Origin of the sequence: Agromyces flavus (genome assembly GCF_900104685.1) — a bacterium.
Lineage (GTDB): Bacteria > Actinomycetota > Actinomycetes > Actinomycetales > Microbacteriaceae > Agromyces > Agromyces flavus.
Genome location: NZ_LT629755.1, coordinates 2,609,707 through 2,724,634, shown reverse-complemented (window position 1 = coordinate 2,724,634; position 114,928 = coordinate 2,609,707). Strand labels below are relative to the sequence as shown.

Here is a 114,928-nt window from a genome sequence, read left to right as displayed (position 1 = left end):
AGCACCGCGAGGACCGCGCGCAGTATGCACGAGACGTCGAACGACTCGACGATCTCGCGCGGGCCGGATGGCGCGTCATCCGCTTCAATGCCACCCACACCGGCCCGCGCCGGATCCTCGCGATCGCACGCGTTCGCGAGGCGCTCCTCGCCGCCGGCTGGGCGGGCCACTGAGTTGACGCGAACGGCTGCTCCCTGGTCTGAGAACAGCGATTCGCGGCACCTCCGCGCGTGCGGGCGACGCGGCCGACCGAGGGCTCTCCGGGTGAAGTGACGCGAGGTGCGTTCTTGGCGCGCGGGAAGAGCCGTTTGCGTCGTCTCGGTGCGTGGGGGCTCGCGTCGGAGACCGGCCCCCGGCGAGGTGACGCGAAGTGCGGTCTGGCCGCGCGGGAGCCGTCGTTTGCGTCATCTCGGCGCGTAGCGGGCTCGAGTCGGAGACCGCGCCCCGGCGAGGTGACGGGAAATGCGGTTTTGACGCGCGGGAAGAGCCGTTCGCGTCATCTCGGCGCGGAGGTGACCGGCTGGGCGACCGGGCCTCCCGCGAGGTGACGCGAAGTGCGGTCTGGGCGCGCGTGAAACAGCGGATCGCGTCATCTCGACGCGACGGGCAAGCGGGCGGGCGGGCCGCCTACGGCAGCAGGCGCGTCGGGCCGCGGAAGAGGTAGGTCGTCTCGCGGATCGAGTGCTCGTGCAGCATGAGCATGAGCACGCGCGCGAGGCCCATGCCGAACCCGCCGTGGGGCGGCACGCCGTAGCGGAAGAAGTCGAGGTAGAAGTCGAGCTCCTCGGGCTCGAGGCCCTTCTCCTTCGCCTGCTCGATCAGCACGTCGACGCGGTGCTCGCGCTGCGCGCCGGTGGAGATCTCGACCCCGTTGAAGATGAGGTCGTACGAGTTCGTCAGGCCCGCGTCATCCGCGTGGCGCATGTGGTAGAACGGCCGGATGCTCGACGCGTAGTCGGTGAGGAACACGAACTCGTGGCCGAGCTCCTCCCTGACGTACTGCGAGATCTGCCGCTCGCCCTCGGGGTCCATGTCGGCGTCGGTGCGCGGCACGACGTAGCCGCGCGACGCGACGATCTCCTTCGCCTCGGCGAGCGGGATGCGCGGGAACGGCGTGCTCGGCACCGTGATCTCGACGCCGAACAGCTCCTGAATCTCTGCGCCGTGCCGATCCTTGACGGCCGTGAAGGCCGCGACGAGGACCTCCTCGTGCATCGTCATGACGTCCTCGTGCGAGTCGACCCAGCTCATCTCGGCGTCGATCGAGGTGAACTCGGTCGCGTGGCGCGACGTGAAGGACGGGTCGGCGCGGAACGCCGGGCCGACCTCGAAGACACGGCCGAACCCGGCCGGCTGCGCCATCTGCTTGAAGAACTGCGGGCTCTGCGAGAGGTACGCGGTGCCCTCGAAGTAACCGAGCTCGAACAGCTCGGCGCGCGACTCGGATGCCGACGCCATGAGCTTCGGCGTCTGGATCTCGATCCAGCCGCGCTCGACCCAGTACGTCCGCAGCGCGTGCAGGAACGTGGTCTGGATGCGGAAGATGAGATTCTGCCTGGGGTGGCGCAGGTCGAGGAAGCGCCAGTCCTGCCGCTTGTCGAGGCTCGAGTCGGCCGCGATCGGCGTCTCGAGCGCCTCCGACACGACGTCGAGCGAGCCGATCTTGACCTCGAGCCCACCGAGCTTGACGCGCTCGTCGTGCTTGAGGTCGCCGGACACGCTGATGAACGTGCCGTGCCCGAGCGCCGAGATCTGCTCGGTCAGCGCGAGCGCCTCGGCGGCGCCGACGCTGACGCCCTCGGGGTCGAGCTCGCGCACGGCGGGATTCACGAGCTGCACCGCACCCGACTCGTCGCGGAGGATGATGAACTGCACCTTCTTCTGATCGCGGACGGTCTCGACCCATCCGGCGACGGTGACGGGGCCGTCGGGAAGTGCGGCGAGGTCCTTGACGAGGGTGCGCGTGTTCACGACGGATCATCCTACCGGGCGGGTATACGGTGCCCGCGCGGCATCCGATTCAGGAGAACGTGCGCGAATCAGGACTCGATCGGCGATTCCGTCCTGAGCAGCCTCCGTCTTCCTGAAACGAGCGGGCGGGGCGGATGGCGCGGGCGCTCGGCGCTTTCAAAGGGAACTGCTTCGTAGACTGGAGGGCGTGCCGGCCGAGCAGATCCATCTCGTGCGCCACGGCGAGGTCTTCAACCCCCAGGGCGTGCTCTACGGTCGTCTCCCCGGATACGGCCTGAGCGATCTCGGCCGTGCCATGGCCGAGGCCGCCGCGGTCGACCTCGTGATGCGCAAGCGCCACGTCGCCTCGCTCATCTCGTCGCCCCTGCAGCGCACCCAGCAGTCGGCCGAGCCGATCGCGAAGGCCTTCTCGCTCGAGCCGGCGCTCGACGACCGCATCATCGAGCCGACGAACCGGTTCGAGGGCAAGCGGATGGCGGGACCCGACTCCGCGTTGCGCGACGTGCGCAACTGGGTCTTCCTCGTGAACCCGTGGGAGCCGAGCTGGGGCGAGCCGTTCGGCAAGATCGCCGACCGGATGCTTCACGCCATGCACGACGCCGCAGACGCGGTCGACGACGGCGACGTGGTGATGGTCAGCCACCAACTGCCGATCTGGATGGCGCACCGCCGCGTCGCCGGCAAGTCGCTCGCGCATGATCCGCGGCGGCGTCGCTGCGCGCTCTCGAGCATCACGACGTTCGAGCGGCGCGGTCGCCGCTTCGTCGAGGTCGGCTACCGCGACCCGGCCGCCGGGCTGCAGGAGCAGGCGACCGACGTGGGGGCGGTGTGATGGGCGCGCGCAGGTTCGCCGGGTTGGTCGCGCTCGCCGCGGCATCCGTGCTCGTGCTGGCGGGGTGCTCGAGCGACCCGCTCGCCGAGCAGTACCGCGCGGGCAGCAACAAGGGCTACATCGCCGGCGACGGCACGATCGCCGAGTTCCCGGCTGACGAGCGCGGCGAGCCGATCGCGTTCGAGGGCGAGACCATCGAGGGCGACACCCTCGACTCCGCCGACCTGGCCGGCGAGGTCACGGTCGTCAACTTCTGGTACGCGGGCTGCGCGCCGTGCCGCGCCGAGGCGCCGATGCTGCAGCAGGTCTTCGAGGAGGTCGATGGTGACGGCGCCGCGTTCGTCGGGGTGAACGTCCGCGACCAGGCCGCCACCGCGGCATCCTTCGAGGAGAACTACGGCATCACCTACCCGTCGATCGTCGACGCGAACGATGGCGCCGTGCAGTACGCCTTCGCCGGCGACGTGCCGCCGGCAGCCGTGCCGACGACGCTCGTGCTCGACGCCGAGGGACGCGTCGCCGCGCGTATCCTCGGCCAGCTGAAGGACGCGTCGATCCTCGAGACCATCGTGCGCGACGTCATCGCCGAGCAGGCGTAGGCGGGCACCCCGGCGCATGGACCTCAACGAGATCATCGTCAGCGGGCAGCTGCTCGCGGCCGTGCCCATCGCGATCGCCGCGGGCCTCGTGTCGTTCCTGTCGCCGTGCGTGCTCCCGCTCGTGCCCGGGTACCTCGGCTACCTCGGTGGCTTCGCCGACGCGAGCGCCGAGGAGACCGAGCAGCGTCGAGCGCGCCGCCGGCTGCTGCTGGGCGTGCTCCTCTTCATCGCGGGCTTCTCGCTCGTGTTCCTCATCTTCACGACGACGTTCGGCGCGCTCGGCGCCTGGCTCGCACGCTATGCCGACGTCATCATCCGCGTGGCCGGCGTGCTGCTCATCGGGCTGGGTCTGGTCTTCATCGGCCAGTTCACGTTCCTGCAGCGCACCTTCAAGCCGTCGTGGCGACCGGCGACCGGGCTCGCGGGCGCACCCCTGCTCGGGGTCGTCTTCGGGCTGGGGTGGACGCCCTGCATCGGCCCGACGCTCGCGGTCGTGCTCACGCTGAGTGCCGACGCCGGGTCGGCCGGCCGCGGCGCGCTGCTCGGCCTGGCGTACTGCATCGGCCTCGGCATCCCGTTCGTGCTCGTCGCGCTCGGGTTCGGCTGGGCGGCGAACGCGCTCGCGTTCGTGCGCCGGCACATCCGCGCGGTGAACCTCATCGGCGGCGGGTTGCTCATCGTCATCGGCCTGCTCATGGTGTCGGGTCTGTGGACCATCTGGATGTACGAGTTGCAGGCGGTGATCAGTGGCTTCGTCCCCGCGATCTGAGACGCGACCCGGGCGCGGGCGAGCGGATGGCGCATCCGCGCGCGGCACGGGCGTCGACCCGCTTCGCCCCGCCGACTACGACGACGGCACGTCCGACGCGGCCGCCGCGACCGACGTGGGGACCGAGGGCGCGGTCGCCGGCGCCGGCGGTTCCGCGGGTCCCCTCACCGCGCCCAAGCTCGGCCCCGTCGGGTGGCTGCGCTTCGTGTGGCGCCAGCTCACGAGCATGCGCACCGCGTTGCTGCTCCTGCTGCTGCTCGCCATCGCCGCCGTGCCCGGCTCGCTCGTGCCGCAGCGGTCGAGCGACCCGAACGGCGTCGTGCAGTACTTCGCCGACAACCCCGACCTCGCGCCGGTGCTCGACGGATTCCAGATGTTCGACGTGTACACGTCGGTCTGGTTCTCGGCGATCTACCTGCTGCTGTTCGTGTCGCTCATCGGCTGCATCATCCCGCGCACGAAGCACCACTTCGAGGCGCTGCGGGCGCGCCCGCCGAGGACGCCGGCGCGGCTCTCGCGGCTCTCCGCGTACACCGAGCGGCCGCTGGCCGACGACGAGACCGCCGAGGATGCGATCGCACGAGCTGCGGCCGCACTGAAGAAGGCGGGCTACCGGGTCGAGCGCTTCGACCTTCGCGGCGCGGCATCCGTCTCGGCCGAGCGCGGCTACCTGCGCGAGACCGGCAACCTCGTCTTCCACACCGCCCTCGTCGGGGTGCTCGTGACGGTGGCGATCGGCGGCGGGTTCGGCTTCTCGGGCCAGCGCGTCATCGTCGAGGGCCAGTCGTTCGTGAACACCCTCGCGGCGTACGACTCGTTCAACCCGGGCCGCTTCTTCGACGACAGCCGCCTCACGCCGTACCGGCTGACGCTCGACGAGCTGGACGCGGTCTACGAGACCGAGAACCGCGATGCGCTCGGCCAGCCCATCGACTTCACGGCGCGCGTCACGATCGACGGCGAAGGCGGCTCGGCCGAGCGCGAGGTCAAGGTCAACGAGCCGCTGTACGAGTACGGCACCGACGTCTACCTGCTCGGCAACGGCTACGCGCCCACCATCACGGTGCGCGACCCCGACGGGAACGTCGTGTTCACCGACTCGATCCCGTTCCTCCCGCAGGACGCGAACCTGACCTCGATCGGCGTCGTGAAGGTGCCCGACGGGCTCGACGAGCAGCTCGGCATGGTCGGCTTCTTCTACCCGACGCAGACCACCCTGCCGTCGGGCGCGTACACCTCGAGTTACCCCGACCTCGTGTACCCCGTGCTCACGCTCAACGTCTACTCGGGCGACCTCGGCCTCGACGAGGGGACGCCGCGCTCGGTGTACCAGCTCGACACGACCGGCATGGAGCAGCTCACGGGCGGCGACACCGGCGTCGACTCGGTCGAGCTCATGCCGGGCGAGACCACCGAGCTGCCGAACGGGCTCGGCACGGTCGAGTTCGAGACCGCGACCCCGGACGCCGCGTCCGACGACTTCTCGCAGAGCGTGCCGCGCTTCGCCTCGTTCGACGTGCACCACGACCCGTCGCAGGGCTGGGTGCTCGTGTTCGCGGTGCTCATCATCGGCGGGCTGCTGCTGTCGCTCTTCGTGCCGCGTCGGCGCATGTGGGTGAAGGCCGTGCAGCGAGCCGATGGCACGACCGTGCTCGAGTACGCGGGCCTCGCGCGCGGCGACGATCCGGGCCTCGAGCGCGCGGTCGACGAGTTCGCCGACCAGCACGCGAAACCCTCGGCGACCGGGCCGGAAACTTCTTCGACGTAAGGTAGAACGGTGACGCTCGACGAGATCTCCATCATCGCGGTCTACTCGGCCATGGCCGTGTACGCGATCGCGTTCATCGCGTACTCGATCGACCTCGCGAAGCGCTCGGCCGCGTCGGTGGCGGTGACGGATGCCGCGTCCGCGGGCACCACGACCGAGCCCGCGTCCGAGCGGGTCGAGGTCCTCGCCGCGGCGGGCGCAGGCACGAGCGCACCCGCGTCGTCGACCGCGGTCCGATCGGGTCCGCGCGGCCGATCCGCCAAGGCCGGCGCCGCGACATCCGGCCCGGTCGCCTACGGGCGATCGCCCGTGCTGCGCGTCGCGGTCGCGATGACCGTCATCGCGTGGCTGCTGCACCTCTCGGCGACCGTGCTGCGCGGCATCGCCGCCGAACGCGTGCCGTGGGCGAACATGTACGAGTTCGCGCTGACGGGCACGCTCGTCATCACGACGGTCTTCCTGCTCGTGCTCGTGGTCGTCAAGACCGACCTGCGCTTCCTCGGCACCTTCGTGACCGGGCTCGTGCTCGTGCTGCTCGGCATCGCGACCGTCAACTTCTACGTGAGCGTCGTTCCGCTGCCGCCGGCGCTGCAGTCGGTGTGGCTCGTCATCCACGTCTTCGTGGCGACCTCGGCCGTCGGATTCTTCGCGCTCGGGTTCGCGCTCTCGGTCGTGCAGCTCATGCAGGCCCGCCGCGAGGCGGTCGCCGCCACGGCCGATGCGGTGAAGAAGTCGTTCCTCGCGACGCTGCCCGACTCGGTGTCACTCGAGAACCTCGCCTATCGCGTGAACATCGTGGGCTTCATCCTCTGGACCTTCACGCTCATGGCCGGCGCGATCTGGGCCGAGAAGGCCTGGGGCCGATACTGGGGCTGGGACACCAAGGAGGTGTGGACCTTCATCATCTGGGTGGTCTACGCCGGGTACATCCACGCGCGCGCGACGCGCGGCTGGCGCGGATCGCGTTCCGCCTGGCTCGCGATCATCGGCTTCTCGGCGGTGCTGTTCAACTTCACCGTCGTGAACCTGTTCTTCAAGGGACTGCACGCCTACTCGGGACTCTGATCCGACGCTCCGCCGAGCAGGTGGTACTCGACCTCCCAGCCGACGTGGCGCACACTTGATGCATGTGGAGGTTCCTGAGGGCGATCAAGGACGGCGAGCATCGCGTCGCGCCGACGACGTGGGCTGCCGCCGTCGCCGCCGTCGTCTACACGGTCGCACCGATCGACCTGATTCCCGAACTCGTGCTCGGCCCGCTGGGGATCGCCGACGATCTCGGCCTGTGGGGCATCTTCGCCCTGCTGTTCGTGCGCGAACAGCGGCGATGGGACGCCCGCCGTGCGTCGGGAGCCGACCTCTGATCCGAGACTGACGCCGACTCACGGCGCCGTGCGGTTGCGATCGACGCGTCCGGCAGGCACGATCGCTGCATGGGGCGGGCCCTGCTCGAACGCGACGCGGAACTCGACGCGCTGCGATCCGCGGCGCGTGCTGCCGCCGCGTCGCAGGGACGCGTGGTCCTCCTCCACGGCGAGGCGGGGATCGGCAAGTCCACGCTGGTGCGCGCGCTGCGCGCCGACCCGCCCGACGGCGTGCGCGTACTCCTCGGCTCATGCGACGCGATGTCGACGCCCAGACCGCTCGGGCCGCTTCGCGACCTCACGTCGGCGGTGGGACCCCGGCTCGCGGACGCCCTCCGTTCGGGCGACCGGGAGGAGGTGTTCGACGCCCTCCGCGACGAACTGTCGACCAGGCCGGCGACCGTGCTCGTCGTCGAGGATGCGCAGTGGGCCGACGAGGCGACGCTCGATGCGCTCCGCTTCCTCGCCCGCCGGATCGACGGCATTCCCGCGGCCCTCGTGCTCACGTATCGCGACGAGCTCGACCGCGACCATCCGCTGAGCCGACTGCTCGGCGACCTGGGGCACGGTGATCGGGTCGACCGCATCGCGCCGCGGCGCCTGTCGGCCGCTGCGGTCGGCGAACTCACCGCGGGCAGCGGCCTCGACGTCGACCGCGTCCTCACGCTCACGGCGGGCAACCCGTACTTCGTCAGCGAGATCGTCGCGTCGGCCGACGAGGTCCGCGTGCCGCCGACCGTCGTCGACGCCGTGACCGGTCGTCTCCGGCGGCTGGATGCGTCGACGCAGGAGCACGTCGAGCAGCTGGCGGTCGTGCCGTCGGCCGTCGACACCGACCTGCTGGTCCGGCTAGTGCCGGACGGCGCCGGTGCGCTGCGCGCGGCCGAGGAGGGCGGCCTCCTCGTGGTCCAGCCCGACGGCGTCCGGTTCCGGCACGAGCTCACGCGTCGTGCCGTGGTCGACGGACTGCCCGCGTCGCGCCGCATCGAACTGGACCGCCGGGTGCTGGCCGCCCTCCTCGAGCTCGGCGGCGCCGATCCGGCGAGGGTCGTGCACCATGCCCTCGCCGCCGGGGACATCGACGCGATCGTCGAATGGGCGCCGCGCGCGGCCCGCGACGCGGCCGCATCCGGAGCGCACCGACAGGCTGCGGCGCACTACCGAGCCGCGCGCGTCCACGCCGACCGGTATCCGCCCGATGAACGCGCCGACCTGCTCGAGGAATACGCGATCGAGGCGTACACCATCGGCGCGGCCCTCGAGGCCGTCGATGCCGGGCAGGAGGCGGTCGAGCTGCGCCGCCGCCTCGGCGACCCCAAGCGGCTCGGGGCGGCCTTGCGGTGGCTGTCGCGGTTCCAGTGGTTCGGCGGACGGCGCGCCGACGCCGAAGCTGCGGCTCAGGAGGCATCCGCGGTGCTCGTCGACGTCGACGACCCCACCCTGTATGCGATGGCCCTGAGCAACGAATCCCAGCTCGCCCTGCTCGCCCACCACACGCCGCGGGCGCTCGAGCTCTCGGCGCTCGCGATCGACATCGCGCGCGAGACGGGCGATCCCGGCGTGCTCTCGCACGCGCTCAACAACCATGGCACCGCGCTGATGTTCCTCGCCGACGACGCGGGCTTGGAGGAACTGGTCGAGGCCGCCGAGGTCGCGCTCGCGGTCGACGACATCGAGGACGCGGCGCGGGCGTCGGTCAACCTGGTGTGGGGACTGCTCGACCAGTACCGGCTGGACCTCGCGGAGCACTATCTCGATCGCGCGCTCGAGATCTCGGAGCGCGCGGAGTTCATCGGCTTCGTCACCTACCAGCAGATGGAACAGGCGCGCCTCGAGCTCGCCCGCGCCCGCTGGGATGACGCGTTGCAGACGCTCGACCGCGAGATCGAGGCCCCGCACGCCCGCTGCGTCGCCCTCACGGTGGCCGGGACGGTCGGGATCCGACGTGGCGACGGCGACGGCGAGCAGCTGCTCGAGGAGGCCTGGCGGCTCGCGGTCCGGCTGGGCGAGCTGCAGCGGCGCGGCCCCGTGGCGGCGGCCCGAGCCGAGGCCGCACTGCTGCGCGGGGATCGAGCGTCGGCGCGCGCGATCGCGCGTCCGGAGTTCGAGGAGGCGGATCAGCTCGACGCGAGGTCGCTGCGGGCCGAGCTCGCCTACCTGCTGCGACGAGCGGGCGACGAGGTCGAGATCGCCGACGACGATGCGCATCCCTTCGCGGTGCAGGCCAGGGGCGACTGGCGGCTCGCCGCGGAACTGTGGCGCGCCGCGGGAGCTCCCTACCATGAGGCCGCCGCCCTCGCCGAGAGCCCCGACGACGACGACCTCGTCGCCGCGCTCGCCATCCTCGACCGGATCGAGGCGGCTCCGCTGGCCCGGAACGTCCGCGCAGTGCTGCGCGAGCGCGGAGTCCGCAGCATCCCGCGCGGACCCTCGACGCTGACCCGCGGCAACCCGGCAGGTCTCACGGCACGTCAGGTCGAGGTGCTCCGCCTCGTGGCCGACGGGCTCACGAACGCCGAGATCGCCGACCGCCTGGTGCTGTCGGTCCGCACGGTCGACACGCATGTCGCGGCCGTGCTCGCGAAGCTCGGCGCGGCGACCCGAGGCGAGGCGGCGCGACTCGCGCCCGAGGTGCTCGAACAGGCCGGCTGACCCGCCGGCGGCCTCAGTGCCCGTACGCCGGTATTCAGCGACCGTCCGACTCGATCTCGGTAGTCGGCCGTCGTGATCTCAGTAGTCGTCCCCGACGAATCCCCCTGCCCCTCCGCCGTAGAACAGAGATGTGCCCGATCAGGGTGCAGATCGAGACGGAGAGAGGAGGGGCGAAATGCTCGCAACGATGATCGCGCTGGGACTGCTCGCGGCGACGGCGGTCGCCGGCGCATCCGTGCAGTTCCGCCGCGACGGCTACCGCCGGACGCCGACCCTTCCCCGCTGACCTCGGGCGCCTCGGCGCTCCCACTCGCAGCACCCGCACCCATATCCACCCATCGACGGAAGACGTCATCATGAACACCGCCATCATCACCACCCCGGCCGCGACGACCAGCCCGATCCGGCGCTGGACGCTGCCCCGTCGCATCCTCGAGCGGGTCGCCCTCATGCGGTCGCGCCTGCACTCGACCGCGCTCGACGAGCTCGACGCCCACGCCATCCACGAGCTCCAACGGGACGCGGACCGGCTCCGGACGGAGAACTTCCGCACGGTCGCGGTGGGTCGCCTGCTGTGACCCCTGGACAGGGGCCGCGCGCGCGGAATCGCCCACCGACCACGCAAACGCTTGCTCGCGCACGAATCGCCCGCCGATCCACTCGGCGGGCGATTCGTTGCGTACCGGGAGGCGGCGCGTTGTAAACGCTTGCATTAACGATCCCGCTCGCGATAGCGTCGCTCCCAATGTCGGTGGCACGTCGTCGTGCCGGGAATCAGGAGTCAAGGATGACGCAGCGAGCGCGCGCTCGAAGGTGGTTGGCAACAGGACTCACGGGCGCCGTCGCGGCATCCGTCATCGCGATCGTTCCGGTCGCCGGCGCGGCCGTCGCGGCGGACGACACGTTCGCACTCGTCGGCTCGCTGCAGAGCGAGCTCGGCTGCTCGGCGGACTGGCAGCCCGAGTGCGAGGCCACGCACCTGCTGCCCACCGACGGCCCGGGCGTCTACGCCGCCGAGTTCACGGTGCCGGCCGGTTCGTGGGAGTACAAGGTCGCCGCCAACGACACGTGGGCGAACTCGTGGGGCCTGGACGGCGGCGACAAGAACATCCCGCTGACCGTCGCCGGCGACACCGACGTGCGCGTGGTCTTCGACGACGCCCAGAAGCGGGTCGGCCTCGAGCTGCTCGGCACCCGGGGCGCATACGACGAGGCGACGGATGGCGCGCTCGTGAGCGCGCCCGTGCGCCAGCCGGGCAGCGGCGAGAACTTCTACTTCGTCATGACCGACCGCTTCGCGAACGGCGACGCCTCGAACGACCAGGGCGGGCTCGAGGGCGACCGGATGACGACCGGGTTCGACCCGACCGACAAGGGCTTCTACCAGGGCGGCGACATCCAGGGCCTTCGCGACAAGCTCGACTACATCGACGGGCTCGGCACGACCGCGATCTGGCTGACGCCGAGCTTCAAGAACCGTCCCGTGCAGGGCGATGGCGCGAACGCGAGCGCCGGCTACCACGGCTACTGGATCACGGACTTCACGCAGATCGACCCGCACCTCGGCACGAACGCCGAGCTCGAGGCGCTCATCGCCGAGGCGCACGCCAAGGGCATCAAGATCTACTTCGACATCATCACCAACCACACCGCCGACGTGATCGACTACGAGGAGCAGCAGTACTCGTACATCGACCAGGCGACGAGCCCGTACACGGATGCCGCGGGCAACGCGTTCGATCCGGCCGACTACGCCGACGGCGACCCGGCGTTCCCGGCGCTCGACCCGGCGACGAGCTTCCCGTACACGCCCGTCGTCGGCCCCGAGGTCGCCGACCTCAAGGTTCCGGCCTGGCTCAACGACCCGACGCTCTACCACAACCGCGGCGACTCGACCTGGTCGGGCGAGTCGGTCACGTACGGCGACTTCGTCGGACTCGACGACCTCATGACCGAGCACCCGACCGTGGTCGACGGCTTCATCGACGTCTACCAGGGCTGGATCGACCTCGGCATCGACGGCTTCCGCATCGACACGGCCAAGCACGTGAACTTCGAGTTCTGGGAGCAGTGGTCGAGCGAGGTGCTCGCCTACGCGCACGACCAGGGCAAGGACGACTTCTTCATGTTCGGCGAGGTCTACGACGCCGACCCGGTCAAGCTCTCGCCGTACGTCCGCAAGTCCGACATGAACTCGGTGCTCGACTTCACGTTCCAGTCCCAGGCGGTCTCGTACGCGTCGGGCAACTCCGCGAAGAACCTGCAGTCGCTCTTCGCCGGCGACGACTACTACACGACGCCCGACTCGTCGGCGACGGCGCTGCCGACCTTCCTCGGCAACCACGACATGGGACGCGTCGGCTACATGCTCGCGAGCACCGGCGACGTGCTCCAGCGCGACGAGCTCGCGCACGAGCTCATGTACCTCACGCGCGGCCAGCCCGTGGTCTACTACGGCGACGAGCAGGGCTTCGCGGGCCCGGGCGGCGACAAGGACGCGCGGCAGACGCTGTTCGCGAGCCAGACCGCCGAGTACGTGAACCAGAAGCTCGTGACCGGTGAGGACGCCGGCAGCGTCGACCGGTACGACACCGATGCGCCGCTGTACGGGCACATCGCGGCACTCGCCGAGCTGCGCGACGCGCACCCCGCGCTCGACCAGGGCGCCCAGATCGAGCGGTACGTGACGGATGGCGCGGGCGTGTACGCCTTCAGCCGGGTGGACCGCGACGAGAAGGTCGAGTACCTGGTCGCCGTCAACAACGCGACCTCGGCGAAGACCGTCGAGGTGCCGACGCTCACCGCGGGCGGCGTGTTCACGCCGCTGTACGGCACCGACGGACCCGGCGTCACCGCGAACGCGGAGGGCGTGGCATCCGTCAGCGTGCCGGCGCTCGGCACCGTCGTGCTGCAGGCCGACCGCCAGGTGACGGCGCCCGAGGCGGCCGCCGCCATCGCCGTCGACGTGCCGGCCGCGGGCGCCGGCGTGACGGGCGTGACCCCGGTCTCGGCGGATGTCTCGGACTCGACGTGGCAGGAGACGAGTTTCGCGTGGCGCGTCGCCGGCTCCGACGAGTGGCACGCGCTCGGCACCGCCGAGGACACCACGCCCCGGGTCTTCCACGACACCGCCGGTCTCGCGGCGGGCACGCTCGTCGAGTACCGCGCGATCTCGACGGATGCCGCGGGGCAGCGCGCCGCCGCGTCGACCTACGCATCGGTCGGCAACCCCGTGAACCTCGTCGTCGAGGAGGAGCCCGAGCCCGAGATCGGCCTCGTGACCGTGCCGGGCGAGCACAACTCCGAGATGGGCTGCGCGGGCGACTGGACCCCGGGCTGCGAGGCGGCGAAGCTGACCAAGCGCGCCGACGGCATCTACGCCGGCACGTTCCAGATCCCGGCCGGGACCTACCAGTACAAGGTCGCGATCAACGGCGACTGGGCGGTGAACTACGGCGCGAACGGCGTGCCCGACGGGTCGAACGTCTCGTACACGACGGATGGCACCACGCCCGTCACGTTCTACTGGGACCCGCGCACCAAGGTGTTCTCGTCGACCGCCGAGGGCCCGATCGTGACACTGCCCGGCAGCCTCCAGTCCGGGCTCGGCTGCCCCGGCGACTGGGCGCCGGACTGCATGATCACGTTCGCGCAGGACGGCGACAAGGACGGCGTGTACGAGTTCGCGACCGACCAGCTGCCGACCGGCAACTACGAGCTCAAGGTCGCGCACGGCCTGTCGTGGGCCGAGAACTACGGTGACGGTGGCGTGCGCGACGGCGCGAACATCTCGTTCAGCGCCACCGCCGGCAAGCTCGTGACCTTCCGGTACACGCTCGCGACGCACGTGCTCGAGGTGATCGTCGCGGACCCGCCGCTCGCGGGCACGGGCACGCAGCGCGCGTACTGGCTCGACGCCAACACCCTGGCATGGCCGCCGTCGCTGCTCGGCGGGGCCTCGGCCGGCGACCTTTCGTTCGCGATCGAGCACTCCGCCGACGCCGGCCTGGCGGTCGCCGACGGCGTCGTGACGGGCGGCGCCGAGCCGATCGCGCTCGAGCACGACCCCGCCGGCATCGGCGAGGAGCTCGCCGCGGCGTTCCCGCATCTCGCCGGGTACGTGGCCCTGCGGCCGACCGGTCTCGACCGCGACGCGATCGCCGGCCTCCTCACCGAGGAGCTCCAGGTCGCCCAGCGCGACGGTGACACGCTGACCGCCCTCACGGGCGTCCAGCTGCCGGGCGTGCTCGACGACCTCTACGCGGAGGGTGCGGCATCCGCGACGCTCGGCGCCTCGTTCGGCGGCGACCACCCGACGCTCACGGTGTGGGCGCCGACCGCGCAGTCGGTGTCGCTGCAGCTCTGGGATGCCGGTGCCGCCGGCGACCCGCAGGTCCTGCCGGCGACGTTCGACGCGGCATCCGGTGCCTGGTCGGTGACGGACGGCGCGATCGAGCAGGGGAGCGAGTACCGCTGGCTCGTCGAGGTGTTCGCTCCGAGCACGGGCGAGATCGAGGCCAACTCGGTCACCGACCCGTACTCGGCTGCGCTCACCGTGAACTCGGCACGCACCGTGGTCGTCGACCTCGACGACCCGGCGCTCGCGCCCGAGCAGTGGACGTCGACGCCGGCGCCCGTCGTGGAGCGTCCGGTCGACCGCGCGATCTACGAGCTGCACGTGCGCGACTTCTCGATCACGGATGAGACGGTGCCCGAGGCGGAGCGCGGCACGTACCGCGCGTTCACGCGTGACGGTGCGGGCACCGCGCAGCTGCGCGAGCTCGCCGACGCCGGCATCAACACCGTGCACCTGCTGCCCACGTTCGACATCGCGACCATCGAGGAGCAGCGCTCCCTCCAGGCCACGCCCGACTGCGACCTCGCGTCGTACGGTCCGGCCTCCGAGGAGCAGCAGGCGTGCCTCGAGAAGATCCGCGACCTCGACGGCTTCAACTGGGGCTACGACCCGTTCCACTTCCAGGCGCCCGAGGGCTCCTACGCCGTCGACCCTGACGGCGGTGCGCGGGTCGAGGAGTTCCGCGAGATGGTCGGCGCGCTGCACGCCACCGGCCTGCAGGTCGTCCTCGACGAGGTCTACAACCACACGGCGGCGTCCGGCCAGGGACAGAAGTCAGTGCTCGACCGGCTCGTGCCCGGCTACTACCAGCGGCTGAACGCGACCGGCGGCGTCGAGACCTCGACGTGCTGCCAGAACGTGGCGACTGAGCACGCCCTCGCCCAGAAGCTCATGGTCGACTCGGTCGTGCTGTGGGCGAAGGAGTACAAGGTCGACGGCTTCCGCTTCGATCTCATGGGGCACCACTCGCGGGACAACATGGAGGCGGTGCGCGCTGCGCTCGATGAGCTCACGCTCGCCGAGGACGGCGTCGACGGGTCGAAGGTGTACCTGTACGGCGAGGGATGGAACTTCGGCGAGGTCAAGGACAACGCGAGGTTCGTGCAGGCCACCCAGGGCCAGCTCGGCGGCACGGGCATCGGCACGTTCAACGACCGGCTGCGCGACGGCGTGCACGGCGGCAGCCCGGTGGACGGCAAGTCGAAGTTCGAGCAGGGCTTCGGCACGGGGCTTGCGGGTGAGCCGAACGGCCTGCCCACGCGCGACGGGATCCGGAACCTCGGCCAGCAGACCGACCTCGTGAAGCTCGGCCTCGCGGGCAACCTCCGCGACTTCGAGTTCACCGGATACGACGGCGTGACGAAGTCGGGAGCAGAGGTCGACTACAACGGCGCCCCGGCCGGCTATGCCGACCAGCCCGACGAGGTCATCAACTACGTCGACGCGCACGACAACGAGACGCTGTACGACCTCGGCGTGTTCAAGCTGCCGACCGACACGTCGATGGCCGACCGCATCCGCATGAACACGCTGTCGCTCGCGACCGTGACGTTCGCGCAGACGCCGTCGTTCTGGCACGCCGGCACCGAGCTGCTGCGTTCGAAGTCCCTCGACCGCAACAGCTACAACTCGGGCGACTGGTTCAACCGGATCGACTGGACGGGCCAGGAATCAACCTTCGGGTCGGGCCTGCCGCCCAAGGCCGACAACCAGGACCACTGGGAGTTCATGCGTCCGTTGCTGGCCGACCCGGCGCTGAAGCCCGGCGCGTCCGACATCGCCGCGGCCGAGGCATCCGCTCTCGACTTGCTGCGCGTGCGCTCGTCGGTCGACCTGCTGCAGCTGGGCACGGCCGAGCTCATCGAGCAGAAGGTGTCGTTCCCCAACAGCGGCACGGATGCCACGGACGGGCTCATCGTGATGCTCATCGACGACCTCGTCGGCGAGGACGTCGACCCCGAGCTCGAGGGCGCCATGGTGGTGTTCAACGCCTCGCCCGAGGCGATCACCGAGCAGGTCGACGGGCTCGCGGGCCGCGACTTCGCGCTCAACGAGGTGCAGGCGGCGGGTGCCGACGAGGTCGTGAAGGGCACCGGGTGGGATGCCGCGTCCGGCACGCTCACCCTCCCGGCACGCACCGCGGCGGTGCTGGTCGACGAGCAGGAGCCGGCCGGCGTGGCGACGGTCACCCTCGCGGCGCCGAGCAAGGCGATCGCGAAGGCCGGCAGCACCCTCAAGGTGTCGGGCCAGGTTACGGCGCTCGACGGCTCGCGGCCGGTGGGCACGGTGTCGATCGTCGTCGACGGCGAGGTCGTCGCGACCGAGGCGATCTCGTCGTCCGACCAGGGCCGATTCAGCGTCAAGCTGCCGAAGCTGCCGGCCGGACCGCACTGGATCCAGACGGTGTTCGGCGGCGGCGACGGGTTCGCCGGCTCGCAGTCGGTGCCGGCGCTCGTGGTGCTGTGGTGAGGCGCGCCCTGCGGGGCGCCGCCTGAAACAGGTCCGGGCGGAGGGGGTGTGCGCCCCTCCGCCCCGACCGGTTCCACCGGAACATCACACGGGGAACGACACTCCGCAGCCCTCGTAGCTGCTGAAGATGAGGCCACCATACGCCTCGAAGAAGTGGTCGATGCCCTTATTGTCGGTCGCGTGCCAGTCGTTCGGGTTGTTCGCGGCGATGACGCCGTCCTGCCCATTGGCACCCTTGATCATGATGGTGAACGACGCGGGGCCGCCGCCCGCCGTGTAGGCGTCGAAGATGCAGTCCGCCTGTTCCTGCGTGATGAAGCCGCTCTCGATGTCGCCGGCGAGGGCGTCCGTGATGTTGAGCGTGAACCAAACTTGCGAATGGGATGCGCCGGCGTTGCCCTTGTCCGAGCGGCTCGCGTTGTAACACTCGTGCGCGTACGCGGCAGCGCCGGTGCCGAGCACGCCGATGGCGGCGAGCGCGACGCCCGCGCCGATGTTGGTCAGGGTCCGTGAGAACATGTGGTCTCCTCTGTCAGGTGTGAGCGTGCGGGGATTCGACCACGCACGATCTCCACGGTCGCGTCTTCGTCGGCGCGAGACATCCGTGCACTCCCTGATTAGCGGAGAGTCCTCCCCGTTCCGGTACACCCAGTGCTGGGGGTTGACACCGGTAGAGGCGGTGTCGCATCCTCGGCCAGCGCTCCTTGCGAGGCGCATCCACGCCGGATGCGGTTTCCGGCTGGGTCATGTGAGCGCGGCCTCACATGAGGGTGATTCGACCCCGGGTGCCTGCCGGGTCCCGTTGGTGTGGGCTCATGTGAGCGCGGCCTCACCTGAGGGTGATTCGACCCCCGGTGCCTGGCCCGTTCGTGTCGGGACAAGTCAACGCGGCCTCACATGAGGCAGCGTTGACACGAGCCAGCTGGAAGCTGTCGCGCAGCCGGCGAGCCGGCGAAGGCGCTCAGCGATGGCGCTATGGAGTTTCGGGCCGCGTCGCGAGCGCCGGAGCGCCGGCGGCGTCGGTGAGACGGGCGTGGCAGCGCTCGAGCCGCGCGATCCACCACGCGGTGCGCTCCTGGTCGGCGGCGAACCGGTCGAGCAGGGCCGGGTCGGGCACGACGCGACGCACGTCGATGCCGCCGTCGCTCGGCGTCAGCGGGTCGCGCGTGACATCCGCGCCCAGCAGCGATGCGGTGCCCAGCCCGCAGTCGTAATCGAGCTCGGGCACGGATGCCGCGAGGTGGGCGCCCATCGCGAGGCCCACGCTCGTGTCGAGCGCGCTCGAGACCACCACCGGCAGGCCCGCGCGCCTCACGATCTCGAGGGCGCGGCGGATTCCGCCGAGCGGCGCCGCCTTGATCACGAGCAGGTCGGCGGCGCCCGCCTCGGCAACCGCGAGCGGGTCGTCGGCGCGCCGCACGCTCTCGTCGGCCGCGATCGGAATGCCCATGTACTTGGTGCGCGCGCGGATCTCGGTGAGCTCGTCGACCGTCGCGCACGGCTGCTCGACGTACTCGAGGTCGAACGGCGCGAGCGCGTGGATGGCGTGCTCGGCCTCGTCGATGTTCCATCCGGCGTTCGCATCGACCCGGATGCGCCCCTCGGGCCCCATCGCCTCGCGCACGGCGCGGACGCGGGCGACATCCTGCGCCAGGGTCTGGTCGGATGCGGCGACCTTCACCTTCGCGGTGCGGCAGCCCGGGAAGCGCTCGAGCACCGACCGGACGGCGTCGGGGTCGACGGACGGCACCGTCGCGTTCACGAGCACGCGGTCGCGGACGGCGGGCGGCGGGACCCGCCATCCGAAGTCGATCGCGGCGGCGAGCCAGGTCGCGGCCTCGTCGTCGGGGTACTCGGCGAACGGCGCGAACTCGGTCCACCCCTGCGGGCCCTCGAACAGCACGGCCTCGCGCACGTCGATGCCGCGGAACCGGGTGACCAGCGGCAGCGCGACGACGCGGGCGGTGGCGAGCAGGTCGTGCAGTGGCGGGAGGCTCGGCGCGACGTCGCTCATGCCCCGAGTCTAGGGAGCCTGCCGGCTCAGCGGTCGCCGATCCAACTCGCGCGCGGCGGCACGAGCTCGTCGAGCCGTACCCACAGCTCGGCGGGGATCGGTGTCGCGTACGACTCGAGCGTCTGCGCGATGCGCTCGGGCGCCGAGACGCCGACGATCGTCGAGTGGATACGCCGATCGCGCGTCGAGAACTGCAGTGCCGCGGCGGACAGCGGCACGCCGAACTCCTCGCACGCGGACGCCATCGCGGCGGCGGCGGACTGCAGATCGGGGCGCTCGCCGTACGCGTACTTCGACGTGGCGCCCGGGCCCTTGGCGAGCAGGCCGCCGCCGTACGGCGCGGCGTTGAGCACGCCGAGTCCCATCTCGGTCGCGCGGTCGATGAGCTCGTCGGCGGATCGGTCGAGCAGCGTGTACCGGTTGTGCGTCAGCACCACGTCGAACACTCCGGTCTCCATGAGCGGGCGGGCGACCGCGAGCGTGCCGCCCGCGAGTCCGATCCAGTCGACGGCGCCCTCCTCCCTGAGTTCCCGGAGCGCCGCGATCGGGCCGTCCGGCGCGAGTGCGGCATCCACCCCGATCCGTTCGGCGTCGTGGAGGTGCAGCAGGGGCACGCGGTCGACGCCGAGCCGCTCCAGGCTCTCGGCGAGCGACTCGCGCACGCGACGGCCGGAGAAGTCGTCGCTGCCGTGCAGGGGGTCGACCTTCGTCGCGAGCACCACGTCGGCGGGCAGGCCGCCCACCCGTCGCAGCGCTTCGCCGATGCGGCGCTCGGCGTCGCCGTGCTCGCCGTAGTTGTTCGAGGTATCGATGAAGCGGATGGGGCTCTCGAGCGCCGCGAGCACGGTGTCGACCGCGCGGTCCTCGTCGACCTCGTGCCCGTACAGGTACGGCATGCTCGCGAGCGGGCTCGTGCCCAGGCACAGCTCGGTGATGGTGAGGCCGGTGCGGCCCAGCTCTCGTGTCGCGACCTCGGTCATGGTGCTCCTCCGTGTCGTCCTCGTCCCGTCAACGGTAACGAGTGCGCGAGATGACGGGAACTGCGTCTCGTCGCTGCCGGACGCGCAGATCGCGTCACCTCGGCGGGGCCGTTGAGCCGAGGGACCCGGGAATAGGCTGGTGTGCATGGCCGTCGAGGTGTCCGAGCTGTTCGATCCGAGCGAGTGGGTGGATGCCGCGGCATCCGTCACCGGCTCAGGCGGTTTCACCGACATCACGTATCACCACTCGACCGACGGGCGCATCGCACGCATCGCCTTCGACCGCCCCGAGGTGCGCAACGCCTTCCGCCCGCACTCGGTCGACGAGCTCTACCGGGCCCTCGAGGACGCTCGCACGAACCCGCGCATCGGCGTCGTGCTGCTCACGGGCAACGGCCCGAGCCCGAAGGACGGCGGCTGGGCGTTCTGCTCGGGCGGCGACCAGCGCATCCGCGGTCGCGACGGCTACAAGTACTCCGATGCCGAAACGGGCCTGGTCGAGGGGTCGAAGCAGCCGCACGGCGGGCATGCCGCGGTCGGACGCCTGCACATCCTCGAGGTGCAGCGGCTCATCCGGTTCATGCCGAAGGTCGTCATCGCGGTCGTTCCCGGGTGGGCGGCCGGCGGCGGGCACTCGCTGCACGTCGTGTGCGACCTCACGATCGCCAGCCGCGAGCATGGTCGGTTCAAGCAGACGGATGCCGACGTCGGCAGCTTCGACGCCGGCTACGGCTCGGCCTACATGGCGCGCCAAGTGGGACAGAAGCTCGCGCGCGAGGTCTTCTTCCTCGCCGAGGAGTACTCGGCCGAGCGCGCGTACGAGATGGGCGCGGTGAACCGGGTCGTGGCGCACGCCGACCTCGAGCGCGAGGCCCTCGCGATGGCCCGCACCATCCTGACGAAGTCGCCCACCGCGATCCGCATGCTGAAGTTCGCGTTCAACGCCGTCGACGACGGGCTCGTCGGCCAGCAGGTGTTCGCCGGCGAGGCGACCCGGCTCGCGTACGGTACCGACGAGGCCGTCGAGGGTCGCGACTCGTTCCTCGAGAAGCGCGACCCCGACTGGGGCCCGTACCCGTGGCACTACTGATGGCGACGGTCGCCGCCCGCGGGCGACCACGCTGGATGAACCGGTTACGGTGCGGGCGATGAAACCGCTCATCCGGGTTGCGGCTGATGACACATCCGCCCTGCTCGCCCAGCTGCGCGAGGCCGTGCTGCTCGACGGCCTCGCGGTGCTGCCGGTCCCTGGCGCTGAGGAGCCCGCCGACCCCATCGCCGGGCTCGTGCCCGACGACGTCGCGCTCGTCGTCGAGACGAGCGGCTCGACGGATGCGCCGAAGCGCGTCATGCTGTCGGGCGCCGCGCTCCGGGCGAGCGCCGGCGCCACCTCGAGGTTCCTCGGCAGCCTGCACGGACAGTGGCTGCTCGCGCTCCCGGCGACGTACATCGCCGGGGTGCAGGTGCTCGTGCGGTCGCTCGTGGGGGGAACCGAGCCGGCGGCGCTTCCGCCGGGCGGGTTCACCGCGGCCGCGTTCGCCGAGGCGGCCCGCACGCTCGACCCCGACCGACCGTGGCTCACCTCGCTCGTACCAGTCCAGCTCGCCCGCCTCGTCGAGGCCGCCGAGGGCGGCGACCGCCTCGTGCGCGCCGCGCTCGGCTCGTTCGAGCGGATCCTCCTCGGCGGCCAGGCCGCACCGCCCGGACTCGTGGAGCGGGCCGCCGAACTCGGCGCCCGGGTGCACCGCACGTACGGGTCGAGCGAGACCGCGGGCGGCTGCGTCTACGACGGCATGCCGCTCCCGGGTGTCGACGTGCGCATCGTCGATGACGAGGTGCAGCTCGCCGGACGGATGCTCGCCGAAGGCTACCTCGACGATCCCGAGCGCACGGCCCGCGCCTTCGTGATCGACACCGACGGGCGTCGTTGGTATCGCACCGGCGATCTCGGTTCGGTCGGCGACGACGGGCGCCTGCGCATCCGCGGTCGGGCCGATGACGTGATCATCTCGGGCGGGGTGAAGGTCGCGCTCGGCGAGGTCGAGCGCGCGGTGCGGTCGGTCGCGGGCTTCGCCGACGCGGTCGTCGTGCGCGTGCCCGATGCGGAGTGGGGTGAGCGAGCCGCGGTCGTTGCGACGCGCACGGACGGCGCGGCGACATCCGGTTCGCTCAGCGCCCTGGCCGCGGCGACCGACGCGGCCGGCCTCGGTCCGGCGGCTCGACCCGTGCGCCTCGAGGTCATCGACGCGATGCCGCTGCTCGCGTCGGGCAAGCCCGACCGCCGCGCCCTCGAGACGAGGTTGCGCGGCGGCCGGGTCGAATAGCTCAGGCGACGGGCGTCGGCTCCACGGCCACGGCCTCGACGTCGGCCTCCGCGAGGCGCCGCGCCTCCTCGAGGTGCGCCTGGACCTTGCTCCGGCTCGGCAGGAGCAGGCTCGCGAGCGACGCGATCGCGAAGCCCGCGACCGACACCCACACCGACGCCTGCAGCGCGGCGAGCACGTGCTCCCGGCTCCAGTCATCGCCGATCACCGAGAAGAAGACGGTCGTCGACACCGCGACGCCCGCGGCCGCGCCGAGTTGCTGGAACGTGCTGTAGATACCCGATGCCGCCCCGGCGTCGGCGACCGGCACGGTCGCGAGGGCCACGTCGACGAGCGGGATGATGAGCAGCGCGAGCCCGAGGCCCGACAGGAGCATGGGCCAGACGGCGGCCCATCCGGTGAAGTCGGCGCCGGTGTCGGCGACCACCCCGAACACCCAGAGCACGCCCGCGGCGAGGACGAGCGCGCCCGCGGTCACGAGGTACTTGCCGACGCGGCCGACGAGCGGGATCACGACGCCCGTTCCCACGAGCGCGCCGAGGCTGAACGCCAGCAGGTTGAGGCCCGCCGTGAGGGCGTCGAAGCCGAGCCCGACCTGCAGGTAGATGATGAAGGGCAGCGTGAACGCATTGAGCGACCCCTGGAACGCGGCCTGCGTGACGATGCCCGCCGAGAATCCGCGGTCGGCGAAGAGCGGCATCGGCAGCAGCGCGGAGCCGTCCCGGCGCATGCGACGGCGCTCGTGCGTCACGAAGACGCCGAGCAGCACGACGCCCGCGGCGACGGGCCACCACAGCCATGCCGGCCAATCGAGCGACTGCCCTTCGACGAGCGGAACCATGAACGCGAGCACGACCGCGCTCAGCAGCGCCACGCCCACGAGGTCGAGGCGCATCGGCCGCGGGGAGCGCGTCTCGGGCACGAACCGAGCGGCGAGCACGAAGATCACGATGCCGACCGGGATGTTGATCAGGAACACCGTGCGCCAGCCGAGGCCCCACAGGTCGGCGTCGATGAGCCAGCCGCCGAGCACCGGACCGAGCACCGCCGCGAGGCCGCTGACGCCGCCGATGAGGCCGTACATGGGCGCCCGCTCGCGCGGCGAGAACAGCGCCTGCACCGACGCGAGCAGCTGCGGCACCATGAGCGCGGCGAAGAGCCCCTGTGCGATGCGCGTGACGACCAGCGCATCGCCCGACCACGCGAACGCGGCGGCCGCCGAGGCGAGGGTGAATCCGGCGACGCCGACGAGGAAGATGCGCCGCCGGCCGAACAGGTCGCCCAGGCGGCCGCCCGTGATGAGGGCGACGGCGAACGCGAGCATGTAGCCGCTCACGATCCATTCGAGCTGCGCCTCGGATGCTCCGAGGTCGGCGCCGATCGACGGCAGGGCGACCTGCACGATCGTGACGTCGAGGAGGTCCATGAACGAGGCGAAGAGGAGGATGCCGATGGCGAGCCCTCGGCGTGGGGTGGTGGCCATGCTCGTCGTCCTTTCGTAGTCTGAATGAAAGTTCCGAGGTGGAATAGTTCCGAACTGGGATAATCCCGTAGTGGGAACGATAGGAGGTCGACGAGCGGATGTCAACCAAGGCGGACGTCACCGCGCGCATCCTCGACTCGCTGCAGCTCGTCATCGCGTCGTCGGTCATGACGAACGAGCGCATCGCGCGGTCGATGGGACTCAACGTCGTCGACCTCCAGGCGCTCGGCTTCATCGCCCGAAACGGCGCGCCGATGTCGACCGGTGAGATCAGTCGCCAGACCGAGCTGCCGACGAGCACCACGACGCGCGTGCTCGACCGCCTCGAGCAGCGCGGCCTCATCGAGCGAGCGGCCGACCCTTCCGACCGCCGCCGGGTCGTCGTGCAGCTCCGGCCGGACGCGCTCCCGGGCGCCGGCCGCGGCGGCGGCGACGATCCATACGCCGGCATCGTCGCCGGAATGGAGCGGGTGCACGAGGGCTTCACGGTCGCGGAGCTCGAGGTCGTCGCGCGGTACCTCGATGCCGTGAAGGACGTGCGCTGAGCCACGCGGCCCCGGCCCCCGCGACGCTCGCATGCATGGCGCATCCATAGCCGATGCCGAGGCGCCGCGGAGCGCTCCCCGAATACGATGGCTCCCGTGGCCCGCCCGAACCCCCGACGCATGACCCCGCCCGCCAAGCCCGTCGCATCCCCGCGCCGCACGAACGGCCGCTCGGGCAATCCGGCGAGGGCGGCGGCGACACCCGTCGCGCATCAGGGTCCCGTCACGTGGCGCGACTGGGTCGCGGGCGCCCGCCTGCGGACGCTGCCACTCGCGATGTCGCCGGTCGCGCTGGGCACCGGAGCCGGAGTCGTCGCCGCCGACTTCCTCGACGAGCCGTTCCATCCGTGGCGGTTCGTGCTCGCCCTGGTGGTCGCGCTCGCGCTGCAGATCGGCGTGAACTACGCCAACGACTACTCCGACGGCATCCGCGGCACCGACGCGCACCGGGTCGGTCCGGCCCGCCTCACGGGGTCGGGGCTCGTGCCGCCGAAGCGCGTGCTCGCGGTCGCGCTCACGTTCTTCGCCATCGCGGCGGTCGCCGGCCTCGCGCTCGTGGTCATCACGCAGCAGTGGTGGCTGCTCGCCGTCGGCGCCTTGGCGATCGTCGCGGCGTGGTTCTACACGGGCGGCAAGCGCCCGTACGGGTACTACGGCCTCGGCGAGCTGTTCGTGTTCGTGTTCTTCGGCATCGTCGCGACGGCCGGCTCCGCGTATGTGCAGGCGCTCACCGTGAACCTCGAGGCGTGGACCGGCGGCGCGGGCGTCGGCCTCCTCGCGTGCGCCGTGCTCATGGCCAACAACCTGCGCGACATCGACCAGGACCGCGCCGCCGGCAAGCGCACGCTCTCGGTGCTCGTCGGCGCGCTGTGGTCGCGCATCCTGTTCGCGGTGTTCATGCTGCTGCCGTTCGCGGTGGTCGTGTTCTGGGCGTTCCTCTACCCGCCGGCGTGGCTCGTGCTGTTCGCGCTGCTCGCCGCGGTTCCGGCGTGCATCATCGTCGGCTGGTCGCGCACTCCGCGCGAGCTGATCACCGCACTGCAGCTCGCGAGCCTCACGTCGCTCGCGTACGGCGTCGGCCTGGGCCTCGTCTTCGCGTTCTGACCGGGCGGTCGAGCGGATGGCGCGACGCGCGCCTCGCCTTGGGCGTGCCTCCAGATGACGCGAACTGTCGCTGGCGCGGCGGCGAACCGCGTTTCGCGTCATCTCGCTCGGCAGCTCTCGCCGACCCGGCGCCGGCCTCCGCATCCAGATGACGCGAACTGTCCTTGGCGCGGCGGCGAACCGCGTTTCGCGTCATCTCGTTGGCGACGCGGTCCAGCCGGCGACCCGGCGTCAAGTGCGCGGCGGTCGACGCACGGCCGAGAGCGGATGGCGCGACGCGCGCCCTACTCCGAGGGGCGCTGCTCCGACGCGTCGACCGCACCATCCTCGGCCTCGGCGTCGTCGCGCGCCGTGGGCGTCTCGCGACGGCGGGCCGCGTAGAGGTCGGTCGCGAACTCCTCGCGCTGGCGGCGCAGGAACAGCAGCGACGCGCTGAAGCCGAACAGGGCGGCGACGAGCACCGCGATCCACGGGGAGACGCCGGCGATGAGCAGCACGACGAGCGGCGCAGCGAACAGCACCACGCGCAGAAGCGTGTAGCGGAGCCAGACGGGGACGGCCTTCACGCGATCAGTGTAGGCAACGGAATCTGGATGAGCGCTCCCAGCCCACTGTGACGCAGCGCGCGTAGGATCGGAGCATGGTCCGCCTCTGGGTGATCCTCGGTGTCGCCGCCGTGGTCTTCACGATCTACGCGGCGGTCGACTGCGCGCTGTTCGACCGCTCCCGCATCCGCGGTCTGCCGCGCGGCTGGTGGATCGTGGTCATCCTGCTCGTGCCGATCATCGGCGGGCTGCTGTGGTTCCTCGTGGGCCGCGGTCGTGCCATCCGCGTCGGCCGGGTGTTCCCGCACGCGTCGGCGCCCGATGACGACCCCGAGTTCCTGCGCCGGCTCCGTGCCGACGCCGAGCACGAGGAGCGCATCCGCCGCCTCGAGCAGGAGCTCGCCGAGCTCGACGACGACACCCCATCGAACCGACCGCGACCCGACGACGCGCTCGGCAGCGACCACCGCCGCAACGACGGCGGAACCGAGACGCCGGGAGAGCCGGGCACGTCGGGCCGACCGGATGCCTGACGCGCGCGCGGTCGCGAGTCCGGCGACCGCGTCCGCGCTTGCACTGCTGTCCGCGCTCGTCCGCGCTGGCGTGACCGATGTCGTGGTCGCGCCCGGATCGCGCTCGCAGGCGCTCGCGCTCGCCGCCGCCGAGCTCGAGCGGGCCGGAGCCATCCGCCTGCACGTCCGCATCGACGAGCGTGGCGCGGGCTTCCTCGCGCTCGGGCTCGCGGTCGAGTCGGGTCGGCCTTCGGTGGTCGTCACGACGTCCGGCACCGCGGTCGCGAACCTGCATCCGGCGGTGCTCGAGGCGCACCACGGCGGCGTCCCGCTCATCCTCGCGACAGCCGACCGGCCCGCCGAGCTGCGCGGCATCCGCTCGAACCAGACCACGATGCAGCCCGGGATCTTCGCGGGCGCCGTGCGCCTCGAGCGCGACGTCACGCCACCCGAGGGGCGGGCCGGCGAGGCGGATGCCGCGACCTCCCTCGCTCGCGAGGCCGTCCGGGCCGCGCTCGGCCGCGACGCCGACGGCCGGATCGTGCCGCACCCCGGCCCCGGACCCGTGCACCTCAACTTGCAGCTGCGCGAACCGCTGTCGTCGGCGGTGACCCTCGACGACGCCTCGGTGCCCACGGCGGGGGCGGATGTCGCGACATCCGCCTCGAACCCGGCCGCTGCCGACTCGACCGACGTGCCCGCCGCGCGACTCGCGCACGGCCCGCGCACCATCGTCGTCGCGGGCGCCGGAGCCGGCCCCGCCGCCGAGGAGCTCGCCCGCGCGGCGGGCTGGCCGCTCATCGCCGAGGTCACGAGCGGCGCGCGCTTCGGGCCGAACCTGGTCGTCGCGTACCGCGAGCTGCTGCGCGAACCGGGGTTCGGCGACGAGGTCGAGCGGGTGGTCGTGTTCGGGCATCCGACGCTCTCGCGCGAGGTGCCCGCGCTCGTGCAGCGCAAGGGCGTCGAGGTCGTCGTGGTCGCGCCATCCGGCATCGAGTGGTTCAACCCGGGGCACGCGGCCGATCGATTCGAGCGCGCGGTCGCGGTCGAGCCGCACGAGCCGACCGCCGACGAGCGGGCGTGGACCGGGCGCTGGGTGCGGTCGAGCCGCATGCTCGTCGACGAGGCCGCGGCCGCGGCGGCGCACGGGGGATCGAGGCGGGTCGTGGTCGACGGCGACGGCGCCCCGGCCGGAATGGCCGGATCGACCGCACCGCTGCGCAGCGGTGTCGACGAGACCGGGCACGTGTCCGACTTCGCGGCCCAGCGCGCGTACCTGCGCGACCAGCTCGCGCGCATCCGCACGCCGATCGACCGGCGCATGCTCGTCGAGGCGGTGTGGGGCGCGACCTGGCCGCACGACCGGCTCGTGTTCGGCGCATCGCGGCTGATCCGCGACGCCGACCGCACCGTGCCGGGCCGCCGCATCACCGTGCACGCCAATCGCGGGCTCGCCGGTATCGACGGCACGGTCGCGACCACGCTCGGCGTCGCGATCGCGAGCCAAGCCGCAGTGCCAGGGGCGGATGGCGCGCCCGCCGCGTCTGCGCGCGCGGCCGGCGGCACGACCCGCGCGATCATCGGCGACCTCACGCTCCTGCACGACGTCGGGTCCCTGCTCATCGGCGCGGGCGAGGCCCGCCCGCGCGTGCTCCTCGTCGTCGGCAACGACGGCGGCGGAACGATCTTCGACGCGCTCGAGGTGGCGGCGTCCGCGCCATCCGATGCCTTCGATCGCGTGCAGTACACCCCGCAGCAGGTCGATCTCGCAGGGCTGGCCGCCGCCTACGGCTGGGAGTACCGCCGTGCCACCACCCGCGGTGAACTCGACGAGGCACTCGGCACCGCCGTCACGGGGCCGACCCTGCTCGAGGTCCCGCTCGCCCGCTGACCCATGCCGTCAGCTCGCACGACCCGCGCCCGCGCGCAACGCAGGTGCGCGTCCGGCGTGTCGGGCGACACGCTGCACCCGGCAACCCGACACGCGCTCCGCACCTGCGTTGCGGCGGGGCGGAAAGGCAAGTGGTGCGGCGGCGGCGCGCCACCCCTTGCCGCGGCATCCGTCGGGGCCCCAAGATGAAGCACCAGCGGCCACGGGCGCCGCGATGAGGGGAGCGACGTGGGTCTCGAAACGTACTGGGCGACCGATCCGTCGGAGGTGCTGCGGGTGCGGCAGGGGTTCCGGCTCGAGGAGGTCGAGCCGCGCGGCACACCCGGGTTCGCGGGCGGCAGGAAGGAAGCCGAGACCTCGCTGGCCGAGGGCGCCGCGATCTTCGCGGAGCAGCAGGAGATGCTGTTCGCGGGCAACCAGATGGGCGACGATCCGCGTCGCATCCTGCTCGTGCTGCAGGCGATGGACACCGCGGGTAAGGGCGGCATCGTCAAGCACGTGATGAGCGCGGTCGACCCGCAGGGCGTGCAGTACGCGGCGTTCAAGCAGCCCACCGACGAGGAGCTCGAGCACGACTTCCTCTGGCGGATCCGCAAGAAGCTGCCCGACGGCGGCATGATCGGCGTGTTCGACCGATCGCACTACGAGGACGTGCTGATCGCCAAGGTGCGCGAGCTCGCGCCGGCCGACGAGATCGAGAGCCGCTACGACGCGATCAACGAGTTCGAGGCCGAACTCTCGGCCTCGGGCGTGACGATCATCAAGGTCATGCTCCACATCTCGATGGAGGAGCAGAAGGCCCGCCTGCTCAAGCGCCTCAAGCGGCGCGACAAGCACTGGAAGTTCAGCCCCGGCGACATCGACGAGCGCATGCTCGCGCCGCGCTACCGTGAGGCGTACCAGATGGTGTTCGACCGCACGACGACGCCGCACGCGCCCTGGTACGTCGTGCCCGCCGACCGCAAGTGGTACGCGCGGCTCGCGGTCCAGCACCTGCTGATCGAGGCACTCGAGGCCATGCGGCTCGACTGGCCCGTCGCCGACTTCGACGTCGAGGAGCAGCGACAGCGCCTGATGGTGAGCTGACCGCCCGGCCGCCGCGCGCGGGTCAGGGGATCGGCGGCGACGGCGGCGGGGCGCCGAACGCCTCGACGATCGGCCGGAACTTCATGTCGGTCTCGGCGAGCTCGTCGGCGGGCACCGAATCGTGGACGATGCCGCAACCGGCATACGCTCGCACCGTGCCGTCGGGCGAGACCTGCGCGCACCGCAGCGCGATGGCCCATTCGCCGTCGCCGTCGGCGTCGATCCAGCCGACCGGGCCGGCGTAGCGCCCGCGGTCGAACCCCTCGAGCTCGGCGATCGCGCGCAGTGCGACCTCGCGCGGCGTGCCGGCGACCGCGGCGGTCGGGTGCACGGCCTCGACGAGGTCGAGCGAGCTCGAGCCGTCGCCGAGGGTGCCCTTGAGGTCGGTCGCGAGGTGCCAGAGGTTCGGCAGCTGCAGCGTGAACGGCTCGGGACTCGCATCGAGCCGCGCGGTATGGGGCGCGAGCGTCGCGACGGCGCTCTCGACCGCGAGCGCGTGCTCGGCGCGGTCCTTCGGCGAGTCGGCGAGACGCGCGGCCTGGGCCCGGTCGGAGGTCGCGTCGCGGCCGCGTGACGCGGTGCCGGCCAGCACGCGCGCCGAGACCGTGCCATGGTCGACGCGCACGAGCGTTTCGGGACTCGCGCCGATGAGCCCGTCGACCGCGAACACCCAGGTGTCGGGGTAGTCGTCGGCGAGTTTCGCGAGGGCGGCCCGCAGGCCGGCATCCTCCTGGAGCTGCCCGACGATCTCGCGCGCGAGCACGACCTTCTCGAAGCGTCCGTCGTCGATGCGGCCGACGGCGTCGGCGACCGCCGACATGTATGCCTCGGGGGGCATGGTGCCGGAGGAGAAGCGCACGCGCGGGACATCGCGCTTGGGCGCGGGCTCGGGCAGCTCGACGGGAGCGGCCGCGAGCGCCGCCCCCGAGGCGCCGGATGTCGCGTCGAGCAGCTCGATCCGGGTGACCCACGCGCGCCCGTCGCGGCGTCCGATGACGATCTCGGGCACGACCAGCACGCTCGTCGCGGCCGACTCGTCGGCGAACGCGATCGCTCCGAACGCGACGAGCCCGCTGCCGGGCAGCCCCACGCGGTCGTCGACGTCGGCCGCGGCGGCGAGGCGGCGCCATCCGTCGGCCGCGCGCGCGACGCGGTCGGGCCCGGCGGTCTCGATGCGCAGCACCTCGCCGAGGCCGATCATGCCCTCGCCGCGTCGCATCCAGAGCAGCGGATGGCGCGGGTCGAGCCGCGGCACGAGCGGCGCCGTCTCATCGACCGGAACGGTGCGGACGCGCAACCGCGTATCGGCGGCGGGAGGCGCCGCGGCATCCGTTCGCGTCACCGCACCAGCCTACGCCGGGGCGCGGAGGAGACTCACGCCGGGATGACGTCGACCCCGCGCCAGAACGCGACGCGGTCGCGGATCTCCTCGGCGGCGGCCGACGGCTGCGGGTAGTACCAGGCGGCGTTCGGGTTGCGCTCACCCTCGACCTCGACGTGGAAGTAGCTCGCGGTGCCCTTCCAGTGGCACACGCTGCGGTTGTCGCTGTCGGCGAAGTACTCGGGGCGGATCGACTCGCGCGGGAAGTAGTGGTTGCCCTCGACCACGACCGTGTCGTCGGACTCCGCGATGACCGTGCCGTTCCAGATCGCCTTCATGCCCATGCCGCTGCATTCCCTTCGGGTTCTCGTACCAGCTTCACCCCGGTTCAACCCGCTCGGCCATCGTTTCCATCCCTCTGCATGGATTCTCACAGGCTCCGCGCAGGTGGCATCCGCCCGCAGACGCAGGAATGCATGAGAATCCGCCTCTGACGGTCATGCTGCGCGCCCAAGTCGGGATTCTCATGCATCTGCGGCGGCCGACGGCCGGCAGGCGACGGCCCCCGAGCCGGCGTCCAGCAGGCGACCGTAGACTCGCACCATGCGCGCAGACCTCGGCAAGGACCCCCGCGACGTCTCGGCGATGTTCGACCGCGTGGCCGCGCGCTACGACCGCACCAACACCGTGCTCTCGGTGGGCAACGCGACGCTGTGGCGCGCGGCGACCACCAAGGCGGTCGCCCCGAAGCGGGGCGAGAAGATCCTTGATGTCGCGGCCGGCACGGGCACGTCGAGCGCGAGCCTCGCGAAGTCGGGCGCCAGCGTGGTCGCGGCCGATTTCTCGCCGGGCATGATCGACGTCGGCCGACGCCGGCAGGCGCACGTCTCGAACCTCGTGTTCGTCGAGGCCGACGCCATGAACCTGCCGTTCGGCGACGACGAGTTCGACGCGGTCACGATCTCGTTCGGCCTGCGCAACGTGAAGGATCCGAAGCAGGCGCTGCGCGAGTTCCTCCGCGTCACGAAGCCCGGCGGCCGCCTCGTGGTGTGCGAGTTCTCGCACCCGCCGGTCCGAGTCATCCGTGCCGGCTACGACTTCTACCAGAAGGTCGTCATGCCGCCGCTCGTACGAATGTCGAGCTCGAACGACGACGCGTACGAGTACCTCAACGAGTCGATCAACGCGTGGCCCGACCAGGCGGCGCTCGCCGGATGGATCCGCGAGGCGGGCTGGGCGGATGTCGCGTGGCGCAACCTCACGGCGGGCGTCGTCGCGCTCCACCGGGCGCGCAAGCCACTCGCCACGGTGTAGCGCACGGCCCTCCGCGTTCGACAGGCTCGCAGCATCCGCTCGGCTCGCTCTCGGTAGGCTGGGCGTCGTGAATCCGAGCCATCCGGTCGTCCGTCGCGGGTCCACCCTCGCGGCCAACCTGGGTCTCAGCGAGCGGGTGTTCGCATCCTCGGCCGACCGGGCCATGGCTCGCGCGATCGACGACGGGCTCGAGCGCGTCGAGACGGGCCTCGTCGACGAGGTGCGCTTCGCCGACAAGGTGGCGGATGTCGCGGGGCGCTACCTGCTCGAGGCGGGCGGCAAGCGCGTGCGCCCGATGCTCACCCTGCTCACGGCGCAGCTCGGCGACGGTGTCGTCGACGACGTGGTGACCGCCGCGATGGCGATCGAGATCACGCACCTCGGCTCGCTGTACCACGACGACGTCATGGACGAGTCCGAGCGCCGCCGCGGCGTGCCGAGCGCGCAGACGGTGTGGGGCAACTCGGTCGCGATCCTCACGGGCGACCTGCTGTTCGCCCGCGCGAGCCAGCTCATGGCCAAGCTGGGGGAGCGCGCCATCCGCATGCAGGCCGACACCTTCGAGCGGCTCGTGCTCGGCCAGCTCAACGAGACCGTCGGACCCGACCCCGACGAGGACCCGATCGCGCACTACATCCAGGTGCTCGCCGACAAGACCGGCTCGCTCATCGCGGCGGCCGCGCAGTCGGGCATCGTGTTCTCGAACGCCGACCCCGCGCTCGAGGCGCCCATCATCGAGTTCGGCGAGAAGATCGGCGTCGCCTTCCAGCTCATCGACGACGTGATCGACCTGTCGCCGCAGCCGCAGGAGACGGGCAAGGTGCCCGGCACCGACCTGCGGGCGGGCGTCGTCACCCTGCCGCTGCTGCGGCTCGAAGAGCTCGCGAAGACGGATGTCGCGTCCGCCGACCTGCTCGAGCGCATCCGTCGCGACGTGTTGCCGCGACCTGCCGCCGACGACGGCGACCCGCTCGACACGAACACGCTCGCGGCTCGCATCGTGCCGTCGCGCGCGACGGTCGACGGACTCGTCGCCGAGCTGAGGGAGCACGAGGCCACGCGCGCTACGCTCGCTGAGGCCCACGGCTGGGCGCGCGAGGCCGTCGCGGCGCTGGCGCCGGTGCCCGAGGGCAGCGTGAAGAAGGCGCTGACGCGCTTCGCCGACACGATCGTCGAGCGCTCGAGCTAGGACGTTCGAACGCGAGCGTCGGAACAGGACCGGAGGACTGGACTGGTGACGAGGAACAAGCTTCGCCTGGCGATCGTGGGCGCAGGCCCGGCGGGCATCTACGCCGCCGACATCCTGCTGAAGGCCGAGCGGAACTTCGACGTCTCGATCGACCTGTTCGATCACCTGCCCGCCCCGTACGGCCTGGTCCGCTACGGCGTCGCACCCGACCACCCGCGCATCAAGGGCATCATCACGGCCCTTCGCGAGGTGCTGGACAGGGGCGACATCCGCATCTTCGGCAACGTGCGCTTCGGCACCGACATCACGCTCGACGACCTCAAGCGGCACTACAACGCGGTGATCTTCGCGACGGGCGCGGTGCGCGACGCGTCGCTGCACGTCCCCGGCGCCCACCTGAAGGGGTCGTACGGCGCGGCCGACTTCGTGAGCTGGTACGACGGCCACCCCGACTACCCGCGCGAGTGGCCGCTCGAGGCGCAGTCGGTCGGCGTGATCGGCAACGGCAACGTCGCGCTCGACGTCGCGCGGATCCTCTCGAAGCACCCCGAAGACCTCCTGCCGACCGAGATCCCGGCGAACGTCTACGCGGGGCTGCAGCAGTCGCCCGTGACCGACGTGCACGTGTTCGGGCGGCGCGGCCCGACCTCCGTGAAGTTCACGCCGCTCGAGCTGCGCGAGCTCGGCGAGCTGCGCGACGTCGACATGATCGTGTACGACGAGGACTTCGATTACGACGACGCCGCGCGCGCTGCGGTCGCCGGCAACAAGCAGGTCTTCGTGATCGACAAGGTGCTGCAGCAATGGCGCAAGCGCGAAACCGGACAAGCGTCGCGCCGGCTGCACCTGCACTTCTTCGCGAAGCCGCTCGAGGTCGTCGACGACGGCACCGGCCGAGTTGGCGCATTGCGGTACGAGCGCACCGCGCCCGACGGTGAGGGCGGGGTCGTCGGCACCGGCGAGATCCGCGAGATCCCGATCCAGGCGCTGTATCGCGCGGTGGGCTACTTCGGTTCGCCGCTGCCTGGCATCCCGTTCGACAAGAAGTTCGGCGTCATCCCGAACCACGAGGGCCAGGTGCTGATCCGCGACAAGGAGACCGGACAGTCGCGCCAGATGTACGGCGTCTACGCGACCGGCTGGATCAAGCGCGGCCCGGTCGGCCTCATCGGCCACACCAAGTCCGACGCGATGGAGACGATCAAGCACGTCATCAACGACCTCGGCAACTGGTGGCGGCCCGAGTCGCCGTCCGAGGAGTCGGTGATCGAGATGCTCGAGTCCCGCGGCATCCGCTGGACCGACCTCGACGGATGGCACCGCCTCGACGAGCACGAGCAGGCCCTCGGCGCGGCCGAGAAGCGTCGCCGCATCAAGGTCGTGCCCCGCGACGAGATGGTCGGTATCTCGCGCGGCGAGGTCTGACCCCTCCTGCGGCGGTGGAGACCAGGCTCAGTCGCCGTTCTTCCTCTTGTCTCGTACCTGCAGCCCGCCGCTTCGAGCCTCGATGATGAATAGTTCCGTCGCTCGAATAAGGTCGGAAAGCTTCGCGTAGCCCCAATTTCGTGAGTCGAAGTCGGGATGCTGCTTCCGCATCAAGAGACCCACCGGGGAGAGGTTCGCCCAACCGTCCTCTCCCGATGCGGTTCTGACGCTCGTCCGCAGCCCATGCACGAGCTTCGTATCGCTGCGCAGCTTCGGACCCGGAACGCGCGTCGGCACGACAGCCGCGCTCTCCGCCGCGGGTTCATCGATCACGTCGAGATACGTGAACCGGTCGCACGCGTTGCGGAATGCTTCAGGCGTATTCCGCTCCCCGAAGCCGAAGACCGTGACACCCTCTTCGCGAATACGGGACGCGAGGCGGGTGAAGTCGCTGTCGGACGACACGATGCAGAACCCGTGGAATCGTCGCGTGTACAGCAGGTCCATCGAATCGATGATCAAAGCACTGTCAGTGGCGTTCTTGCCTACCGTGTTGGCGAACTGCTGCATCGGCTGGATCACGTGCTCACTCGCGACGGGCTTCCAACTGCTCAAGTTCGGCTTGGTCCAGTCGCCGTAGACCCTCTTCACGGAGGCGGTGCCGAAGCGTGCGACTTCGGCCAGCACTGCACCGATCTTCGAAGGCGGCACATTGTCAGCGTCGACAAGGACCGCCAGGAGGTCAGTGGGCTGCGCCATGCCTCAAGCATGGCAGCGAGCGGGCGCAACGATGGTCATGCCGCCCGCCACGCCGCGATCGCGACGTGTCAACCCCCGCGCCATCCGCTCGGCGCTCGGCCTAGCGTGGCCCGATGACTCCAGCGACGAACGATCCCAACGAGCAGGATAGCCAAGATCCCACCGTCGCCGACGCCATCGTCGCCCGGCTGGTCGAGTGGGGCGTCGACCGCATCTTCGGCTACAGCGGTGACGGCATCAACGGCGTGATGCAGGCGCTGCGCCGCTCCGACGACGCGCCCGAGTTCGTGCAGGCCCGGCATGAGGAGACCGCCGCGTTCATGGCGGTCGCCCACGCGAAGTACACCGGGCGGGTCGGCGTCGTTGCTGCGACCCAGGGGCCCGGCGCCATCCACCTGCTCAACGGCCTGTACGACGCCAAGCTCGACGGGGCGCCGGTGGTCGCCATCGTCGGCCAGCAGGTTCGTTCGGTGCTCGGCACCGAGTACCAGCAGGAGGTCGACCTGCATCGGCTGTTCGCGGATGTCGCGGCCCAGTACTCGACGACGGTCGTCGCGCCCGAGCAGGTGCCGGCCGCGATCGACCAGGCGGTGCGCACCGCGCTCGCGACCCGCTCGCCGACGGTCGTGATCGTGCCGCATGACGTACAGAACGAGCCGGCGGCGGAGCCCGCGTCCGAGCACGGACACATCACGACGGCCGTCGGGTATCGCTCGCCGCGCGTGCTGCCCGACCCGGGGGAGCTCGAGCGCGCGGCCGCCGTGCTCGCCGAAGCGGAGCGGCCGGTGATGCTCATCGGCCAGGGCGCGCAGCGCGCGATCGACGACCTCATCGCGCTGGCCGAGCGCATCGGCGCCGCGGTCGTCACGAGCCTGCTCGGCAAGCCGCTCGTCGACGAGTCGCTGCCCTTCGCCGCGGGCACGATGGGCCACCTCGGCACGACCGCGAGCGCGCGGGTGATGGCCGAGTGCGACACGCTGCTCATCGTCGGCTCGAGCGACCCGTGGACCGAGTTCTACCCCGCGCCGGGGCAGGCGCGCGCGGTGCAGGTCGACCTCGACGGCCGCGCGATCGGTCGCCGGTACCCCGTCGAGGTCGGGCTCGTGGGCGACGCGCGCGAGACCGTGCGCCAGCTGGCGGTGCGACTGCCGCTGACGAAGACCGACGGATGGCGCGACCGCGTCGCCGAGCACGTGCGCGAGTGGCGGCGCATCGCCGATGCGCGGGCCGAGACATCCGCCGACCCGGTGAACCCCGAGTTCGCGGTGCGCGCGCTGAACGACCACCTGCCGGATGACGCGCTCGTCGCGCTCGACGTCGGCAGCGTCGTCTACTGGTACGCGCGGCAGCTGCGCCTGCCGCAGAACGCGGACGCGCACCTCTGCAGCACGCTCGCGAGCATGGGCTGCGGCATCCCGTACGGCATCGCGGCGAAGCTCGCCTTCCCCGGCCGCCCCGCCGTGGTGCTCGCGGGCGACGGCGGCATGCAGATGACCGGCATCGCCGAGCTCGTCACCGTCGCCGATCGATGGGAGTCGTGGGACGACCCCCGCTTCGTGGTACTGGTGCTCGACAACGGCGACCTCGCCGAGGTGTCGTGGGAGCAGCGCGAGGTCGAGGGCGAGCCGCGCTTCGAGACCAGCCAGGCGCTTCCCGGCTTCCCGTACGCGCGCTACGCCGAGTTGCTCGGCCTGCGCGGCGAGATCGTCGACTCGCCTTCGGACGTGGGCGGCGCGTGGCGGCGCGCGTTCGCGGCCGACCGCCCGACGGTGATCCAGCTTCTCAGCGACCGCGACGTCCCGCTTCTGCCGCCCCTGCCGCAGGCCCGTGAGGCGCGCGAGACGATGCGCGCCGGCCTCGAGGCCGAGGGCGCTGAGCACGCGCTCTCGCTCTACGACGAGTACCTCCGCATCGAGGGCGATGTGTGAGGGTTGAAGCGCGGAGCGGGTGTGAGGGTTGAGGAGCGGCGAAGCCGCGTCTCGAAACCCGGCGCACGCGCTACGCTCCGTTCCATGCCCCTCGCCCCCGCCCTCCTCGTCGCGGGCGCGGCACTCCTCGGCGCCATCCTCGGCTGGTGGCCTCTGGCCATCTGGGCCGACCGCAACATCCACACCCCCTCAGACAAGCGGATGTCGCTTCGCACCCTCCGCGTCTCGTCGGCGATCGCGACCGCCGTCGGCTTCGCGCTCCTCACCTGGCGCTTCGGCGCCCACCCCGTGCTGCCGGCGCTCCTCGCGCTCATGGCCACCGGAGTCGTGCTCTCGATCGTGGACCTCACCGAGCACCGCCTCCCGAACGCGGTGCTGCTCCCGACTCTCGGCCTCGTCGCCGTGCTGCTCGTGCTCGCTTCGGCGCTAACGGGGGAGTGGGGGTGTCTGCTCTGGGCGTTCGGAGGTGCTGCGGGGATGTTTCTGCTCTACTTCGTGCTCGCGCTGATCTCACCCAGCGGCATGGGCATGGGCGACGTGAAATTCGCGATCCCCCTCGGCCTTGCGCTCGGGTGGTTCGGGTGGGCGGTGTGGATCGCCGGAGTGTTCGCGGGATTCCTCATCGGCGGCGTGGTCGGGTTGGTCGCCCTGCTATTGCGTCAGGCCACCCTTCGGGAGTCAATCCCGTTCGGTCCATCGATGCTCGCGGGCGCGATCGGGGCCTTGCTCCTCTTCGGAGCCTGACCCCCATTCCGCGGGCCAAGGTTCCGGGTTCAAGTACCGAAATCGGCCATGTCCCCCTCTTGGCGGACCGGTGTACCCCGAATCGCGGACTATAGCAGCGCATAGATCACGTTTCGGTCACGTCTGTACCCCACCGTGACCCCCAATGCGAGGGAACCCCGAAATGGGGCGTGGCCCCCCGTTTGGCTTCGCCGATAACTTCATCAAGCCGCTTGCACAGGTGGGCGGCACCCCAAGTATTTGTTCGACCCGAAGGGTGTCACCATGCTCAAGCTGTACACGCGGGCCCAGGCCCGCCTCAACTCCCTCCGTGCGGAGGACGGCGCCACCGCAACCGAGTACGCTCTCGTTCTCGGTCTCGTTGCGATTGCGCTCGTCGTCGCGGCCGTCGCGCTCACTCCGATCCTCAACGACTTCGTCAAGGACGTTGGCACTTGGATGGGTCTGCAGGGCGACAAGGTCGGCACGCCGGCGGCACCGGCCGGCGGCGCCGGATAGTCTTAAGCAAGACTTGGGCGGGGTTCGGGATGTTCGCATCCCGAACCCCCTCGTCGATTGGGAGTTGACCTATGCGTTCGAGCGAGAACGAGCGGGGCGCCGCGGCCGTCGAGTTCGCGTTAATGTTCCCGTTGGTGATCATGCTCCTGATCACGATCTTCGAATTCTCGCGCCTTTGGAACATTCAGGCGACAATCACGAGCGGTGCCGCGGTCGGTGCGCGGTATGCAGCAGTTCATTACGAGCCAGACCTGGACGTTGCAGGGATCGGCACCCTCGAGACGAAGTCCGAAGCGGAGTCTAAGAAGATTCCGGGCTTCGTGGACTGGACCGCGGCAACCGTAGACGTCAAGGCGACTTGTGCGACATCCGGAGTTGCGACGTCGGAGATCACGGTCGCCCCGGGCTCCATCACCCAGTGGTTCGGGACGCTTCTCAGCGCCGATTTTGATCTCAAAGCGACAGGGGCAATGCCATGCAACGGTTGAAGTCTGTCATCGCAAGGCTTCGCAGGGACGAACGAGGTGCCAATGCCGTCCTCATCGCAATGCTCCTTGTACCGATGATGGGTTTCGCAGCCCTCGCCGTCGACCTGGGGGCCCAGCACGCCGAGCGAACTCAGTTGCAGCAGGGAGCGGACGCCGCCGTGCTCGCGGCCGCGAAGATGTGCGCAGAGGACGAGGCCCTCTGCACTGCGGCGTCAAGTGCGGACGCGAGCAATGTGCTCATCGGTCAGAACGCGGGTACACCAGTACCCGGTTCAGCTGAGATCGAGTCCCTTGATCTCGCGAACAACTTGATCACCGTCGCTGCTGCAGCGGAATTTCCCCACTTGTTTGCCTCGTTGGTCGACTCCGATGAGGACCCGAACCACACCACCGTTCGAGCTCGCGCGACCGCGGAGTGGGGATCGCCTGAAAAGGGTTCGACGATCCCCCTCGCGGTAGCGGAATGCGAGTTGACGAATCGGTTCGATCCGGGAAGTGAACCCTCGGGTGATCCGTTCATTCTGCTGCTGATCGGTCCGGGCAATGGTGACAAGAAGCCCGCGAACTGCCCAGCTGGTTACCCAGGTGGCTTTGGGTGGCTGGAGGGCGACGACGTCACGGGTGATGGCGTGCCCGATTGCGAAGTCATCGTGGAAGTGGACGTTCCAGAAGATGGTGTGCCCGGGAGCTCGGACACCAAGGCAGGCGGATGCCCCGACGATTACATCTCGAAGCTGCTTGGAAAGACCGTTCTGATTCCGCTGTACGATTCGTACACCGCGGGTAGCGGTGGCAGCGGCGGCAGCTACATGATCAGCCGGTTCGCGGCATTCAAGGTGACTGGCTACCACGTCGCCAGCGGCAAGTGCGAACTGCCCGGCGTGAAGAGCGGTAGCGATTGCTATCTCCCCGGAGAATCCAAGTCACCCGGCTTCAAGGGCGGCGAGTTTGGGCTTCAAGGCTACTTCGTGAGGTACGTCGCGATCGGCGAGGACTTCGACCTTGGTGATGGCTCGCCCGACGGAGGACTGACGGTTGCGCGCTTGATCGACTGAGTCGCCTCACTACCGGAGATTTACCACTTCCAGCAAGGACCCGAATGAAGACCCGAATCATCGGCGCGATCGTCGCGCTCATCTTGGCCGTCGCTGGCGCCTTCGTGCTTGTGACTTACGTGCGAGGCGCCGACGCGCGAGCTGCTGAAGGAGCGGAACTTGCTGAGGTGTACATCGTCCAAGAGCCCATTGCCGAAGGCACTGCGGGGGAATCAATTGAGGAGTTGGTGCGAGTCGACACCATCCCTCAGCGCAACCTGGCCGAAGGATACGTAACCGACCTGGAAGAGCTCGCGGGACTGGTTGCGGCCACGGATATCCTGCCCGGCGAACAGCTACTCACAGCTCGCTTCGTCGATCCCGCTGATTTGGCGGCGCGAGGAGATGTCCCGATTCCGGAGGGGATGCAACTTGTCTCCTTCACTCTGCCGGCCGATCGCGTTGTCGGTGGTCAAGTGCGGGCTGGCGACAAGATCGGGCTGGTCGGCACTGCGGATCCCGACGAGATCGGCGACGAGGAGGACGTGGTCAATCCCGTCTCGCGGTTCGCATTCCACGGCGTCCTCGTCACGAAGGTCCAGGGGGTGGCGGGCGTCGACCCTGAGACCGGCGAAGAGCAGAGTCAAGGTGCAGGTGACAGCATCATGGTGACTATCGCCTTGTCCGCACCAGACGTTGAGCGCTGGGTATGGTTCTCTGAAGGAGAAGCGGCGCAGTACGCCCAAATGTGGCTGACGCTCGAGAACGACAACACCGACAACAGTGGCACCCGCCCTGTCAACGGAAGCAACGCCTGGCAGTGACACCTTTTCTGCTGATCAGCCGTTCTGCCGAGTACGAGACCCGACTCCGGTCTCTGCTCGGCAATCGGCTTGCCGTCGTCCCGGGAGAGTTCCTTCTTCTGGGCGCAGACTCGGTGATCGATCGCGTCGAAGCGACGCCGCGTATCGCGCTGCTCGGCCCGGTTCTGAATTATGAGGAAACCCGAGGTCTCGTCAGAGGGCTGAACGACCGTTACCCAGATATCGGGCTCATCGTCGTGCGCGAACAGCGGACCGACCTCGAAGACTGGGTTGACGACCTACCTCTCCACGCGGTGCTCAGTCCGCATGCCGCGGACGCGACGACCGAGGAACTTCTAGACCGGTTGTCCAACTGGCTCATCTCCAACGGTCGCGCCGAACTCGAGGATTTCGAAGCAGACCCTGAACCCGAAGTCGGCGATCTGGTCGCCGAAATGCTCGCGATCCAATCCACGACCGAGAGCGAGATCGCAGAGGAAGTACATGAGGAGGCGAGCGGCGAGCCGGTCGATGAGCAGCCTCAGGAGATCGAATGGGAATTCCCACCGCTCGAGGACGGGGTTCCGTCCGAGGCCATCGCTGTCGTCGCGCCGAAGGGCGGTCAGGGCAAGACCACGATTGCGGTCAATCTGGCAACCGGACTCGCTGAAGTCGCGCCAAACTCGGTGGTCCTCATCGACGCCGACCTCCAATTCGGTGATATCACCGCAGTATTGAATCTGCAGCCCGAGCGAACGATCGTGGACGCCGTGGCGGATGCCGCCCAAGACGAACTCGTGTTGAAGACCGTCCTCGTTCATCATGCGGACGGGTTCTTCGTAGTAGCGAGCGCACCCTCACCCGAGCTCGGCGACCAGGTGCAATCCGCGTCACTCGGCCGACTGATCGAGCGCCTTCGTGAATTCTTCCGCTACGTCGTCGTCGATACCACACCCGGACTCAGTGAGCACACGCTCGTCACCATCGAACACGTCACGGATGCCGTCTTCGTCTCGAACATGAGCGTGGCGAGTCTTCGGGCCTTGCGAACGGAGTTTCAGATGCTGACGACACTCGGGCTCATGCCCAGCAACCGACACATCGTTCTCAATCAGGTCGACAAGATGAGCGGCCTCACCGTGAAGGACTCCGAGGCGGTCATCGGTGCACCCATCGACGTCGCGGTTCCGAAGTCGTCCGCAGTACTGCTCGCCAGTAATCGCGGAATTCCCCTGATTCACGATGATGTTCGTGATCCAGCCGCGCGCGCTGTGCGTTCGGTGGTCATGCGCATAGCGCCCGAAGCGTTCCCGAAGCGCACCAAGATCCAGAGAAGGCGGCGATCACATGGGACTGAATGATCGGCTGAATGCACTCCGTAGCCCGCAGGTCGTCGTAGATCCCACGGGACTGCGAACCTACGCGTCTGAAGACACGCAGAGTCCCGACGACACATTCACCGAGGTCCTCCCGGAGGTCGCCGACGCGTCCGTCGAGGAACCGACGCCAGCCCTCTTCAAGCCTCCCGCTTCGTTGCCCACGGCGATGCGTCCTGTACCCATCCTGGATCCGCTGGCACCGATCAAGGAGAAGGCCGCGCAGGAGCTCTTCGTGCGCATCGGATCGCGTATGAGTGATGCCTCGCTGACTGAAGAGCAGTTGCATGCGCTTGCGAAGGCAGAACTTGCGGACATCGTTGCCGCAGAGCAGATTGCGCTTACGACGGCGGAGCGCAATCGCCTTATCGACGACATCGGTGCGGACGTTCTCGGCTATGGTCCGCTCGAGTCGTTGCTCGAGGACCCAACGGTGAGCGAGATCATGGTCAACCGATTCGACCAGCTGTACGTGGAGCGGCAGGGCCGGCTCATGGAGACGCCGCACAGGTTCACGGGGGAGCCGCAGCTTCGTCGAGTTATCGAGAGAATCGTGTCGCGGGTCGGTCGCCGGATCGACGAATCTTCTCCACTTGTCGATGCACGGCTCGAGGACGGTTCGCGAGTAAATGCGATCATCCCGCCCTTGGCCGTGAACGGGTCGTCGCTCACCATTCGAAAGTTCGCCGGAACGCCGTACACCGTCGAGGACCTGGTCCAATTCGGCACTCTGACACGCGAAGTCGCCACGGTGCTGGACGCGGCAGTGCGTGCAAAGCTGAACATCCTCGTTTCCGGCGGTACGGGTACAGGAAAGACGACGTTGCTCAACGTGCTGTCTGCCTTCATTCCCACCGATGAGCGGATCATCACGATCGAGGATGCCGTCGAGTTGCAGCTCCAGCAGGAACACGTGGTGCGCCTCGAATCCCGGCCTCCGAACATCGAGGGACGCGGTGAAATCACCATCCGCGACCTGGTCAGGAACTCCCTTCGCATGCGACCCGACCGGATCGTCGTCGGTGAGGTCCGAGGCGCCGAAAGCCTCGACATGCTCCAGGCGATGAACACCGGTCACGAGGGATCGATCTCGACGCTGCATGCCAACTCGCCGCGCGACGCGATCAGCCGAATGGAGACGCTCGTGCTCATGGCGGGCATGGACCTCCCGCTTCGCGCTATCCGTGAGCAGATCTCCTCGGCGATCGACCTCATCGTGCAGATCACCCGTCACAAGGATGGTGTGCGCCGCGTCACCCAGGTAACGGAGGTGCATGGGATGGAGGGTGACATCATCACCCTCCAAGATGCCTTCTCGTTCGACTACTCGGCTGGCTATGACGAGGAAGGAAAGCTCAAGGGTCGGATCGAGCCGACTGGTGTGCGGCCGCGATTCGCCGAGCGGATCGCGGACCACGGAATCAAGCTTCCTGTCTCGCTCTTCCAGCGCGATTTTCGGGGCATGTTGGGCGAGATTCGATGAATCCCGGCATACTCGTCGCCGGCATCAGCATCGCGCTGCTCGCTGGACTTGTCCTCGTCTTTCTCGTGATCGCGCCGCCCGCACCTCGGGTTTCCGCGGAGCGCCGTCGCGCACCCGGGGTGGACCACGTGTCGATGCTGTCCAGGATCACCCAACGCACCACCGCGGCGGTCGACGGCGTCGTTTCAAAACAGTCCCGCCGCTTCTTCGGACCGGAGGAGCTCGAACTCGCCGGGATCAGATCCGAACCGAGCGCATTCGTCGTAATGGTCGCTTCTGCGGCCAGCGTAATGGCCTTGGTCGGGGTCCTCCTCGGGTTCGCGAGCGGTACTTCGCTTCTTTGGGGCTTCCTTTTCGCCGTCCTCACTCCGATCGGGGCCAAGGTGATGCTGAGTATGCGCACGGCGCGTCGACGTGACCGGTTCGCCGATCAGGTAGATAGCACGGTTCAGCTCATGGCGGGCGGCCTTCGGGCCGGACACGGACTATCACGCACGGTGGGGGCCGTTGCGAGTGATTCGGCTTCGCCCACGAGCGAGGAACTCTCGCGAGTGGTCAATGAGACGCGGCTGGGCAGGAACTTGGCTGACTCGCTCGCGGTAACGGCGCAGCGGATGCGCAGCGATGACTTCGAGTGGCTCGCGCAGGCGGTGGCGGTCAACCAGGAGACGGGCGGCAATCTTGCGGAGGTGCTGGATCAGGTCGGCAAGACCATCCGCCAGCGCAACGAGATCCGCCGGCATGTGAAGGCGCTCAGCGCGGAAGGTAGGCTCTCGGCGATCGTGTTGGTGTGCTTGCCGGTCGGCGTGTTCTTGTTCCTCTCGCTGGTCCAGCCCACTTACATGAGTGTCTTCTTCACCTCGATCTTCGGGATGATTGCGCTCGGGGTCGCCGTCATTCTTCTTATTCTCGGCGCGATCTGGGTCTCCTTCGCGGTGAAGGTGAAATTCTGATGGCGCCAGAGTTGGTCGCGTACATCGCGATCGCAGTTACGGCGCTCGCGATCGGGCTGTTCGTCTTCATGCTTTTCCCGAGGCGGCGACCTGCGGTCGAGCCGCCCGGAGAGGTGCATCCGACGCTGGGCCGTGTACAGCAATCAAGCTTCGGCGCCTCCCTCATCGCGGCCGCTCCGCGTGGCTATGTGGGCTGGATCGAGAAGCAAGTAGTCCATGCGGGGCGCCCGGCGGGATGGACGCTGCAGCGCATCGTCACCTGGAAGATCGCTCTCGCGCTGTTCGGCGTAGCGCTCGGTCTGATCTTCATCTTCAGCGGCGGACCTAACGCCCTGAAAGTCCTTCTTGTCCTTGGCGGCACGACGATGCTGTTCTTCCTACCCGATGTGCTAATCCACAGCAGGGCGCACGACCGTCAGGAGGCCATTAAGTACTCTCTGCCGGACACTCTTGATCAGATGACGATTGCGGTGGAAGCGGGACTTGGCTTCGACGCCGCGATGGCGAAGGCCGCCCGCAACGGCAAGGGGCCCTTGGCGGAAGAACTCATCCGAGTGCTGCAAGACATGAGCATCGGTCGCAGCCGACGCGACGCCTTCATGGAACTGGAGAAGCGCACGAGCCAGGAAGACCTGCGGCGGTTTGTGCGGGCGGTTGTCCAAGCGGACCAGTACGGCATCTCCATTGGTGAAGTCCTCCGCGTGCAGGCCGGCGAGATGCGCCTCAAGAGGCGTCAGCGTGCCGAGGAGCAGGCCATGAAAGTTACCGTGAAAATCATCTTCCCGCTCGTGTTCTGCTTGCTTCCGGTGTTGTTCATCGTCTTGCTCACACCGGCAGCGCTCAACATGATCAACACCTTTGCCGGAATCAATACGTTCTGATCTTCGTTCGGCTGCCTCCGCATCGCGCGCCTTGAGGGTGTGAAGTAGTGGTGGAGAGCGCCGAGCCATCGTCCTTGCCTAAGCTGACCCAAAGGGGAGGCGGCTTGGACGAGTGGCGACCGGACGTGCTCGGCGAGGGGTTCGAGCAGCTGACGCTGCCGCTCGAGCCCGACGACGAGGGTGAGGTCGTCGCGACGCTCGTGCGGTACCGGTCGGCCGCGCCCGAGGAGGCGCGGGCGCGCCGGAGGTGGCGCTGGCCGTGGGAACCGGAGCCGATCGCGGTGCCGCCGCCCGCGGCATCCGGGTGCGACGTGCTTTACGTGCACGGCTGGAGCGACTACTTCTTCAACCCCCAGCTCGCGCGGTACTGGACGGATGCCGGTGCGCGGTTCTTCGCGCTCGAGCTTCGGAAGTACGGGCGCAGCCTGCGCGACTGGCAGACGCCGGGGTACGTCACGAAGCTGGCGACGTATGACGAGGAGATCGAGGCGGCGTTAGCGGCGATCGATCAGAGTGATGCCGAGGACGGAGGTGACGCGGGGGACGGTGCGGCGGAGCGGGTTTCGAGACGGCCGCAGAGCGGCCTCTTCACCCCCCACACGCGACCGCTGATCCTGCTCGGGCACTCGACCGGCGGGCTCGTGTTCAGCCTCTGGTCGGCCCGCAACCCGGGGCGCGCCGCGGCGCTCATCCTCAACAGCCCGTGGCTGGAGTTCCAGCTGCGGAGCATCGGGCGGCAGGCGATCTCGCCCGTCATCGAGTTCGGGGCGCGGGTCAACCCCATGCGTCCGCTGCCCAACGTCGACCTCGGGTTCTACGCGCGCTCGATCGCGAAGGAGCTCGACGGCGAGTGGGAGTACGACCACCGCTGGCGGCCCGACCGCGGCTTCACGACGCATCCGGCCTGGCTCACCGCCATCCTCGCAGGGCACGCGACCGTCGACGCTGGCATCGACGTGGGCGCGCCGGTGCTGACGCTGCTCTCGGCGAGGTCGACGCTGCAGGGGCGGTGGGATGACGCGATGCTCGCGTCCGACATCGTGCTCGTCGTCGACGACATCGCCAGGCATGCGCTCGAGCTCGGACCGGCGGTCACGGTCGTGCGGATCGACGGGGCGCTGCACGACGTGTTCCTCTCGCGGCAGCCGGCGCGGTCCGCCGCCTACGCGGCGATCACGCGTTGGCTCGAGGGGTACGCGCCGCCAACGACGCCGTGAGCGAGGCGAGTCGGTCAGGCGCGGCCATCGGCGACGGCATGGATCCGCGCCTCGCCGGCCCGGCGCGCGTCGGAGAGGTCAACGGCGCACCCGGTAGCGGAGATGAAGCACCCGGTCTCCCTGAATGATCACGTCCGGGTCTTCCAGCAGATGCTGCGAGTCGACGGAGCCGAAGTAGCGCTTGCCCGACCCGAGCACGACGGGCGCGACATCCATGCGTACCTCGTCGACGAGACCCGCGGCGAGCATCTGGCCGCCGACATCGCCGGCGGCGACCTCGACCGTGCGGTCACCCGCGAGCGCCCGCGCCGTGACCATGGCCTCCGCGATGCCGTCGACGAAGTGGAAGGGCGCGTTGAGGTCCCAGCCCTCGGGCGGCGGCCGGTGCGTCACGACGACGACGTGATCGACCCCGCTCGGAGGGGTCGCGTCCCAGCCGTCGGTGAGGTCGAAGCTGTGGCGGCCGGCGATCGTCACACTGATCTCGTCCCAGTACGGGCGGATGTGGTCGTAGGACGCTTGCGACACGTTCAGCACCCCGCTGTCGTCCAACGGCACGTCACCGCTGACCAACCATTCGAACAGCGGACCGGGATCGTCGTCCTCCGCCGCAATGAAGCCATCGACCGAGACCGACGCATTCATGACCACTTTCCTCATGGATTCCTCCTCTCCTCGGAGTCCAAGTCTCCTGTGTCGTGAGCGGCCGCTCTTGTAAGAAATCAATCGGCCGGCAGTGGCCAGCCTTCCAGCGCGTGGTCGGGGTGCTCACGGAGGAAGCGTTGCCGAACTTCGACATACCGGGTCGGCGTGAGCCCGGTGAACTCCCGGAACTCGTGAACGAAGTGGGATTGGTCGAAATAGCCTGCGCGAGCGGCGATGTCGCCCCAATCGATCGGCCGGGCGACATCGAGCGCCAGCACGGTGGCGGTGAATCGGCAACTGCGCGCCAGCCGCTTCGGCGTGACGCCGATGACTTCCTTGAACCGCTTCGCCAGGTACGTGCTGCTGGCCCGGGATGCCACGCCGAGGTCGCTGATCGGCCCGGCTCCGCCGGTCTCCAGGATGGCGGCGCCCAGCTGGCGGACGATGTCCAGGCCGTCGATCGCGCGCAGCCGTCGCACCAGTTCCTGCTCGAGCAACCGCAGCATCTCGTCCGGTGTTCCCGCCGAGGTCAGACGGTCTCGCAACGCAGCGACAGCGGGCCCGCCCCAGATCTGCTCCACCGTCGCCGGCCGGTCGCACAACTTCGCCGCGGATATCGGAAGGAATGGCGCCAGCCCCCACGGCCTGAAATGGACACCCACCGACCGGGTCGGGGTCGGGTAGCCGAACTCCCACGCACGTGTGGGCGTGGCGACCGCGCAGCCGTCGGCGAAATCCACGGCTTCGCCGTCGGTGTCGGCGCGGATCAGGAAGGGCGCCCCGAGGTTGACGATGAGCAGTGGCGCCGGCGCCGCCGGCAACGTGAATCGAGCGTACGGCGGGGCGCCCTCCAGGTAGTAGAGGTCGTTGATCAGCCCGTCCAGCGGTGGACCGGGCACCCTGGACACATACTCCACGCCGCCATCATCGCGGACGGCCGCGCCATCCGCTCGCCTGAACTCAGCGGAAGTTGACGAACTGCAGGTCGAGGTCGAGGTTAGTATCCGAATCAATGACCAATACCGAATCTGCTTCCGATGGACTCCATCGGGAGCCGACGACGTCGAGATCGTCGATTACCACTGAGGAGGTGTACGACATGACGAAGGCACATGACCCGATTCATCCGGGAGAGATCCTGCTCGAGGAGTTCCTCGAGCCGCTCGGCATCAGCCAGTACCGGCTCGCCCTGACCATCGGAGTTCCACCGCGACGGATCAACGAGATCGTGCACGGCAAGCGGGGCATCACTCCCGACACTGCGCTCCGACTCTCGCGCGCACTCGGCACGAGCGAGCGGTTCTGGCTGAACCTGCAGAACCGCTACGACCTCGACGTCGAACTCGACGCGCACTGGCGCGAGCTCGACGCGATCACGCCGCTGGTCGCATCGGCGTAGGCGGCGACAGAGCTGTGCGGGCGCGCGGCCGCGCCATCCGCTCGCCCCGACAGCCCGCCGCGGCTTAGCGGAAGTTGACGAACTGCAGGTCGAGGTCGAGGTCGGCGGCCTTGAGCAGGCGGATGGTCTCCTGCAGGTCGTCGCGGCTCTTCGACGAGACGCGCAGCTCGTCGCCCTGGATCTGCGACTTGACCGACTTGGGCGCCTCGTCGCGGATGAGCTTGTTGATCTTCTTGGCGTGCTCCTGGTCGATGCCGTTCTTCAGCGCGATCTCGAGGCGGAACTCCTTCCCCGACGCGTACGGCTCGCCCGAGTCGAGCGCCTTCAGCGAGATGCCGCGCTTGATGAACTTCGACTGCACCACATCGAGCACCGCCTTGACGCGCTCCTCGGAGCTCGCCTTCAGCAGGATCTTCTCGCCCGACCACTCGACCGACGCGCCGACGCCCTTGAAGTCGTACCGCTGGTCGACCTCCTTGCGCGCCTGGTTCACGGCGTTCTCGGCCTCCATCTTGTCGACCTTGCTGACGATGTCGAACGTCGAATCTGCCATGCGCGCCAGTCTAGCGAGGGGGTGAGCGGATGCCACGGGGCGGGCGTGCCCGTGCGCAGCCCCGTCGAATCGACTGCCTCGGGCATCATGGAACCGACCCGCGAGGAGGCTCCCGTGCCGCGTGATCTCGACGCCGATGTGATCGTCGTCGGCGCGGGACTCGCGGGACTGCGCTGCGCGACCCGGCTCGCACAGGCCGGACGTCACGTGGTCGTGCTCGAGGCGGCAGAGGTCGTCGGCGGCCGGCAGCGCACCGACGAGGTCGACGGCTTCCTGCTCGATCGCGGCTTCCAGGTGCTCAATCCCGCCTACCCGGCCGTGCAGCGGTGGGTGGATGTCGCGGCCCTCCATCTGCGGTCGTTCCCGGTCGGCGTCCGCGTGCGACGCGACGACGGGCTCGCCGAACTCGTCGACCCGCGGCGTCACCCGGAGCGCATCCCGGCCATGCTCGGCAGCGGACTCGCCAGGCCGCGCGACCTCGTCGCGCTCGCACGGTGGGTGCTGCCGGTGCTGGCCCGGCCGCGCCGTGTGATCGCCGGGCCCGACCGCCCGCTGCGCGAGGGCTGGGACCGCGTCGGCCTGCGCGGCCCGCTCCGCAGCGAGGTCCTCGAACCGTTCCTCGCCGGCGTGCTCGCCGACGGCGACGGTTCGACGTCCGACAGCTTCGCGCGGCTGCTCGTCCGCATGTTCGTGCTCGGGTCGCCCGGCGTGCCCGAGCGCGGGATCGCCGCGCTCCCGGCGCAGCTCGCCGCCGGGGCGCGAGCCGCTGGCGCCGACATCCGACTGGGGGTCCCCGTCCGAGGTCTCCGAACGCGAACGGACGGCATCGGCATCGAAGCCGATGTCGCCGGCGGCGATCCACTCACCGCGCGGGCGGTCGTCGTCGCAGTCGGGCCCGAAGCCGTCGCCGAACTGCTCGAGATCCCCGCGCCGACGACGAAGGGCCTGCAGACCTGGTGGTTCGCGGCCGATGCGGCGCCCGCGACATCCGCCCTGCTCAGGGTCGACGGCCGACGCCGCGGACCCGTGGTCAACACGGTCGTCATGTCGCACACCGCGCGCGCCTACGCCGCCGCCGGCCGGCACCTCATCGAGGCGACCTGCGTGCTTCCGGGCGGGGCGGATGGCGCGGGCGCACCGTCCGAGCGGGAGGTGCGCCGTCAGCTCACCGAGATCTGGGGCGCCGACGCGACCGCCTGGGAGCTGCTGCGACGCGACGACCTTCCGCACGCCCTGCCCGCGCAGCCGCCGCCCCTGCGGACGACCAGCCCGGCTCGAGTCGGCGAGGCACGCTACGTCGCCGGCGACCACCGCGACACCGCGTCGATCCAGGGAGCCCTCGTCTCGGGAGACCGCGTGGCGCGAGCGGTGCTTCGCGACCTCGACGCGCGTCGGTGAGTCCCCGGCGTTGACCTACGCGATCGGCAAGTGGCCCCATCTCGGTGCACCTCTGGGCGCCGAGTCGACCGTCGGCGAGGTGGTACCGAAGTACCGGGCCTTGTGCCGCGGGATCTGCTTCGGACGGTGGGACTCGATACGCCGCAGCGGCCGAGCTCGACCAGCGACTGGGTCAGCGGAGCCAGACCGTGGCGGCCGGCGGCACGACGCCGGCCGCGGCATCCGCCGGGTCGAGCGGCGCGCTCGACAGGAGCACCTCGAGCTCGCGCATCCCGTCGGGCAGCGTGACCGACGAGGAGCCGAAGTTCGTCACCACGGTCCATCCGCCCGGCCGCTGGAAGGCGAGCACCGACGGGAGCTCGACCGAGATCCACGCCAGCTGCTCGAGGCCCTGCAGCTCATGCCGCAGCGCGAGCGCGCGCCGGTACATCGACAGCGTTGACGACGGGTCGGCCGACTGCACATCGACCGCGAACGACGAGAACCACGCCGGCTGCGGCAGGTGGGATGCCGCGGAGGGTCCGAACCCGAAGGACGGCGCGTCCGCGACCCAGGGCAGCGGCACGCGACATCCGTCACGCCCGACCTCGACGCCGGGACTGCGGAAGAACGTCGGATCCTGGCGCGAAGCGTCGGGGATCTCGGCGACCTCGGGCAGCCCGAGCTCCTCGCCCTGGTAGAGGTACGCGCTGCCGGGCAGGCCGAGCAGGAACAGCGTCGCGGCCCGCGCTCGCCGCAGCCCGAGCGCCGCATCGACCTCGGACGCCGGCCCGCCGCGCAGCAGCCAGTCCTTGCCGACCTCGCCCTCGCCCGACAGGTCGGCGGGCAGCCCGTACCGGGTCGCGTGCCGCACCACGTCGTGGTTCGAGAACACCCACGTGTTCGACGAGCCCGTCTCGGCCGCGAACTCCATGTTGCGGTCGACGATCTCGTGGAACTCCTCCGACGAGAAGTTCGCCCGCAGCAGGTCGAAGTTGAACGCCTGCCCGAGGCTCGTCTCGGCGGCGTACCGGTGCCGGCGCGTCGGCGCGACCCACGCCTCGGCGACCGCGATGCGCGGCGGGTCGTACTCGTCGAACACCTCGCGCCACTCGGCGTAGATCTCGTCGAGCTCCTCGCGATCCCACAGCGGGTGCGAGCCGTCGGCGGCGAGCTTCGTGGCCTCGAGCTCGGCGTGCGAGCGCAACGGGGCCGTCAAGTCCTTCGCGAGCCCGTGCGCGACGTCGACGCGGAACCCGTCGACCCCGCGGTCCGACCAGAAGCGGATGGTGCGCAGGAAGTCGTCGCGCACCTCGCGGTTCGCCCAGTTGAGGTCGGGCTGCTCGGGTGCGAAGAGGTGCAGGTACCACTGGCCGTCGCCCACCGGATGCCACGCCGGGCCGCCGAAGATCGACAGCCAGTCGCTCGGCGGCTCCGAGCCATCCGGCCCCTCGCCGTCGCGGAAGATGTACCGGTCGCGCGCCGCCGAGCCCTTCGGCGCGGCGAGCGCCTCGCGGAACCACTCGTGCAGGTTCGACGAGTGGTTCGGCACGATGTCGGCGATGATGCGGATTCCGGCGGCGTGCAGCGCCGCGACCATCTCGTCGAAGTCGTCGAGCGTGCCGAGCCTCGGGTCGACGTTCCGGTAGTCGTCGACGTCGTACCCGCCGTCGGCCAGCGCCGACGGGTAGAACGGCGAGAGCCACACCGCGTCGACGCCGAGCTCGACGAGGTACGGCACTCGCGACGTGATGCCGGGCAGGTCGCCGATGCCGTCGCCGTTGGAGTCGGCGAAGCTGCGCGGGTAGATCTGGTAGACGGCGGCCTGCCGCCACCAGTCGGGATCGGCGGCGAGCACGGTCTCGGTCTCGAGCGCGTTCTTCGGGTCGGGCATCCGTGCAGGCTACTCGATGGACGTCACCGTGACGATCAGGCGGACGTCAGCTCGAGCAACACGAGCGACCCGGGGTAGAGCACGGGAGACCGCAGTCCCACCGTGCCGAGCTGGCGACCGGTCAGCGCGATCGGCTCCTCGGCCCAGAGCAGTGGCGACTGGCCCGGCTTCGCGACGCTGCCGGCGACGATGCGCACGGTGTAGCGGCGGTCGGGGTCGAGTCCCGGCAGGGTGAACCGCCCCGGCGGGTGCGTCACGCTGCTCGTCACCTGCGTGTAGCTGAAGAGAGCGGATGTCGCGTCGCGCGCCACCACGCCGCGGACATCGGTCGCGGCATCCGCCGTGTCGCCGTGCACGAGCCTGCCCGAGTGGATGAGCTCGCGGTGCCGCTTGTGCAGCTCGACCCACTCGCGGACGCGGCGCATCCAGTCGTCGTTGAGCTTCGTGAGGTTCCACTCGATGCCGAAGTGGCCGAACATCGCGACCCCGCCACTGAAGTCGAGCCCGACCGTGCGCCGCGTCGAGTGCACGCGCGGACTCGTGAGGTGCGCGCCCATGAGCTCGGGCGGCACGAGCAGGCCCGTGTACTTCTGGATCTGCAGCCGCTCGATCGGATCGAGCGTGTCGGACGTCCAGATGCGGTCGGTGTACTCGAGGATCCCGAGGTCGACGCGCGCGCCACCGGCCGCACACGACTCGATCTCGAGGCCCGGGTGACGGCGCTTGAGCTCGGCGAGCAGCCGGTACAGCGCGAGCACGTTCTCGTGCACCCGCGCGCGGCCGGTCTCGGGGGAGCCCGCCTCGAGCAGGTCGCGGTTGTGGTCCCACTTGAGGTACGCGATGTCGTACTCGCCGAGCAGCGTGTCGAGCAGGTGGAGCAGGTACTCCCACACCTCGGGGTTCGCGAGATCGAGCACGTGCTGCTGGCGGGCGGCGAGCGGGAGCTCGTCCCGGCCGCGCAGGATCCAGTCGGGGTGGGCCCGGGCGAGGTCGGAATCGAGGTTGACCATCTCGGGCTCGACCCAGAGCCCGAACTCCATGCCGAGCGAGGTCACCGTCTTGATGAGGGGTCCGAGGCCGTCTGGCCAGACCGACTCGTCGACCCACCAGTCGCCGAGGCCCGCGGTGTCGTCGCGACGGCCGTGGAACCATCCGTCATCGAGCACGAAGCGTTCGACGCCGACGGATGCCGCGCGCCGGGCGAGCTCCTCGAGGACACCGCGATCGTGGTTGAAGTAGACCGCCTCCCACGTGTTGAGCGTGACCGGGCGCGGGCGACGCGGATGCTGCGGCCGCGCGCGGAGCTCGTCGTGGAACCGCTGCGCCAGCTCGTCGAGGCCGTCGCCCCACGACCCGATCGCCCACGGCGTCGCGTACTCCTCGCCTCGCGCGAGGCGGATCTCGCCCGGCGCGAGCAGCTCGCCCGCCTGCAGGAACGCATCGCCCATGGGGGTGCGCTCGGCCAGCAGCCGGTGGTTGCCGCTCCAGGCGGTGTGCACGGCGTGCGCCAGGCCGCGCTCGAACCCGAACCCGCGACGACCGGCGATGAGGAGCAGGCTCGCGTCGGAGCCCGGACGGCCGCGGCGGCTTTCGCGCGCGTACGTGCCGATCGTGAAGTCGTGCCGTTGCGGTGAGCGCTCGCGCGGGTGCCGCCCGGTGGTGTCGAGGAGTTCGTCGGCCGTGGTCGGCACGGGGAAGGTCGGCTGCAGCGAGACGAGCGTGTACGGCTCGTCCGCGAGGTTGCGCAGCGTCAGGCGCTGGCGGAACAGCCCTGCGGGAGTGACCTCGAGCTCGAGGGTGCACTCGAGGCCGGCGGCGTCGTCGCGTGCCGTGAAGGTCGCCGACGCGACATCCGACCGGATGTCGACCGTCTCGAGCTTCGTCGAGAAGTCGCGGCCGTCGCGGTGACCCACGAGACCCGGCGTGGCGAGCCATCCGCCCGACTCCTGCGGGATGAGCGTGAGGAGCGTCGGCTGGTCGATGCCGCCCGACACGGCCTGGGGGATCGCGGCGAGCGCGAGCGCTTCGAGTTCGGGGCCGGCGACCTCGCCGAGGTCCTCGCCCCAGTGCACGATGACCGGGAGCGCGGCGTGTTCGATGTCGAGCACGACGCTCGTGCCGCCGTTGCGGAGGTGGATCGGCGCTGATCGTTCAGGCATGGTGTCCTTTCTACCCGCGGGCGTGAGGCGCCGCCGCCATCGCGGTCGCCGACGTTCCCGCGGAGATGGAGGGGGAGCGCCGGGCTACCGCTCGGGCGGCGTCGCCGTGCTGGACCGCACGCGCAGCTCGAACGGCAGGGGCGTCGACGCGGGGGGCGCGGCATCCGGCCCCGGTTCGAGCTGCTCCATGAGGATCTCGACCGCCTTCTCGCCCTGGCCGCGCGGGAACTGCGCGACCGTCGAGAGGCCGAAGAAGTCGGACAGGTCGTAGTCGTCGACGCCGATGATCGACACGTCGCGCGGCACGACCATGCCGAGGTCGCGCGCGGCGAGGATCGACCCGATCGCCATCTCGTCGGAGGCCGCGAAGATCGCGGTCGGGCGGTCGTGCGGGGCGCCCAGCAGCTGCTTGGCGGCGTGGTACCCGCCGGCGATCGTGAAGTCGGCGGGTGCGAACAGGCGCGAGTCGGGCTCGACGCCGACGTCGCGCAGCGCCGCCTCGTAGCCGAGGCGCCGGTTCGTGGGCAGGTGGAAGTCGAGGTCGAACTCGAGATCGCCGCCGATGTGCGCGATGCGCCGGTGTCCGAGCCCGATGAGGTGCTCGGTTGCGAGGCGGGCGACCGCGACGTCGTCGATGGTCAGGGTGCGCACGCCCGGGATCGGCCCGCCGACGCCGACGAGCGGCTTGCCGAGGTCGTGCAGCCGCTCGACCTCGGGCTCGGTGAGCTCGAGCGAGACCGCGATGACCGCGTCGACCCTCTGGCGCAGCAGGAAGTGCTCGAAGACGCTCGAGCGCTCGCCGCCGTGGCCCGACAGGTTGTAGAGCGTCAGGTCGTAGCCGTTGCGGAGCAGCGCCTGCTGCGCGCCCTCGAGCACCGACGAGAAGAACCAGCGGTTCAGGAACGGGATGACGACGCCGATGTTGCGCGTGCGTCCCGACGCGAGGCTCGAGGCGTTCGACGAGACCACATAGCCGAGGTGCGCCGCGGCCTCTTCGACCTTGGCCTTGGACGCCGGCGAGACGTGGCCGCGACCGCTGAGCGCGCGCGAGACCGTCGCGGTGGAGACCCCCGCGAGCTTGGCCACCTCTTCGATGCCGACCATGTTCCCTCGCCGTCGTGAGGCCGCGCGGGGAGCGCCCGCGCGACGTTCGATCCTATCGCCGCACGGAGTGGCGGATTGTCGTGGCCCACGTTGTGGGGTAAGAAGAAGCAGTCAAGGGCGGGCCTTCCGGGGGCTTGGCTTGCCCGCGGAACGTGAAGACGAGAGGACCGAGCACGTGAAGTGGGTCAAGCGCATCGCCATCGGCCTCGTGGTGGTGTTCGCCCTGTTCTACATGATCACGCGCCCCGAGGATGCCGCCAACGCCGTGCAGGGCGCGGTCGCCGCCGTCTGGGGCGGCGTCGAGGCGGTGGGCCGCTTCTTCACGTCGCTGGCCACCGCATGACCGCGGCCGGGACTCCCCGGCGCCCTCGCCGAGGGCTGTTCACCCCGCGCCGCGGCAGCATGTTCGATCCGCGCGTCGAGCGGCACCTCATCGCCGACGAGGGCGAGGTCATCGTCGACGAGGTCGCCAAGCACTGGGCGGCCATCGTGAAGCCGCTGCTCGAGCTCATCCTCGCCATCCCGGTATTCGTGCTCGCGTTCTACGTGCCGTCGCAGGCATGGTGGCTGCCGGCGCTCGCGGCCGCCGCCCTCACCGTCCACGCGCTGTGGCGCATCCTGCAGATGCAGATGGACCGCTTCGTGATCACGAACATGCGCGTGTTCCGCGTGCACGGCATCCTCACCCAGAACATCGCGACCATGCCGCTCGCGCGAATCCTCGACATCTCGGTGCACCGCCCGTTCGTGGGCCGCATCTTCAACTTCGGGCACTTCATCTTCGAGTCCGCCGCGCAGACGCAGGGGCTCAAGGAGATCCGGTACGTCGGCGACCCGAACGAGCGCGACCTCACGATCCAGCGCGTCATCGCACGGGCCGGTCTCCGCGGGCCCGTGCGCATGGGGAACCAGGGACCGTTCAACACGCAGCCCCTGCTGCCCGCTCCGCCGCCCGCGACGCCGGCAACACCTCCGGCGGCCGAGGCGCGACCGATCGTCGTCGCGGTGGGCGACCCGTTCGACGACGACGGCACGGGCGAGACCGTTCCCGAGCGGCCGGGCCCGAACGATACGCAACCGATCCCGCGGATCTGAGCGGGTCGCGCCATCCGTTCGGCTCGATTTCTCGCCACGCGCCAGCGTAGGTATCCTTGTGTGGCCCCCGGTCGCGTGAGGAACGTGGTCGGGTGTACGGCGAGTTACCCAAGCGGCCAAAGGGATCTGACTGTAAATCAGCTGTCTACGACTTCGGGGGTTCGAATCCCTCACTCGCCACCACGGTGAAGCCCTGGTCCGACCGGGGCTTCCGTCGTTCTCCACGTTCTCCACAGGGTGCCGCGAGTCGCTGTCGCATTCGCCAGGGAGCCTGCGTCGGCGGGCCGGGCGGGGCTAGCGTGGGGTCATGAGCGATCACGCCGGCCACGCGACATCCGACCTGCTCGATCTCGCGCGCCGGATCGCGACGACCGTCGCCGCGACCGCGCTCGAGGAACGACGTCGCGGCATCGCGGTCGAGTCCACGAAGTCGTCGCCGGTGGATGTCGTCACCGCCGTCGACCGCGAGACCGAGGCGCGCATCCGCTCGCTCATCCTCGACGCGCGACCCGACGACGGCATCTTCGGCGAGGAGGAGGACACGCACGTCGGCACCTCGGGCCTCAACTGGGTCGTCGACCCGATCGACGGCACGGTGAACCTGCTGTACGACATCCCGGCGTGGTGCGTCAGCATCGCGGTGGTCGACGGGCCGCCCGACCCGCTGCATTGGCACGCGCTCGCGGGAGTGGTGGTGAATCCCGTGACGGGCGATGTGTTCGAGGCGTCGCGCGGGGGCGGCGCGCGGCTCGGCGACCAGGAGCTGCACGTGAACGAGGATGTCGAGCTGTCGAAGGCGCTGATCGCGACCGGATTCTCGTACTCGGCCGAGCGACGGCGCGCTCAAGCGACGACGCTGCTGCAGGTGGTGCCGCGCATCCGCGACATCCGCCGCATCGGGTCGGCCGCCCTCGATCTCAGCGCCATTGCGCTCGGTCGTCTCGACGGGTTCTACGAACGGGGACTGAACCCGTGGGACCACGCCGCAGGCGCGCTCGTCCTGCGCGAAGCGGGCGGGCGCGTCGGAGGCGTGGGCGGGGCGCCCGAGAGCAGCGAACTGCTCGTGGCGGCCGCGCCGTCGATCTTCGACGAACTGCTCTCCCTCGTGGTCGACGCGGGCGGGGCGACCGGATGAACCTATCCGAACGCCCGCCCTGAACGTGGCGAAGACGCGATCGACCAGTTACGCTTTATCGATCCGTGACCTCGGCCACGAGCTGAGCGAACATCCCCCGTGTCCGCCCATACCCGAGCGAAAGTTCCCCACGTGCCCGAGTCCCCCCTCGTGCCCGACCATTCAGCGCCAGGCACCCGTGACCACTTGCGGTCCGAACGTCCGCTGACGCGTCGCGAATTGCGGGACCGCGGCACCGCCCCAACTGCTTCACCCTCACCGTCACCGGCCGAGCCGGTCGGCCCCCGGGCCGGCCAGGGTTCGGCCGTCGCCGTTTCCGGGCCGGGGTCGTTCGACGCGTACCTGCCGTCGCGCGGTGCGTCGGGTGTCGGCGCGGCGGGTGGGTCGATGAGCCGGGCGGATGGCACGGGGCCGCTGCGTCCGCGTGATCGCCGCGAGGCGGCGCCCGCGCCCTCGACTCACCGACCCACCGCTTCGGGCCAGGTCTCCTCGCCGGTTTCGCCGTCTGCACGGCCGGGGTTGGATGCGGCGACGCCGCCGTCCGTTCCTCGCCGCCTGCGCCGCGATCCGCTGCCCGCGCCCGACGGCGCCCGTCCCGGCGCGAGCACTCCGGCGCCCCATGCCTCGGAGCGACCCACCGCGGCGGATGTCGCGCGCACCGGTCGCCGGGCCGCGGCTTCCGCGGCACCGGCCCCAGCGCCGGCGAACGGCGCCGGGAACGCCTCGTCTGCCGGCATTCCGCCGCGCACCGTGTCCGGGCCCGCTGTCGGCGGGCCGGCCGCGCCGCCGGCCCAGCCGGGTTGGGACCCGCGCATCGGCCGTGCTCTTGGAACGGGAAGCGCGCCATCGCCCGAGTGGACGCCCCAGCGGCGCCCCGACGCTCCGCAGCAGCCGATGGCCGGCCCGCGTCCCGGTCATTCGGCCGCTCCCGCCGGCCGCGGCCGTCCGATGCAGCCCGAAGCCGGTCGCGCCGGCTCCCGCGCCGACCAGCTCGACCCGCGTGCGACTCGCGGTTCGGCACCCGGCACCGACCGCTTCGACCCGCGCCGTGAAGGCGGCGCCGGGGCCTCGACCACCGACCGCTTCGACCCGCGGTACGACCGCTCCGCCGGAGCACCAGCCGGCGGCCCTCGCCCCGATCCGCGCCTCGAGCGTCCCTCGGGAGCCGCCGCCGGGCGTCCCGATCCGCGGCTCGATCGCGCGCCGGGCATGTCCAGCGCTGGCCACCCCGATCCGCGGCTCGACCGCACCGGCGGTGCCCCGGCCGGCCCTCGCCCGGATCCTCGCCTCGAGCGCCCCTCGGGAGTCGCCGCCGGTCGCCTCGATCCGCGAACCGACCGCGTGCCGGGCACGCCGACCGCTGGCCGCCCCGATCCGCGGCTGGACCTCACCGCCGGAGCAGCGTCCGCCGGTCGTCCGGACCTTCGCGCCGACCGCACCGCCGGAGCACCCGCCGCCGGCCGTCCGGATCCTCGCGCCGACCGCTTCGACCCGCGCGTCGACCGCACGGCAGGTGGCTTCGAATCCGGTCGCGCCGTCGCATCCGACCGCGAGGGGTCGGCCGACCGTCCGGCCGACCGTCCCGCCGCTCCGCACCGAGCCCAGCGCGAGCGCCCGGTGGCAGCGCCCACTTCTCGCTCGACGGCACCGACCGCCACTTCGCGCGCCGAGCGCGACCTCCGCGCCGAGTCGGCCGACGACGTCGCGGCGATGCTGGCCGCCGCTGCCGGCGTCGACGCCGGCGCCCCGGCCGGACTTGAGTTCCGTTCGATCGACGCGGCGCCCACCTCGACCCGCACGTTCGCGCCTCGCCGCGGCACGACGGGCAACGATCGCGCCATGCGTCGCGCGTCCTCGACGGCCGCCTTCGCCGGCGCCGCGAGCTCCGCCTCGAAGCCCACGTCGAAGCGCACGCTCCGCCGCGCAGTGACGACGCGAGTCGTCAGCACGGTCGCGATGGGCTTCGTCGCGATGCTGGCGATCGCGACATCCGTGCCCTCGCTCTCGCTGCTCACGCCCGAAGACGTGCAGGCGATGGCGCTCAGCAACAACACCGTGACGACGATCGACGGCCAGCGGGTCGAGATCGCGAGCGGTGCGCTCGCCGCGGCCGTCGACAAGGGCGGCTACGAGCACCAGACCATCGAGGAGTACGCCCGGGCCGCCGGCATCCGCCCCGAGGCGACGTTCACGAACAACCCGCTCGGCACCATCCAGTGGCCCTTCGCGGTCGGAGTGCACATCGGCGACCGGTTCGGCTATCGCGACTGCGCGGGCTGCTCGTCCGACCACCACGGCCAGGACTTCAACCCGGGCCTCGGTGCCCAGATCCAGGCGATCGCCGACGGCGTCGTGTCGAACTCGACGGATGCGGGCGGCTCGCTCGGCGTCGTCACGATGATCGACCACGTGATCGACGGCGAGGTCGTGACGAGCGTCTACGCGCACATGGAGTACGGCTCGCGCCGCATGGAGGTGGGCGACACCGTGAAGGTCGGCGACATCGTCGGCACGACCGGCAACACGGGCATGTCGACCGGCCCGCACCTGCACTTCGAGATCCGCATCGGCGGCATCGACGGCGTCTGGGTCGACCCGCTCGAGTGGCTCTACGCCAACACCAACTGACCGCCGCCCGACCCACCGCGCGCACGTCGCCACCGCGTCGCCGTCGCTTGCGTCCCAGGATGCATGAGAATCCGACATTCGGCTGCTGATACGGGGCCGGAGACGGGATTCTCATGCAGTCGTGATCGGCGTTCTCCACAGATCGCCCCCGCGAACCGAACGGCTGTGCGCCTCGCGCCACACTCGGGACGTGTCCTCCGTCGCCGCCCATCTCCGGTCGAACGACGGCGTCCTCCCGTATTCCGCTTTGGAGGGCGCCGGCTTCAGTCGAGGCGCCGTGCGATCGGCGGTCCAGGACGACCTCATCGTCCGGGTTCGCAATGGGTGGTTCGCCGTTCCCGACGCGCATCCCGAGGTCATCGCCGCCGTACGAGTCGGCGGCACTGCGACGGCGACCACCGTCGCCAAGCTCCACCGCCTGTGGGTTGCCGATGACGATCGACTGCATGTGCGCGTCCGCCACTCGACCGGACGGCTGTCGTCTCCCGAGAACCGTGCAGTCGCCCTCGATCGCACGGCGCATCGGGTGTGCGTGCACTACAGCACGCGCAGTGGACTGGACCGGGCGCGCGATCCACTGACCCTCGCCCTCGCGGAGATGTTCGCGTGCTCCGACGAGGTGGCCGTGCTCGCGGCGATCGACTCCGGGCTCGAAGGACGCGCCTTGGAGGCAGAACACCTCGACGAGATCCGACAGGCGATGCCGCGGACGCGTCGCGCCCTCATCGACATGGTCGACCCGGAGAGCCAGTCCGGGCTCGAGACCAAGGTTCGGCTGTTCCTCCGGTCGAGGCGCATCGGGTTCCGCGCCCAGGCGTTCATCGAGGAGGTCGGCAGGGTGGACTTCCTCGTCGGTGACCGGCTCGTGATCGAGGTCGACGGGCGGGCGTTCCACACCGGGCTCGAGTTCGAGACCGACCGGCGTCGGGACCTCGAGCTCCTCCTCCGCGGGTACCTGGTGCTGCGCCTCAGCTACCGGCAGGTCATCCACGACTGGGAGCGCACGCGGGCCGCCATCGTCGAGCTCGTCGCTCGCGGCGATCATCGGTGGGCCGGTCGAGGACCGTACGCGCCGGTGCTTCCCCGCTCCACCTTCGGCAAGGCGGTCAGCGATACGGAGGCATGAGAATCCGCGTCTCGGCTCGGCGGGCGGGCCTCAGGCGCGGATTCTCATGCGTTTCGCGAATGGGCGCACCCCGGCGACGGATGGCGCGCCTGACCGGATGCATGAGAATCCGCGTCTCGGGTCGGTCGAAGGCCCCGAAGCGCGGATTCTCATGCATTCGTGAGCGATGGCGCGCCCGGCCGATGGATGGCGCGCCCGACCGGATGCATGAGAATCCGCCTCTCGGGTCGGTGGAGGGCGCCGAAGCGCGGATTCTCATGCATTCCGTGAGGCGGCCGGTCGCAGCGACCCCGGCCGGCGGGACTACGCGCGCAGCCAGACCGTCGTGTCGGCCGGGAGGACGCCGTCGGCGACCTCCGCGCTCGCGAGGAGCACCTCGCCGGCGGGCAGCGGCACGTCGGCGGAGCCGGTGTTCGCGACGACGAGCACGTCGCCGTTGCGGAACGCCAGCACGCCGTCGGCTCCCGACGGCTCGACCCAGTCGACCGATCCCATCGCCAGCGCGTGCGAACGGCGTCCGCCCAGGGCGGCCCGGTACAGCTCGAGCGTCGACCCTTCGACCCCGCGCTGCCGGTCGCGCGCGAAGTCGGCCCACGATGCGGGCTGGGGCAGCCATGCGGCATCCGTCGGCCCGAAGCCGAACGAGGGGCGGTCGGCCTCCCACGGCAGCGGCACGCGGCATCCGTCACGGCCGTAGCGCTCGCCATGTGTGCGGAACCAGGTCGGGTCCTGGCGGGCGTCGTCGGGCAGGTCGATCGCCTCGGGCAGGCCGAGTTCCTCGCCCTGGTAGACGTAGGCCGAGCCGGGCAGCGCGAGCATGAGCGCGGTGGCGGCGCGGGCGCGGCGCAGGCCGACGACGGGGTCGGGCAGGCCGGGCGTGCGGGGTCCGATGCCGTGGCCCTGCAGGTTCTCGACCGTGAGCGCGAGCCGTGAGGCGTGCCGCACGACGTCGTGGTTCGAGAGCACCCAGGTGGATGGCGCGCCCACCGCGCCGAACGCCGAGAGCGACGCGTCGATCACGCCGCGCAGGGCCGCGGCATCCCACGGCGTCTCGAGGTAGGCGAAGTTGAAGGCCTGGTGCATCTCGTCGGAGCGGACCCACTTCGCGACGCGAGGGAGCGGATCCACCCAGGCCTCCGCGGCGAGGATGCGCTCGCCGGGGTACTCGTCGAGCAGCGCGCGCCAGTCGCGGTAGATCTCGTGCACGCCGTCCTGGCCCCAATAGGGGGCGCCGTCGCCGGCGTCGTGGATCTCGGGCTCGAGGGGAACGCCCTCTTCGACCAGCGCATGGCTCGCGCCGCCCATGCTGCCGCCGTCGGCCGCGGGGGTCCAATCGGGTAGGCCCTCGGCCTTGACCATGCCGTGCGCCACGTCGACGCGGAACCCGTCGACGCCGCGGTCGAGCCAGAACCGCAGGATGCGGCGGAACTCCTCGCGCACGTCCTCGTTCGTCCAGTCGAAGTCGGGCTGCGAACTGTCGAAGAGGTGCAGGTACCACTGGCCGGGTTCGCCGTCGGCCTCGGTCACGCGCGTCCAGGCTGAGCCGCCGAAGACCGACTCCCAGTTGTTCGGCGGGATGTCGCCGGTGTCGCCCTTGCCGTCGCGGAAGAGGTAGCGGGCTCGCTCACGACTTCCGGGCCCGGCAGCGAGCGCCTCCTGGAACCACGGATGCCGGTCGGACGAGTGGTTCGGGACGAGGTCGACGATGACGCGCAGCCCGAGCCGGTGCGCCTCGGCGAGCATGTCGTCGAAGTCGTCGAGCGTGCCGAAGCGCGGGTCGACGTCGCAGTAGTCGGCGACGTCGTAGCCGGCGTCCTTCTGCGGCGACGTGAAGAACGGCGAGAGCCAGATCGCGTCGATGCCGAGGTCGGCGAGCTCGGGCAGGCGCGAGCGGATGCCCGCGAGATCGCCCATGCCGTCGCCGTTCGCGTCGGCGAAGGAGCGGGGATAGATCTGGTAGATCGCGGCGGTGCGCCACCATTCGGTCGTCATGCAGCCCTCGGTGAATCTGGAAACGTTTGCAACATGATACCCATACGCGCGCCCCGGCATGCGGGTCTCGATCGGGTAACGCCGAGTTGTCAACTCGGCTCGAACACGGTATACCTGAAACCGCTTGCAATCACATCGCGAGCGATCCAATACGGAAGAACGGCCTTTCGAGCACGGTGCGCGTTCCCAGAGCGGAACGGGGCAGTGCCCCACACCAGGCGAAGGCGCCGAACTCACGCACACTGAGAAGGGCACACACCAATGCGGGTGAACACCAAGAGCATCCTCGCGGCCGGCGCTGTCGCCGTGGTCGCGACGCTCGGCCTCGCGAGCTGCGCGGGCAGCAACGACGAGGGCGACAACGGCGCGGCTGCCGAGGGCGGCACGCTGACGGTCTGGGTCGACGCCGAGCGCGTCGACGCGCTGAAGGGCGCGGCCGAGGCCTACACCGAGGAGACCGGCGTCGAGGTCGACATCGTCGGCAAGGACAACGCCACCATCAAGGACGACTTCATCCAGCAGGTTCCGACCGGCGAGGGCCCCGACATCACGATGGGCGCGCACGACTGGCTGGGCGAGCTCTCGACCAACGGCGTCGTCGCTCCGCTCGAGCTCGGCGACTCGGCCGACGACTACCTCGACGTCGCGATCAACGCCGCGACGTACGAGGGCACCGTCTACATGCTCCCCTACGCGGTCGAGAACATCGCGCTGCTCCGCAACGCCGACCTCGTCACCGAGGCGCCCACCAGCTGGGACGACATGATCGCCAAGGGCCAGGCCGCAGGCCTCGACAAGCCCTTCGTGGTCGAGCAGGGTGCCGAGGGCAACCCCTACCACCTCTACCCGTTCCAGACGGCGTTCGGCGCCCCGGTGTTCGGCACCAACGACGAGGGCTACGACCCCACCGACCTGCAGCTCGGCAACGAGGGCGGCGTCGCGTTCGCCCAGTGGCTCGGCACCCAGGGCAAGACGGGCTCGGGCAACTTCAACACCGACATCGACGGTGACATCGCCAAGCAGGCCTTCCTCGACGGCACGGCCGCCTACTGGCTGACCGGCCCGTGGAACGTCGGTGCCGCGATCGACGGCGGCGTCAACGTCGCGATCGACCCGGTCCCGTCGCCCACCGGTGACGTCGCCTCGCCGTTCGCGGGCGTCAAGGGCTTCTTCGTGAGCTCCGAGTCCGACAACAAGGTCGCCGCGAACGACTTCCTCGTGAACTACATCGGCACCGAGGACGTGCAGCTCGACCTGTTCGAGGCCGGCAACATCCTGCCCGCCCTCTCGGCCGCGGCCGAGTCCGCCTCGAGCGACCCGATCATCGAGGGCTTCGCCAAGGTCGGCGCCGACGCCGTTCCGATGCCGGCCATCCCGGCCATGGGCTCGGTGTGGCAGTACTGGGGCATCGCCGAGGCCTCGATCATCAACGGCGAGGACCCGGTCGCGACCTGGAACAAGCTCGCCACCGACGTCCAGTCGGCGATCGACGGCTAGTAGCGCCTGAGGCTCCGGGCCGGATGCCGCGACGCATCCGGCCCGGAGCACTCGCGTACCACGGGCCACCGTCCGGGTGCGCGCTCCTGACAGCGTTCACGAGAAGAGCAAGCGAATGACCATCACGACCGACGAGGACGTCTCGGCCGAGCCGACGCCGCCGCCCACCAAGCGCCAGCGACGGGCGGCATCCATCGCCGATGCCGCATCCGGCGGCGTCCGCACCATCCTGATCAAGCTGCTGCTGCTCGGCATCGTCGACGCGATCGCGGTCTACGCGGTCTTCGTGCTCGCGCTGCAGGAGGAGTGGATCGTGCTCGGCGTCGTGGTGGCGGTCACCGCGATCGTCAACTGGATCTACTTCTCACGTACGAAGCTCCCGGCGAAGTACCTCACACCGGGCGTGATCTTCCTCGTGCTGTTCCAGGTGTTCGTGCTCGTCTACACGGGCTACATCGCCTTCACCAACTACGGCACCGGGCACAACGGCTCGAAGGAGCAGGCGGTCAGCTCGCTCATGGCCTCCTCGCTCGAGCGCGTGCCCGATTCGCCCACCTACGGCGTCACCGTGGTCGACCAGCTCGGCACGCTCGGCCTGCTCGTCACCGATCCCGACGGCGAGGTGAGCGTCGGCACGACCGAGCAGCCCCTGCAGGAGGTCGACAACGCCGAGCTCGAGAACGGCAAGGCGGTCGCGATCGACGGCTGGACGACGCTGAGCTTCCAGGACGTTATCGCGCGCACCGACGAGATCACCGAGCTCGCGGTCCCCTTCTCAGATGACCCGAACGAGGGCGCCATCCGCACCCCGGATGGCTCCAACGGCTACCTCTACACGTCGACGCTCGAGTACGACGAGGCGGCCGGCACCATGACCGACCTGACGACCGGCACGGTCTACTCCGACATCGGCACCGGCGCCTTCACGTCCGAGGACGGCGAGGAGCTCCTCCCCGGCTGGCAGATCACCGTCGGGTTCGACAACTTCGTGCGCGCGGTCACCGACACCCGGCTCGCGCAGCCGCTCGTCTACGTGACGCTCTGGACCTTCGCGTTCGCGATCATCTCGGTCGCGAGCACGTTCTTCCTCGGCCTGTTCCTGGCGCTCGTGTTCAACGACCTGCGCATGCGCGGGCGCAAGTTCTACCGCGTCGCGATGATCCTGCCGTACGCGATCCCATCGTTCCTGTCGGCGCTCGTCTGGGCCGGCATGATGAACGAGAGCTTCGGGTTCATCAACCAGGTGATCTTCGGCGGCGCCTCGATCCCATGGCTCACCGACCCGTTCCTGGCCAAGGTCTCGGTACTGATCGTGAACCTCTGGCTCGGCTTCCCGTACATGTTCCTGATCTGCACGGGTGCCCTCCAGTCGATCCCCGACGACGTGAACGAGGCCGCGACCGTCGACGGCGCCTCGCCGTGGCAGACGTTCCGCCACATCAAGCTGCCGCTGCTGCTCGTGAGCGTCGCGCCGCTGCTCATCGCGTCGTTCGCGTTCAACTTCAACAACTTCAACGTGATCTACATGCTGACCAACGGCGGGCCGCGCGACACCGCCGCGCCGATCCCGGTCGGCTTCACCGACATCCTGATCTCGATGGTCTACAAGGTCGCGTTCACCGGCCAGAACCGCGACTACGGGCTCGCGGCGGCCTACTCGATCATCATCTTCATCGTGGTCGCGGTGATCTCGATCATCGCCTTCCGCCGCACCAAGTCGCTCGAGGAGATCAACTGATGGCTGAGCAGGAGGCGGTTCCCGGCACGCAGACCGGGCTGCTCGCAGGTGAGACCCTGATCGTCCCCGGTCCGAAGGGCGCCGAGCCCGTCGACCACGGCCGTCCGGCCGCGCCGAAGCGTCCGTTCTCGTTCGGGCGCTGGTTCAAGGCCACCGGATGGCGCCACCTCGTCGGCCTCGTCGTCGTCGTGTTCGCGCTCTTCCCGATCGTGTTCGTCGTGTCGTCGTCGCTCAACCCGAACGGCACGCTGACGGGCTCGAATGCGCTGTTCTCGAAGATCGGCTTCGACGCGTACGCCCGGATCCTGACCAATCCCGACGTGCCGTTCACGACCTGGTTCGGGAACACGCTGATCATCGCGGGGGTCACCGCGCTCCTGACCGTGTTCCTCGGGTCGCTCGCGGCGTACTCGTTCTCCCGCATGCGGTTCACAGGGCGGCGGTTCGGACTCATCACGATCGTCGTGGTGCAGATGTTCCCGCAGATGCTCGCCGTCGTCGCGATCTTCCTCGTGGTCACGCAGATCACCGACTGGTTCCCGGCGATCGGGTTGAGCACGCACATCGGCCTGATCATGGTCTACCTCGGCGGCGCGCTCGGCGTGAACACGTACCTCATGTACGGGTACTTCAACACCATCCCGACGTCGATCGACGAGGCCGCGAAGATCGACGGCGCGGGCCACGCCCGCATCTTCTTCACGATCATCCTGCGCCTGGTCGCACCGATCCTCGCGGTGGTCGCCCTGCTCTCGTTCATCTTCACGGTGAACGAGTACGTCGTGGCGTCCGCCATCCTCATCGACACCGACAGCCAGACGCTCGCGGTCGGCCTGACGAAGCTCGTCTCCAACCCGCGCTACGCGGACTGGGCGGCGTTCTCGGCGGGCGCAGTGATCGCGGCGCTCCCGGTCGTGCTCCTGTTCCTTTACCTGCAGAAGTACATCGTCGGCGGCCTCTCCGCGGGCGCGGTGAAGTAACCCCAGATCAGCACGAAACGGATGCCGCGCGCGGAGGCCCCGCGTCGCGGCATCCGTCATGGAAGGCCCCCGCACCATGCTCGCTCCCCATCACGACGGCTCGCCGCTGCACGTCTCCGATCCGGCGCCCGCGCTCGGCGACACCGTACGCGTGCGCCTTCGGGTGCCGGCTGCGTTCGGATGCCTCGAATGGGTCGGCACGCGCTCGAACCCGAACCGCGAGCCGCACTTCAGCCGCGCGACCCTGCTCGGCGAGGCCGACGGCTGGGTGTGGTGGGAGGCGCCGGTCGAGGTCGAGAACCCCGTGCATCACTACCGCTGGCTGCTCGTCGGCACCGACGGGCGGCAGCACTGGCTGAGCCAGCTCGGCCTGTCGCAGATCGAGCCGCGCGACGACGACGACTTCCGGCTCGTCGCCCACGATCCGGCGCCCGCGTGGGCGGCGTCGAGCGTGATGTACCAGGTGTTCCCCGACCGGTTCGCCCGGTCGACGCGGGCCGATGAGCGCGAGCTGCCCGAGTGGGCCATCCCGGCCGGATGGAACGACCCGGTCGACCCGCTTCCGCCCGGCCGTTCGCACCAGGTGTACGGCGGCGACCTCGACGGCGTGCGCGAGCGGCTCGATCACCTCGTCGACCTCGGCGTCGACCTCCTCTACCTCACGCCCGTGTTCGCGGGCCGGTCGAACCACCGCTACGACGCCGCGAACTTCGACGCGGTCGACGACCTGCTCGGCGGCGACCGCGCGCTCGTGCGGCTCGTCGAGGCGGCGCACGCCCGCGGCATCCGTGTCATCGGCGACCTGACGTCGAACCACTCGGGGCACGCGCACGACTGGTTCCGTGCGGCATCCGCCGACCCGGCCGCACCCGAGCGCGACTTCTACTTCTTCCACGAGCCCGGGCTCGAGCGCGGCCACGGCTACGAGTCATGGCTCGGCGTGCCGAGCCTGCCGAAGTTCAACTGGCGCTCGCTCGAGCTCCGCCGCCGCTTCATCGAAGGACCCGACTCGGTCGTCGCGCGCTACCTGCAGGCGCCGTTCCACCTCGACGGGTGGCGCATCGACGTCGCGAACATGACCGGGCGTCTCGGCGGCGAGGACCTCAACGCCGAGGTGCGGCAGACGATCCGCCGCACGATGCTCGACGTGAACCCCGACACCATCCTGCTGGGGGAGTCGACGAACGACGCGGCGGGCGACTTCCAGGGCGACGCGTGGCACGGCGCGATGACCTACACGCCGTTCACGCGCCCGGTGTGGAGCTGGCTGCAGGAGCCGGGCAGCCCGGCCGGCGGCGGCATCGGCTTTGCGCTGGGGCGCGTGCCCTCGTACTCCGGGCCCGAGTTCCACGCGGCGCACACCCGCTTCACCGCCGGTTTCCCGTGGCGCACGCGCCTGGCCACGATGAACGCGCTCGACACGCACGACACCCCGCGCTTCGCGACGAACGCCCGGCCCGGCGCCGCCGAGGTCGCGTTCGGACTCGCGGTGTCCCTGCCCGGCATCCCCGTGATCTGGGCCGGCGACGAGTTCGGGCTCACCGGCGTCGACGGCGAGGCGTCGCGCACGCCCATGCCGTGGGACAGCGAGGCGGATGCCGCGGTCGCGCCCGTGCTCGACGCCTACCGTTTGCTCGTGGCGCTGCGTCGGTCGCACCCCGTGCTCGCGACGGGCGGCATCCGGTGGCTCGCGGTCGCGGACGACGCGGTCGCGTTCGTACGCGAGTCCGCGTCCGAGCGCGTGCTCGTCTTCGCCGCGCGTGCGGCGACGACGGTCTCGTTCGATGCGGCGGCACTGCCCGATGCGGATGTCGCGACACGCGTCTACGGCGGCGGCCGGCTCGCGGCATCCGACGCTGTCGTGTCACTGAGCACGGATGGCGCCGCCTTCGTCGCCTGGCGTCTGCCGGGTGTCGACGCGCCGGTCTGGTGAGCGCGCCTCCCACGCGACATCCGCGCCCGATAGCATGACGCTCGACCCTTCCCCGCACCCGGTCCCCTGGAGCCCCGTGAACGACGCCGCCCCCGTACCCCCGCCCGCCCCCGTCACCGCCACTGCACCGTTCCCGCCGGTTCCGCCCGCCCCTCCGGCGCCTCCGGCGACCGCCGTCCTGCCCGCGCCCGGCGCCTGGTCGGCGAATGCCTACGGGGCGGCCGACCCGTACGCGGCGTCACCGGTTGTGCCGGTGGGTCCGGGCGCTTGGAGCGCTCCCGCCGCGCCGCGGCAGAACATCCTCGCGTGGGTGAGCTTCGGGCTCGGACTCGGCAGCCTGTTCTTCGGCCTGCTCAGCTCGATCGCCGCGATCGTCACCGGCCACATCGCCCGGCGGCAGCTGCGCGCGAGCGGCGAGCAGGGCGACTGGGCGGCTTTGACGGGACTCATCTCGGGGTACGTGATCACGGCCCTGTGGGTGCTCGGGATCGGCGCCTACATCCTGTTCATCGTGGTGATGATCGGCGCCGCGGCGGCGTCGTCTGGCGTCGGATCCGGCATCTGACCCACGATTTCATGCGCGCGCTCAGCGGTGATATCCTCGTGTGGTTGCCGTGAGCGGCGACACTGCCCCGATAGCTCAGTGGTAGAGCACTTCCATGGTAAGGAAGGGGTCGTCAGTTCAATCCTGACTCGGGGCTCTGGTTCCTCCGGCACGCCGGAGAAGCCTCGCGGCGGGGTAGCTCAGGTGGTTAGAGCACACGGCTCATAATCGTGGTGTCGCGGGTTCGAGTCCCGCCCTCGCTACCGAATCCTTTCGGTTCACCGGTGTGCTCTGTGCCCGGCCTGGACCGGCGCGCAGCGGCGGTGGCATGATCCGGCACGCCGACGCCGTCTCGGACGGGCGTCTGCCGGCTTCTTCGCCGTCGTCCAGCTCCTGAATCCGAGGACGCAACAACCCCGTGCATCAGTGCGGAGCAGGCCCCGCAGACCAGCTCAGTTCCCGCCGATCACGTGCTCGGGGAGGTCATCGTGCCGCTTGGGTCGCGGTCCCTTCGACGCCCAGGGCCGGCGCCATTCCGGCGCCGGGAAGGGGTCGGCGAAGTAGAGCGTTTCACGCGCTACCTTGTCGCCGCGGAACTGCATGATCTTGACGTAGTGCAGCGGTTCGCCGCCGTCATAGCTGAGTAGCCCTTCCGCAATCCAGAGGTCGCCGGAGCCTCTGATCTCTTGCGGCTGGAAATCGAGCTTCGCGGGATAGCGCTCGCGCCATCCCTGCTGATTGAGCTTGCCTTCGAACCACTCGTCCGATTGCGGGAACTCGAGCACGACGTCGTCATGGTAGAGCTCTGACGCCTTGGACTCGTTGGGTCCTGCCGTGTATTTCCACTGTTGCAGGAGCAGATTCCGGACCTGTTCGTACTCCATTGCGCGACACCTCCAAGGTGCGACCGTCTGATCTCGATCTTCGAACCTCTGCTCGACGATGTCCATCCAGCCGAACTTCTCCGGGCCGCAGCAGTCGTGGCCGTGGTCGTCGGACGGAACGAGCGACGTGACTCGGGGTGCGTAATGTCTACCGGTGAACGCGGATGATGGTCTTCCCGGTCCGCCGCTCCGTCGGGTTGAGCGTGGCGACGGCATCGTCGAGGGCTGCGACGGTGCCGATGTTCGTGCGCAATCGGCCGTCCCGCACACGCTGGACGATCTCACCGAGCTGGGCCCGATCGGCCTCGACGACGAAGTCGATGGCCAGGCCCTCGGCGGGCCGGGTCTCCGGTGGCCCGACGATGGTGACCAATGTTCCTCCCTCCCGGAGGAGGCCGGCGGAGCGCCGCTGTATCTCGCCGCCGATGACGTCGAAGACGAGGTCGACTCCGCCGACGTCCTCGAGGGTGTCCTCCTCGAGGTCGACGAACTCGTGGGCGCCGAAGTCGAGTGCCGTCTGGCGGTCGGCGGCCCGTCCGGTGCCGACGACGTAGGCGCCGGTCTCTCGTGCGAGCTGCGCCACCATCGATCCGACCGCGCCGGCCGCGCCGTGCACGAGGACGGACTGCCCCGCCTGCAGACGGCCGTGCTGGAACAGGCCCTGCCACGCGGTGAGCCCCGAGACCGGGAGGCTCGCGCCCACCGTGAAGTCGACATCGCCCGGCAGGGGCGCGAGGTTGCGTGCCTCGACGGCGACGTACTCAGCGAGGGTGCCGTCGCGATACCAGTCCGTGAGGCCGAACACCCGCTGCCCGAGTGAGAGTCCGGTCGTGCCGTAACCGATGGCGGTGACGATTCCGGCGAGCTCGTGGCCTGGAACCGATGGCGTCCGGTCACGATCGAGGCGATCCGTCCAGGTCGAGGGCCAGGTCAACTCGGTCGGGACGAATCCCGAGGCATGGACCTGGACGACGACATCGTTGATGGCCGCCTGAGGCGCGGCTCGCTCCACCAACGTCATGCCGGCCAACCCCGCGGCCTGATCGGTCACCACGATCGCTTTCATCCGGCAACTCCTTTCCTCCGTCGACGCCGCACTGCACCTCTATCCGCCGGAGACGGCACTCAGCCTCCAATGCCATGATCCGGCCTCTTGCGGCGGTGTGCTCGGACTGCCATCCTGCTCCCAAATCGGAACGTCGGCGCAACTTCCGCGATCGACCCTTCTTCGGAGCCGAAGTCGCGCGCTCATGGGGGGAGGCCGATCATGGCAGGACATCATCAACGTCAATGGGCAGTGGCGGCGGTCGCGGCGGGACTTCTTTCGGTGACGGCAGCGGGCCCCGCGTCCGCCGCCGATTTCGACGCCGTCTTTCCGGCCGGCACGGCGTGCGACTTCGAAGTGGGCGTTGACATTTCTGGCGGGAAGTTGATCACGAGGGAATTCACCGACTCCGATGGGAACCTCGTCCGGACGCTCACCGCCGGGCGTGGCACCGATCTCACGTTCACCAACGTGGACACTGGTGCGACCGTCTCACTGAAGGGAAACGGGTCCGTGAGCAGCAGCACGCTCAATCCCGATGGATCCTGGACCGTCAGGAGCACGGGACACAACGTGCTGATCCTGTTCCCGACGGATGTGCCGGCCGGCCCTTCCACCACGCTCTACGTCGGCCGAGTGACCCACGAGGTCGACGCCGAGAACGTCTTCACGATCGTGGGCTCGTCCGGTCGCACGAGAGACCTCTGCGACGAGCTGGATTGAGTGGATGCCGGCGACGGCGCGCTGAACGGCGACAGGGCACGCCCATCGAGCGTGCCCTGTCGCTGCGAACGGTCAGCAGTGCGTCGCGTCGTTGCCGTCGATCGAGGCGAGCAGCGATCCGAGCCCGCCGAGGCCGTCGACGCCGAACAAGCGGGCGACGTTGCCGAGTCCGAGCCGCGGCTCCTCCTGCGCACTGCTGTGCGCACCGAGACCGCCGTCCGAGCGGGCAGCCTGCGACGAGACCACGCCCCAGCAGTTCGTGCCGTCCGGGGCGGCCGTGGGCGCAGCCATCGCGGGCGCGGCGGTGGCGAACGTGGCCGTCAGAGCCAGGGCCCCGGCGATGGCGAGAGAGCGGACATGCATGGGTTCCTCCGATCCTCCGAGGCGGCGTCGTCGCCGCCTACTGCAAAGTATTCGGCACGCGATGCCCGACCGGATTGGTCGCGATCGCCGCTCGGTCACGTCGGGATGACCGCAATGGGTTCGGTGGTCGGTTGCGTCGAACCGCCGGCCGGTTCGACGGTGATGCCGACCGCAGCGCCCGGCGGCAACTCGCCCTCGAGAAGACGCCAGGACTCGTCGCCGCGCATGTCGAAGGTCCCTGCCGAGGCGGCCCCACTCTCATCGATGTACCAGAGCTGGTAACTGGACTCGGCTCCCACGTCGGGCAGGCCCTCCGCGACGAGAGCGCTGCGTTCCTGCTCGACAGACCAGATGAGCGTGACTTCGCCGCCGCCTGTGGCCCGCACGGTGGCCCGCTCGGCGTCGGGGGCCTCGGTGAGGGCGGCCAACTCACGCTGTGCGCCCCAGCCGTTCGGGCCTTGCCAGTTCACTCCGACCACGACCCCGACGGCGAGGAGCACGAGCGCGGCTGCCGCCGACAGCACGGTGACCAGACGGCGGCGCCTGCGCCGGGCGTCGAGGTCGGCGATCGGGTGCGAGTCGCGTTCCGAGCGCGAGGTGGGTTCCGGGGCCGGGGCTCCCGACGTGCCGGGGGCGGATGCCGCGCCATCCCGCCCACGCTCCTGCTCCACCGTGTCGAGCCGAGCGAAGAGCTCGCCCTTGAGGTTCGGCGGCGGCGCCACCGGGGGCAGCGAGTCGCCGAGCGTCGAGGCCGTGACGCGGAAGGCCTCGACGTCGCGCTGCAGCTCGGGAGAGACCGCGAGCGCCTCCTCGAAGCGGACGCGATCGGCCTCGTCGAGCGCTCCCAGCGCGTAGGCCGGCGCGAGCGCGCGGAGTTCCTCGGGCGAGGGCGTTCGATCAGCCAGGTCGTCGGTGCCGTTCACGTGGTCACCCCCAGCAGTTCGCGCAATCGGATCATGCCATCGCGCAGCCGGGTCTTGACCGTGCCGAGCGGGATCCCCAGGCGTTCGGCGATCTCCGACTGGGTGCACCCGCCGTAGTAGGCCAGGGCGAGGCACTCCCGCTGGGCGTCGCTGAGCCGGGCGAACGCCTCGCTCGCGCGGTCGTGCTCGATCGCGATCTCGGCCGCCTCGGCCACGTCGTCGACCGGCACCGCGACATCGCGAATGCCGATCCTCAGGTCGCGTTCGCGCGATGCCTGGGACGAACGCACCCGGTCGACGGCGCGACGATGGGCAAGCGTCAGAACCCACGAGACGGCGGTACCGCGCGCGGGGTCGAATCGCGCGGCCGTCTGCCAAACCTCGAGGAACACGTCCTGTGTCACCTCCTCGGCCTGGGCGGGATCGACGAGCACTCGACGTACGAGTCCGTGAACGCGGGCGGCCGTGTGGTCGTAGAAGCGGCTGAAGGCGTCGCGGTCGCCCCCGGCGGTCGCGACGAGCAGCTCACCGAGGGGCGCGATGTGCACCCCCGGGTGCACCTCGGCGTCGTCCACGGCATCCAGCATGCCAGAGCGGCTCGATGCCGGACGCCCCAGAGGGGACGAGACGGATGGCGCCAGCACACCGGTCATCGGAAGGTGAACGTGATCGGTCCGCCGGCGAGCCCGATCAGTGCGACAGCGAGCATGGGTTCCTCGATTCCTGGCTGCTGGTGGTTCGGAGCCGACCGCGGAGCCGATTGGTCCGAGCAGTTCCAATCCGTGGCGCTGCCCTCTCCGAACGACCGTGTGAAGCGGCATCCGCTGCCTGTTCCAAGGAGGAATCATGCGCAACTCCCCGAATCGCATCGTCGCCACGGTATTCGGTGCGGTCTACCTGCTCGTCGGCCTGCTCGGCTTCGCCGTCACCGGCGGCGTCGGCTTCATCGCGACCGAAGGTGGGCTGCTGCTCGGCGTCTTCGCCGTGAACCCGCTGCACAACGTCGCCCATCTGCTGATCGGCGGCGCGCTGCTCATCGCCGGGCTGGTCAGCGCCCGTGCGGCGAAGATCACCAATACGGTGGTCGGCGCGGCGTACCTGCTGCTCGGAATCGTCGGGTTCTTCCTCGCCGGGACCGCGGCGAACATCCTGGCGCTCAACACGGCCGACCACTTCCTGCACCTCGCCAGCGCGCTCGTCCAGCTCGGGGTGGGCCTCGGCGTCGAACGCGCCGCGACCGTCAACCGGCAGCCGGTGACGTCGTAGGAACGTCATCATGCGAACGCGGGGGACGGTGTCGGGCCGGACGCGCGAGTGGCCCATGCTGTCGGCCATCGGCGTCGGACTGGTCTTCACCGCCACTGCAGCGGGAGCGCTGGGGCCGGCGGTCGGGACCGCCGAGTCGACCGGTCTCGGCCGTCCCGCGGCGGCTGCCATCCTGGCCGGGTGCGGCGTCGCCGCACTCGGTTGGGCCGTCCTCGCACTCCACGCGGGTCGGCTGCCGTGGCCTCGCGCGACGCTCGCCGTCGCGCTGACCGTGTTCGCGGCCTCAGCCGGGCTGCTGGCCTCGGGCGCGGCGCCATCGCTCGGCGTGGCGCCGCTTCCTCTCCTTGCCGCCGACCTCCTCGTCCTGGTCGTCGCGGGCGGCGCCGCACTCGAGCTTCGGATGGCTCGTGGGCGGCCAGGCGGAGCCGCCGCCGTCGCTGCACCGGCCCGCGGTTCCGTGTTCGGCCTCATCGTCGGTGCTGCGCTCGTCTCCGCCCTCGTGACCCCCGCCCTGGCGGGCACGGCGGCGGGCGACCTCGCCGTGCCGCACGGCGAACAGCACGGCACCGAACACGGGCATCACTGAGGCGTCTCGAACGTCACGAGTAGTTCAATGCCGGGGGGACAAGCGGGGGTGGCGCCGATCGGCGCCACCCCCGCGGTGTCGTTGGCGGTGGATCAGACGCGGGCGGTTCGACGCACCACGTCGCCCAACGCGTCGGCGTCCAGCGCGAACAGGTCGCGCGTCCCGGCGGTGGCGGCACCGACGAGCCCGGATGCCGCGGGCAGCAGCTGCTCGGCGTAGAACCTGGCGAGCGGCAACTGCGCCGCCGCGACGGTGTCGCCGTTGAGATCGCGCGCGGCGAGCGCGGACTTCGCGAGCAGCCAGCCGCCGACCACGAGTCCCCAGATGCGCAGGTACGGGCTGGAGCCCGCGAGCACCGAGTTGGGGTCGGAGACGCCGGTGCGCAGCATCCACCCCGTCGTCTGCTCGAGCACGTCGAGGCCGGTGGTCAATTGCGCGCGGATGGATGCGAAGTCCTCGCCGGCGGCCGCCAGCTCGCCGTCGAGCTCGCGCATGGTCGCGATGAACTCGAGGAACGAGGCGCCGCCCCGCACGCCGAGCTTGCGGCCGACGAGGTCGGCGGCCTGGATGCCGTTCGTGCCCTCGTAGATCGCGGCGATGCGCACGTCGCGGTAGTGCTGTGCGGCGCCGGTCTCCTCGATGAAGCCCATGCCGCCGTGGATCTGCAGCGCGAGCGATGTCAGCTCGTTGCCGAGGTCGGTGCCGAACGCCTTGCAGATGGGGGTGAGCAGGCCGACGATCTCGTCGGCGCGGGCGCGGGTCGCGGCATCCGGGTGGCGGGTTGAGATGTCGACGTAGACGGCGTTCAGGAGCATCATGCGGCGGAGCGCGGCGATGTAGGACTTCTGCGTCATGAGCATGCGGCGCACGTCGGGGAAGTCGATGATCGGGCGGCCTTGGATGCGCTCCTTCGCGTAGCCGAGCGACTGCTGGTACGCGCGCTCGGCGACGGCGAGGCCCTGCATGCCGACCGACAGGCGGGCGCTGTTCATCATGACGAACATGATGCGCATGCCGAGGTTCTCCTCGCCCACGAGGTAGCCGGTGGCGTCCTCGTACGACAGCACGCAGGTGGGGGATCCGTGGATGCCCATCTTGTGCTCGACTCCGAGGGTGTGCACGCCGTTGCGCTCGCCGAGCGTTCCGTCGTCGTTGACCAGGAACTTGGGCACGATGAAGATCGAGATGCCCTTGGTGCCCGCGGGCGCGTCGGGCGTGCGGGCGAGCACGAGATGCACGATCTGGTCACTCAGGTCGTGGTCGCCGAAGGTGATGAAGATCTTCTGTCCGGTGATGCCGTAGGTGCCGTCGGCGCGCTTCACGGCCTTCGTAGTCAGCGCGCCCACGTCGGAGCCGGCGTGCGGCTCGGTGAGATTCATGGTCCCGGCCCACTCGCCGCTGACCATCTTGGGCAGCCACGCCTGCTTCTGCTCCTCGCTTCCGTAGTGCAGCAGCGCCTCGATCGCGCCCTGCGTGAGCAGCGGCGCGAGCGCGAACGCCATGTTCGCGGTGGTGGTGAGCTCCTGGATGGCGAGACCGACCGATCGGGGGAAATTTCCACCGCCGTACCCCTCGGGCAGCGGCACCGAGCCCCAGCCGGCGTCGACGAAGGCCGCGTACGCCTCCTTGAATCCGGAGGGTGTCGTGACCGTGCCGTCGGCGTTCAGGCGAGCGCCCTCGACATCGCCGGCGCGGTTGGTGGGGGCGACGACCTCTGCGGTGAAGTCGCCGAACTCGTCGAGGATCTCGGTGACCGTGTCGAAGTCGGCGTGCTCGTAACCGGGAAGCTGCGCGACCTGGTCGTAGCCCACGACGTGCTTGAGCGCGAACGCGAGGTCGGCGACGGGCGGACGGTAATCAGTCATGATCGGAGGCTAATCCCGAGTTCGGGCGCCTGTGCCGACATTCGTCGCGATCGACGAGGCGGGCGTGCGCGAGCAGGGGCGCGCTTGTGGCATCCGGCAATCGAGCGGGCGGATGGCGCGCGCCGGCGCTCGCACCAGAGCACTCTCGGTGCCGTTCGGCGCATCTAGCACCGCCGCTCGCATTCGGCAACGCCATGGACGAGGCAGCGCCGACGCACGCACCGTAGAGGCATGCAGCAGCACGACACGCCACTCCACCGCGCGAAGCGGCCCCGGAACTTCCTCGCCGGGCCGTACGGGCATCCGTTCCACCCGATCATGGTGACGATCCCGATCGGCGCTTGGATCGCGAGCTTCGTGTTCGACCTGGTCGGCTTCGCCGCGGACGAGGCCGAGCCGTGGGTCTACGGCGCGCGCCTCCTCATCCTCATCGGCCTCGTGGGTGCGATCATCGCCGCGGTGCTGGGCCTCATGGATCTCTCGCAGATCCAGTCGGGGACCCGGGCCCGGCGCACGGCGCTGATCCACATGTCGCTGAACCTGCTCGTCACGGCGTTGTTCGCGATCAGCCTGATCGTGCGGTTGAACGCGTCGGACGAGGAGGTGAGCGTCACGGGCTTCGTGCTGAGCGTGATCGGACTGCTCATCCTCATGGTGTCGGGCTACCTCGGCGGCAAGCTCGCCTACCGGTACGGCATCCGCGTCGCGGATGAAGCGACGCAGGTGTCCGAGGGATTCTGACGCCGGGTCGCCCGCCGGGTCGCGCTCAGCGCGCCGCCTCCAGAGCGGCGCGGACGGTGTCGAGCAGCTGGTTCCACGACACCGTGAACTTCTCGACGCCCTCGCGCTCGAGCACCGCGGTCACGTCGTCGTAGTCGACGCCGACCCGCGCGAGCGCCTCGATCACCGCGTGTGCCGTGTCGTATGAGCCGGTGACCGTGTCGCCGTGCACCTCGCCGTGATCGAACATCGCCTCGAGGGTCTTCTCGGGCATGGTGTTCACGACGCCGGGCGCGACGAGCTCGGTCACGTACTGCGTGTCGGGCAGCGAAGGATCCTTCACGCCCGTCGATGCCCACAGCGGGCGCTGGCGGTTGGCTCCGGCATCCAGCAGCGCGGTCGCACGCTCGCCGGCGAAGACCTGCTCGTACGCCTCGTACGCGAGCCGGGCATTGGCGATGCCGGACTTGCCGCGCAGCTCGAGCGCCTCGTCGGTGCCGATCGCGGCGAGACGCGCGTCGATCTCGGTGTCGACCCGCGAGACGAAGAACGAAGCGACCGACTGGATCGTCCCCAGGTCGAGGCCCGCGGCCTTCGCCTGCTCGAGGCCGTTCAGGTACGCCTGGATCACCTCGCGGTATCGCTCGAGGCTGAAGATGAGCGTGACGTTCACGCTGATGCCGGCGGCGGTCGCCGCCGTGATCGCGGCGAGGCCCTCGGCGGTCGCCGGGATCTTGATCATGGCGTTCGGACGGTCCACCTTCTCCCACAGCGCGTGCGCCTCGGCGATGGTGCCGTCGGTGTCGTGGGCGACCCCGGGCTGCACCTCGATCGAGACGCGGCCGTCCACCCCGTTCGTTCGGTCGTAGACCTCGCGAAGGTGGTCGGCCGCCTCACGGACGTCGTGCGTCGTGATCTCGAACACGGCGCGCTCGACGTCGGCGCCGGCGGCAGCCAGGTCGTGCAGGGCGTCGCGATAGGACTCGCCATCGGCGACGGCCGTCGCGAAGATCGTCGGATTCGTTGTGACGCCGACGACGTCGCGTTCCGCGATGAGTCGCTCGAGCTCGCCCGTCGTGATCCGCGTGCGCGACAGGTCGTCGAGCCAGATGCTGACGCCGGCCAACGACAGCGCGGCGGTCGGAGTGTTCGTGCTCATGGCCCCAGTCTCACCCGTTTCCGGGCGGGCGGCGAGGGGTGCCCCGCATCGCCGAACGGTACCGGGCACCCCTACGAACAGCACTCGTCAGTCGGTGGTCAGCAGCACCTTCACCGCACGCCGCTCGTCCATCGCCCGGTAGCCTTCAGCCGCCTGCTCCAGTGGCAGCGTCAGGTCGAAGACCTCACCCGGGTCGATCTCGTCGCGCATGATGAGGTCCACGAGTTCGGGCAGGAATCGCCGGACGGGTGCAGGTCCGCCGTGCAGGTGGGCACCCGAGAAGAAGAGCTCGAGGCCCGGAAGGCTGACGTCGTGCGAGACGCCCACGTAGCCGACGTGACCGCCGGCGCGCGTCGAACGGACGGCCTGCATCATCGACTCGTGCGTGCCGACGGCCTCGATCACCGAATGGGCGCCGAGCCCCCCGGTGAGCGCCTTGACCTTCTCGGCACCGGCATCGCCGCGCTCCTCGACGATGTCGGTCGCGCCGAACCTCCGGGCGAGTGCCTGCCGGTCGGCGTGCCGGCTGAACGCGATGATGCGCTCGGCGCCGAGACGCTTCGCAGCGAGGATGCCGAGCAGACCGACCGCACCGTCGCCGACGACCGCCACCGTCTTGCCCGGGCCGACCTCGGCGGCCACGGCCGCGAACCAGCCGGTGCCGAGCACGTCGGAGGCCGCGAGCAGGCCGCGCTCCTGCTTCGGCGTCGGTCGGGTCGAGGTGGCCACGAGGGTGCCGTCCGCGAGCGGGACGCGCAGGTACTCGGCCTGCGTGCCGAAGCCGCCCATGGGCACGGCGTGGACGCAGCGCGACTGGTAGCCGGCGCGGCAGATCTCGCACGTGTCGTCGGACGCGAAGAACGATCCGACGACGAAGTCGCCGACCTTCACGGTCGACACGTCCGAGCCGACCTCCTCGACGACGCCGACGTACTCGTGCCCCATCGGGGCGGGCCAGTCGTTGCCGTCCTGACCGCGATAGGGCCACAGGTCGGATCCGCAGATGCAGGCGGACGTGACGCGGATGATCGCGTCGGTGGGCTCGACGATGGTCGGGTTCTCTCGCTCCTCGACGCGGACGTCGCCGGGGCCGTACATGATGACACCACGCATGGGGGTGCTCCTTACTCTCTGAGGGGGTTATCGATCGGTCGCCGTGGCGAGCACGGCGGCCGGAGTCGGGTCGGGGTCGGTGGGGACGTCGGGTTCGGCCGCGTCACGATCCCGTGGGGCGAGCGGCACGAGCAGGGCGACGGATGCCGCGGCCACCACGACGACGGACGCCGTCACGATGCCGAGCGGCAGCATGGTCGCGGCGCCGGCGATCCCGACGGCCGGCGCCACGAGCCCGCCGATCGCGAAGCGCGACATCCCGAGCAGTGACGACGCCGTGCCGGCCATGCGGGGGTATCCGGCGAGCGCGAGGGTGGTGGTCGGCGGGGTGGTCGCGGCGACGCCGCCGACCATGGTGAACAGCGAGGCGATCACGACGCCCACGGGCACGGCGAACAGGCCGCCGACGAGCAGGCCGAGCGCGCCCGCGGCGCACATGACGAGGCCGATGGCGAGGGTGCCGTGCAGGCTCCAGCGTTCCGTGGCACGCGCGGCGAGCCATCCGAAGATCATGAAACCGGCCGAGTTCAGCCCGAATGCCACGGCGTACAGCTGCGGGCTGAGCCCGTAGATGCCCTGCAGGACGTAGGTCGCGCCGGCGAGGTAGGCGAACACCGCGGCGTAGGCGAACCCGCTCACGAGCACGGCGCCGACGAAGCGGCGGTCGGACAGCAGGGTGCGGTAGTCGCGGACGGTCTGCGGCAGACCGCCCCGCGTCCGGTGATCGGACGGGAGGGTCTCGGTGAACTGCAGCGCGACGGCGAGCAGGATGGCGCCGCCGATCGCCGCGAGGAAGAGGAAGAGTCCGCGCCAGTCGGCGACGGTCGCGAGCAGTCCGCCGAGCAGTGGGCCGACGATCGCGGCGAGCCCGCTCAGCACCGTCAAACGGCCGAAGAAGCGGATCAGCGCGCCGCCCGAGTAGAGGTCGCGCCCGGCGGCCTGGGCGATCACGAGGCCGACACCGCCGGCGAGGCCCTGCACGAGGCGCGCGACGACCAGCGCCTCCACGCTCGGCGAGACGGCGCACCAGATCGAGGCGACGATGTAGGCGGCGACGCCGATGAGCAGCGGCACGCGGCGGCCGAAGCGGTCCGAGAGCGGTCCGGCGATGAGCTGGCCGAGCGCGAGGCCGAAGAGGCACGAGGTCACGGTGAGCTGTGCGAGCGAGGTGGCGGCGTCGAGCTCGAGCGTGAGTGCGGGCAGCAGCGGGAGGTAGAGGTCCATCGAGATCGGGCCGAACACCGTGAGCAGGAGCAGCACGGCCGGCAGCAGGCGGGCGGCGCTCCGCACCGGGGCGGGGGCTGGTGTGGTGACGGATGGCATGCCTCGAGTGAACCCTCGCGCGGAGGCATCGAGGAGTCCCTGATGAGAGGTGTACTGCGAGGGCATCCCTGTGCGGCGGCATCCGACCTAACCTGTCGGCATGGACAACCGAGCGGAGGTGCGCGAGTTCCTCATGTCGCGCCGCGCCAAGCTCACGCCCGAGCAGGCGGGGCTGCCCGGCGGTCCGAACCGTCGCGTCGCCGGGCTTCGTCGCACCGAGGTGGCCGTGCTCGCGGGCGTCAGCGTCGAGTACTACTCGAAGCTCGAACGCGGCGCGATCGCGGGCGCCTCCTCGTCCGTGCTCGACGCCATCGCGAGCGCGTTGCGACTGGATGACACCGAGCGGGCGCACCTCTTCGACCTGGCCCGCGCGGCCGACGGAATCCCCGCGTCGGGCCGGGCGCGTGGGCGCACGCCCCGCCAGCCGCTCGCGCGGCCGAGCCTGCAGTGGGCGCTCGAGTCCATCACCGGCGGCGTCGCGTTCGTGCGCAACCAGTACCAGGACCTGCTCGCGACCAACGCACTCGGCCGTGCGTTCTACTCGCCGCTCATCGGCGACGGCGGCCGCACGCCCAACCTCGCCCGCTTCCAATTCCTCGACCCCGCGTCGCGCGATTTCTACCCCGACTGGGAGCGCTTCGCTGAGATGTGCGTCGCGATCATGCGCGCCGAGGCGGGCCGCAACCCGCACGATCGCGCCATGCAGGATCTCGTCGGCGAGCTGTCGACGCAGAGCGAGACCTTCCGCCGCCTCTGGGGTGCACACGACGTGCGCACCCACGGGACGGGCACCAAGCGATTCCGCCATCCGGTCGTCGGCGAGCTCACCTTCGCGTACGAGGAACTGCTGCTCACCGCCGAGCCGGGTCTCGTGATGCTGCTCTACACCGTGGAGCCGGGATCGCCGTCGGCCGAGCGGCTCGCACTCCTCGCATCCTGGGGCGCCGAGCGTCCGGCGACCACCGGCGCCTGAGCCGGGGCGGATGCCGCGGGCAGCAACTCGCGCGCCGTGACGACGACGAGCGCGATGAGCAGCGAGAGCACCGCGACATCCGCGGCGATGTAGGCGTAGTGAGCCCAGTCGGTGCCCGGCGCCTCGGCGCCCGCGATCACGAGGTCGCTGCGACGGTTGAGCACCGGGCGGATGAGGGCGACCTCGAAGAGGTAGACGACCCAGACGGCGCCGAGCAGCACGAGCGAGGTGCGGCCGGCGCGCGGTCTCCGCAGGCTCGCGAGGGTGAGCACCGCGAGCGCTACGCCCGTCAGGATGTTCAGCGCCGTGAAGACGAGGCGGCCGATGCCGAGGCCGAGCGGGATCGTGATTCCCGGCGCTTGGAACTTCAGCGGGGCCTCGAGCAACGAGATCGCCACGATGGCGCCGACCAGGAACGCCGGCAGCAGCAGTCGAAGCGCGATCGTCGTGCGGTGCATGACTTCTACAATACGTAGAATTCAGGCGTTCGCGGCACGCTCTGCCGACTGGATGACGGCCTCCACGCCGAGCATGAACAGGTCGCGATCCTCGAGCTCGGCGAGCCGCTGGCTGACGGCGGCGATCTGCGGGTGGGTCCGCGGATCAACGAGGAGCGGTCCCTCGATCCATGGACTGGCTGCCGAGGCATCCGCGTCGGGCCGCTCGGCCCTGGCCCGGGCGATGCCGGCCGCACTCGAGAGCACGTGCGATGCCAGCAGTGCGTAGTGCCGAACGAGGTCGTCGCCCTCGAGGCCCGCGCGCGAGAACGCGTCGAGCATGAACTCGACCGCCGCCAACTCGCCGGGACCGTGCGTCGTCAGCACGGTGGCCTCGACCCCGACCGCGGGGTACTGCGTGAACAGACGCAGGGTGGCCTGGGCGAGCTGGCGGAGGCGCTCGCGCCAGTCGTCGGGGTCGGCGGTCACCTCGGCCACGCTGCGGGCGGCGAGGTCGTCGAGGAGCGCCTGCATGAGCTGCTCCTTGCTCCGGAAGTGGCGATAGATCGCGGTGGGGTCGGCACCGAGCCGCACGCCGAGCTCGCGCACCGAGATCGTCGAGGTGCCGGGCGTCGCGGCGAGCTCGAGTCCGGCCGCGACGATGCGGTCGCGGTCGAGGCGCCGTCGCTTCGCCGGCCGGCCGCGTGCCCCGGCGGCCCCCAGTCCGTCGTCCGCTGTCGTCATCGTCCTCGCTTCGCCTCGCTCCGGAAGTCATGGTGCCACGCCCGCGGCCACTGCGGGCGTCATGAGCTCGCTCCGCGGGCGCGGCATCCTCATCGTCATCGAAGCCAACGGTGATGTCAACACTGTTGACAACAGTTGGGCAGATCGCCTAGCCTCGCCGCAGCACGCTGATTCGATGAGGAAAGCGAGGGTGCTCGTGCCTGCTGACGTCCTGTTCACCGGAGGCGCCGTATTCACCGGCCGCGACGAGCCCCTGCAGGGGCACGCGGTCGCCGTGACGGGTGGGGCGATCTCCGCGGTGGTGCCCGAGACCGAGGCATCCGTCTGGATCGGACCGGACACGCGGGTGGTCGACCTCGACGGTTCGCTGCTCAGCCCGGGCTTCCAGGACGCCCACGTGCACCCGGTGAGCGCGGGCGTCGAGCTGCTCATGTGCAACCTCAGCGACGCGACGGATGCCGCGGACGCGGTCGCCCGGGTGCAGGCGTACGCCGACGCGAACCCCGACGAGGCGTGGATCCAGGGCGGCGGCTGGTCGATGGACCATTTCCCTGGCGGTGCGCCGCTTCGCACGCTGCTCGACGCCGTCGTGCCCGACCGCCCGGTCGTGCTCATGAGCCGCGACCACCACTCGACGTGGGCCAACACCGCGGCCATCCGCGCCGCCGGCATCGATGCGTCGACACCCGATCCGGTCGACGGTCGCATCGAGCGCGAGGCGGATGGCACGCCGGCCGGCACCTTCCACGAGGGCGCGAGCGACCTCTTCGACCACGTCCGCCCCAAGATCGGAGCGGACCTCGCGTACGCGGGCCTGCTCCGCGCGCAGGACGAGCTCATCGCCCTCGGCATCACGGGATGGCAGGACGCCTGGGTCGGCACCGGCCTCGGCGGCGTGCAGGACGTGGCGTCCGTCTATCGCCGCGCCCTGCGGGACGGGACGCTCCGCGCGCACGTCGTCGGCGCCCAGTGGTGGGAGCGGAGCGGTGGCCTCGACCAGGTCGACGAGATGATCTCCCGTCGCGCCGAGTTCGCGGCGCTCGACGGCGGACGCGCGACGCTCGGCACGGTCAAGCTCATGGTCGACGGCGTCGCCGAGAACCAGACCGCCGCCATGCTCACCCCGTACCGCGACCTGCATGGCCACGACACGACGAACCGCGGGCTGTCGTTCATCGACCCCGAACGGCTGCGCGAGATCGTCACGAAGCTCGACGCGGCCGGCTTCCAGGTGCACTTCCACGCGCTCGGCGACCGTGCCGTGCGCGAGGCGCTCGACGCGGTCGAAGCCGCCCGAGCGACGAACGGAGCGACGGACGGCCGCCACCACCTCGCCCACCTCCAGATCGTGGAGGAGGCCGAGGCGGCGCGCTTCGCCGAGCTCGACGCGGTCGCCAACATCCAGGCGCTCTGGGCCACGCACGAGGACCAGCTCGACGAGCTGACGCTGCCCTTCCTGCAGGATGGCGCGGAGGCCCGCCAGTACCCGTTCGGTGACCTCGTGCGGCACGGCGCCCGGCTCGCGGCCGGCAGCGACTGGCCCGTCTCGAGCGCCGATCCGATGGATGCGATCCACATCGCCGTCACGCGCGTCGCACCCGACCGCGAGGCCGAGCCCCTCGGCGGTCCCCACCAGCGCATCGACCTGGCCACGGCGATGGCCGCCTACACCTCCGGCAGCGCCTATGTGAACCACCGAGACCACGACACGGGACACATCCGGGAGGGGTACCTCGCCAACCTCGTCGTGCTCGACCCCGACCCGTTCACCCTTCCCGCCGACGAGATCCACCGATCCACCGTGACGTCCACGTGGATCGAGGGCGAGCTCGTCTACTCCCGCACCAGCTGAACCCCCGAGGAGCACTCCGAATGTCCGCACCCCGCATCGACGGACGCCCATCGCGGCGTGCCCGTCGTCTCCCGCGCACCGCAGCCGTCGTCGCCGGCGGCCTCTCGGCGGCACTCGCGCTCGCCGCGTGCACCGGCCCCGCACCCGACGACGCGAACGTCGAGTGGGAGCTCACGACCACGACCGACGCGCCATCCGGCGACATCGACTCGTACTCGTGGGTGAGCTACGCCGAACCGTTCTCGCTCGACTACGCCTACGCGTTCGACTACTCCGACAACCAGGTGCTCGCCAACGTCTGCGAGTCGCTGCTGCGGCTGAACCCCGACTACACCCTGTCGCCGGGTCTCGCCGAGTCGTTCGAGCACCCGACGCCCGAGACCTGGGTGTACACGATCCGCGACGGCGTGACCTTCCACGACGGAACGGCGTTGACGGCGGCCGATGTCGTCGCCTCGATGAACCGCCACCTCGACCCTGCGGTGGGCTCGTCGTGGTACTCCGTCTACCAGAACGTGGTGTCGATCGAGCAGACCGGGGAGCGTGAGGTCACGGTCACCGAGGCGATCCCCGACTCCCAGTTCAACCTCGCGATGGGCGGCTCGGCGGGCGTGGTCGAGTCGGCCGCGACCCTCGAGGCCGCGGGAGCCGACTACGGCAACTCGACGGGCGGCGTGAACTGCACGGGCCCGTTCTCGCTCGAGGAGTGGAAGTCGGGCGAGTCCATCACGCTGGCCCGCTACGCCGACTACTGGGATGACTCGTTGCGCGCCAAGTCGGGCGAGGTGGAGTTCCTCTTCATGAACGACGCGACCGCGCGCGTGAACGCGCTGAAGTCGGGCGAGGTCGACGGTGGCTGGATGATCCCCTACGACGCGATCGGGCAGCTCGAGACATCCGGCGTCGGCGACCTGCACTTCGGGCTCAGCACCGCGGTGTCGAGCCTCATTGTGTCGAACCTCGACGGACCGCTCGGCGACCCCCGCGTCCGCACGGCGCTGCTCATGGCGCTCGATCGGCAGGGCATCGTGGATGCCGCGGCGAAGGGCTACGGCGACGTGACGAACGTGCTCACCACCGAATCGGTGTGGGTCGGCGCGAGCGACACCGCGCTCGAGTCGGCGTTCGGCCAGCTGACCGAGTACCCGTACGACCTCGAGGAGGCCAAGCGCCTCGTCGAGGAGGCCGGCGCCGTCGGCGAGGAGATCACCTACGCGACCGCGCCGATCAGCAGCGACTTCGGCATCATCGCGCAGGCCACCGCGGCCGCGGCCGAGTCGATCGGCCTGAAGGCGACGATCGAGACGGTGACGCCGAACGCCTACACGGCGCTGTTCGCCGACCCGAGCGCGCGCGAGGGCATCGACCTCTTCTACACGGTCTGGTATCTCTCGAGCCCCGATCCGCTCGAGATGTACAGCGTGCTGCGCACGGGGGAGTTCAGCAACTACGGCGGATGGAGCGATCCCGACTTCGACCGGATCGTGAACGAGGCCATCGCGATCGAGGACCCGGCCGCGCGGTCCGAGAAGACGGCCGAGGCGCAGCGCATCGCGAACGAGCAGCTGCCCTGGCTGCCGCTGTTCACGAGCCCCACGACGGTGTTCGTCGGCGAGCGGATCACCGGCGTCGCGCCGTCGATCGCCTTCCTGTACTACCCGTGGGCGGCGACCGTTGGCGCTCGCTAGTCCTCCGGCGCCCGCTGCGGCGCGGTCCGGCGGAGCATGGCCCGGCGCGGCCACGCTCCGCCGGGTGGCCGGCAAGCTCGGCGGCCTGCTCCTCACGCTGTTCCTCGCGTCGCTGCTCGTGTTCTTCTCACGGTTCCTCGTACCCGGCGACCCCGTGTCGTTCCTCCTCCGCGGCCGCAAGCCCAGCGCCGAGGCCGTCGCCCAGGTCACGGCGCAGTACGGGCTCGACCTGCCGCCGTGGCAGCAGTACCTGAACTGGGTCATCGGGATGCTGCAGGGCGACTTCGGCCGCTCGCTGCAGTACCGGCAGGAGGTCGCGACCGTCATCGGGGAGCGGCTGCCCGTCACGCTCGGGCTCGTGGTCATGGCCGGTGCGATGATCGCGGTGGTCGGCCTCGCCGGCGGGATCGTCGCCGCGCTCAACCGGGGGCGCGTCGCCGACCGGCTGGTGCTCATCGGCCTCACGACGCTCGGCGCCATCCCGTCGTTCGTGGGTGCGATCGTGCTCATCGCGGTGTTCGCGGTGCAGCTCGGCTGGTTCCCATCGTTCGGCTCGGGCGATGGAGGGCTCGACACCGTGTACCACCTGGTGCTGCCGTCGATCGCGCTCGCGATCGTGTTCGTGGTGCTCGTCGGCAAGGTCACGCGATCGTCGATGGTCGACCAGCTCGATCGCGAGCACGTCGAGGTCGCCACGAGCCGGGGCCTCACCCGCGCGACCGTCGTGCGACGCCACGTGTTCCGCAACGCGCTCGGGCCGATCCTCACCGTGACCGGCCTGCTCGTCGCGGGACTGCTCGTCGCCAGCTCGATCGTCGAGGCGGCGTTCGGGCTCGCGGGCATCGGATCGCTGCTCGTGCAGTCGGTCGACCGGCTCGACTTCCCGGTCGTGCAGGCGATCGTGCTGCTCGTGGTGTTCGCCTTCGTCGTGGTGAACGCGATCGTCGACCTCCTCGAACCGTGGGTCGACCCGCGGTCGGCCGCGGGAGCGGGTGCCCGATGACCGCCACGCCGACCCTCGCCGTCGAGGTGCTCCGCGCACCTCGCGTCCGCCGCGCGAACACGACGTTCGTCGTCAGCATGGCGGTCGTCGGGGTGATGACGCTCGCCGCGATCCTCGCCCCGTTCGTGGCGCCGTACCCGCCCGAGCAGGTCGACCTCGGGGCCGTCCACGCCGCACCGAGCGCCGCGCACTGGCTCGGTACCGACGCGCTCGGCCGCGACCTGCTCAGCCGCCTGATCTACGGCGCCCGTACCGCCCTGCTCGGGCCGCTCCTGGTCGTCGTGAGCTCGACCGTGCTCGGCATCCTGCTCGGGCTCGTGGCCGGATGGCGCGGCGGATGGCTCGACGCCGTGCTCGCGCGCATCTTCGACGTCGTGTTCGCGTTCCCGTCGCTGCTCATCGCGATCATGGCCGTCGCCCTGTTCGGCAAGGGGCTCGTCGCCCCAGTGATCGCGATGAGCATCGCCTACGCGCCGTTCGTCGCGCGGCTCACCCGGTCGCTCGTGGCCGCGGAACGCAGCCGCCCGTACGTCGCCGCCTACCGCGTGCAGGGGTTCGGCGCCCCGTGGATCGCCTTTCGGCGGGTGCTGCCCAACGTCACGCCGATCGTCGGCGCGCAGTCCACGCTCAACTTCGGCTACGTGCTCGCCGAGCTCGCCGCCCTCTCGTTCCTCGGACTCGGCGTGCAGGCGCCGACGGCCGACTGGGGCGCGATGATCAACGAGGCCCAGGCCGGCCTCATCGGCGGCTACTTCCTGCCCGCCCTCGTTCCGGCCCTCGCCGTCGTCGTCGCGGTGGTCGCGGTGAACGTGATCGGCGAGGAACTGTCCGACCGCATCGGAGGCGAGATCCCCGCATGACGCTCCTCGACATCGATCGACTCACGCTCGACCTGCCCCACGGAACCCGGCTGCTCGACGGCATCTCGCTCAGCGTCGCCGCCGGCGAGACCGTCGGCCTCGTCGGCGAATCCGGCTCGGGCAAGTCGCTCACCGCACGTTCGGTGCTCGGCCTGCTGCCCGACCGTGCCGCGACCGGGGGATCGGTCCGGTTGCAGGGCCTCGAGGTGCTCGGCGCCGCCCAGCGCGACCTGCTCGAGCTGCGTCGTCGCTCCGCCGCCATGGTGTTCCAGGATCCGAGGGCCGGCATCAATCCGAGCCGCACCATCGGCGATCACCTGACCGAGGCCATGCGGCTGGGCGAACGCCGCCCGACGGCCGAGGCGCGTTCGCGCGCGGTCGAGCTGCTCGGTGCCGTGCGGATGCCACGAGCCGCGGAGCACCTCGGCCAGCACCCGCACGAGCTCTCGGGCGGCATGCTGCAGCGGATCATGATCGCGGGCGCTCTCATGGGCTCGCCCCCGCTGCTCATCTGCGACGAGCCGACCACGGCCCTCGACGTGACCACGCAGGCCGAGATCATCGCCGTGCTCGCCGAGCAGCGCGCGACGCGGGGCATGGGCATGCTGTTCATCACGCACGACCTGAACCTCGCGGCGTCGTTCTGCGACCGCATCGTCGTGATGCAAGGTGGCCGCATCCTCGAGCAGGGGGCGGCGAACGCCGTGCTCGGTGATCCGAGGCATCCGTACACCCGACGGCTCGTGGCGGCGACGCCGACGATCGAGCTGGGAGAACCCGCGGGGGCCGGTCCGGCCGGTCCGGGACCGGCTGCCGAGTCGGAACCCATGCTCGTGGCCGACTCGCTGTCGAAGACCTACCACCCGAAGGGCCGGTCGCCGGTCCGGGCGGTGGCGGAGGCGTCCCTCACGATCCCCCGAGGTGGATCGCTCGGAGTGGTCGGGGAGTCGGGTTCCGGCAAGTCCACGCTCGCCCGCATGATCGTCGGCCTCGAGCAGCCCGACTCGGGTGGCATCCGCGTCGACGGACGCGATCGCCGGGCGCTCGCGCGCAGCCGCTCGGACCGGCTGGCACATGCGCGCTCGGTGCAGATGGTGTTCCAGGACCCGTACCTGTCGCTCGATCCGCGGATCCCGGCGGGCCGCGCGATCGAGGACGCGCTCCGACTCCACCGCCGCCTCAGCGCGCGCGACGCGCGCGACGCCGTGGTCGACCTGCTCGACCGCGTCGGGCTCGAGGAGCGTCACGCGCAGGCTCGGCCCCGCACGCTCTCGGGCGGGCAGCGCCAGCGGGTCGCGATCGCACGTGCGCTCGCGGTCGAGCCCGACCTGCTCGTGCTCGACGAGGCCACCAGCGCACTCGACGTGTCGGTCCAGGCGCAGGTGCTCGACCTCGTCGGCCGCGTCCGCCAGGAGCGGGGACTGACCGTGCTCTTCATCAGTCACGACCTCGCGGTCGTGCGGCGCGTGTGCGACGAGACCGTGGTCATGCGGCAGGGCGAGATCGTCGAGCGAGGCCCGACCGCCCGGCTCCTGCGCTCGCCGGCGCACGAGTACACGAGGCTGCTGCTCGCATCCGTGCCGCGGCCGCGGCCCCGCACGTCTCCGGAGCAGATCGGCGCGGTCTGAGCGGCGCCGGCCGCGTGCGGTACTCGGCTAGCTGCACGGAGCGAATCCCACGAGACCCCGCTCGACGTCGAACACGACCCCGTAGCGGAAGTACGGGATCAACCCGAGGTTCACGTACGCCCGCTCGTTCGTGGGAGCGACGAGCACCTGGTTGTTCCCGGGGAGGTCACCGGCGGGGAATTCGAGGTGGAACCCGTTGCCGAACTCGGTCCCCTCGGCGGTGACCCAGAACAGGACGTCGTCGAGCAGCTGCGCACGGTGGGCGTCGAGCAGCGCATCCGGGACCAGCAGGTCCCCGTGCTCGTGGATGAAGGTCGTCGGGCAACCGGTGTCGAGGATCGCGTCGGTATCGAACGGGTAGACCGTGTCTCCGCCGTTCAACGAGTAGTGGCCTGCGAGGAGCTCCTGCGCGTAGGTGGGGAGACCGCTACCCGGGAACGGCGGGGACTTCGGGCCTCCGGCCATGGGGATCCACGACGTGACCTCGGCGCGGATCGCGTCGGTCAGTCCGATCTCGAGCGTCGGCGATGAACTCGGGCTGCCGTCGCATCCGAGCCGCACCGCGAATCCGCTCGACAGGTTTCCGGGGAGCTGCGGCAGGATGGCGAACAGGCCGTTCACCTCCCTCAAACCTGAGCCGAAGTCGCCGAAGAAGTGACCGAAGAGCGGCGGCCTCCCCGCGGCCACATCCTTGCGCCAGTGCGACCGGCTGCGAGGGCCGAGCGATCCCCCGTATCCGTCGAGGATCTGCCCGACGTCGGACTCGATCTCGATCTCACCGGTGGTCGTGGGGATCCCGACCGACGTGCGGACGCGCTTGGACTGGAACGTCTCCTTGCTGCCGTACGTCTGCGAGATCTGCGGACCGCCGATCCGCTTGGATGACGGCCACCAGTCCCGGTTGTTCGCCGCATAGAACCCCGAGGATCCCGTGTCGAACGTGTAGAGGCGCGGCTCGCCGCCGCCGAGGCGGATCTCGATGCCGATCTTTCGCCCGACGTCCGGGATGTCCAGGACGTGGAGGGGCACGGTCGCCGTCTCTTGCGCGTTCAGCCCGGCCGCACGAGCGCGCGCGGCGGCGGCCGGTCGGCCGGCCGCGAGATCGGTCGCGCCGAGGGCGGTGCCGGCTCCCACCAGCGTGCGGAAGGTCCGTCGGTCCATGTTCGCCCGCTTCCCCGGCGCTCGACGAGCGCCGTGCGACCTGACTCATCAGGCGTCGCGTTCAGGTACGGGCCGATGCTCAGGCTCCACCCGCCGGGAATCGGAGGTCAAGCCCCACTTGTGGGACGGCGGAACGCGAACGCCTCCGACCGGGCGGCCGGAGGCGTTCGCGCTCGACGCGGCGTGAATCAGTCGATCGGCTCGATCCGCATCTCGAGCCCGGTGAAGGAGACGCCGCCCGACGGGGTCGTCCAGGCGCGAGTCGACGACTGGCGCACGAGCGTCGTGCGGAACTGCGGGTCCGTCTCGAAGCTCGTGCCCGCGGCGGTGCGCCCGCTCGACGCCACGGCGTCACGGGCGAGGTCTCGCAGCGAGTACTCGCCGCCCTCGCCCGCGAGCGAGTCCCAGATGTCGGCGCGCTCGGCGACGGGGCCGCCGGTCGGGCGCACGGCGGTCGACCCGCCGGCCGCCGTGCCCAGCCCGCGGCGCAGGTTCACGCCGTCGCCCGCCGTGAGGTAGGTCCAGCGCACGCCGGTCACGCCGCCGTCGGCCTCCCGCGCGCCGCTCAGGTCGAGCAGCGATGCACCGTGCTCGCCGATGACGCGTCCGACGCCCGTGGTGCGGTCGAGCACGACGGCGGTCGTCTCGTCGACGCCGAGGACCAGGTCGTGCCCGGTCTCGAGCCCCAGCTTCACGGCGCGGCCCTGCCGGCCCCAGGTCGTGAAGTGGCTGTCGATCTGCACGCCGTCAACGAAGCCGAACCCGCCGTACGGCAGGTAGCCGAGCTCGGCCGGGTCGTCGAGGTAGCCCGGCGTCGCGCCGTCGCGCCACGCCTCGTACGACTCGCCGCCCGTGACCATGTCGGCACCCTGCTGGATGGTGAGGCCGGCGCTCACGCCGGAGACCACGCCTCGGTCGGCGGCCGCCCGGAGCGCGACGAGCACCGGCGTGTCGGTGCACGAGGTGAAGGCCTCGTCGGGCACCGGCTCGCAGTCGAGGAGCGTGCGGACGTAGCGCATCTGGTCGCCGCCGCCGAAGAAGACTCCGGTCGCATCGGCCAGCTCGGCCACGACCGCCGGGTCGTCGGCCCGGTCGGGGCGGTAGGCGTCGCCCGCGTAGTCCACGCGGTCGTCGATGGGCACGGCGTACGTCTCAGCCCCGTACTGCTCGAAGAGATCCGAGTAGTACAGGCCGTTCGCTGCCGCGTTGTTGAGGTCGGGGTCGGACGCCTCGGCAGCCGTGCGCGCCGAGCGCGCCGCCGCGGTCACGATGGCGATGCGGGCCTTCGCCGGCCCTGCGCCATCCGGGTCGGCGAGGTCGACGATGGACTGCACGATCTCGTCGTTCTCGGCGAGGTTGCCGCCGATGAGCACCGCGTGCGGCGCAGGCCGGTCGGGTGCGGGGGCCGCGATGGCCGGGGTCGTGGTCAGGATGAGGGTTGCCGCGGTGCAGGCCGTGATGGCCGCGGGCAGTGCTCGCACGATCGCCTCCTTGGAATGTGCGTTACAGAATGTGATGCAATGAGCGTGATGCTAACGCACGGTACGACGCGGCGAAAGAGGCGGAGGCGATCTGTGCGAAGATGCCTGCGCGACATCCGCCCGCACTCGCAATTCATTACAAATACGTAAATCGCTGGCCATTTCGGAACGGATGTTACATACTCGGTGCAGCCCCGATCCCACCGATGCGATCCGAAGGACCCAGACATGACCACTCCCACCACGTTCACCCGTGCGGCGCTCGCCGCCGCCGCGCTGTCCGGGGCCGTGCTCCTCGCCGGCTGCAGCACGGCCACCGCATCAGGCGACGACTCCGCGTCCGCCGCAGACGCCGTCGAGGTCGCCGGTATCGAGATCTCGGTCGACGACGCCGCGGCCGAGCTGCTGCCCGCAGACCTGGCGGAGGCCGGTGTCGTCAAGGTCGCGACCGACGCGCCCTACGCCCCGTTCGAGATGTTCGTCGAGGAGGGCTCGGAGGAGCTCACGGGCGTCGACGTCGACCTCGGCCACGCGATCGGCGCGAAGCTCGGCATCGACGTCGAGTTCGAGCAGCAGGCCTTCGACGGCATCATCCCCGCGCTGCAGGCGGGCAAGTTCGACGCGACCATCACGGCGATGACCTCGAGCGTCGAGCGCATGGAGGTGCTCACCTTCGTGGACTACTCGGCGTCGGGCACGGGCATCCTGACGAAGGCCGGCAACCCCGAGGGCATCGAGAGCTATCTCGACCTCTGCGGCCAGGAGGTCGCGGTGCAGGCGGCGACCAGCCAGGTCGACCTCGTGAAGGACGTCTGGCAGGGCGAGTGCGAGGCCGAGGGACTCGACCCGATCGCGCTCTCGGAGTTCCCCTCCGACGCCGATGCGCAGCTCGCCATCACGAGCGGCAAGGTCGTCGCATCGCTGCTCACCAAGCCGAGCGCGGGCTACGTGGCGAAGACCACGAACGACGGCGAGACCTTCGAGGTCGTCGAGGACTCGGAGGCCCCGAACGGGTACGACGCGACGCTCAACGGCATCGGCGTCCTGAAGCAGAACGAGGACTTCGCGAAGGCCATCCAGGCGGCGCTCCAGTCGCTCATGGACGACGGCACCTACGAGGCCATCCTCGACCAGTACGGCGTCACCGGCATCGGCATCGACGAGGCCACCATCAACGGCGCCGCCGAGCAGTGATCGACACCCGGCACGACCGAACGGAAGCACCACCCATGACCGCAACGCAGCCGTCCGGCACGGCGGCGCCCACGGGGCCCCACGGCTCCGCGGGCGCCGCCCCCCGGCACCCATCCAGGCCGTGCCCGTCCGCCACCCGGGCCGCTGGATCGCCGCGATCCTCGTCCTGCTCATCGGGATCGGATCCATCGCGTCGATCCTGCAGAACCCGAATCTCGACCTCGCCACCGTCGGCGAGTACCTCTTCAAGCCGCTCACCATCGACGGCGTGCTGATCACCATCTGGCTCACCGTCGCCGCCATGGTCATGGGCGTGCTCGGCGGCATCCTGGTGGCGGTCATGCGCCTCTCGCCGAACCCCGTGCTCTCGCTCTCGGCGATGCTCTTCATCTGGGTGTTCCGGGGGACGCCGCTGCTGCTGCAGCTCATCTTCTGGGGCTTCATCGGCGCGTTCATCCCGAAGATCGTCATCGGCGTCCCCTTCACGTCGGTCGAGTTCTGGGTGTTCACGACGAGCGACCTCATCCCGGCGACGGTCGCGGCCCTGCTTGCCCTCGGCCTCAACGAGATGGCCTACGCCGCCGAGATCGTGCGCGCCGGCATCCAGTCGGTCGACCACGGGCAGACCGAGGCCGCCCACTCGCTCGGGATGTCGCCGACGAAGACCCTCCGGCGGATCGTCCTGCCCCAGGCGATGCGCGTCATCATCCCGCCGATGGGCAACGAGACCATCACCATGCTGAAGAGCACCTCGCTCGTCGCGATCGTGGCCGGCGACGACCTCATGTCGAACATCCGCGAGGCCTACACGCAGAACTACAAGATCATCCCGCTGCTCATCGTCGCGGCGATCTGGTACCTGGTGCTCACCTCCATCCTCTCCATCCCCCAGATGTGGCTCGAGCGACGCTACGGCCGCGGCTTCACCGGAGCCCGTCCCACGCTCAGCGCGCGCGTGTCGACGTTCACGCAGGGCATCGCCCTGCCGGCCCGCACCTCGCGGGCGTTGAAGAAGGAGTCGGGCGAATGACCGCCACCATCCCGCAGGCGGCCCCCGTGGCGGCGACCTCCGAGCGCCCCATGGTCGAGGCCGTCGAGGTGCACAAGCGGTTCGGCAGCCTCGAGGTGCTGAAGGGCATCACGCTGTCGGTCGAGCGCGGGCAGGTCGTCTGCCTGCTCGGCCCATCGGGCTCCGGCAAGTCGACGTTCCTGCGCTGCATCAACCATCTCGAGCAGATCGACGCCGGCATGATCCGCGTCGACGGCGAGACCGTCGGCTATCGCGAGTGCAACGGCCGGCTGTACGAGCTTCGCGAGAAGGAAGTGGCCGCCCAGCGTCGCAAGGTCGGAATGGTCTTCCAGCGCTTCAACCTCTTCCCCCACAAGACCGCGCTCGAGAACGTGATCGAGGCGCCGACGCAGGTGGCGGGGCGTTCCCGGTCCGCCGCGCGCGAGGAGGCCATGGGCCTGCTCGCCCGGGTCGGCCTCGCCGACAAGGCGGGGACCTACCCGGCGCAGCTCTCCGGGGGCCAGCAGCAGCGCGTGGCCATCGCCCGCGCGCTCGCCATGCGGCCCGAGGTCATGCTGTTCGACGAGCCCACCTCCGCACTCGACCCCGAACTCGTGGGCGACGTGCTCGACGTCATGCGCGGGCTGGCCGAGTCCGGCATGACCATGATCGTCGTGACGCACGAGATCGGCTTCGCGCGCGAGGTCGGCGACGTGGCGGTGTTCATGGACGGCGGCGTCGTGGTCGAGTCGGGCGCGCCGTCGCAGGTGCTGGTCGAGCCGCGCGAAAAGCGCACGCGCGCCTTCCTCTCGAAGGTGCTCTGAGGTGGCGGACGCCCTCACGCGCCGACCGGCACCCCGACCGTTCGGCCGGGCGGATGTCGCGGCGCGCGCCGCCCCGACGGCCGACGAGCTGCGTCGGGCCGCGTGCGCGCTCGATGCCCGCTTCCGCGACGACCTCGCGGTGCTCGTCGGAATCGACTCCGGCTCGCACGACCCCGACGGCGTCGATCGCGTCGCCGCATGGGCGGCCGCGAGTCTCGTCCGCGACGGCTTCGACGTCGAGACCCTGCCGACGCCTCCTCGGGATGAACGGCGATACGGCCCGGTCGTGGTCGGCCGCCGCCGAGGCAGGGGAGCGGCGCGCATCGTCATGTTCGCCCACATGGACACGGTGTTCCCCGCGGGAACCGCCGCCGCGCGCCCGTTCCGGATCGAGGGCGAGCGGGCGTCCGGTCCCGGCGTCTGCGATGACGCGGCCGGCATCGCCGCCGGACTCTCGGCGGCGCGCGTGCTCGATGCCGTCGCATACGACGGGTACGGGGAGCTCGTGCTCGTCCTCACCCCCGACGAGGAGGTGGGGTCCCCGGCGAGTCGCGAGCTGCTCGCCGCTGCGGCCCGAGGTGCCGATGCCGCGCTCTGCCTCGAGTGCGCGCGAGAGAACGGCGACCTCGTCGGAGCGCGCAAGGGCGTCGCCGACGTGCTCGTGACGATCCGCGGACGTGCGGCGCACTCGGGAGTCGAGCCCGAGCGCGGCATCAACGCCGCGGTCGAGGCCGCGCGGTTCCTGCTCGACGTGCAGGCCCTCTCGGGCTCGCGACCCGGACTCACGGTGAACGTGGGCCGCGTGGCATCCGGCTCCCGCCCGAACATCGTGCCCGAGTCGGCCGAACTCCACTTGGAGGTGCGGGCCGAGGCCCTGGCCGACCTCGTCGGTGCGCTCGACGCGATCGACGAGCGGGCGCGCCATCCGTTCGTCGACGGCGCCGGGATCACCGTGACGCGGCTCGACGTGTGCCCGCCGCTGGAGCGGGACGCGACCGACGGGCTCGCCTCGCTCGCGCGTGAGACCGGCGCTCGGCTGGGCCTCGGCTTCGAAGTGGCGGCGACGGGCGGCGCGTCGGACGCGAACTTCGTCGCGGCGCTCGGCGTTCCGACCCTCGATGGGCTGGGACCTGTCGGAGGCGGCGATCACGGCACTGACGAGTGGCTCGACCTCGGGAGCGTGCCCGATCGGGTCGCGCTGCTGGCCGGACTGGTCGTCGCGATCGCCGAGGCCGAGGGCGAGTCGGTACGGTGAGTGCGGAGGAGGGGGTCATGAGCGCGGCTGAGGCACACATTCCCGTGGCGGAGGCGATCCGTCGCGGCATGGCCGAGTGCAGTCCGGCCGAGCGGAAGGTCGCGCGGGTCCTCCTGTCGTCGTATCCGTCGGCCGGCTTCGAGACCGTCGCCAAGCTCGCGGCACGCGCCGGCGTGAGCGGCCCCACCGTGCTCCGGTTCGCCAACCGCCTCGGCTACCGGGGGTTCCCCGACTTCCAGCAGGCGCTCCGAGACGACCTCGACGAGCGATCCGCATCGCCCATCGAGCTCTACGACCGCCGGCACGTGGAATCCGAGGCGGGCGAGGCGTCCGGGCTCGCGCGGGCCGCGGCGATCACCCGCGAAACCCTCGACCGCACCTTCGCGGCCCTTGCCCCTGACGAGTTCCACCGGGCGGTCGAGTTGCTCTGCACCCCCCGCAGCCGTGTGATCGTCGCCGGCGGCCGGTTCTCCGGACTGCTGGCGCGCTTCCTGGCCCAGCACCTCCAGCTCATCCGGCCGGGCGTCTCGTCGCTGCCCGAGCACGACGCCGGTCGCGTCGAGGCCGTCGCGGGCCTCCGCCGCGGCGACGTGCTCGTGCTCTTCGACTACCGGCGCTACGAGGAGCCCACGCGGCGACTGGCCGCGGCCGCGAAGGCCCGCCGCGCCTCGGTGCTGCTGTTCACCGACGCATGGCTCTCGCCGATCTCGAGCGAGGCCGACGTCGTCCTGCCGAGCGAGACGGCGTCGCCCTCGGCCTTCGACGCGATGACCCCCGTGCTTGGGCTCGTCGAGGCCGTGATCGCCGAGTGCTCGGATCGCCTCGGCGACGCAGCATCCGCTCGCATGCGCGAGGTCGAGCAGGCCGGCCGCGAGCTCGAGCTCTACTGACGCCCCCGGGGTGCGGCTGCCGTCCGTCGGGAGAGGATCACCAGCGGTTGCGGATCTCCTCGGCCCAGCCGAGCAGTCCGTCCACGCCGATCCGCTCGCCCCCGGCCTCGACCCATCCGGAGTAGTGGCCGAAGCACTGGTGCCCGTGCGAACCGAACACGAGCAGCTCGGTCGAGCTCACGCGGTCCCAGAACGGCTCGAACCGGAGCTCGGCCGAGGCGCCGCGGATCGTCCACGGCGAGAGCCAGTCGGATCGGTCGTACACCCAGTCGAGCTCCTCGCCGACCTTCCGGAGCCGGCCGTCGACGACGATCGCGTTCTCGGTGGATCCGGTGCCATCGGTCCACTTCCCCCGAGCTGCAGGCCGACCGTGCGACCGCCGACGGTGCCCGACGCCGCGCCCCAGTTCCACGTCATGCGGTAGGGCCATCGGCCCCGGCCGTGATCGAGCACCGCCCAGCTCTCGCCCGGGGGCAGCTCGATGCGGTCGCCGCCGACCTCGAGCCAACCGGTGGCGGGCCGCGCGACGTCCTTCACCGTGTACTGGAATCGCCGCCGCGACCACGGTACGACCACGCCCAGCGAGTCATGGCCCGCGGTGCGGTGCGCGGTGACCTCGAGGCGTACGTCCGGCGTCGCGGCGCGCAGCCGCGTGCCCTCGGAGGCGTCCTCGATGTCGATGGAGAGGCGCTTCGTGCGGGCCTGCGCCGGTCCGCCGCCGAGGGATGCGGGCAGCACCGCACCCCGGCCGAACGGCACGATCGCGGTGCGGTCGACGGTCGCCCCCGTGACGCGGTCGTGCACGAGCAGTGCGTGCACCGCCGCGTAATCGAGCGACGACACCGTGATCGCGACGAGATGCGTGGGCGTGGTGATGGCCCAGTACTCCCAGCGCTTGTTCCGTCCCCAGCTGCGCCTCCCGTCGATGCCGCTCGTATCGTGCATCGGGGTGCGCGTCCAGCCGACCGCCTCGGGATTCAGGGTGCCGTCGGGCAGGCAGAGTGCGACGGGGGCGGTGAGCTCGCGCTCGACGACGATCCGGGACATGCTCCTCCATCAGCGGGATGTCGCCGAGCGTATCGGCCGCCCGCGTAGGCTCGCGAGGGTGACGGATGGTACGACGCCGGCCCCGCTCGGGCTCGGCCTCGCCGCAGTCGGCCGCCCGGCCTACATCACCGAGGGGCGTGACGCTGCGCTCGGCGGCGACCGAAGCGTCGAGGCCATGCGCGAGCGCGCGCACCTGATGCTCGATGCGGCGTGGGACCGAGGCATCCGCTTCGTCGACGCCGCCCGATCGTACGGTCTGGCCGAGGAGTTCCTCGGGTCGTGGCTGGCCGCGCACCCCGAGCGCCCCGCCGACCTGACGATCGAGTCGAAGTGGGGCTACGCCTATGTGGGCGGATGGCGCATGGACGCCGACGTCCACGAGCACAAGGAGCACACCCTCGCGATGTTCGAGCGGCAGTGGCCCGAGACGCTCGCGGCGCTGGGCGGCGCGCCCGACCTGTACCTCGTGCACTCGCTGACGCCCGACAGCCCGGCGCTCGCCGACGGGGCACTGCTCGAAGTGCTGCGTGGGCTCGTGGCATCCGGCGTTCGAGTCGGCGTGTCGACGAGCGGACCGGCGCAGGCAGCCGCGCTCGACGCCGCGCGCACCCTGCCCGACTCGCCCTTCAGCGCCGTGCAGGCCACGTGGAACCTGCTCGAGCCGTCGGCGGGGCCGGCGCTCGGCCGAGCGCACGATGCGGGGTGGCTCGTCGTGGTCAAGGAGGCCGTGGCCAACGGCCGGCTCGCGCCGGGCGGCGACGCCGTAGGCGCGGCATCCCTCGCGGCCCTCGCCGCCGCCGCCGGTCGACCGCTCGACGCCCTCGCGATCGGGGCGGCACGCGCCCAGCCGTGGGCCGATGTGGTGCTGTCGGGAGCCGTCACGCCCGACCAGCTCGAGTCGAACCTCGCGTCGATCGCGCCGTCGGAGGCCGATCGCGCCGCATTCGCCCGGCTCGCCGAGGACCCGGCCGACTACTGGTCGGCGCGCAGCGAGCGCCCCTGGACCTGAGCCGAGGGCGCGACTCCGATCGGCGAACCGTCCCGGACAGGGCGGTGCCCCGAGCCGCAGCCCGGGGCACCGCCGTCTCCGTCCAGCAGGCGACGGTCCGGGAGGGGGATCACCGGGCCGCCGTCTCGGGCTGGTCAGATGCGCTGGGGCAGCACGTCGAATGCGACGCGTCCGTCCTCGCCCACTCGGGCGTCCAGCGTCTTGTCATCGAGCGCCTGTGCGGCCTGCTCGGCGAGGTAGACGCGCGCCCCCGCCTGCTCGATGATCGCGTCGCGCTCCTCCGGCGCCGGGGCGATGTCCACGGCGAACTGCGTCCCCGTGTCGCCTTCGGCGTCGATGCGGAGGCCGGACCCGGCAGGCGCGCCGCTGCGGTCGACGATCTCCTTGACGGCCATGCTCGCCGCGTCGGTGAGTGTCAGCATGTCGCTTCCTCCTTCGTTCGAGTGCGGTCACGAGCCATCCACCTTTCGGCACGATCCCGATCGCCTCCACCCCGTTGCGATATCCGAGCGGATGGCGCACACTTGGCGCCCCTCGGCGGCGACACGCGTGCGCGACCCGCGGCCCCGGGGCGTGGCCGCGTCCCGCCCGACGGCCTCCCAGCCGCGGGGTCTACCCTGAAATGTGACTTCCGACGATTCCCCCGTCCAGGCCGAGGCTCCCGCCGAGCCCGCCCAGACGACGTTCGCCGACCTCGGGCTCGACGGCCCGGTCCTGAAGGCGCTCGACGACGTCGGCTATGAGACGCCGTCCGCGATCCAGGCCGCGACCATCCCGACGCTCCTCGCCGGCCGCGACGTCGTCGGCCTCGCGCAGACCGGCACGGGCAAGACCGCCGCCTTCGCGCTGCCGATCCTCGCGCGACTCGACGTGTCGCAGAAGACCCCGCAGGCGCTCGTGCTCGCGCCCACTCGCGAGCTCGCGCTGCAGGTCTGCGAGGCGTTCGAGCGGTACGCCGCGCACCTGAAGAACGTGCACATCCTGCCCGTCTACGGCGGGCAGGGCTACGGCGTGCAGCTCTCGGCGCTGCGTCGCGGGGTGCACATCATCGTCGGCACGCCCGGCCGCATCATGGACCACCTCGACAAGGGCACGCTCGACCTCTCGGAGCTCAAGTACCTCGTGCTCGACGAGGCCGACGAGATGCTCAAGATGGGGTTCGCCGAGGACGTCGAGACGATCCTCGCCGACACCCCCGACGACAAGCAGGTCGCGCTGTTCTCGGCGACCATGCCCGCGTCGATCCGCCGGATGTCGCAGCAGTACCTGCACGACCCGGAGGAGATCACGGTCAAGGCGAAAACCCAGACCTCGGCGAACATCGCGCAGCGCTACCTCGTCGTGTCGTACGCGCAGAAGGTCGATGCCCTCACGCGCATCCTCGAGGTCGAGAACTTCGAGGGCATGATCATCTTCGTCCGCACGAAGAACGTGACCGAGGAGCTCGCCGAGAAGCTCCGCGCACGCGGCTACGAGGCCGCGGCGATCAACGGCGACATCGCGCAGGCACAGCGCGAGCGCACGGTCGACCAGCTGAAGTCGGGCAAGCTCGACATCCTGGTGGCGACGGATGTCGCGGCCCGCGGCCTCGACGTCGAGCGCATCAGCCACGTCGTCAACTTCGACATCCCGACCGACAGCGAGCCGTACGTGCACCGCATCGGCCGCACCGGACGCGCCGGTCGCTCGGGCGACGCGATCAGCTTCGTGACGCCGCGCGAGCGCGGGCTGCTGAACCGCATCGAGAAGGCGACGAAGCAGCCCATGACGCAGATGCAGCTGCCGAGCGTCGACGAGGTCAACGTGACGCGCCTCGCGCGCTTCGACGACCGCATCACCGAAGCTCTCAGCCAGGCCGAGCGCATCGACGGGTTCCGCGACATCATCGCCCATTACGTCCGCCACCACGACGTGCCCGAGACGGATGTCGCGGCCGCGCTCGCCGTGGTCGCGCAGGGCGAGTCACCGCTCCTGCTCGAGCCCGAGCCCGAGCGCCCGGTGCGCGAGCGGTTCGACCGCGACCGTCCGGAGCGCGGGGATCGCGGCGACCGTGGGGAGCGCGGCGAGCGCCCCGACCGGCGCCCACGGCCGAACAAGCCCATGGCGCAGTACCGGATCGCGGTCGGCAAGCGGCAACGCGTCCAGCCGCGACAGATCGTCGGTGCGCTGGCCAACGAGGGCGGCCTGCAGCGCGACGACTTCGGCGCCATCCAGATCAAGTCGGACTTCTCGCTCGTCGAGCTGCCCGCCGATCTGCCCGCCGACGTCTTCGACCGGCTTTCGGGTACGCGGATCTCGGGTCAGCTCATCGAGCTGCGGCCCGACTCGGGCCGCCCGCGCCGTCGCTCGTGGGACGACGACGACCGCCGCCCGGCTCGCCGCCCGCGCGAGTACGGCGACGACCGTGGCTCGCGCCGCCGCGACGACGACCGCGGCCCGCGCGACGACGAGACGCCGTACCGGAAGCCGCGGCACTCCAAGCGCTGAGGCGCACCTCGCTCCTTCGGCGAGAGTATGCCGATCGACGCTGAGCGGGCCCGCTCGGCGACGTTCGCCATACTCTCGCGGGAACGGGTGAGCGGTACCGCGAATCCGGCGGTGCCGTGCGACGTTCGCCGGCCGGGTCGGTCGGGGCGGACGTCAGGCGCGGCGGGCGAGCTCCTCGCTGCGCCATCGGTCGTAGCGGTCCCACGGATCCTCGACGCCCGCCGCGAGCTCGGCGATGTGCCGGACGAGCGGATCGTCGAGCCGGAACCACTCGGAGCCGGGCCACCGCGACGCGGCGAACTCGGCGTGCCGACGCTGCTCGAGCGTGTGTCCGCCGCGCTCGAACGCCAGCACCTCGTCGTGCGGGATCACCGCGAGCCGCTGCCGCGGCTGGGAGGACGTGCCGATCTTAACCCGCTCGCGGTAGCGCACGTAGTAGACGACGTCGACGCGCGGCGGCACCACATCGACGTCGGGCACGTCGCCGAGACGCCATTCGCAGACCGCGCACACCCACCCCGACGGGTACCGCACGCCGACACGGGACCCGCACACGAGGCACGCGCCGGGCAGCACGTCGGTCACGCCGTCGTCGCGGGCGACCCAGTCGTAGGCGACGAGCAGATGCGTCGTGCAGAGCGACAGCGGCGCGCGCGGGTCTGCGGGCGCCGTGCACGCGCCGTGCTCATCGACCGCGGTGCAGGCCGCGACATCCGTCATGCACGAAGGTTACGCGCGCCCACCGACGACCGACTCGGCGAGGAAGGCGCGCACGTCGGCGAGTTCATCGGTGCTGATGCCGTGCGCGAGGCCCGGGTACACGCGCTCCACGAGGTCGGTATGGCGCGGGAGCCACTCGGACGTGCGCGCGACGGCGTGCGCCGCGATCACGCGGTCCTCGGCGCCGCGGCCCCAGAACGCCGGTGGCCGTGATGTGGCCAGCTGTTCGTCGGCCGGCTGCGGCGCACCGAGCACGAACCCGCCGAGCACGACGGGTGCGAGCACGCGCTCGGGGCGCGTCCGGAGGAGCTGCGTGGCCATGAGGCCGCCCTGCGAGAAGCCGATCGGCACGACACGGGTCGCGGCATCCAGGTGCTCGTCGACCCACGACCAGATCGCCGCCGTCGCGGCCTCGACGGGCGCGGCGTCGGGGCTGCCCGGCGTCGTGATCTGGAACCACGCGGAACCGGGCCCCGCGGGAAGCGGTGCGCGCAGCGACGCCCACGGTAGGTCGAGGCCGAGCGCGGGCACGAGCCCCGCGAGGTCGCGCTCGTTCGAGCCGAAGCCGTGCAGCAGCAGCGCCGCGGTCGGCGGGGCCGACGCGGCGGCGCCAGGACGGAGGTCGCCGGAGCGGAGGTCGACGAGGCTCATCGCGCGAGCAGCTCGTCGGTCGAGAGGTCGGGCAGCGCGACCGTGACCTGCGTGCCCCACGGGTCGTTCACGACCACCGAGCGGCCGTCGTCGGCGTACGGCAGGTTGTGCCCCTGCAGGCGGGCCACGAGGGCGTCGAGGTCGTCGCGGTCGGGCACGGTCACCGACACGTCGCCGAGGCCGAGGCTCGCGGCGCGCGGACCCGATCCGCGGCTGTTCCAGGTGTTCATCGCGATGTGGTGGTGGTAGCCGCCCGCCGACGCGAAGACCGCGCCCGGGTACCCGGCCTGTGTGGTCTCGAAGCCGATGGCGTCGACGTAGAAGGCGCTCGCGGCGGCGAGGTCGCCGACCTGCAGGTGCACGTGCCCGACCTTGCCGGCGAGCGACGGACCCGCCTCGATGGCCGCCTCGGTGAGGTTGCGGCGAAGGTACTCGTTCGGATCCAGGTACTCCGTGGCCATGCGGATGTGCTCGCCGTCGTGGATCCAGGTGCTGCGATCGCGGTCGGTGTAGAGCTCGACGCCGTTGCCCTCGAGATCGGTGAAGTAGAAGGCCTCGCTCACGAGGTGGTCGCTCGAGCCGACGAAGCGGCTGCGCGGGTCCTGCGCCGCGCGGAGGACGGTGGCAGCGAGGCTCGGCTTGTCGTCGAAGAGGAACGCCGTGTGGAACAGGCCCGACTGGCGCGGGTCGACGCCGGGGAGATCGGGCGTGTGGATGAGGCGGACGAGAGGCGTGGCGCCGCGGCCCAGCACGCGATGCACCTCACGGCCTCGGCTCTGCTCCTCGAGCGGTTCCATCGCGAACGCGTTCGCGTAGTAGCTCGACATGCCCTCGAGGTCGCCGACGCGAAGGGTCACCGCGCCCATCGAGGTCTCGGGGTTGAGGATTCGCTCGTCCATCGGGAACTCCAGACATTACTTGTAGCAACAACTATACCTGATGGATGGAACGGGCGCAGCCTCGTGCGCATTCCCGGTCAGCGACGCGGATCGGTGCTCGCGCGCACGATGAGCTCGGGCTGGAACACCGTCTGCCGCGGGATGAGCTCGGGGTCGGCGGTCTCCTCGAGCAGGATCCGCAGGGCCGTTCGGCCGATCATGCGACTCGGCTGCCGCATCGAGGAGAGGGGCACGGCCGCAGCCGCCGCGAACGCGTTGTCGTCGAAGCCGATGAGGGCGATGTCGTGCGGGACCAGCAGCCGTCCGTCGACGACGAGCGCCTGCAGCAGTCCGAGCGCGAGCAGGTCGTTGGCGGCGAAGATCGCGTCGGGCCACGCCGATCGGGGTCGCGCGATGATGCGCGCGCCGGCGGCCGCGCCATCCGCGACCGTCAGCGCGTCGGTCGCGACGACCTCGAGGTCGACGTGCTCGCCCGCGTTCTCGGCGGCCGCCCGCGCGCCCGCGAGGCGGTCGGTGACCTGGCGGATGTCGAACGGGCCGCCCACGAAGGCGATGCGGCGTCGACCCGTGCCGATGAGGTGCTCGACCGCCATGCGGCCCCCGACCACACTGTCGACCGACACCGAGCTGAACCGCCCGTCGCCGCTGAAGCGGTCGACGAGCACGGCCGGGATGCCGCGGGCACGCAGCCGCTCGAGCCGCGGGTTGATGTCGCCGTAGGGCGAGATGAGCACGCCGCGCACCTGCTGCTCCTCGAACAGGTCGAGGTACATGCGCTCGCGCTTGGGGTCCTCGTCGGTGTTGCCGTAGAGGATCGCGATGCCGTGGCTCGACGCCTCATCTTCGGCGCCGCGCACGACGTCGCCGAAGAACGGGTTCTGCCCGTCGAGGACGACGAAGCCGACGGTCGTGCTCACGCCCGCGCGCAGCTTGCGGGCCGCGTCGTTGCGCACGTAGCCGAGCGCGTCGATGGCCTCGTGCACGCGCCGGATCGACTCGGCCGACACCTCGCCGGGGCGGTTGAGCACGTTCGACACCGTGCCCACCGACACGCCGGCGTGCTGGGCGACGTCGCGGATGCTCGCCGGGGCCATCGCGCTCCTTCTCCATCGAATCGATCGGCTTGTGTCATCCGTCCGGGCTCGACTTGACCCGCGCGGATGTCCTCCATAGAGTATGCCTGAATCGAGCCTGAATCGATTCATGAAGTTTTCACCTCAAGGAGGAGGACGTGCCCGTGGATCAGAGCCCCACGACGCCCGCACCCCCGGCGCTCGAGCTGTCCAAGGTCGTGAAGTCGTTCGGCGCCGTCGTCGCCCTCCGCTCCGGCACCATCACGCTGCAGCAGGGATCCATCCACGCGTTGATCGGCGAGAACGGCGCGGGCAAGTCGACGCTGGTCAAGATCATCGCGGGCCTGTACCGCCGCGACGCGGGCACGTTCCTGCTGCGCGGCGAGGAGATCGACTTCCACAGCACCGCGCAGTCCAAGGCCGCCGGCATCGCGGTGATCTACCAGGAGCCCACGCTCTTCCCCGACCTGTCGGTCACCGAGAACATCTTCATGGGCCGCCAGCCCGTCAACCGCTTCGGCCGAATCGACCGCAAGGCGATGCGCGCCGAGGCGAAGGAGATCTTCTCGCGCCTCGGCGTCTCGATCGATCCCGACCGCATCACCGAGGGACTCTCGATCGCCGACCAGCAGATCATCGAGATCGCGAAGGCCATCTCCCTCGATGCGCGCGTCCTCATCATGGATGAGCCGACCGCCGCGCTCTCGGGCGTCGAGGTCGAGCGGCTCTTCGCCGTGGCTCGCAGCCTCCGCGACGAGGGCCGCGCGCTGATGTTCATCTCGCACCGCTTCGACGAGGTGTTCGCACTCTGCGACACCGTGACGGTCATGCGCGACGGCAGCTACATCGCCACCGAGTCCGTCGCCGAGACGAGCGTCGACCAGCTCGTCCGGCAGATGGTCGGCCGCGATGTCGCCGAGCTGTTCCCGAAGCTGCCCGCCGAGATCGGCGACGACGTGCTCGTGGTCGAGGGACTCACGCGGACCGGCGTGTTCCACGACATCGGCTTCACGGTCCGCGCCGGCGAGATCGTCGGGCTCGCGGGCCTCGTCGGCGCGGGCCGCAGCGAGGTGGCGCGCGCGATCTTCGGCGTCGACCCGTACGAGTCGGGGTCGGTCCGTCTCGGTGGCCACGCGCTGCCCAAGGGCAACCCGCGCGTCGCCATGGCGCGCGGACTCGCGCTCGTGCCCGAGGACCGACGCAAGCAGGGTCTCGTGCTCGACGAGTCCGTCGCCCGCAACGTCACGCTCGCCATCCGCAACACCATCGCCAAGGCGGGCCTCATCACCAACCGCGCCGAGAACGCGGCCGCCGAGGTGTGGGCCAGCCGCCTCGAGGTCAAGACCGCCGCGCTCGATGCCGAGACCGGCACGCTCTCCGGCGGCAACCAGCAGAAGGTCGTGCTCGGCAAGTGGCTCGCAACCGAGCCGAAGGTGCTCATCGTCGACGAGCCGACCCGCGGCATCGACGTGGGCACGAAGTCCGAGGTGCACCGGTTGCTTTCCGAGCTCGCCCAGCAGGGCCTGGCGATCCTCATGATCAGCTCGGAACTGCCCGAGGTGCTCGGCATGGCCGACCGCGTGCTGGTCATGCGCGAGGGATGGCTCACCGGCGAGTTCCCGCGTTCCGAAGCCACGCCCGAGTCCGTGATGTTCGCGGCCACCGCCGAGAAGGAGGACGCGAAGTGACCGCGACCGCCGCCCCGCCCACGCCGTCCGCTCCGTCGCCGGCCACCCGCGTCGTCTCGAACCTGTTCAAGGCGCGCGAGACCGGCATCGTCATCGCGCTGCTCGCGGTCATCGTCGTCGCGACGATCGTCAACCCGAACTTCCTGTTCTCGGCAGACGGATTCCGCGACCTCCTGCTCACGCCGTCGCTGCTGCTGCTCGTCGCGGTCGGCCAGGCCGTCGTGATCATCACGCGCAACGTCGACCTCTCGGTCGGATCCGTGCTCGGGCTGACCGCGTACCTGACGGGTCGGCTCTTCATCGACGTGCCCGGCATCCCGATCATCGTCGTGTTCATCGCGGGCGTCGCGTTCGGCGCCATCCTCGGCCTCGTCAACGGCGCGCTCGTGGCGTTCGCGAAGGTGCCCGCGCTCGTGATCACGCTCGGCACGCTCTACATCTACCGCGGCATCAACGTCGCGTGGACCGGCAGCGACCGGATCAACGCGTCCGACCTGCCGGCCGACTTCCGAGGGCTGGGCACGGGGCAGATCCTCTTCATCCCGATCCTCACGATCATCGCCGTGGTCGTGCTCGTCGTCGCCGCCTGGGTGCTGCGGAACCTGCGCAGCGGCCGGGAGTTCTACGCGATCGGGTCCGATCCCGCCGCCGCGCACCTCTACGGGCTCCGCGTCACGCGTCGCATCCTCACCGCCTTCCTCGTCAGCGGTGCGCTCGCCGGCCTCGCGGGCGTGCTCTACGCCGCGCGCTACGGCACGGTCAGCTCGCAGGCCGGCATCGGATGGGAGCTGCAGGCGATCGGCGCGGCCGTGATCGGCGGCGTGGCCATCTCCGGCGGCGTCGGCACGGTGTGGGGCGCGGCGGTGGGTGCCTACCTGCTGCTGACCATCAACCGCGCCCTCCCGATCGTCGGCATCCCCGACTTCTGGCAGCGCGCGGTCGTCGGCGCCCTCATCATCGGCGCGATCGTGCTCGACCGCGTCCTCGCGCTCCGACAATCCCGCAAGCTGCTCGAGATCAGGGAGGAAGGCCGATGACCGCCACGGCCCCGTCGCCCGCGCCCGACACCCGGACCGCCCGCACGTACAAGCCGTACGCGAGCCCGCTCTGGCGCCGCGTGCTGCTCAACCGCGAGGCCGCCGTCATCGCGCTGCTGCTCATCGTCATCGCCGTCGCGACGGCGGTCGTCCCGAACTTCGACAGCCCGCTCACGACGACCTACCTCCTGCGGGATGTCGCGCCGATCCTGCTCATCGCGCTGCCGATGACGCTCATCATCATCACCGAGGAGATCGACCTCTCGGTCGCCAGCATCGTCGGACTCACGAGCGTGATCACGGGCATCCTCACCCAAGCCGGATGGCCGCTGCCCGTCGCGGCGATCACGGCGATCCTCGTCGGCACCCTCGCCGGGGTGATCAACGGCGCGCTCGTGACGGCCGTCGGACTGCCGTCGCTCGCGGTGACGATCGGCACGCTGGCGCTGTTCCGCGGCATCGCGGTCGGTCTGCTCGGCACGACCGCGGTCACGGACTTCCCCGAATTCTGGACCGACCTCGCCAAGGACAACATCCCTGGCACGCCGATCCCCGGCATCATGATCCCGTTCGCGGTGCTCGCGATCGCGTTCGCGGTCGTGCTGCACTTCACGCCGTTCGGCCGCTCGCTCTACGCCATCGGCCTGAACAAGGAGGCCGCGGCGTTCTCGGGCGTCGACGTGGGTCGCGCGAAGTTCCTGCTCTTCGTGCTCAGCGGCACCGTCTCGGGCTTCGCGGGCGTGTACTTCACCCTGCTCTACGGAAGCGCGCGTGGTGACAATGCGACCGGCATGGAGCTCGCCGTCATCGCGGCGGTGCTCCTGGGCGGCGTGTCGATCTTCGGCGGACGCGGCGCGCTGCACGGCGTGATCGCCGGCGTCCTGCTCATCGGCATCCTCGGCAGCGCACTCCGGCTCGCCGGCGTCACCAGCGACATCATCAACATCATCACCGGCGTGCTGCTCGTGCTCTCGGTGGTGTCCTCGAGCCTCCTCGCCTGGCTCCGCCGTCGGCGGATCTCGGCGATCGGGAAGAAGAAGGGGCGCAGCGCGGCGGCACCGCCGTCGTCCTGACCCTTCGCCTGTCATCACAGTCCGGTCCCCGGCACCACGGAAGGAAACAACGATGTTCACTCAGCACCGTTCGCGCCGTCTCGGCGTGGCGTTCACGGCGATGGCGGCGGCCGCCGCGCTCGTCCTCACCGGATGTGCCGGTGGCGGCGACGGCGGCGACGGCGGTGGCGAGGGCGGCGGCGACGCCAACCTCTCGATCACGTTCCTGCCGAAGGCCCTGGGCAACCCCTACTTCGACACCTCGAACGCGGGCGGCGAGGAGGCGGTCACGGAGTTCGACGGCGAGTTCGCCGAGGTCGGCCCGGCCGAGATCAGCCCGACCTCGCAGGTCAGCTTCATCCAGACCGCGGCGCAGCAGGGCGTGGGCGGACTGGTCGTGTCGGCCAACGACCCCGAGGCGATCTGCGACGCGCTCGACGAGGCCCGCGACGCCGGCGTAAAGGTCGTCACGTTCGACTCCGACACCAACCCGGAGTGCCGCGACCTGTTCATCAACCAGGCCACCGCGGAGGGCATCGCGAAGGTCCAGGTCGACCTGATCGCCGAGCAGATCGGTGACGCGGGCCAGATCGCGATCCTGTCGGCCTCGGCCAACGCGACGAACCAGAACGCGTGGATCGAGCTGATGGAGGAGGAGCTCGCGGCGAACCACCCCGACATCGAGCTCGTCGAGACCGTCTACGGCGACGACGACGACCAGACCTCGTTCGACAAGACCGCGGCGCTGCTGCAGACCTACCCCGACCTCAAGGGCATCATCTCGCCGACCACGGTCGGCATCGCCGCCGCCGCGCGCTACCTGTCGACGTCGGAGTACAAGGGCACGGTCGCGCTGACCGGCCTGGGCACCCCGAACCAGATGCGCGAGTACGTCGAGGACGGCACCGTCACCTCGTTCGCGCTGTGGAACCCGGCCGACCTGGGCTACCTCGCCGCGTACGCGGCGAAGGCACTCATCGAGGGCGAGATCACCGGTGAAGAGGGCGACACGTTCGAGGCCGGCAAGCTCGGCGACTACGAGGTCGGCGCCGACGCCACGGTCCTGCTCGGCGACCCGTTCGTCTTCGACGCCGAGAACATCGGCGACTTCGACTTCTAGGAGTCGCCCAACGCAACGACGAAGCGGGGCTTCCGGCAGGACGCCGGGAGCCCCGCTCTCGTGCGTGCGGGCGTGAGGGTCAGCCGTCGTGGTTGCGGCGCTCGAGCTGGTAGATCGCGGCCTGCGTGCGCCGCTCGAAGCCGAGCTTCGAGAGCAGCCCCGAGACGTAGTTCTTCACGGTCTTCTCGGCCAGGCCGAGCTTCTCGCCGATCTGGCGGTTGGTGAGCCCGTCGGCGATGAGGGCGAGCACCTGACGCTCCCTGAGGTTGAGGGCGCTGAACCGCGGGTCGTCGTGGTCGTCGCGTTGGGCCTGCTCGACGACCTTCGCCGACAGTGATCGGTCGATGAGCGTGCGCCCCTTCGCGACGGCCCGCACGTCCTCGACGATCGTGGTGCCGCGCACGTTCTTGAGCACGTATCCGGCGGCGCCGGCGAGCACGGCCGACATCGCGGCGGCGTCGTCGTCGTACGCGGTGAGGATGAGGCAGGCGAGCTCGGGATGCCGCGACCGCAGCTCGCGGCAGAGGTCGATGCCGTCGCCGTCGGGCAGCCGCATGTCGAGCAGCGCCACATCGGGCGCGGTCGCCTCGATGCGGGCGAGCGCCTGCGCGACGGTGCCCGCCTCGCCCACGACCTGGAGGTCGGACTCCCGCTCGAGCAGCTCGGCAACTCCGCGGCGGACGATCTCGTGGTCGTCGACGAGGAACACCCGGGTCACGACACCGCCTCCGTCCGCGTCGGCTCGGTGGGGACGGACCAGCTCGCGTGCGTGCCATCGGGCGCGGTCTCGACCAGGAACGTGCCGCCGAGCCGCTCGGCGCGCACGCGCAGGTTCTCCAGCCCGCTGCGCCGGACGACGGACGGGTCGATGCCGCTGCCGTCGTCGGAGACCTCTGCGGTCACCGTGCCGTCGACCGCGACCACGGTGAGCTGCACCGATCTCGCTCCGGAATGCCGTACGGCGTTCGAGAGCAGTTCGCGCACCGACGCGGTGAGCTCGTCGGCCAGCGCGCCCTCGGCGACGAGGTCGACGGGTCCGGTGAAGGTGACGGCGACCGGCTTCGGCAGGTGGCTCGACGCGTACGCGACGAGGTCGAGCACCCGGTGGCGCAGCGAGGAGACGCCGTCGGTGCGCGGCGTGAGCGCGAACACGATCGTCCGCACCTGCGCGATGGCCTCGTCGATGGCCGCGACCGCCGCGTCGATGCGTGCGCTCGCCGGGTCGTCGGAGATCGTGGCGACGGCGTGCAGGTCGAGTCCGGCGCCGTACAACTGCTGCACGACGTGGTCGTGGAGATCCCGGGCGATGCGTGCGCGGTCCTCGAGCAGCACCGAGCGCTGCTGGGCCTCGCGTGCGCGTGCCAGCTCGTTGGCCAGCGAGACGCGCTCGGCGAAGTCCTCGGCGATGCGCATCTCGGCGGCGGTGAAGTGCGGGTTGCCCGGCCTCCGCCCCGCGACCAGCAAGGCGGTCGGCGCCCCATCCTTGCGGATGACGACGAACAGCACGGGCCCGACGTGGCCGTCGCGTTCGAGCGCCAGCGCGTCGGCGACGCCGTTGATGCGTCCTCCGGGGGTCGCGCGGGACTCGCCGCCCTCGAGCACGACGGCGCCGAGCGTGCGCTCGGCCGCGATCACCGCACCGTCGATCGCCGCCGCCTCGATGCCGCGCGCCTCGACGACGCGGAGGGCGTGGCCTTCGTCGTCCGCGACGAGGAGTGCGATCCGGTCGGCGGCGCCGCGCGTCGCGAGTTCGTCGACGAGGAGGGCCGCCGTTCCTTCGGTATCGGGATCGGTGAGCAGTGCGGCGACGACCTGGGCGGACGCCGCGGCCCACGCCTCGCGCATTCGAGCCTCGGCGAACCGGCGCGCGTTGTCGATCGCGACGCCGGCGGCGGCGGCGAGCGCCGAGATGAGCTCGATGTCCTCGTCGGTGAACTCCCCGCCGCGCTGGTTGGTGAGGTACAGGTTGCCGAAGACCTCGCCCCGGACGCTCACCGGCACCCCGAGGAAGCTGTGCATGGGCGGGTGTCCCTCGGGGAATCCGACCGACCGGGGGTCCTCGCCGAGGTCCTTCAATCGGATGGGTGCGGGGTGATCGATGAGCGCGCCGAGGACGCCGTGACCTTCGGGCAGGTGGCCGATGCGACGAACCAGGTCGTCGGGCATGCCGACGTGGATGAACTCCTCGAGCCCCGCCTGAGGCGCGAGCACACCGAGCGCGCCGTACTCGGCGTCGACGAGTTCGACCGCGGCCTCGACGATGCTCCGAAGCACCTCGGTCAGCTCGATCTGCTCGACCACGGCCTGCGTGGCGTGCAGCAGGGCGCGGAGTCGTCCCTGGGTGTGCATCACCTCGTCAGCGCGCTCGACGAGTTCGCGAAGGGCACGATCGAGCTCGACTCGCGGGCCCTCCGGCAGCGAAAGTGGCGACGATTCCAGCGCTCACCTCCCGTCCCCCGACAGTCGAAACTGTAGCACTGGGCGTGTCGCCGACGTAGGGGGACCAAAGGCCCCGCGCGGTGAGGTCGGGGTCGGGATGCTTGCTTGCATGACGATCGTGGTCGGGGCTGACGGGAGCGTCGCGAGCCGTGCCGCCCTCACCTGGGCGATCGATCGGGCGCGCAGTGTCGGCGATGACCTCGCGCTGGTCACGGTCGTCGACGACGGATGGGGGTCCGTGGGCGAGTCGGCGCTCGCGG

The 114,928-nt window shown here is 70.6% G+C and carries 101 protein-coding genes, 3 tRNA genes and 1 pseudogene (2 of these 105 running past the window's edge); 68 read left to right on the top strand and 37 right to left on the bottom strand.

Features of this window, described 5'->3' with window-relative positions:
- Positions 1–173, top strand: partial view of a DUF559 domain-containing protein gene (locus BLT99_RS12885; protein WP_229724382.1) — the final stretch only. The gene continues 730 nt to the left of window position 1, outside the view; only the last 173 of its 903 coding nucleotides appear in the window; its start codon lies beyond the left edge, outside the window; it ends in the stop codon at positions 171–173.
- 454 nt (positions 174–627) lie between these two features.
- On the opposite strand, the gene aspS is transcribed toward BLT99_RS12885, so the two are convergent.
- The gene (gene aspS / locus BLT99_RS12880) at positions 628–1,971 is read right to left on the bottom strand and encodes an aspartate--tRNA(Asn) ligase (protein ID WP_092673157.1); all 1,344 of its coding nucleotides are present in this window, start codon (positions 1,969–1,971) and stop codon (positions 628–630) included.
- Between the two features lie 187 nt (positions 1,972–2,158).
- On the opposite strand from aspS, the gene BLT99_RS12875 reads away from it, so the two are divergent.
- From BLT99_RS12875 to pulA, 9 genes are all read left to right on the top strand, one after another.
- Positions 2,159–2,803 carry a histidine phosphatase family protein gene (locus tag BLT99_RS12875; protein WP_092673154.1) on the top strand — a complete coding sequence of 215 codons (645 nt, stop codon included), beginning with the start codon at positions 2,159–2,161 and terminating at the stop codon, positions 2,801–2,803.
- Positions 2,803–3,402 (top strand): TlpA family protein disulfide reductase, encoded by a 600-nt coding sequence (locus tag BLT99_RS12870; RefSeq protein ID WP_092673152.1) that lies wholly within the window; start codon positions 2,803–2,805, stop codon positions 3,400–3,402. The genes BLT99_RS12875 and BLT99_RS12870 overlap by 1 nt, the downstream gene beginning before the upstream one ends.
- A gap of 16 nt (positions 3,403–3,418) precedes the next feature.
- Positions 3,419–4,171, top strand: coding sequence for a cytochrome c biogenesis CcdA family protein (locus BLT99_RS12865; RefSeq protein WP_092673149.1), 753 nt, complete (start codon positions 3,419–3,421; stop codon positions 4,169–4,171).
- Between the two features lie 115 nt (positions 4,172–4,286).
- Entirely contained in the window at positions 4,287–5,939 is a 1,653-nt protein-coding gene (gene resB, locus BLT99_RS12860; protein ID WP_229724447.1) for a cytochrome c biogenesis protein ResB, read from the top strand.
- Between the two features lie 51 nt (positions 5,940–5,990).
- Positions 5,991–7,004, top strand: a complete 1,014-nt coding sequence (gene ccsB / locus BLT99_RS12855) for a c-type cytochrome biogenesis protein CcsB (RefSeq protein WP_092676313.1) — start codon at positions 5,991–5,993, stop codon at positions 7,002–7,004.
- A 62-nt stretch (positions 7,005–7,066) separates the two neighbouring features.
- On the top strand, positions 7,067–7,303 hold the full coding sequence (locus tag BLT99_RS12850) for a DUF1232 domain-containing protein (RefSeq protein WP_092673146.1): 237 nt from the start codon (positions 7,067–7,069) through the stop codon (positions 7,301–7,303).
- Positions 7,304–7,372: 69 nt separating this feature from the next.
- Entirely contained in the window at positions 7,373–9,955 is a 2,583-nt protein-coding gene (locus tag BLT99_RS12845) for an ATP-binding protein (RefSeq protein ID WP_092673143.1), read from the top strand.
- Between the two features lie 356 nt (positions 9,956–10,311).
- Positions 10,312–10,533 (top strand): hypothetical protein, encoded by a 222-nt coding sequence (locus tag BLT99_RS12840; protein WP_092673140.1) that lies wholly within the window; start codon positions 10,312–10,314, stop codon positions 10,531–10,533.
- 239 nt (positions 10,534–10,772) lie between these two features.
- Entirely contained in the window at positions 10,773–16,781 is a 6,009-nt protein-coding gene (gene pulA / locus BLT99_RS12835; RefSeq protein ID WP_231945685.1) for a pullulanase-type alpha-1,6-glucosidase, read from the top strand.
- 84 nt (positions 16,782–16,865) lie between these two features.
- Here the strand turns inward: pulA and BLT99_RS12830 are convergent, their stop codons facing one another.
- From BLT99_RS12830 to BLT99_RS12820, 3 genes are all read right to left on the bottom strand, one after another.
- Positions 16,866–17,300 carry a hypothetical protein gene (locus BLT99_RS12830; RefSeq protein WP_092673134.1) on the bottom strand — a complete coding sequence of 145 codons (435 nt, stop codon included), beginning with the start codon at positions 17,298–17,300 and terminating at the stop codon, positions 16,866–16,868.
- Between the two features lie 454 nt (positions 17,301–17,754).
- Positions 17,755–18,795 carry an o-succinylbenzoate synthase gene (locus tag BLT99_RS12825; protein ID WP_092673131.1) on the bottom strand — a complete coding sequence of 347 codons (1,041 nt, stop codon included), beginning with the start codon at positions 18,793–18,795 and terminating at the stop codon, positions 17,755–17,757.
- Between the two features lie 26 nt (positions 18,796–18,821).
- Positions 18,822–19,775, bottom strand: a complete 954-nt coding sequence (locus BLT99_RS12820; RefSeq protein WP_092673128.1) for an aldo/keto reductase — start codon at positions 19,773–19,775, stop codon at positions 18,822–18,824.
- A gap of 145 nt (positions 19,776–19,920) precedes the next feature.
- On the opposite strand from BLT99_RS12820, the gene BLT99_RS12815 reads away from it, so the two are divergent.
- Both BLT99_RS12815 and BLT99_RS12810 read left to right on the top strand, forming a co-directional pair.
- Positions 19,921–20,865, top strand: a complete 945-nt coding sequence (locus BLT99_RS12815; RefSeq protein ID WP_092673125.1) for a 1,4-dihydroxy-2-naphthoyl-CoA synthase — start codon at positions 19,921–19,923, stop codon at positions 20,863–20,865.
- A 58-nt stretch (positions 20,866–20,923) separates the two neighbouring features.
- Positions 20,924–22,099 carry an AMP-binding protein gene (locus BLT99_RS12810; protein WP_092673122.1) on the top strand — a complete coding sequence of 392 codons (1,176 nt, stop codon included), beginning with the start codon at positions 20,924–20,926 and terminating at the stop codon, positions 22,097–22,099.
- 1 nt (position 22,100) lies between these two features.
- Here BLT99_RS12810 and BLT99_RS12805 read toward each other — a convergent pair whose 3' ends face one another.
- Entirely contained in the window at positions 22,101–23,582 is a 1,482-nt protein-coding gene (locus tag BLT99_RS12805) for an MFS transporter (protein ID WP_092673119.1), read from the bottom strand.
- A 98-nt stretch (positions 23,583–23,680) separates the two neighbouring features.
- On the opposite strand from BLT99_RS12805, the gene BLT99_RS12800 reads away from it, so the two are divergent.
- The gene (locus tag BLT99_RS12800) at positions 23,681–24,127 is read left to right on the top strand and encodes a MarR family winged helix-turn-helix transcriptional regulator (RefSeq protein ID WP_092673116.1); all 447 of its coding nucleotides are present in this window, start codon (positions 23,681–23,683) and stop codon (positions 24,125–24,127) included.
- A gap of 120 nt (positions 24,128–24,247) precedes the next feature.
- Positions 24,248–25,231 (top strand): 1,4-dihydroxy-2-naphthoate polyprenyltransferase, encoded by a 984-nt coding sequence (locus tag BLT99_RS12795; RefSeq protein ID WP_092673114.1) that lies wholly within the window; start codon positions 24,248–24,250, stop codon positions 25,229–25,231.
- Between the two features lie 284 nt (positions 25,232–25,515).
- Here BLT99_RS12795 and BLT99_RS12790 read toward each other — a convergent pair whose 3' ends face one another.
- A complete protein-coding gene (locus BLT99_RS12790) occupies positions 25,516–25,797 on the bottom strand; it encodes a DUF4229 domain-containing protein (protein WP_092673111.1) in 282 nt (93 codons plus the stop codon).
- A gap of 74 nt (positions 25,798–25,871) precedes the next feature.
- Here BLT99_RS12790 and BLT99_RS12785 point away from each other — a divergent pair, with 74 nt between their 5' ends.
- The 3 genes from BLT99_RS12785 to BLT99_RS12775 all read left to right on the top strand — a co-directional run bounded on the left by BLT99_RS12785 (position 25,872) and on the right by BLT99_RS12775 (position 29,265).
- Positions 25,872–26,309, top strand: a complete 438-nt coding sequence (locus BLT99_RS12785; protein WP_092673108.1) for a PLD nuclease N-terminal domain-containing protein — start codon at positions 25,872–25,874, stop codon at positions 26,307–26,309.
- A complete protein-coding gene (gene menD / locus BLT99_RS12780) occupies positions 26,302–28,179 on the top strand; it encodes a 2-succinyl-5-enolpyruvyl-6-hydroxy-3-cyclohexene-1-carboxylic-acid synthase (RefSeq protein ID WP_092673105.1) in 1,878 nt (625 codons plus the stop codon). Before BLT99_RS12785 ends, menD begins: the two co-directional genes overlap by 8 nt.
- Before the next feature lie 228 nt (positions 28,180–28,407).
- On the top strand, positions 28,408–29,265 hold the full coding sequence (locus BLT99_RS12775) for a PPK2 family polyphosphate kinase (protein ID WP_229724380.1): 858 nt from the start codon (positions 28,408–28,410) through the stop codon (positions 29,263–29,265).
- 22 nt (positions 29,266–29,287) lie between these two features.
- Here the strand turns inward: BLT99_RS12775 and BLT99_RS12770 are convergent, their stop codons facing one another.
- Entirely contained in the window at positions 29,288–30,607 is a 1,320-nt protein-coding gene (locus BLT99_RS12770; RefSeq protein WP_172802978.1) for an isochorismate synthase, read from the bottom strand.
- 32 nt (positions 30,608–30,639) lie between these two features.
- Positions 30,640–30,930, bottom strand: coding sequence for a DUF427 domain-containing protein (locus BLT99_RS12765; protein WP_229724378.1), 291 nt, complete (start codon positions 30,928–30,930; stop codon positions 30,640–30,642).
- A gap of 259 nt (positions 30,931–31,189) precedes the next feature.
- Between BLT99_RS12765 and BLT99_RS12760 the strand changes: the two genes are divergently transcribed.
- From BLT99_RS12760 to BLT99_RS12750, 3 genes are all read left to right on the top strand, one after another.
- Positions 31,190–31,900, top strand: a complete 711-nt coding sequence (locus BLT99_RS12760; RefSeq protein ID WP_092673103.1) for a demethylmenaquinone methyltransferase — start codon at positions 31,190–31,192, stop codon at positions 31,898–31,900.
- Between the two features lie 67 nt (positions 31,901–31,967).
- On the top strand, positions 31,968–33,089 hold the full coding sequence (locus BLT99_RS12755; protein ID WP_229724377.1) for a polyprenyl synthetase family protein: 1,122 nt from the start codon (positions 31,968–31,970) through the stop codon (positions 33,087–33,089).
- 45 nt (positions 33,090–33,134) lie between these two features.
- Positions 33,135–34,514, top strand: coding sequence for an FAD-dependent oxidoreductase (locus BLT99_RS12750; RefSeq protein WP_092673099.1), 1,380 nt, complete (start codon positions 33,135–33,137; stop codon positions 34,512–34,514).
- A gap of 27 nt (positions 34,515–34,541) precedes the next feature.
- Here the strand turns inward: BLT99_RS12750 and BLT99_RS12745 are convergent, their stop codons facing one another.
- Positions 34,542–35,273 carry an NYN domain-containing protein gene (locus BLT99_RS12745; RefSeq protein WP_092673097.1) on the bottom strand — a complete coding sequence of 244 codons (732 nt, stop codon included), beginning with the start codon at positions 35,271–35,273 and terminating at the stop codon, positions 34,542–34,544.
- Between the two features lie 113 nt (positions 35,274–35,386).
- Between BLT99_RS12745 and BLT99_RS12740 the strand changes: the two genes are divergently transcribed.
- The 11 genes from BLT99_RS12740 (at position 35,387) to BLT99_RS12690 (ending at position 46,678) form a co-directional block, all read left to right on the top strand.
- Positions 35,387–37,201, top strand: coding sequence for a thiamine pyrophosphate-requiring protein (locus tag BLT99_RS12740; RefSeq protein ID WP_092673095.1), 1,815 nt, complete (start codon positions 35,387–35,389; stop codon positions 37,199–37,201).
- Positions 37,202–37,285: 84 nt separating this feature from the next.
- Positions 37,286–37,945 carry a prepilin peptidase gene (locus BLT99_RS12735; RefSeq protein ID WP_092673092.1) on the top strand — a complete coding sequence of 220 codons (660 nt, stop codon included), beginning with the start codon at positions 37,286–37,288 and terminating at the stop codon, positions 37,943–37,945.
- Between the two features lie 264 nt (positions 37,946–38,209).
- Complete coding sequence (locus BLT99_RS12730; RefSeq protein ID WP_092673089.1) at positions 38,210–38,443, top strand: Flp family type IVb pilin; 234 nt, start codon at positions 38,210–38,212, stop codon at positions 38,441–38,443.
- Positions 38,444–38,514: 71 nt separating this feature from the next.
- Positions 38,515–38,931 carry a TadE/TadG family type IV pilus assembly protein gene (locus tag BLT99_RS12725; protein ID WP_092673086.1) on the top strand — a complete coding sequence of 139 codons (417 nt, stop codon included), beginning with the start codon at positions 38,515–38,517 and terminating at the stop codon, positions 38,929–38,931.
- Entirely contained in the window at positions 38,919–39,986 is a 1,068-nt protein-coding gene (locus BLT99_RS12720) for a TadE/TadG family type IV pilus assembly protein (RefSeq protein WP_092673083.1), read from the top strand. Before BLT99_RS12725 ends, BLT99_RS12720 begins: the two co-directional genes overlap by 13 nt.
- Before the next feature lie 44 nt (positions 39,987–40,030).
- A complete protein-coding gene (gene cpaB / locus BLT99_RS12715) occupies positions 40,031–40,789 on the top strand; it encodes a Flp pilus assembly protein CpaB (RefSeq protein ID WP_092673080.1) in 759 nt (252 codons plus the stop codon).
- Between the two features lie 113 nt (positions 40,790–40,902).
- Complete coding sequence (locus tag BLT99_RS12710) at positions 40,903–42,129, top strand: AAA family ATPase (RefSeq protein WP_157674996.1); 1,227 nt, start codon at positions 40,903–40,905, stop codon at positions 42,127–42,129.
- Positions 42,116–43,627 carry a CpaF family protein gene (locus BLT99_RS12705; RefSeq protein WP_092673074.1) on the top strand — a complete coding sequence of 504 codons (1,512 nt, stop codon included), beginning with the start codon at positions 42,116–42,118 and terminating at the stop codon, positions 43,625–43,627. The genes BLT99_RS12710 and BLT99_RS12705 overlap by 14 nt, the downstream gene beginning before the upstream one ends.
- Positions 43,624–44,580, top strand: a complete 957-nt coding sequence (locus BLT99_RS12700) for a type II secretion system F family protein (RefSeq protein WP_092673071.1) — start codon at positions 43,624–43,626, stop codon at positions 44,578–44,580. The genes BLT99_RS12705 and BLT99_RS12700 overlap by 4 nt, the downstream gene beginning before the upstream one ends.
- A complete protein-coding gene (locus tag BLT99_RS12695) occupies positions 44,580–45,461 on the top strand; it encodes a type II secretion system F family protein (protein ID WP_092673068.1) in 882 nt (293 codons plus the stop codon). Before BLT99_RS12700 ends, BLT99_RS12695 begins: the two co-directional genes overlap by 1 nt.
- Before the next feature lie 104 nt (positions 45,462–45,565).
- Positions 45,566–46,678 carry an alpha/beta hydrolase gene (locus BLT99_RS12690; RefSeq protein ID WP_092673065.1) on the top strand — a complete coding sequence of 371 codons (1,113 nt, stop codon included), beginning with the start codon at positions 45,566–45,568 and terminating at the stop codon, positions 46,676–46,678.
- Between the two features lie 78 nt (positions 46,679–46,756).
- Here the strand turns inward: BLT99_RS12690 and BLT99_RS12685 are convergent, their stop codons facing one another.
- Together BLT99_RS12685 and BLT99_RS12680 are read right to left on the bottom strand one after the other, a co-directional pair.
- Complete coding sequence (locus BLT99_RS12685; RefSeq protein ID WP_092673062.1) at positions 46,757–47,338, bottom strand: dihydrofolate reductase family protein; 582 nt, start codon at positions 47,336–47,338, stop codon at positions 46,757–46,759.
- A gap of 62 nt (positions 47,339–47,400) precedes the next feature.
- The gene (locus BLT99_RS12680) at positions 47,401–48,240 is read right to left on the bottom strand and encodes a helix-turn-helix domain-containing protein (protein WP_197675497.1); all 840 of its coding nucleotides are present in this window, start codon (positions 48,238–48,240) and stop codon (positions 47,401–47,403) included.
- 182 nt (positions 48,241–48,422) lie between these two features.
- On the opposite strand from BLT99_RS12680, the gene BLT99_RS12670 reads away from it, so the two are divergent.
- On the top strand, positions 48,423–48,722 hold the full coding sequence (locus BLT99_RS12670) for a HigA family addiction module antitoxin (protein WP_092673056.1): 300 nt from the start codon (positions 48,423–48,425) through the stop codon (positions 48,720–48,722).
- 64 nt (positions 48,723–48,786) lie between these two features.
- On the opposite strand, the gene BLT99_RS12665 is transcribed toward BLT99_RS12670, so the two are convergent.
- Positions 48,787–49,275: a YajQ family cyclic di-GMP-binding protein gene (locus tag BLT99_RS12665; protein ID WP_092673053.1), complete on the bottom strand. Its 489-nt coding sequence runs from the start codon at positions 49,273–49,275 to the stop codon at positions 48,787–48,789.
- Positions 49,276–49,389: 114 nt separating this feature from the next.
- Here BLT99_RS12665 and BLT99_RS12660 point away from each other — a divergent pair, with 114 nt between their 5' ends.
- Positions 49,390–50,673 carry an FAD-dependent oxidoreductase gene (locus BLT99_RS12660; protein WP_229724376.1) on the top strand — a complete coding sequence of 428 codons (1,284 nt, stop codon included), beginning with the start codon at positions 49,390–49,392 and terminating at the stop codon, positions 50,671–50,673.
- Between the two features lie 172 nt (positions 50,674–50,845).
- On the opposite strand, the gene BLT99_RS12655 is transcribed toward BLT99_RS12660, so the two are convergent.
- The 3 genes from BLT99_RS12655 to BLT99_RS12645 form a co-directional block, all read right to left on the bottom strand.
- Positions 50,846–52,546 (bottom strand): glycoside hydrolase family 13 protein, encoded by a 1,701-nt coding sequence (locus BLT99_RS12655; RefSeq protein WP_092673050.1) that lies wholly within the window; start codon positions 52,544–52,546, stop codon positions 50,846–50,848.
- Between the two features lie 35 nt (positions 52,547–52,581).
- On the bottom strand, positions 52,582–54,705 hold the full coding sequence (locus tag BLT99_RS12650) for an alpha-galactosidase (RefSeq protein ID WP_092673047.1): 2,124 nt from the start codon (positions 54,703–54,705) through the stop codon (positions 52,582–52,584).
- 84 nt (positions 54,706–54,789) lie between these two features.
- Positions 54,790–55,809: a LacI family DNA-binding transcriptional regulator gene (locus BLT99_RS12645; protein ID WP_092673044.1), complete on the bottom strand. Its 1,020-nt coding sequence runs from the start codon at positions 55,807–55,809 to the stop codon at positions 54,790–54,792.
- Positions 55,810–55,984: 175 nt separating this feature from the next.
- Between BLT99_RS12645 and BLT99_RS17780 the strand changes: the two genes are divergently transcribed.
- The 6 genes from BLT99_RS17780 (at position 55,985) to BLT99_RS12620 (ending at position 61,793) form a co-directional block, all read left to right on the top strand.
- A complete protein-coding gene (locus BLT99_RS17780; protein ID WP_166670871.1) occupies positions 55,985–56,152 on the top strand; it encodes a hypothetical protein in 168 nt (55 codons plus the stop codon).
- 59 nt (positions 56,153–56,211) lie between these two features.
- Positions 56,212–56,904, top strand: a complete 693-nt coding sequence (locus BLT99_RS12640) for a PH domain-containing protein (protein ID WP_092673041.1) — start codon at positions 56,212–56,214, stop codon at positions 56,902–56,904.
- Positions 56,905–57,002: 98 nt separating this feature from the next.
- Positions 57,003–57,087: transfer RNA gene (locus BLT99_RS12635), tRNA-Tyr, on the top strand.
- A 124-nt stretch (positions 57,088–57,211) separates the two neighbouring features.
- Positions 57,212–58,039, top strand: coding sequence for an inositol monophosphatase family protein (locus tag BLT99_RS12630; RefSeq protein WP_092673038.1), 828 nt, complete (start codon positions 57,212–57,214; stop codon positions 58,037–58,039).
- Between the two features lie 1,209 nt (positions 58,040–59,248).
- Positions 59,249–60,667: a M23 family metallopeptidase gene (locus BLT99_RS12625; RefSeq protein WP_133988403.1), complete on the top strand. Its 1,419-nt coding sequence runs from the start codon at positions 59,249–59,251 to the stop codon at positions 60,665–60,667.
- A gap of 190 nt (positions 60,668–60,857) precedes the next feature.
- Positions 60,858–61,793, top strand: coding sequence for a DUF559 domain-containing protein (locus BLT99_RS12620; RefSeq protein WP_133988405.1), 936 nt, complete (start codon positions 60,858–60,860; stop codon positions 61,791–61,793).
- 303 nt (positions 61,794–62,096) lie between these two features.
- Here the strand turns inward: BLT99_RS12620 and BLT99_RS12615 are convergent, their stop codons facing one another.
- On the bottom strand, positions 62,097–63,785 hold the full coding sequence (locus BLT99_RS12615) for a glycoside hydrolase family 13 protein (protein ID WP_092673029.1): 1,689 nt from the start codon (positions 63,783–63,785) through the stop codon (positions 62,097–62,099).
- Positions 63,786–64,046: 261 nt separating this feature from the next.
- On the opposite strand from BLT99_RS12615, the gene BLT99_RS12610 reads away from it, so the two are divergent.
- The 7 genes from BLT99_RS12610 (at position 64,047) to BLT99_RS12580 (ending at position 70,740) form a co-directional block, all read left to right on the top strand.
- Positions 64,047–65,282 (top strand): sugar ABC transporter substrate-binding protein, encoded by a 1,236-nt coding sequence (locus BLT99_RS12610; protein ID WP_092673026.1) that lies wholly within the window; start codon positions 64,047–64,049, stop codon positions 65,280–65,282.
- A 115-nt stretch (positions 65,283–65,397) separates the two neighbouring features.
- Positions 65,398–67,020 (top strand): ABC transporter permease subunit, encoded by a 1,623-nt coding sequence (locus tag BLT99_RS12605; RefSeq protein ID WP_092673023.1) that lies wholly within the window; start codon positions 65,398–65,400, stop codon positions 67,018–67,020.
- The gene (locus tag BLT99_RS12600) at positions 67,020–68,000 is read left to right on the top strand and encodes a sugar ABC transporter permease (RefSeq protein WP_092673020.1); all 981 of its coding nucleotides are present in this window, start codon (positions 67,020–67,022) and stop codon (positions 67,998–68,000) included. Before BLT99_RS12605 ends, BLT99_RS12600 begins: the two co-directional genes overlap by 1 nt.
- A 76-nt stretch (positions 68,001–68,076) precedes the next feature.
- Entirely contained in the window at positions 68,077–69,933 is a 1,857-nt protein-coding gene (locus BLT99_RS12595) for a glycoside hydrolase family 13 protein (RefSeq protein ID WP_229724374.1), read from the top strand.
- Positions 69,934–70,243: 310 nt separating this feature from the next.
- Positions 70,244–70,498, top strand: a complete 255-nt coding sequence (locus BLT99_RS17665; protein ID WP_157674995.1) for a DUF4190 domain-containing protein — start codon at positions 70,244–70,246, stop codon at positions 70,496–70,498.
- A gap of 64 nt (positions 70,499–70,562) precedes the next feature.
- Positions 70,563–70,634: transfer RNA gene (locus BLT99_RS12585), tRNA-Thr, on the top strand.
- A gap of 32 nt (positions 70,635–70,666) precedes the next feature.
- A tRNA-Met gene (locus BLT99_RS12580) sits at positions 70,667–70,740 on the top strand.
- Positions 70,741–70,929: 189 nt separating this feature from the next.
- Here the strand turns inward: BLT99_RS12580 and BLT99_RS12575 are convergent.
- Positions 70,930–71,361, bottom strand: a complete 432-nt coding sequence (locus BLT99_RS12575) for a nuclear transport factor 2-like protein (protein WP_092673011.1) — start codon at positions 71,359–71,361, stop codon at positions 70,930–70,932.
- 148 nt (positions 71,362–71,509) lie between these two features.
- On the bottom strand, positions 71,510–72,427 hold the full coding sequence (locus BLT99_RS12570) for an NADP-dependent oxidoreductase (protein ID WP_092673008.1): 918 nt from the start codon (positions 72,425–72,427) through the stop codon (positions 71,510–71,512).
- A gap of 201 nt (positions 72,428–72,628) precedes the next feature.
- On the opposite strand from BLT99_RS12570, the gene BLT99_RS12565 reads away from it, so the two are divergent.
- Entirely contained in the window at positions 72,629–73,129 is a 501-nt protein-coding gene (locus BLT99_RS12565) for a hypothetical protein (protein WP_133988407.1), read from the top strand.
- Positions 73,130–73,201: 72 nt separating this feature from the next.
- Here the strand turns inward: BLT99_RS12565 and BLT99_RS12560 are convergent, their stop codons facing one another.
- The 3 genes from BLT99_RS12560 to sigK form a co-directional block, all read right to left on the bottom strand.
- A complete protein-coding gene (locus BLT99_RS12560; protein WP_092673002.1) occupies positions 73,202–73,492 on the bottom strand; it encodes a hypothetical protein in 291 nt (96 codons plus the stop codon).
- A 95-nt stretch (positions 73,493–73,587) separates the two neighbouring features.
- The gene (locus BLT99_RS12555) at positions 73,588–74,415 is read right to left on the bottom strand and encodes an anti-sigma factor (RefSeq protein WP_157674994.1); all 828 of its coding nucleotides are present in this window, start codon (positions 74,413–74,415) and stop codon (positions 73,588–73,590) included.
- Complete coding sequence (gene sigK, locus BLT99_RS12550; protein WP_092672999.1) at positions 74,412–75,002, bottom strand: ECF RNA polymerase sigma factor SigK; 591 nt, start codon at positions 75,000–75,002, stop codon at positions 74,412–74,414. The genes BLT99_RS12555 and sigK overlap by 4 nt, the downstream gene beginning before the upstream one ends.
- Positions 75,003–75,261: 259 nt before the next feature.
- On the opposite strand from sigK, the gene BLT99_RS12545 reads away from it, so the two are divergent.
- Positions 75,262–75,681 carry a DUF4383 domain-containing protein gene (locus tag BLT99_RS12545; RefSeq protein WP_092672996.1) on the top strand — a complete coding sequence of 140 codons (420 nt, stop codon included), beginning with the start codon at positions 75,262–75,264 and terminating at the stop codon, positions 75,679–75,681.
- Positions 75,682–75,691: 10 nt separating this feature from the next.
- Positions 75,692–76,267 carry a hypothetical protein gene (locus BLT99_RS12540; RefSeq protein ID WP_092672993.1) on the top strand — a complete coding sequence of 192 codons (576 nt, stop codon included), beginning with the start codon at positions 75,692–75,694 and terminating at the stop codon, positions 76,265–76,267.
- A gap of 92 nt (positions 76,268–76,359) precedes the next feature.
- Here BLT99_RS12540 and BLT99_RS12535 read toward each other — a convergent pair whose 3' ends face one another.
- On the bottom strand, positions 76,360–78,132 hold the full coding sequence (locus BLT99_RS12535; RefSeq protein WP_092672990.1) for an acyl-CoA dehydrogenase: 1,773 nt from the start codon (positions 78,130–78,132) through the stop codon (positions 76,360–76,362).
- A 231-nt stretch (positions 78,133–78,363) separates the two neighbouring features.
- On the opposite strand from BLT99_RS12535, the gene BLT99_RS12530 reads away from it, so the two are divergent.
- On the top strand, positions 78,364–78,873 hold the full coding sequence (locus BLT99_RS12530; protein ID WP_092672988.1) for a DUF2231 domain-containing protein: 510 nt from the start codon (positions 78,364–78,366) through the stop codon (positions 78,871–78,873).
- A 25-nt stretch (positions 78,874–78,898) separates the two neighbouring features.
- Here the strand turns inward: BLT99_RS12530 and tal are convergent, their stop codons facing one another.
- The 3 genes from tal to BLT99_RS12515 form a co-directional block, all read right to left on the bottom strand.
- Positions 78,899–80,011, bottom strand: coding sequence for a transaldolase (gene tal / locus BLT99_RS12525; protein WP_092672985.1), 1,113 nt, complete (start codon positions 80,009–80,011; stop codon positions 78,899–78,901).
- Between the two features lie 87 nt (positions 80,012–80,098).
- Positions 80,099–81,124 (bottom strand): zinc-dependent alcohol dehydrogenase family protein, encoded by a 1,026-nt coding sequence (locus tag BLT99_RS12520; protein WP_092672982.1) that lies wholly within the window; start codon positions 81,122–81,124, stop codon positions 80,099–80,101.
- A 27-nt stretch (positions 81,125–81,151) separates the two neighbouring features.
- On the bottom strand, positions 81,152–82,447 hold the full coding sequence (locus BLT99_RS12515) for a multidrug effflux MFS transporter (protein ID WP_092672979.1): 1,296 nt from the start codon (positions 82,445–82,447) through the stop codon (positions 81,152–81,154).
- 100 nt (positions 82,448–82,547) lie between these two features.
- Here BLT99_RS12515 and BLT99_RS12510 point away from each other — a divergent pair, with 100 nt between their 5' ends.
- The gene (locus BLT99_RS12510; protein ID WP_092672976.1) at positions 82,548–83,420 is read left to right on the top strand and encodes a helix-turn-helix transcriptional regulator; all 873 of its coding nucleotides are present in this window, start codon (positions 82,548–82,550) and stop codon (positions 83,418–83,420) included.
- Here the strand turns inward: BLT99_RS12510 and BLT99_RS12505 are convergent.
- Together BLT99_RS12505 and BLT99_RS12500 are read right to left on the bottom strand one after the other, a co-directional pair.
- Positions 83,330–83,878 carry a hypothetical protein gene (locus tag BLT99_RS12505; protein WP_092672973.1) on the bottom strand — a complete coding sequence of 183 codons (549 nt, stop codon included), beginning with the start codon at positions 83,876–83,878 and terminating at the stop codon, positions 83,330–83,332. The genes BLT99_RS12510 and BLT99_RS12505 overlap by 91 nt on opposite strands.
- Before the next feature lie 21 nt (positions 83,879–83,899).
- The gene (locus BLT99_RS12500) at positions 83,900–84,601 is read right to left on the bottom strand and encodes a TetR/AcrR family transcriptional regulator (RefSeq protein WP_092672970.1); all 702 of its coding nucleotides are present in this window, start codon (positions 84,599–84,601) and stop codon (positions 83,900–83,902) included.
- Between the two features lie 175 nt (positions 84,602–84,776).
- Between BLT99_RS12500 and BLT99_RS12495 the strand changes: the two genes are divergently transcribed.
- From BLT99_RS12495 to BLT99_RS12475, 5 genes are all read left to right on the top strand, one after another.
- Entirely contained in the window at positions 84,777–86,453 is a 1,677-nt protein-coding gene (locus BLT99_RS12495; RefSeq protein ID WP_092672967.1) for an amidohydrolase, read from the top strand.
- Positions 86,454–86,473: 20 nt separating this feature from the next.
- Entirely contained in the window at positions 86,474–88,141 is a 1,668-nt protein-coding gene (locus tag BLT99_RS12490) for an ABC transporter substrate-binding protein (RefSeq protein WP_092672964.1), read from the top strand.
- Positions 88,142–88,205: 64 nt separating this feature from the next.
- Positions 88,206–89,144 carry an ABC transporter permease gene (locus BLT99_RS12485; protein ID WP_229724372.1) on the top strand — a complete coding sequence of 313 codons (939 nt, stop codon included), beginning with the start codon at positions 88,206–88,208 and terminating at the stop codon, positions 89,142–89,144.
- On the top strand, positions 89,141–90,004 hold the full coding sequence (locus BLT99_RS12480) for an ABC transporter permease (protein WP_092676294.1): 864 nt from the start codon (positions 89,141–89,143) through the stop codon (positions 90,002–90,004). The genes BLT99_RS12485 and BLT99_RS12480 overlap by 4 nt, the downstream gene beginning before the upstream one ends.
- Positions 90,001–91,632, top strand: coding sequence for a dipeptide ABC transporter ATP-binding protein (locus BLT99_RS12475; protein WP_092672958.1), 1,632 nt, complete (start codon positions 90,001–90,003; stop codon positions 91,630–91,632). The genes BLT99_RS12480 and BLT99_RS12475 overlap by 4 nt, the downstream gene beginning before the upstream one ends.
- A 27-nt stretch (positions 91,633–91,659) precedes the next feature.
- On the opposite strand, the gene BLT99_RS12470 is transcribed toward BLT99_RS12475, so the two are convergent.
- A complete protein-coding gene (locus tag BLT99_RS12470; protein ID WP_092672955.1) occupies positions 91,660–92,793 on the bottom strand; it encodes a hypothetical protein in 1,134 nt (377 codons plus the stop codon).
- Positions 92,794–92,981: 188 nt separating this feature from the next.
- Positions 92,982–94,274 carry a cyanophycinase gene (locus BLT99_RS12465; protein WP_092672952.1) on the bottom strand — a complete coding sequence of 431 codons (1,293 nt, stop codon included), beginning with the start codon at positions 94,272–94,274 and terminating at the stop codon, positions 92,982–92,984.
- A 228-nt stretch (positions 94,275–94,502) separates the two neighbouring features.
- On the opposite strand from BLT99_RS12465, the gene BLT99_RS12460 reads away from it, so the two are divergent.
- The 5 genes from BLT99_RS12460 to BLT99_RS12440 all read left to right on the top strand — a co-directional run bounded on the left by BLT99_RS12460 (position 94,503) and on the right by BLT99_RS12440 (position 99,446).
- A complete protein-coding gene (locus BLT99_RS12460) occupies positions 94,503–95,468 on the top strand; it encodes an ABC transporter substrate-binding protein (RefSeq protein WP_092672949.1) in 966 nt (321 codons plus the stop codon).
- 121 nt (positions 95,469–95,589) lie between these two features.
- Entirely contained in the window at positions 95,590–96,498 is a 909-nt protein-coding gene (locus BLT99_RS12455; RefSeq protein ID WP_231945684.1) for an amino acid ABC transporter permease, read from the top strand.
- A complete protein-coding gene (locus tag BLT99_RS12450) occupies positions 96,495–97,301 on the top strand; it encodes an amino acid ABC transporter ATP-binding protein (protein WP_301295738.1) in 807 nt (268 codons plus the stop codon). The genes BLT99_RS12455 and BLT99_RS12450 overlap by 4 nt, the downstream gene beginning before the upstream one ends.
- 1 nt (position 97,302) lies before the next feature.
- The gene (locus BLT99_RS12445; RefSeq protein ID WP_229724370.1) at positions 97,303–98,556 is read left to right on the top strand and encodes a M20/M25/M40 family metallo-hydrolase; all 1,254 of its coding nucleotides are present in this window, start codon (positions 97,303–97,305) and stop codon (positions 98,554–98,556) included.
- A gap of 17 nt (positions 98,557–98,573) precedes the next feature.
- Entirely contained in the window at positions 98,574–99,446 is an 873-nt protein-coding gene (locus tag BLT99_RS12440) for a MurR/RpiR family transcriptional regulator (RefSeq protein ID WP_092672943.1), read from the top strand.
- Positions 99,447–99,483: 37 nt separating this feature from the next.
- Here the strand turns inward: BLT99_RS12440 and BLT99_RS18335 are convergent.
- Positions 99,484–100,493: pseudogene (locus BLT99_RS18335) on the bottom strand (DUF2804 domain-containing protein).
- A 58-nt stretch (positions 100,494–100,551) separates the two neighbouring features.
- On the opposite strand from BLT99_RS18335, the gene BLT99_RS12430 reads away from it, so the two are divergent.
- On the top strand, positions 100,552–101,502 hold the full coding sequence (locus BLT99_RS12430; RefSeq protein ID WP_229724366.1) for an aldo/keto reductase: 951 nt from the start codon (positions 100,552–100,554) through the stop codon (positions 101,500–101,502).
- A 134-nt stretch (positions 101,503–101,636) separates the two neighbouring features.
- Here the strand turns inward: BLT99_RS12430 and BLT99_RS12425 are convergent, their stop codons facing one another.
- Complete coding sequence (locus BLT99_RS12425) at positions 101,637–101,924, bottom strand: iron-sulfur cluster biosynthesis family protein (protein WP_092672937.1); 288 nt, start codon at positions 101,922–101,924, stop codon at positions 101,637–101,639.
- 202 nt (positions 101,925–102,126) lie between these two features.
- Between BLT99_RS12425 and BLT99_RS12420 the strand changes: the two genes are divergently transcribed.
- Positions 102,127–103,989 (top strand): DEAD/DEAH box helicase, encoded by a 1,863-nt coding sequence (locus BLT99_RS12420; RefSeq protein ID WP_092672934.1) that lies wholly within the window; start codon positions 102,127–102,129, stop codon positions 103,987–103,989.
- Between the two features lie 153 nt (positions 103,990–104,142).
- Here the strand turns inward: BLT99_RS12420 and BLT99_RS12415 are convergent, their stop codons facing one another.
- The 4 genes from BLT99_RS12415 to BLT99_RS12400 all read right to left on the bottom strand — a co-directional run bounded on the left by BLT99_RS12415 (position 104,143) and on the right by BLT99_RS12400 (position 107,353).
- A complete protein-coding gene (locus tag BLT99_RS12415) occupies positions 104,143–104,709 on the bottom strand; it encodes a GIY-YIG nuclease family protein (RefSeq protein WP_092672931.1) in 567 nt (188 codons plus the stop codon).
- Positions 104,710–104,718: 9 nt separating this feature from the next.
- On the bottom strand, positions 104,719–105,360 hold the full coding sequence (locus BLT99_RS12410) for an alpha/beta hydrolase (RefSeq protein WP_092672928.1): 642 nt from the start codon (positions 105,358–105,360) through the stop codon (positions 104,719–104,721).
- The gene (locus BLT99_RS12405; protein ID WP_092672925.1) at positions 105,357–106,259 is read right to left on the bottom strand and encodes a VOC family protein; all 903 of its coding nucleotides are present in this window, start codon (positions 106,257–106,259) and stop codon (positions 105,357–105,359) included. Before BLT99_RS12405 ends, BLT99_RS12410 begins: the two co-directional genes overlap by 4 nt.
- A 77-nt stretch (positions 106,260–106,336) precedes the next feature.
- A complete protein-coding gene (locus BLT99_RS12400; RefSeq protein WP_092672922.1) occupies positions 106,337–107,353 on the bottom strand; it encodes a LacI family DNA-binding transcriptional regulator in 1,017 nt (338 codons plus the stop codon).
- 137 nt (positions 107,354–107,490) lie between these two features.
- On the opposite strand from BLT99_RS12400, the gene BLT99_RS12395 reads away from it, so the two are divergent.
- Genes BLT99_RS12395 through rhaS form a run of 4 tightly spaced genes read left to right on the top strand, consistent with a single transcriptional unit; the run spans position 107,491 to position 112,229 of the window.
- A complete protein-coding gene (locus BLT99_RS12395) occupies positions 107,491–109,020 on the top strand; it encodes a sugar ABC transporter ATP-binding protein (RefSeq protein WP_371874202.1) in 1,530 nt (509 codons plus the stop codon).
- On the top strand, positions 109,017–110,057 hold the full coding sequence (locus BLT99_RS12390; RefSeq protein ID WP_229724364.1) for an ABC transporter permease: 1,041 nt from the start codon (positions 109,017–109,019) through the stop codon (positions 110,055–110,057). Before BLT99_RS12395 ends, BLT99_RS12390 begins: the two co-directional genes overlap by 4 nt.
- Positions 110,054–111,130, top strand: coding sequence for an ABC transporter permease (locus BLT99_RS12385; RefSeq protein ID WP_092672916.1), 1,077 nt, complete (start codon positions 110,054–110,056; stop codon positions 111,128–111,130). The genes BLT99_RS12390 and BLT99_RS12385 overlap by 4 nt, the downstream gene beginning before the upstream one ends.
- 52 nt (positions 111,131–111,182) lie before the next feature.
- Positions 111,183–112,229 carry a rhamnose ABC transporter substrate-binding protein gene (gene rhaS / locus BLT99_RS12380; RefSeq protein WP_092672912.1) on the top strand — a complete coding sequence of 349 codons (1,047 nt, stop codon included), beginning with the start codon at positions 111,183–111,185 and terminating at the stop codon, positions 112,227–112,229.
- Positions 112,230–112,308: 79 nt separating this feature from the next.
- Here rhaS and BLT99_RS12375 read toward each other — a convergent pair whose 3' ends face one another.
- Positions 112,309–112,947 carry a response regulator gene (locus BLT99_RS12375; RefSeq protein WP_092672909.1) on the bottom strand — a complete coding sequence of 213 codons (639 nt, stop codon included), beginning with the start codon at positions 112,945–112,947 and terminating at the stop codon, positions 112,309–112,311.
- Positions 112,944–114,578: a sensor histidine kinase gene (locus BLT99_RS12370; protein ID WP_092672906.1), complete on the bottom strand. Its 1,635-nt coding sequence runs from the start codon at positions 114,576–114,578 to the stop codon at positions 112,944–112,946. Before BLT99_RS12370 ends, BLT99_RS12375 begins: the two co-directional genes overlap by 4 nt.
- Positions 114,579–114,777: 199 nt before the next feature.
- On the opposite strand from BLT99_RS12370, the gene BLT99_RS12365 reads away from it, so the two are divergent.
- Positions 114,778–114,928, top strand: partial view of a universal stress protein gene (locus BLT99_RS12365; RefSeq protein ID WP_166670872.1) — the 5' end (the start) only. The gene runs 671 nt beyond the window's last position; only the first 151 of its 822 coding nucleotides appear in the window; its start codon is at positions 114,778–114,780; its stop codon lies beyond the right edge, outside the window.

Coding starts and splice junctions, on each gene's coding strand:
- BLT99_RS12870 (WP_092673152.1), top strand. CDS start 2,803: ATGGGCGCGCGCAGGTTCGCCGGGTTGGTCGCGCTCGCCGCGGCATCC.
- BLT99_RS12865 (WP_092673149.1), top strand. CDS start 3,419: ATGGACCTCAACGAGATCATCGTCAGCGGGCAGCTGCTCGCGGCCGTG.
- ccsB (WP_092676313.1), top strand. CDS start 5,991: ATGGCCGTGTACGCGATCGCGTTCATCGCGTACTCGATCGACCTCGCG.
- BLT99_RS12850 (WP_092673146.1), top strand. CDS start 7,067: ATGTGGAGGTTCCTGAGGGCGATCAAGGACGGCGAGCATCGCGTCGCG.
- BLT99_RS12845 (WP_092673143.1), top strand. CDS start 7,373: ATGGGGCGGGCCCTGCTCGAACGCGACGCGGAACTCGACGCGCTGCGA.
- BLT99_RS12840 (WP_092673140.1), top strand. CDS start 10,312: ATGAACACCGCCATCATCACCACCCCGGCCGCGACGACCAGCCCGATC.
- BLT99_RS12830 (WP_092673134.1), bottom strand. CDS start 17,300: ATGTTCTCACGGACCCTGACCAACATCGGCGCGGGCGTCGCGCTCGCC.
- BLT99_RS12825 (WP_092673131.1), bottom strand. CDS start 18,795: ATGAGCGACGTCGCGCCGAGCCTCCCGCCACTGCACGACCTGCTCGCC.
- BLT99_RS12820 (WP_092673128.1), bottom strand. CDS start 19,775: ATGACCGAGGTCGCGACACGAGAGCTGGGCCGCACCGGCCTCACCATC.
- BLT99_RS12815 (WP_092673125.1), top strand. CDS start 19,921: ATGGCCGTCGAGGTGTCCGAGCTGTTCGATCCGAGCGAGTGGGTGGAT.
- BLT99_RS12810 (WP_092673122.1), top strand. CDS start 20,924: ATGAAACCGCTCATCCGGGTTGCGGCTGATGACACATCCGCCCTGCTC.
- BLT99_RS12805 (WP_092673119.1), bottom strand. CDS start 23,582: ATGGCCACCACCCCACGCCGAGGGCTCGCCATCGGCATCCTCCTCTTC.
- BLT99_RS12800 (WP_092673116.1), top strand. CDS start 23,681: ATGTCAACCAAGGCGGACGTCACCGCGCGCATCCTCGACTCGCTGCAG.
- BLT99_RS12795 (WP_092673114.1), top strand. CDS start 24,248: ATGACCCCGCCCGCCAAGCCCGTCGCATCCCCGCGCCGCACGAACGGC.
- BLT99_RS12785 (WP_092673108.1), top strand. CDS start 25,872: ATGGTCCGCCTCTGGGTGATCCTCGGTGTCGCCGCCGTGGTCTTCACG.
- menD (WP_092673105.1), top strand. CDS start 26,302: ATGCCTGACGCGCGCGCGGTCGCGAGTCCGGCGACCGCGTCCGCGCTT.
- BLT99_RS12765 (WP_229724378.1), bottom strand. CDS start 30,930: ATGGGCATGAAGGCGATCTGGAACGGCACGGTCATCGCGGAGTCCGAC.
- BLT99_RS12760 (WP_092673103.1), top strand. CDS start 31,190: ATGCGCGCAGACCTCGGCAAGGACCCCCGCGACGTCTCGGCGATGTTC.
- BLT99_RS12745 (WP_092673097.1), bottom strand. CDS start 35,273: ATGGCGCAGCCCACTGACCTCCTGGCGGTCCTTGTCGACGCTGACAAT.
- BLT99_RS12740 (WP_092673095.1), top strand. CDS start 35,387: ATGACTCCAGCGACGAACGATCCCAACGAGCAGGATAGCCAAGATCCC.
- BLT99_RS12735 (WP_092673092.1), top strand. CDS start 37,286: ATGCCCCTCGCCCCCGCCCTCCTCGTCGCGGGCGCGGCACTCCTCGGC.
- BLT99_RS12730 (WP_092673089.1), top strand. CDS start 38,210: ATGCTCAAGCTGTACACGCGGGCCCAGGCCCGCCTCAACTCCCTCCGT.
- BLT99_RS12725 (WP_092673086.1), top strand. CDS start 38,515: ATGCGTTCGAGCGAGAACGAGCGGGGCGCCGCGGCCGTCGAGTTCGCG.
- BLT99_RS12720 (WP_092673083.1), top strand. CDS start 38,919: ATGCAACGGTTGAAGTCTGTCATCGCAAGGCTTCGCAGGGACGAACGA.
- cpaB (WP_092673080.1), top strand. CDS start 40,031: ATGAAGACCCGAATCATCGGCGCGATCGTCGCGCTCATCTTGGCCGTC.
- BLT99_RS12705 (WP_092673074.1), top strand. CDS start 42,116: ATGGGACTGAATGATCGGCTGAATGCACTCCGTAGCCCGCAGGTCGTC.
- BLT99_RS12700 (WP_092673071.1), top strand. CDS start 43,624: ATGAATCCCGGCATACTCGTCGCCGGCATCAGCATCGCGCTGCTCGCT.
- BLT99_RS12695 (WP_092673068.1), top strand. CDS start 44,580: ATGGCGCCAGAGTTGGTCGCGTACATCGCGATCGCAGTTACGGCGCTC.
- BLT99_RS12685 (WP_092673062.1), bottom strand. CDS start 47,338: ATGAGGAAAGTGGTCATGAATGCGTCGGTCTCGGTCGATGGCTTCATT.
- BLT99_RS12670 (WP_092673056.1), top strand. CDS start 48,423: ATGACGAAGGCACATGACCCGATTCATCCGGGAGAGATCCTGCTCGAG.
- BLT99_RS12665 (WP_092673053.1), bottom strand. CDS start 49,275: ATGGCAGATTCGACGTTCGACATCGTCAGCAAGGTCGACAAGATGGAG.
- BLT99_RS12655 (WP_092673050.1), bottom strand. CDS start 52,546: ATGCCCGACCCGAAGAACGCGCTCGAGACCGAGACCGTGCTCGCCGCC.
- BLT99_RS12650 (WP_092673047.1), bottom strand. CDS start 54,705: ATGCCTGAACGATCAGCGCCGATCCACCTCCGCAACGGCGGCACGAGC.
- BLT99_RS12645 (WP_092673044.1), bottom strand. CDS start 55,809: ATGGTCGGCATCGAAGAGGTGGCCAAGCTCGCGGGGGTCTCCACCGCG.
- BLT99_RS12640 (WP_092673041.1), top strand. CDS start 56,212: ATGTTCGATCCGCGCGTCGAGCGGCACCTCATCGCCGACGAGGGCGAG.
- BLT99_RS12630 (WP_092673038.1), top strand. CDS start 57,212: ATGAGCGATCACGCCGGCCACGCGACATCCGACCTGCTCGATCTCGCG.
- BLT99_RS12625 (WP_133988403.1), top strand. CDS start 59,249: ATGTCCAGCGCTGGCCACCCCGATCCGCGGCTCGACCGCACCGGCGGT.
- BLT99_RS12615 (WP_092673029.1), bottom strand. CDS start 63,785: ATGACGACCGAATGGTGGCGCACCGCCGCGATCTACCAGATCTATCCC.
- BLT99_RS12610 (WP_092673026.1), top strand. CDS start 64,047: ATGCGGGTGAACACCAAGAGCATCCTCGCGGCCGGCGCTGTCGCCGTG.
- BLT99_RS12605 (WP_092673023.1), top strand. CDS start 65,398: ATGACCATCACGACCGACGAGGACGTCTCGGCCGAGCCGACGCCGCCG.
- BLT99_RS12600 (WP_092673020.1), top strand. CDS start 67,020: ATGGCTGAGCAGGAGGCGGTTCCCGGCACGCAGACCGGGCTGCTCGCA.
- BLT99_RS12595 (WP_229724374.1), top strand. CDS start 68,077: ATGCTCGCTCCCCATCACGACGGCTCGCCGCTGCACGTCTCCGATCCG.
- BLT99_RS12575 (WP_092673011.1), bottom strand. CDS start 71,361: ATGGAGTACGAACAGGTCCGGAATCTGCTCCTGCAACAGTGGAAATAC.
- BLT99_RS12570 (WP_092673008.1), bottom strand. CDS start 72,427: ATGAAAGCGATCGTGGTGACCGATCAGGCCGCGGGGTTGGCCGGCATG.
- BLT99_RS12565 (WP_133988407.1), top strand. CDS start 72,629: ATGGCAGGACATCATCAACGTCAATGGGCAGTGGCGGCGGTCGCGGCG.
- BLT99_RS12560 (WP_092673002.1), bottom strand. CDS start 73,492: ATGCATGTCCGCTCTCTCGCCATCGCCGGGGCCCTGGCTCTGACGGCC.
- sigK (WP_092672999.1), bottom strand. CDS start 75,002: ATGCTGGATGCCGTGGACGACGCCGAGGTGCACCCGGGGGTGCACATC.
- BLT99_RS12545 (WP_092672996.1), top strand. CDS start 75,262: ATGCGCAACTCCCCGAATCGCATCGTCGCCACGGTATTCGGTGCGGTC.
- BLT99_RS12540 (WP_092672993.1), top strand. CDS start 75,692: ATGCGAACGCGGGGGACGGTGTCGGGCCGGACGCGCGAGTGGCCCATG.
- BLT99_RS12535 (WP_092672990.1), bottom strand. CDS start 78,132: ATGACTGATTACCGTCCGCCCGTCGCCGACCTCGCGTTCGCGCTCAAG.
- BLT99_RS12530 (WP_092672988.1), top strand. CDS start 78,364: ATGCAGCAGCACGACACGCCACTCCACCGCGCGAAGCGGCCCCGGAAC.
- tal (WP_092672985.1), bottom strand. CDS start 80,011: ATGAGCACGAACACTCCGACCGCCGCGCTGTCGTTGGCCGGCGTCAGC.
- BLT99_RS12520 (WP_092672982.1), bottom strand. CDS start 81,124: ATGCGTGGTGTCATCATGTACGGCCCCGGCGACGTCCGCGTCGAGGAG.
- BLT99_RS12515 (WP_092672979.1), bottom strand. CDS start 82,447: ATGCCATCCGTCACCACACCAGCCCCCGCCCCGGTGCGGAGCGCCGCC.
- BLT99_RS12510 (WP_092672976.1), top strand. CDS start 82,548: ATGGACAACCGAGCGGAGGTGCGCGAGTTCCTCATGTCGCGCCGCGCC.
- BLT99_RS12505 (WP_092672973.1), bottom strand. CDS start 83,878: ATGCACCGCACGACGATCGCGCTTCGACTGCTGCTGCCGGCGTTCCTG.
- BLT99_RS12500 (WP_092672970.1), bottom strand. CDS start 84,601: ATGACGACAGCGGACGACGGACTGGGGGCCGCCGGGGCACGCGGCCGG.
- BLT99_RS12495 (WP_092672967.1), top strand. CDS start 84,777: ATGAGGAAAGCGAGGGTGCTCGTGCCTGCTGACGTCCTGTTCACCGGA.
- BLT99_RS12490 (WP_092672964.1), top strand. CDS start 86,474: ATGTCCGCACCCCGCATCGACGGACGCCCATCGCGGCGTGCCCGTCGT.
- BLT99_RS12480 (WP_092676294.1), top strand. CDS start 89,141: ATGACCGCCACGCCGACCCTCGCCGTCGAGGTGCTCCGCGCACCTCGC.
- BLT99_RS12475 (WP_092672958.1), top strand. CDS start 90,001: ATGACGCTCCTCGACATCGATCGACTCACGCTCGACCTGCCCCACGGA.
- BLT99_RS12470 (WP_092672955.1), bottom strand. CDS start 92,793: ATGGACCGACGGACCTTCCGCACGCTGGTGGGAGCCGGCACCGCCCTC.
- BLT99_RS12460 (WP_092672949.1), top strand. CDS start 94,503: ATGACCACTCCCACCACGTTCACCCGTGCGGCGCTCGCCGCCGCCGCG.
- BLT99_RS12450 (WP_301295738.1), top strand. CDS start 96,495: ATGACCGCCACCATCCCGCAGGCGGCCCCCGTGGCGGCGACCTCCGAG.
- BLT99_RS12440 (WP_092672943.1), top strand. CDS start 98,574: ATGAGCGCGGCTGAGGCACACATTCCCGTGGCGGAGGCGATCCGTCGC.
- BLT99_RS12425 (WP_092672937.1), bottom strand. CDS start 101,924: ATGCTGACACTCACCGACGCGGCGAGCATGGCCGTCAAGGAGATCGTC.
- BLT99_RS12415 (WP_092672931.1), bottom strand. CDS start 104,709: ATGACGGATGTCGCGGCCTGCACCGCGGTCGATGAGCACGGCGCGTGC.
- BLT99_RS12410 (WP_092672928.1), bottom strand. CDS start 105,360: ATGAGCCTCGTCGACCTCCGCTCCGGCGACCTCCGTCCTGGCGCCGCC.
- BLT99_RS12405 (WP_092672925.1), bottom strand. CDS start 106,259: ATGGACGAGCGAATCCTCAACCCCGAGACCTCGATGGGCGCGGTGACC.
- BLT99_RS12400 (WP_092672922.1), bottom strand. CDS start 107,353: ATGGCCCCGGCGAGCATCCGCGACGTCGCCCAGCACGCCGGCGTGTCG.
- BLT99_RS12385 (WP_092672916.1), top strand. CDS start 110,054: ATGACCGCCACGGCCCCGTCGCCCGCGCCCGACACCCGGACCGCCCGC.
- rhaS (WP_092672912.1), top strand. CDS start 111,183: ATGTTCACTCAGCACCGTTCGCGCCGTCTCGGCGTGGCGTTCACGGCG.
- BLT99_RS12370 (WP_092672906.1), bottom strand. CDS start 114,578: ATGCACACCCAGGGACGACTCCGCGCCCTGCTGCACGCCACGCAGGCC.